Genomic DNA, 115,343 nt, shown 5'->3' with positions numbered 1-115,343 from the left:
ACCTGGTGATTTCTTCTTAGCCATTCATACTCACCTCATTGCTGCTTATTTTTTCTTACGACGTGCTTTCTTTTTCACACTTTTATCTTTATAAAATGGCTTATGTTTACTGTTTCCTGATTTGTCATTTTTACGTTCATTTTTACCTTTACGTTGCTTACCTTTTTTCTTATGACCTTTATCATCAGATTTCGATTTATCTAATGATTTACCACGCGTTTTAGCTTGAATTGTCTTACCTCGCGCTGGGCGCTGTGATCGATCATTTTTCGGTAAAGGCATACCTACAATTTGAAAATCAATTAATCGTTCATCTACATCAACATGCGTCACTTTAACCTTAATTGTGTCACCAATTCTAAATACTTTAGCTTGACGCTCACCAATTAATGCCATTTGACGCTCTTCAAAACGGTAATAATCATCAGTCATATTCGCAATATGAACCATACCTTCTATCGTATTTGGCAATTCAATGAACATACCGAAGTTAGCTACTGAGCTGACAATACCTTCAAATTCATCACCAATATGTTGAATCATATATTCTGCTTTTTTCAATTCATCAGTATCACGTTCTGCCTCAATAGCACGACGTTCACGTTTAGAAGTATGTTCAGCTAACTCAGGCAATTTGTCTTCCCAACGCTTCACTTCTTTGTTATCCATTGATTTCTCAATTAAATACTTACGGATTAAACGATGAACTGTTAAATCAGGATAACGTCTAATTGGTGATGTAAAATGCGTATAATATTCAGCTGATAAGCCAAAATGTCCCAAGTTCACATCATCATAATGCGCTTGTTGCATTGAACGTAACATCATTGTTGAAATGACCATTTGTTCAGGTCGACCTTCTACTTCTTCTTGAACCTTTTGAAGTGTTGTTGGATGAATATCTTCGCCAGTACCCTTAATCATGATGCCAAAGTTTGTAATAAAATCAAAGAATTGTCTTAAGCGATCTGATTTAGGTTGCTCATGCACTCGGTAAATAAAAGGTACATCTAACTTACTAAAATGTTCAGCAACTGTTTCATTTGCAATTAACATAAATGATTCAATTAGACGTTCACCCTCGCCACGTTGTCTTAATTGAACATCTGTAGGTATACCATCTTCGTTAACTAATACTTTTGCTTCACTAATATCAAAATCGATTTCACCACGTCGTTTTCTCATTTGAATCAAACGATTAGATAAATCTTGTGCTAAATCTAGCATAGGCGTAATTTCATTATACTGCTCTCGAATCGCAGGATCCTTTTCAGTAATAATCTGATTTACCGCATCATACGTCATTCGATAATCAGAATGTATAACACTATCAAAAATTTCATGTTTAACAACGCGACCACTAGCATCAATTTCCATGCGACAGCTTAACGTTAAACGATCAACGTGAGGATTTAATGAACAAATACCATTGCTTAATCGATGTGGAATCATCGGGATCACACGGTCAACAAGATATACACTTGTCGCTCTATCATAAGCTTCTTTATCTAAAGCTGAATCTTCAGTTACATAATAACTGACATCAGCAATACTTACAGTTAATTGCGTATTACCGTTCGCTAACTTTTTAACACTAATTGCGTCATCTAAGTCTTTAGCATCAGCACCATCAATTGTGATTGTCAATTCATCACGTAAATCATGACGGCCTTTAATTTCAGTATTCTCAATATGATCAGGTACTGCTTCAGCTTCTTGTAACACTTCATCAGGAAATTCAATTTCTATGCCATGTTGATAGATAATAGATAAAATATCTACGCCAGGATCATTTTTATGTCCTAAAATAGCAGAAATATGTCCTTCTGGATTATCTGAACCATCAGCATATTTAGTAATTTGAACAAGTACCTTATGCCCATCTACTGCACCTAAACTTTGTCCTTTAGGAATGAAAATATCTTGCATAATACGTTTATCATCTGGAATAACAAATCCGAAATGTCTAGCTTCACTATACGTACCAACAACTTGAGTTACTGAATGCTTCTCAATCGACTTAACTTCCCCTTCAATTTTACCTTTATGTTCACCTTTAGATTGATGTATTTCTACAATTACAGTATCTCCATCTAAGGCACGATTAATTTTTGTTGGGGGAATAAATATATCTTCCATATCCTCATCTTCAGGTCTTAAGAATGCAAAGCCTTTTTTATTTTGACTTAACGTTCCCTTTATCAATTTTGAATGACCTTTTGAACTATGCTTTTTTTGATATCTGTCTGTTTTTGTACGTTCAATTAATCCTGATTGTTCTAATTCTACGAGCACCTTAATTAAATCTCTAAATGAGTCGGCACTACTTAAACCTAATGCATCTTGAAAATCTGACACTGACATAGGTTCATATTCAGGTTGATTAATAATCTCTTCTATTGATTGCTTTAAATTCATTATGCCCCTCCTTTCTAATGTTAAAATCTCTTTTTATTCTGACCAATCTAATGACTCTAAAAATTGATAAATATCTTCAAATACTTGTTCTTTTTCTTTATCAATCGTAATAACATGTCCAGATTCACTGTACCACTTGATATTTTTATCGTCAGAGTCTACATGTTCATATATATAATTTGCGGATTGTGGATCAATCATATTGTCGTTTTCTGCTTGAATCACTAAAATTGGGTCAAACACCTCATCAACTTGATCTTTAATCGTATCTAATGCTTCACTTAATTCTTTTAAAGTTTCAGTTGGTTTAAAATGATGCATTTCGTTGTCAATCGTTTCTTGATCTTTACCTTCATACTTTTTAAAATTGCGTGCATATTCTAAAAAGCCTTCATAAATGGCACCTTCAGTTTTGCCACCCATAGGTGCACACATCGTTACAATACCCTTTACATCTCTATTTAAGCTTAATTTTAATGCAAAATCGCCACCTAATGACAAGCCAGCAACAACGATTTCATCATAACCTTGTTCAACAAGGTAGTCATAGCCATCTAAAGCATCTTTAAACCAAACAAAAGGACTTGATTGAAGTATCTCTTCTGGTGGTGCTGCATGACCTTCATATTGCGGTGCATACGAAGTATATCCCTTTTTTTGTAAAAATCGACCTAATTGACGTACATCAGACGAATTGCCTGTAAATCCATGTAATAATAACACGGCACGTTTGCCTTCTTCAAAAAAGAAAGGTTTTGGTAATTTTATCTGCATAAATCTAACGCTCCCTTTGCATACTTAACTAGGCTATATATTTTACATAGCTTATTGTTAAACTATTACATTCTTAATTATAAATAAAAAAGCCCGACATTTACATCGCCGGACCTTACATACCAAGATAACTTATGCAAATCATAAGTACAAAAAATAATATTGATAAAATAATTGTTAATCTATTTAAGAATAAATCGACGCCACGTTGTTTTTGTTTACCGAATAACTGCTCAGCACCACCACTGATGGCACCTGAAAGTCCACTGCTTTTACCTTCTTGGAGTAGTACAACAGTTATTAATGCAATACAATCAATGATTAATAATACGATTAAAAATGTATGCATAAATTGTCCTCCGTTCCTTATATACGACAAGTAGTATATCATATTTTTATTGTTAAAATCAATTTTCTAGCGATTAAATGTACTTTTACGCTTAATTGAAACAACAAGCATATAAATCGCTAATGCAACCGAACCTATAATAACAATTAAAATTGGCAATGTTAAGTACGCACCGTGTGCAGCTTTTATTGCTTGAATTGTGATTGATAAATTAATCAACGTAAACAAACTATTTGATACATAAACTGCAAACATAAACCACCACACATAAGTATGTCGATTCCAAAAAGTGATGAAGCCTGCTAGATAAGCCAAAATATACATAATACCAGTGAATCTAAAGCTGTTTAAAATGTAATCAATCGCTTTATCTGAAGTGTTTTGATTCGTTAAATTAAGTAATGCTTTGGCAGTCGCATTATCCAACGAAACAAAGTAATGAATAATCAATAATATTGAGAATACGATTGATGCAGTTGCAATAAAGCGTCCTGTTTTAATTTCTTTATTCGTTCTATCAGCCATTTGTTTACTCCTCATATATTTAAATACGTTCTATAAAACCTTTATTTAATTTTACCTCTTAATAAAAGTGAATACCCTGTCATACAATATTCATTTCAACATAAATTTATTATACCAGTTTAAGAATACAAGTTAAATATGTGTTATTAGTTACCTCATGATTTATCAAGCCCCTTATAAATCATGATTTGAAGCCATCCAAAATAAAAAACCTACCACAGTCTCAACTCTGTGGCAGGTTATAAATACAAGCGTGAACTTTTTAAGCGTGAACTCAAAAACTTTATTCAATTTATACCGACATAATAATCCTCAACTAAAATTATGGCAGTACTTAATGTTTAAAATGATTATTTATCTAAGTTGTAGAATGATTTGATACCGTCATATTTAGCAGTTTCAAATAATTCATCTTCGATACGTAATAATTGATTGTATTTAGCAATACGGTCAGTACGTGATAATGAACCAGTTTTAATTTGACCAGCGTTTGTAGCAACAGCGATATCAGCAATTGTTGTATCTTCTGTTTCACCTGAACGGTGAGAAACTACTGCTGTGTAACCAGCTTTTTGAGCCATTTCGATTGCATCAAATGTTTCAGTTAATGTACCGATTTGGTTAACTTTAATTAAGATTGAGTTACCAATTCCGTTTTCAATACCTTTTGCTAAAATTTCAGTGTTTGTTACGAATAAATCGTCACCCACTAATTGTACACGGTCACCGATACGTTCTGTAAGTTGTTTCCAACCATCCCAGTCGTTTTCGTCCATACCGTCTTCAATTGTAATGATAGGATATTTGTCTACTAATTGTTCTAAGTAGTCAACTTGTTCTGCAGCTGTACGTTTTGCACCGTGTTCGCCTTCGAACTTACTGTAGTCATATACACCATTTTCATAGAATTCTGATGATGCACAGTCAAATCCTAAGAATACTTCTTCACCTGGTTTGTAACCAGCTGCTTCGATTGCTTGGATAATTGTTTCAACAGCATCTTCAGTACCTTCAAATTTAGGAGCGAAACCACCTTCGTCACCTACTGCAGTTTCTAAACCACGTTTGCTTAAAATTGATTTTAAGTTGTGGAAAATTTCAGTACCCCAACGTAATGATTCTTTGAACGTTGTAGCACCTACAGGTAAAATCATGAATTCTTGGAATGCAATTGGAGCATCTGAGTGAGAACCACCATTAACGATGTTCATCATTGGTACTGGTAACTGCTTACCATTAAATCCACCTAAATATTTGTAAAGTGGTTGACCTAATAAGTCAGCTGCTGCACGTGCTACTGCGATAGATACACCTAAAATAGCATTTGCACCTAATTTACCTTTGTTTGGAGTACCGTCTAATGCGATCATCATTTTATCAATAGATACTTGATCTAATACTGAAAATTCACCTTCAATAATTTCTGGTGCGATGATTTCATTAACGTTTTCAACTGCTTTAGTAACACCTTTACCTAAATAACGTGATTTGTCTCCATCACGTAATTCAACAGCTTCGTGTTCACCAGTTGAAGCACCTGATGGTACTAATGCACGACCAAATGCGCCACTTTCAGTTAATACTTCTACTTCAACAGTTGGGTTACCACGAGAGTCTAAGACTTCGCGAGCGTAAACATCTGTAATAATTGGCATGTTTATAATCTCCTTTAAATAGTTATTCTATAATTATTATAGCTTTATTCTTTCATTTAACAAAATGATATTACTATTATTTTCAAAAAATAAGTGTCATTAAGCGTTTACTTAACATCTTTTACAATATTAGTGTTTAATTAAAGATTCACCTGTCATGTCTTCAGGTTGTTCTACATTTAATAAATCTAATAATGTAGGTGCTAAGTCACCTAAGCGACCAGTTTCTCGAAGTGTAACGCCTTCTTTTGTTACAATCACTGGTACTGGGTTCGTTGTATGCGTAGTCATTGGTTGATCATCATCCGTCAATACTTGATCAGAGTTACCATGGTCAGCAGTAATAATTGCATAACCGTCCATGTCTAAAATCTTATCAACGACTTCACCCAAACATTCATCAACCGCTTCGATTGCTTTGATTGTCGGCTCAAGCATACCACTATGTCCAACCATATCAGGGTTAGCAAAGTTTAAAATAATTAAGTCCAAGTCACCTTTATTTAACTCTTCTAATAATGCATCTTTAACTTCATAAGCACTCATTTCTGGTTTCAAGTCATACGTTGCAACTTTAGGTGAATCAATTAAACGACGGCGTTCACCTTTAAATTCCTCGTTACGTCCACCACTCATAAAGTAAGTAACGTGAGGATATTTTTCAGTTTCTGCAATACGTAATTGTGTTAAATTGTTATTTTGTGCAATTTCACCAATTGTATTATTTAAATCAACTTTTTCGAAAACGATAGCCGCATCGATATTGTCGTTATACTTAGTGAATGTTGCATAGAATAAGTCTTTAACTTGTTCAACTTTAAAGCCTTCGAATGCTCTGTTCGCAAAAATTTCCGATAATTGTGCTGCTCTATCAGGTCGGAAATTATAGAAGATCACTGCATCTCCATCATTAACACCGTCATTTTGATTCTCAACGATGAATGGTACTACGAATTCGTCAGTTAAGCCCTCATTATAGCTTGCTTCTACACCTTCTTTGGCAGTTGCATAAGTTGGGGCATCAAAATTACGAATAGCATTGTAAGCTTTTTCTTCACGTTCCCAACGTTTGTCACGGTCCATTGCATAATAACGACCAGACACAGATGCAAATTGACCAATGCCTAATTCATTGAATTTAGCTTCAGTCTCTTCGATGTATTTCAAAGCGGATTTTTGATCTACGTCACGACCATCTAAAAATGCGTGTACGTAAACTTTTTCAACACCTTGTTTTTTAGCAAGTTCTAACAAAGCAAATAAATGTTTGTAATGACTGTGCACACCACCGTCAGACAATAAACCAAAGATGTGTAACGCTGAATCATGTGAATTTACGTGTGCAATTGCATTATTTAAAACATCATTTTCAAAGAAATCACCGTCTTCAATTGATTTATTGATTCGAGTTAAACTTTGATAAACGATACGTCCTGCACCGATATTCATATGACCAACTTCTGAGTTACCCATTTGTCCTTCAGGTAGTCCAACATCTAAGCCACTCGCTTCGATTTGAGTCGTTGGATATTTGTTGTAATAACGATCAAAATTAGGCTTGTTTGCTAATTTTACCGCATTACCATGTTCGCTTTCGCGGTTCGCAAAACCATCTAAAATAATTAACGCAGTTGGTTTCTTAGCCATGATTATTTTGCACCTTCTAACAATTGTACGAAATCTTCAACTTTAAGTGATGCGCCACCTACTAATGCCCCATCAATATCAGTTTGTGCCATGTATTCTTTAATGTTGTTAGGTTTAACACTACCACCATATTGAATACGAGTTGCTTCTGATACTTCTTTGCTTGATAAGTCAGCAATAGTTTGACGTACAAATGCACACATTTCATTCGCATCTTCAGATGTTGATGATTTACCAGTTCCGATTGCCCAGATTGGTTCATAAGCAATTACAACTGATTTTAGTTGATTTTCAGATAAACCTGCAACAGCTTTCTTAACTTGCTCACCTACAACATCGTTAGCTTTACCACTTTCACGCTCTTCGTCTGTTTCACCAACACATATAATTGGAGTCATTCCATGTTTGAAAATAGCGTGCGCTTTTTTGTTAATTTCTTTATCTGTTTCGTGGAATAATTCACGACGTTCAGAATGACCGATAACAACGTATTTAACGCCTAAATCTGCTAATGCAACTGGAGACGTTTCACCTGTGAACGCACCATTATCTTCGAAATACGTATTTTGAGCACCGATTTCTAAACCTTGTGCTTTTCCTTCTTTAACTGCAGTAGTTAATGCATCTAATTGAATTGCTGGTGCACAAATTACTGATTCTACTTCTTTTGAATCTGGTAATGTTGGCAATGCATTGACGAAGTCTTTTGCTTCTTGTACTGTTTTGTTCATTTTCCAGTTACCAGCTATAATTGGTGTTCTCATTAAAGACACTCCTTGTTTTGTAAATATTTTTGAAAAGTGATGAAACACGATGTCATCTTGTGACTGTTTTCCCGTAACAATGTTAAACAAACATGCCACATCACTTTAAACTATCACTTTATTATTTATTATCGATTGCTTTGATACCAGGCAATTCTTTACCTTCTAGGTACTCTAATGACGCACCGCCACCAGTTGAAATATGAGTGAAGTCATTTTCAAAACCTAAAGAGATTGCTGCTGCAGCTGAATCACCGCCACCGATAATCGTAATTGCATCTTTAAGGTTTGCAATTGCTTTACATACACCAATTGTACCTTGTGCAAAGTTACTGAACTCGAATACACCCATAGGTCCATTCCATACAACAGTGTGCGCACCTTCTAATTCATCTGCAAATAATTTTACAGTGTTTGGTCCAATATCCATACCTTCTTGGTCTGCTGGAATTGAATCAGATGGTACTACAGTAATTTTGGCATCATTAGAAAATTCTTTAGCAACTTTAGTGTCTACTGGTAATACAATTTTATCACCATGTTTTTCTAATAAATCTTTTGCGAAGTCGATTTTATCTTCTTCTAATAATGAAATACCAATTTCTTTACCTTGCGCTTTTAAGAAAGTATAAGCCATACCTCCGCCGATGATAATTTTATCAGCTATGTTAACTAAGTTTTTGATGACATTAATTTTGTCAGATACTTTTGCTCCACCTAAAATAGCAACAACTGGTTTATGTGGATCGTTAACTACGCCACCGATAAACTTAATTTCTTTATCCATTAAGAATCCAGCTGCAGTTTCTAAATGTGTAGAAATACCAACATTAGATGCATGCTCACGATGCGCAGTACCAAAAGCATCATTTACAAACACATCACCTAAAGATGCCCAGTATTTACCTAATTCTGGATCATTTTTAGATTCTTTTTTACCGTCTAAATCTTCATAACGTGTATTTTCAACTAATAATACGTCGCCTTCTTTAAGGTCTTTAATAGCAGCTTCAAGTTTTTCGCCGCGTGTTTCTGGTACGAAAACAACTTCTTTATCTAATTTCTTAGATAAGTCTTCAGCAACTGGGCGTAAAGTTAATTTTGCTTTATCACTTTCTTCTTTTACTTTACCTAAATGTGAAAATAGTACGATTTTACCACCTTGTTCGATGATGTATTGAATTGTAGGTAAAGCTTGAACGATACGGTTGTCATTAGTAATTTCACCGTCTTTTAAAGGTACGTTAAAATCAGCACGTACTAGGACTGTTTTACCTTTAAGATCTAAATCAGAAACAATTTTTTTAGCCATGGTGTTTCCTCCTTGTAATTAGGAAATTTTATATAAAAATAAGCGGAGAAGCGTTTGTGCTCCCCGCTTACTCATAAGCTTTAATTAATGCTAAATAGTTCTGAGCACTAGCGTATTTGAATAAAAACTATACTAAAATTATTTAGAAAGTTCAGCTAAGTATGCTAATGTACGAACTAATTGTGCAGTATATGACATTTCGTTATCATACCAAGCTGCAACTTTAACTAATTGACGGTCGCCAACTGACATTACACGAGTTTGTGTAGCGTCGAATAATGAACCGTAAGTCATACCTACAACGTCTGAAGAAACGATTTCGTCTTCAGTGTAACCGAATGATTCGTTTGAAGCATTTTTCATAGCTTCGTTAACTTGTTCAACTGTTACGTCTTGTTTTTCTAATACTACTGTTAATTCAGTTAATGAACCTGTAGCTACAGGAACACGTTGTGCACCACCATCTAATTTACCATCGATTTCAGGAATAACTTTACCGATAGCTTTAGCAGCACCTGTTGAGTTAGGGATGATGTTTTCTGCCGCTGCACGAGCACGACGTTTGTCACCTTTTCTGTGAGGTGCGTCTTGTGTATTTTGATCACCTGTGTAAGCGTGAATTGTAGTCATTAAACCTTCAACTAAACCAAAGTCATCGTTTAAAACTTTAGCAACTGGTGCTAATGAGTTTGTAGTACATGAAGCACCTGAAACAACTGTTTCAGAACCGTCTAACTCTTGGTGGTTAGTGTTGAATACGATTGTTTTTAAGTCACCAGTAGCTGGTGCTGAGATTAATACTTTTTTAGCGCCTGCTTCAATATGAGCTTGTGCTTTATCTTTATCAGTGTAGAAACCAGTACATTCTAATACTACATCGATATTTAAGTCTTTCCAAGGTAATTTGCTTGCATCTGGTTCACTGAATGATTTAACTTCTTTACCATTTACGCGGAAACCACCATCAACTACCTCTACTTCACCTGTGAAACGACCTTGCATAGTGTCATATTTTAATAAATGCGCTAACATGTCGTCATCTGTTAAGTCGTTTACTGCTACAACTTCAAGACCTTCTACTTCTTGAATTCTTCTGAATGCTAAACGACCAATTCTACCAAAACCATTAATTGCTACTTTTACTGCCATTATAATGGCCTCCTTTAAAATGATATTTAAAAAGTATTAAACTTTTTATCTCTTATTCAAGTATTATCTTTGCTGCGGCTTCATCAGTGATTAACACTGTATTCTTGGGTGCAATCGTCAAGTATGCTTTAATTGCTTCACCTTTCGATTTGCCTCCTGCAACTGCAAAAATAAAGTCTTTTGATTCAAGGTCTTCTAATTGAAGTCCAATTGTTTTAACCTTATGGACAATTTGACCTTGTGTATCAAAATAATAACCAAATGCCTCTCCGACAGCTTGATGATGTTGAAGTTGTTCAATGACCTTTTCAGGTGATTGACGTCGATGCGCCATCTTCAGCGCATCACCAATGCCGTGTAATATAACGTTTGCTTGTTTAATTTTGTCTAAAGTGTTTATGACTGATGGCTCTAACAACAATGTGTTATATGTTGTTTCACTGACATTATCAGGTACATACATCGTCGTATAATAACCGCCAGCTTGTTGTGCCATACTGGCTGCAATTGTGTTTGCCTGAAAGACAACATTTTCGCCTAGTCCACCTCTGGCTGGTACGAAGAATACATTATATGGTAATAAATGAATTGCTTCACTAACACATGCCATCGTGGATCCGCCAGTTACAGCAACTATCGCGTCTTCTTGTAATATGCCTTCAAGTAATTGACCTGCTTGTCTACCTAATTCTGTTTTAACAGATTGACTATTATCAGCATCACCAGGAACAACATGAACTTCCTTAATTTGAAATTTATTCTTAATACCTTCTGACAGACGATTATCATCTGCATAGATATCAAAGTAACCTTTCAATTGCGAAATCAGTTGCTCACCTTCAGCTGTAATTTCCATTCCGGTAGGCTTAACTTTTATCAAATCTTGTTTCTTAAGCATATCTGTTTCAGAACGCAGTACACGTTCAGTCATATCCATATGTTCGCTTAAACTTCGACGTCCGACAGGCTGATTTTTTGAGATAGTAGTAAGAATAGAAAAACGTTTATACATTTTATCTATGAGATCCGGTATAAGCTTTTGCTGTGCTTGCAATAAGTCTTTCACTACTACCTCCTCCTTATATTTATAAATGTAAATAAGGATATGTCACAACCAGTGGTTGCCTTTTTAAGTCCCGCGTGGGACAAAAATTAACCTCTTTACACTTGCAATAGTACTATTCTATTTCAAAAATTGCAAGCATAAAACTTAAATTTTCTAAATAATTTGATAAAGCGCTTGCAATACATTTTCGATTTGTTATTCAACAAAACGTTTTATTTTATTCGCTGTAGTCAAATGTATACCCTTATACTGACTCGCTAATCATTTGCTTATTATTTGAACTAAGACATAAATCAATGCTCTAGAATCCAAAAAGTTACATTAGTAGTAGTTGACCGAACGAAAATGCACTTGTAACAAGCATTTTTCAATTAAAGTCAGGGGCCCCAACATAGAAGCTGGCGGAAAGTCAGCTTACAATAATGTGCAAGTTGGGGTGGGCCCCAACATAGAGAAATTGGATTTCCAATTTCTACAGGCAATGGAAGTTGGGGTGGGACGACGAAATAAATTTTGCGAAAATATCATTTCTGTCCCACCTCACTCAAAATAAATTTCACTATCTTCAAAATAAACAACTAACTATTTAAGTATCATCTCTCCCCTAATTAACAATTATAAAAATAAGAACCAATATTCGAGACAACCTAATTAATTGTGTTGTCTGTCATACTGGTTCATTTTTGTTTGACTAAATACTACTTATCATTAGCATTATTTTGTTTATTTGTTGTTGATTGGCTATTTTGTTGTGGTGCTTGTGGTTTTGCTTGTTGATTTGATTGATTGTTTTGTTGATTATTATTTGGCTTTGGTGTTGGTTGTTGCGGCTGTGGTTTAGGCTGAGCTGGTTGTTTATTATCATCAGTTTTCTTCTGATTATCATCTGATTTATCTTGAGATGCTTTGTCATCCTTATCTTTCGACTCATCCTTTGATGCTTTATCATCATTCTCTTCTTTAGCAGGACGTTGCTTTGTAGGTGCTTGTTGCTGAGGTGGCACATATTGATATTGATTCTGCTGTGGCAATTGCTGATATTGGTTTGCTTGTGAATCTAGCTCATTCTGCTCTTTTTCCTCTTGTTGCTTTTTCTTTCTCTCTTTTTCTGCATTTTCTTTTTGACGCTTTTCTTTTTGTTCCTGCTTTTGTTCGTTCAACATACGTTCTTTAGCTTTATTCGAATGATCTACATATGCAAAAATTGCAAATACTAATCCTCCGAGTAATAGCAATACCGTCGCAATGCTAACTACTTTCGCTGTTGTACTCATTTTCTTCTTACTTCCATCTTCATTTTTATTGTAGTCGTAATTTTGATTCGACATACTCTCCCTCACTTCAAACTAATTTAAATATAGAAATTATCACGCAACCATTAACATTTTCACAACTAATTTGTTTACCTAGTTTCTACAAATATTAATAAACATTTACTCTTTTTGCCTTCTTCAACTTAAAACTGCCTTCACTATTACTCACTCGTAAATCGGATTCATTTTTACAAAGAAATAGTAGTCTTATATATCTTAACATTTAATAACTAAATCAAACATATTTTGAGCCTTTTTTTGAAAATTAACATATTAACCTTTTTGATTTTACAACAAATTATAGCTACGTATTGAAAATTAAAGCATTAGTTTAAGCGTTGGGTTAAAAGTTTTTATGTTTAGATTGTTATATTACTATGTATTCTTAAATTTGTTTAAAAAATTAATGCTTTAAATTGATGTATAATGGGAATAAGAAATAAATAAAAACGACCCGCACGATAAACGTACGGGTCCACTACTAAAGGGAGTCAAATTTTTACCTTCGTTTGTATCATGCAGCGTTTTACACATACTTTTAAGAGATGTTTATTCGTTATCGAAGGTACACCTTTATTATAACTTATATCATTTTTATTAAAATACAATTCAAAAAAAGTTATTGACATATTATTGTCTAAATAATGTATAACCTTTGAACAACAATAATGATTATTAAATAGTAACTAAATACAAAATTACATGGGGTGAATGATAATGAAACAATACTTAATTACTGGTGGGACTGGTATGGTTGGATCTCAATTAGTTAATGAAATTAAAAAATCAGATTCACATATCACGATATTAACGCGACACGACCAAATTTCAAATGATAAGAAAATTTCATATGTCAACTGGGCTAAATCTGGGTGGGAACACAAAGTTCCTCAAAATATCGATGTGGTCATCAACTTAGCAGGTGCTACATTGAATAAACGATGGACACCGGAATATAAACAAACGCTAATGCTAAGTAGAATTCAATCTACGCAAGCTTTATATGAATTGTTTAAATCACGTAATAAAGCACCTAAAGTTTTATTTAATGCTAGTGCCACTGGTTACTATCCTCCTGATTTATTTATGAGTTACACAGAAGTTTATAAAACTTTACCTTTTGATTTCTTATCAGATATTGTGTATCAATGGGAACGTTTCGCACAACAATTTGAACAATTAGGTACACGAGTTGTCATCGGTCGTTTCGGTATAATTTTATCGAATGAAGGCGGTGCGTTACAAACAATGAAACTGCCATACGAATATTACATTGGTGGTAAATTAGGTTCTGGTCAACAATGGTATTCATGGATTCATATCAATGATTTAATTCAAGCTATTTTATTTTTAATAAATAACGAGTCAGCTAGTGGTCCGTTTAATTTAACTGCACCTATACCTGAGCGTCAAAATTTATTTGGCTACACTTTAGCAAGAGCTATGCATAAGCCTCATGAAACTTGGGCACCAAGTCTTGCAATGCGTCTCATACTTGGTCAAATGTCAACAGTAGTATTGGATACTCAAAAAGTATTACCTAATAAAATTCAAGCATTGGGATTCCAATTTAAATATAGTAATTTAAAAATGGCACTTGAAGATTTAATTAGTAAGTGAGTGGGACATTGATCTCTCTCCTACTCCACTTCAAGCAAAAAGTCTAGGAGATAATTCGTTAAATCTCTCTAGACTTTTCTATTTGCTGATATTACATATAGATATAACTTTAAAGTCACTTATGAATATTGGTTGATTAATTTTAAAGTAAATACGAAAAGGCCACTTGAAACAAAATATTCAAATGACCTTTTACTACTTTATAAAATTAAATGTATGATTTGTATTCAGGATACCAAATTTCAGCTTCAATTGCTTTGTCAATATCATCAATAGTTTCAGCGTTTAATCCTTGATCAATGACACTTTGTGCAACCGCTTTGGCTATGGCACGAGAACATTGATGTATTTTCTCGACAGGTGGTAAGACTGCAGCACCTGGTTCATCTGGATTGACCATGCCACCAAGTGCATGACTCGCAGCTGATAGAATCTGTTGATTTACTTTCTTCGCTTTTGACGCAATAAGTCCCAAACCTAAACCAGGATACATCAATGCATTATTTGCTTGACCAATACTGTAATTCACACCATTGTATTCAATGTCATTATATGGGATACCAGTTCCAATTAATGCTTTTCCGTTAGTCCATTTTAATAAATCTTGTGCAGTTGCTTCTGCTAATTTTGTAGGATTAGACAATGGGAAAATCATTGGACGTTCTGTATGTTTTAACATCTCTTTTACTGCATCTTCTGTAAATGCACCTGTCTGAGTTGATGTACCGATTAAAACAGTAGGCTTAATATTTTCAATTACTTCTTTTAAATTTTTCCAGTTTACTGTATTTGAAAATTCATTCCTATTTTTAGCAAATACTTGTTGCGCTTCAGTTAAATCATCCATATCATCAAACAACAATCCCTGTTTATCCATAATGAAGAAATGCTGATTTGCTTTTTCTTCTGAAACACCCTGTTTAATTAGTTCATCTTTTAAAATATTGGTAATACCCATACCAGCTGTACCACCACCATAAACTAAAAACGTCTGATTCGTATAATCTACTTTAGAAATATTTAATGCACCTAGTACGCCAGCTAATGTAACTATACCTGTACCTTGAATATCATCATTAAAAGTTGGTAACGTATCTTCATATTTATCTAAAATATTTTTGGCATGCCCTCTACCAAAATCTTCCCAATGTAATAGTGCATTAGGATATTCTTTACGCACTGCACTCACAAATTTATCTACAAATGCGTAATATGTCTCATCATCGACACGTTTATGACGATTTCCTAAATAAAGGTCATCCTTTAGTAATTGTTCATTATTAGTACCTACATCTAAAGATACAGGTAGTACTTGTGAAGGATTTATTCCAGCTGCTGCTGTATATACTATTAATTTTCCTATCGCAATATCTACACCATCAACACCCCAATCGCCGATACCTAATATACCTTCCGCATCTGTCACTACAATTAATCGAATATCTCTGCCATTTGCAACGTTGCGCAATTCTTGTTCAATTTGGTCTTGTCTATCAACAGATAAAAATACTGCATCTTGGGGTCTGCTGAAGTTCTCATTATATTGTTCAATCGATTGAGCAATAACAGGGTCATAAATAATTGGCATAAATTCAACTAAATGCTTTGAAGTCAATTTGTAAAACAATGTACGATTACGATTAAAAATTGCCATTAAAAATAAACGTTTCTCAAAATCGGTTTGTTTCGCCTTGAATTGTTCATAACATTGTTCTGCTTGTTGTTCTAAAGTTCGAACATTCGCAGGTAATAAACCTTCAAGCCCTAACTGTTTTCTTTCTTCGTTAGTAAAAGCTGTACCTTTGTTTAAAAATGGATTGTTAAGTAATTCAATGCCTTTCATAAAATCATCCTTTATATTTGTTAGATTGTAGAACCGCAGAAACAACGTGTCTAATTAAATTCTCACAAATATTTTTACCCGTTATTTTTTGCTTTTACTCAAAATATTTTAAACAATTTATTGATACCTTGGTTTACTCATACAAAAAGAGCAGACTGCTTAGTCTACTCTTTACTTTGAATTATTTTGTTTCAGGTACCATCACTTCATCAATTAAGCCATATTCTTTAGCTTCTTCTGCAGTTAAGAAGTTATCACGATCTGTGTCTTTTTGTATTTTTTCAATACTTTGACCAGTACGCTCTGATAAAATGCGGTTTAATTTTTCACGTGTTTTTAAAATGTGATTTGCAGCAATTTCGATTTCAGTTGCTTGTCCTTGAGCACCACCTAATGGTTGGTGAATCATTACTTCTGCATTTGGTAACGCGAAACGTTTACCTTTTGCACCAGCTGCTAATAAGAATGATCCCATTGATGCAGCCATACCGATACAAATTGTTTGAACATCAGGTTTAATGTGTTGAATTGTATCATAAATCGCAAAACCAGCTGTTACACTTCCACCTGGTGAATTAATGTATAAATAAATATCTTTCTCTGAGTCTTGCGCTTGTAAGAATAATAACTGTGATACGATTGAATTTGCTACGTTGTCATCAATTTGTGAACCTAACATAATAATACGGTCTTTTAATAAACGTGAGTATATATCATATGCACGTTCACCGCGGTTTGTTGTTTCAATAACTGTAGGAATTAAATTCATCTATATTTCCTCCTTGTAATAACTGTTACTCATTATTTTACATATTAAGTCAAATTTGGTCAAACACTTTGACTTTAAATAGTTACATTGTTTGACGCTTTTCTCTTTCCTTTGTAAACTGATAATATCTATTTTAGATTGTACTTATTTTACTTCTCATAGTACAGAGATATGATTACATATTTGCTCCTTGTGGTGTAATGGATAACACGTAAGATTCCGGTTCTTAAGATAGGGGTTCAATTCCCTTCAAGGAGGCTGTTTTAATAAAATACAATACTTTTCAATACTGAGAATCCCGCAATGTCGGGATTCTTATTTATGCTGATTTTGTTTTTGTCTATGATCAGGGACTCAATTAATTATCACATTCATATTTTCTTATGACCAAATTGATACATATGATGCTATTTAATGAGAAAATTAGGCATCACTTGGTTATTGAATTTCCTTCATTAAACTTTCCAGCTCAATTTAATAGTTAGTCGACTATTATTCATTAAACACTTTTTAATCATAAAAAAGTGTTTTTGATAATTCACTACCAAAAACACCTTCTTACTTATAATTCTATTTGTTCACCATTTCTAATCTTATCGGCTAAATCATTAAGTTTTCTTAATCGGTGATTTACACCTGATTTTGAAATTGGACCAGTTGATACCATTTCTCCAAGCTCTTTCAACGAAATTTCTTGATGTTCTACTCGAATTCTAGCAATCTCTCTCAACCTGTCTGGTAAATTTTCAATACCAATTTCTTTATCAATCAATTTAATGCTCTCAACTTGTTTCATCGCAGCACTAACTGTTTTATTTAGATTTGCCGTTTCACAATTAACGAGTCGGTTAACAGAATTACGCATATCTCTTACAATACGTACGTCTTCAAATTTTAATAACGCTTGATAGCCACCTATCAAACTAAGAAAATCCGAAATCTTTTCCGCTTCTTTTAAATACGTAATACTTCCTTTTTTTCGCTCTAAATGTTTGGCATTCAACTCATAACTATTCATTAGTTTCGTTAAGCCTTCTGCATGACTCTCATTTTGAGAAAAAATTTCCAAATGGTACGAAGATGTTTCAGGGTTATTCACTGAGCCACCTGCCAGAAAAGCTCCTCTCAAGTAACTGCGTCTCATTTCATCATCTTGAATCATTGAATGATCAATTTCATGCGTAAAAATGCCGTCTTTTAAAATTCCTAATTCATCAAGAATTTCTTTCGCTTTCATCTTTGTACGACAAATATAAATATTATTTTTTTTAAGCTTCATTTTTTTACGGACTAATATTTCAACTTCCACATTAAAGACACGTTTAATCAACGAATAAATACGTCTTGCCGTTGTTGCATTTTCCGTTTGAACATTTATAACAAATTGTTGATTTGAAAGACTAAGTGCACCATTCATTCGAATCAGTGCACTGAGCTCTGCTTTTGCATTCATTTCATCGACGTCTATTCTAGTTAATTCATTTTTCATTTCTGATGCAAAGCTCATCGTACAGTCATTCCTTTCTTATTTAAAACATGATTCACCTTAGAACCACTGTCTATTTTCATTTTTTTACACAGCTCTATTATCATATCATAATATGATTACGTTCTATATTATTTACGTTTATCACTTGGTACGAAAGGAATAGTACTAATTAATTCTAAAGCTATATCATAAATCATTGTCGATAACACTTTAGTATTATGTCTTACTAAATGATTTTCAGAAATTTCAACTAAATTTGAAGATGTTTTTACATTTATGCTTTCTTTTTCAAGTTCAGCCTTATTAACTTCAACTGGTTTAGAATGTTTTTCTTCATATTTTTTCAAAACTTGAGCATTGAAAGTTTGTGTACTACAAATGACATAATCAATAAACGGTTGTCCAGCTTGTCTATGAATCGCATCGATATGATCTTTCACGCTATAACCATCTGTTTCCCCAGGTTGCGTCATCACATTAGAAACATATAGCTTAGGCGCATCAGAATGAATTAACGCATCTGAAATACCATTGACACATAAGTTAGAAATAACGCTCGTATATAATGACCCTGGTCCAAGAACGATTAAATCTGCTTCCCTTAAAGCATCGATTGCTTCTTCCATTGGTTGCACATCGTTAGGTTCTAAAAACACACGATCAATTTTTTTATGTTTTTTAGGAATATTTGTTTCTCCAAAAACAATTTCTCCATCTTCCATAACAGCATTTAATTGCACACTTGTATTTGTAGATGGAATGACTCTACCTTTAATATTTAAAATTTTACTTAATGCTTTAATGGCATGTCCGAAATCATTCGTAATATTAGTCATACCTGCGATTAATAAATTACCTAATGAGTGACCGCTAATTTGATTTTCTTCAAAGCGATACTGAAAAAGTTGGCTTAAAACTGACTCAGAATCACTTAAAGCTGCAATCACATTTCTGATGTCTCCTGGTGCTGGTATATCCATTTCATCTCTGATTTTCCCTGTACTCCCACCATTATCAGCAACTGTTACAATCGCCGTAATATCAATTGGGAATTCTCTTAATCCCCTAGCCATAACTGATAAGCCAGTGCCACCACCGATAAGTACAACTTTTATTTGTCTCATTTTTTCTCGCCACTTTCAATATGTGCGTCCCTATGATGCACATAAACATTATATTCAAATACTTCATTTAGATAATTACCTAGTCGTTCTGCTAATGCTACAGATCGATGTTGTCCACCCGTACAACCGATGGCAATTACTAATTGAGATTTCCCTTCTTTTTTATACCCAGGTATCATAAAATCTAACAAATCAGTTAATTTTTCAAAGAAAATCTCCGTCTCTTTCCATTTCATAACATAATTATAAACGTCTTTATCTAATCCTGTTAAAGGTCTTAAATCTACTACATAATATGGATTTGGTAAAAATCGTACATCAAATACTAAATCTGCATCCATCTGAATTCCATGTTTAAAACCGAAACTTGTGACATTAATTGTAAAAGTTTCAAACTCTTCATCTTCATAGTATCGACGAATGCGTTCTTTTAATTCTTTAGGTGATAACTTTGTAGTATCTATAACAAAATTAGCTATACTTCTAATTTGAGACAAATGCTCTCGCTCATCATTAATTGCATTGATTAAGGATCTTTTACCTTGTTCCATCAAAGGATGTGCACGACGCGTTTCCTTATATCTTGAAATTAATTTTTCAGTACTTGCTTCTAAAAACATAACATCAATGATGACGTCACTTTCACTTTTAACTTTATCCACTACTGCAACTAATGAATTAAATAGTTCCTTACCTCTTAAATCAATTGCAATTGCCACTTTTCTTAAGGATGGATTTCCTTGTTCCATCAACTCTACAAATTTAGGCAATAACACTGGTGGTAGATTATCTACACAAAAATATCCCATGTCTTCTAAACATTGAATAACCAAAGATTTACCTGCGCCAGATAAACCTGTTACAACTAATAGTTCACTTTTACTTTTTTCTTTTTCATTATTATCCATTATTTTTTCACCGCCAAAACGAATTTCATGATGTTAATTTAAATGTTCTATGACAAAATTAAGCAACGATGTTTTATATTTATTTTTAACTATGCCTAGATTAAATTTCTAAAAATATACATCATTTAAAAGGAGATTGGGACATAAATCAATGTCCTAGGGTCTATAATATTATATTGCTAGTAGTTGACTGAATGAAAACGCGCTTGCAACAAGCTTTTTTCAACTCTAGTCAGGGGCCCCAACACAGAGAAATTGGATTTCCAATTTCTACAGACAATGCAAGTTGGGGTGTGGGCCCCAACACAGAGAATTTCGAAAAGAAATTCTACAGGCAATGCGAGTTGGGGTGGGACAACGATAAAGAAATACTTTTTCTATAGAAATTAGTATTTCTTATGCATGAGTTTTACTCATGTATTCCTATTTTTAAGTACACATTAGCTGGGCTAATGTGTAAGAACCACTACATAATAAATCATTAGTGGCTCTTTATCATTTCTGTCCTACTCCCATAAAGTTATAAGTTTAATATAACATATAAAAAAACTAGAACTCATTGAAACGCACAAATGATACGTACTAAGTTCTAGTTTTCTATATAATTTGCTTTAATTTAAAAGTAAGACATTATTTTAACAATGTGATGACACTATTAAAATAAATATCTAAATAATTTACAACTCAACATCTTAATTCGACTTCGAATTAAGCTTGATCGTTTAAATGTTCAATATATTCCGCTGCACTTTGCGCTGCAATACTACCATCGCCAGTAGCAGTGACAATTTGGCGTAAACCTTTGTCGCGAACATCTCCTGCTGCAAAAATACCTGGTACTGATGTTGTCATATCATCTTTTGTTACAATATAACCAACATCATTTGTAATACCTAAGTCTTTAAATGGCGCTGTTAATGGTTTCATACCAATATAGATGAATACACCATCAGCCTCGTGTGTTTCTTCTGAACCATCTTTTGTAGACGTTAATGTCACAGAACCCACTTTGCCGTCTTTTTCATTAATTGATTTCAAAGTATGACTCCAAATAAAGTCGATTTTATCATTTTTGAATGCTCTATCTTGTAAAATACGTTGTGCACGTAACTCATCACGACGGTGAACAATTGTTACTTTGTCAGCAAATTTAGTTAAGAATGTTCCCTCTTCTACTGCTGAGTCACCACCACCGATAACGAATAGGCGTTTATTTTTAAAGAATGCACCATCACATACTGCACAATAACTTACACCGCGTCCACCAAGTTCTTGTTCACCCGGAACACCAATTTTCTTGTATTCTGCACCTGTAGCAATAATGACCGCTTTAGCTGTTAATTCTTTGTTACCAAAGTTAATCACTTTATATTCGCCTTTATCTTCTACAGATTTAATATCTCCATATTGATAAACTGCACCAAACTTTTTAGCGTGTTCAAACATTTTTGTAGATAAATCTGGACCTGTAATCATTTCGAAACCAGGGAAGTTCTCTACTTCTTCTGTATTAGCCATTTGACCGCCTGGAATACCTCTTTCAATCATAACTGTTTTTAAATTAGCACGTGATGCGTATACTGCAGCAGTCATACCAGCTGGACCTGCACCGATAATTGCTATATCAAAATCTATTTCAGTCATTTTATTAACGCCTCCTCATTATTAATCATTATGCGCATTATATAATAAATCTAACTTTTCATAAATCTATATGCTCAAGAGAAATTCAATCATTTTGTTCAGTTTATATTGTGTTATGCCTAACCATGTTGTAATTTGGTTCTTTGTAACATTTCGAGGTTGATTTTTAAAATACAAATAAATAAACGCACCGATATATGGCTCAACATCAGTTAAATCTACTTTTTCAGCAATTATGAGTTCACCTTGATTAATCCATGCAACCATTACATCATTTTCACTCACAAATAATTCATTATGGTAAAGCGTTAACAAGCCGCGATGAATGAAGTCTAATTTATTGAGCGTTAAACCTTGAACTAAATACGTTAAATACAATTTCTCATAATTATTTAGATTTTCCAGAACCTGCCAAATACTTTCCGTCATCACAATTTCTTTACCATTTAATTGATCCAATAAAAAAATACCATATAAACGATAATGACTGTCATCACTTTGAAGTAATGGCAAAATATGTTGGTCGAAAACTTCTTTGCTATTTTCAATTACCCAAGGCGCATGTCCAATTTCCACTTTAGAAATTTGCTTCAATTTATCCCAGTAGTAATGACTTTCGTCTTCTTCACCTAAATAATAATAATTATATGCTAAAGCATTGTACATTTGAATTGATAAAAATTTCCCTTTTTTATATAAAGGGTACAACAATTGTTGTGATGCACGATACTGCTTTAAATAACTTAAAACAATACCTAATTTAAAACTTTCATCGTCATTCATAGGTACAACTTTATTTAATATTTTTAAATATTTTTGGTATTGTTCATTTTCCTTAGTGTTATAAAGTAGCAAAGTATAATGGCATAATGCATATATATCTGTACTATCCTCTTGTAATAGTGCTTCGTACAATGCTTTAGCCGTGTCATATTCGCCGAGATATAAATAACACATTGCCAATAAATTACGTACGACACGATGATCTTGAACTTCTTGTGGTTGATGTAAGACATAATTCTTTGCATCTTTTAATCGACCTTGAGAAAAAAGATATTGGAATAGTATTTGAACTACAAACAATTGAGCTTCAAGTTCAATTTGTTCTTCACTTTGATATTTCACATCAAACATTTGATCTAATTCATCTCTATAATCTTGGTCGTCGCTAACAATAACATAATTAATACCAAACAAGAATGCCTTGTTTGGTTCGTTAACTTCAATGTTGAGCTGACTCAATTCATAAAAGCTATCTTCTAGATGCCTATTATAAATAATATTGTCATAAAATAAATGTTCTGCTTTTTTAGCAATACCAAGTTGCACTAGACATTGTGCATAATCAATTTGAATTTCCAGATCATCAGGTGACAATTCTAACACTTTTTCAAAGTATTCAGCAGCTCGTTTATATTCTCTTTGTTTAAACTTCTGATTAGCCATTTTACGATAAAATGCATCATCAAAAGTCATTGGAATTACGTTATTATTCTTTTGCGCCATAAAATTGTCACCTCCTAATCATTTTTATATACATAGGGTTGCCATATGCAAATCCATTATCCGGTATATCTTTTGAAACAACCGTACCAGCTGCAACTTTTACATTGTCACCAATCGTTATACCGGGTAAAATGGTAGCATTTGCACCAATCAAAGTGTTAGATCCTATCGTCACTGGTCCATAACGAAATTCATCAACTAATGCTTCATGCGTCAAAATTGTTACATTGTAACCAATAACACTGTTACTACCAATCGTAATCAGTTCTGGGTAAAAAATATCTAACATTACTTTGTAAGCTATCGACGATTGATTACCGATATTAATATTTAAAAGTTGTTTATATATATGTCTTTTCAGTACCATACTTGGAATAAATTTCGAAAATTCAATGATAATTACATTCTTAAAAACTTTCGAAAATTTAACAAGACGGTATACACGCCATAAAGGGTTTGTATGATGATGTGTTTTTGATAAAAATTTTCTCAAAATATCACTACTTCACTTTTTTTGTTGGCCATGGAAGCGCCCCAACTTTGCTATACAACGGTGGATTATACTTAATCCTTCTATATACAATTAAACTTATACTTATTAAAATTAAAAGAATTGATACTAATTGTGCAACTCTAATATTACTTGTGAGCATTAAGCTATCTGTACGTAATCCTTCTATAAAGAATCGACCAATTGAATACCAAGTTAAATATAAAAAGAATGTTTCTCCTAATTTTAAATGTTTACGAATATTAACTAAGATAATAAATCCAGCGACATCCCAAATGGATTCATATAAGAATGTTGGATGATAATATTGGCCGTTGATATACATATTTTCTATTATAAAATTAGGCAAATGTAATTGTTCTAAAAAAGCGCGTGACACAGGTCCACCATGTGCCTCGTGATTCATAAAGTTACCCCAGCGTCCAATTCCTTGCGCTAAAATTATACTTGGCGCAACGATATCACCAATTTGAAATGGGTTTAAATTTTTCACTTTACATACAATAACACCAGCAATAAAGCCACCTATTAAACCACCATGTATTGCTATACCACCATGCCATATTTTAATAATTTCACCTGGATTTTCCGCGTAATATGGCCATTGGAAAATCACGAAATAGATTCGTGCCGCGATAAATCCAAATAGTGCACTATAAAAAATAATATCTACTAAAGTATCTTTATGTAATCCTGCTTTAACTAGTGCACGTTGTGCAACAAAGTAACCAAGTAGTATTCCGACAGCAATGATAATTCCATACCATCGTACACTCAGTGGTCCTAAGTTAAATGCCACAGGATCTATATAGTTAAATACAATACCCATTCAACCTACTCCTCACTCTTATGACTGTTCTTGATAATTTCTTCATTTAATCTTTCACTAAATTCTTCGGCAGTGTTAATGCCCATGATATTTAATCGATAGTTCATTGCAGCGACCTCAATAATTACCGCAACATTTCTACCAGGTCTTACAGGTATTGTTTTTTTAGTTATTTCAGTATCTAAAATACTTAACGTCTCTTCATTAAGACCTACGCGGTCATATAACTTTTGCTTGTTCCAGTTTTCCAAATTAATATTTAATCTAATTCGTTTTTCAGTTAATATTGAACCCGCGCCAAATAAAGTCATAACATTGATAATACCTAGTCCACGTATTTCTAATAGATGTTCTATTAACTTTGGTGGTTTCCCTATTAGTTCATCTTTATTAATTTGACGTATTTCTACATTATCATCTGCTACTAGTCTATGCCCACGCTTCACTAATTCTAACGCAGTCTCACTTTTACCAATACCAGAATCACCGGTAATTAATACGCCTACACCGTAAACATCCACTAAAACACCATGTAAAGATGTCGTCTTTGCAAGTGCATGCTCTAAAAACGTTGTTAATCGACTCATTAAACTTGTAGTTGCATCTTTAGCAACTATAAGTGGCGTATTTAATTCTTTTGCAGCTTCAACTAATTCTTCTGGTGGCTGCAATCCACGTGTCACAATAATTGCAGGCGTTTCTGGTCTGCATAGTTTACGCATACGACCTGCGCGATCCTTATCTGGTAATAAATTGTAAAACGATAGTTCCGTTGTTCCTAATAGTTGTATTCTATCTGACGCATAATGTGAAAAATAACCTGCCATCTCTAAGCCCGGTCTTGATATATCAGCATTTTTAATTGGCTTCGATAGTCCTTCTTCACCAGCGATTAAATCTAACTTTAATGTTTCAACTAGTTTTTCTGTCGTTAACATGGGTTCACCTCAATTGTATTTATCCCTACTCTTACATCTCTTCTTATCATATCAAAAATATAACACCAATCTACATTGAAAAGCTAAAATAAATATTAATTGTTCATTATTGTTATTATTTTACAAGTCAATATCAATCATTAATTTATTGAATGCTTAATTTACATGGTTCATATCGACATAAAAGTCCAAGCCATAAATCAATGACCTAAACTCTAAAATGATATATTGGAATTAGTTGGCGGGGCCCCAACACAGAGAAATTGGATTCCCAATTTCTACAGACAATGCTAGTTGGGGTGGGACGACGAAATAAATTTTGCGAAAATATCATTTCTGTCCCACTCCCAGTTCGATTTATGTTTAGCAACTCTAGATTGACCCTATCTTAACATAATTCTTTTTACGCTTCTTTTCTTTCTACTATTCATTACTAAATTAATAAAAAGAAGTGAAGGATAAATTTACAACATCCTTCACTTCTTTTAATCTTATTTATCTTCAGTATTTTGTTTATCTCGTTCAAGTACTTCTTTTAAATACTTTCCTGTATAGGATGACTTTGTCTGAGCAATATCTTCGGGTGTGCCAGTCGCAACAATAGTACCACCGCCACTACCACCTTCAGGACCTAAGTCGATAATATAGTCTGCTGTTTTGATAACATCTAGGTTATGTTCAATAATTACAACAGTATCACCATTTTCAACTAATCGGTTTAATACTTTTAATAATCTGCTAATATCGTCAACATGTAACCCTGTTGTTGGTTCGTCTAGGATATAAATAGATTTACCAGTTGAACGTTTATGAAGTTCAGATGCAAGTTTCACACGTTGAGCCTCACCACCTGATAACGTTGTAGCTTGTTGACCTAATGTGACGTATCCAAGACCAACATCAACTAGTGTTTGTAACTTGCGCTTAATCTTAGGAATATTTTCAAAAAATTGTGTTGCTTCTTCAACAGTCATTTCTAAAATGTCAGCAATATTTTTACCTTTGTAAGTAACCTCTAGTGTCTCACGATTATATCGTTTACCATCACACACTTCACAAGGAACATAAACATCAGGTAAAAAATGCATTTCAATTTTAATAATACCGTCACCTTTACAAGCTTCACAGCGTCCACCTTTTACATTAAAACTAAAACGCCCTTTTTGATATCCTCGGATTTTAGCTTCATTTGTTTGCGCAAACACATCACGTATATCATCAAACACACCAGTATATGTTGCTGGATTAGAGCGTGGCGTTCTACCTATCGGTGATTGATCAATATCAATAATTTTATCAAGTTGATCAATACCTTCAATCTTATCGTACAATCCTGGCTTTACTTTAGATTTATTGATTTTTTGAGCTAATGATTTGTATAATACTTCATTTACTAATGAGCTTTTACCAGAACCTGATACACCTGTAACGACCGTCATGATTGATAGTGGTATGTCCACATCAACGCCTTTAAGGTTGTTACTTCTAGCTCCACGTATAGAAATTTTACGATCTGAAGCCGGTCTGCGATATTCAGGTACGTCAATACGTTTCTTACCACTCAAGTATTGTCCTGTTAAAGATTTTTTATCTTTCATTACCTTTTGAGGTGTCCCACTAGACACAATTTGTCCTCCATGTTCACCAGCACCAGGCCCTATATCCACTAAGTAATCAGCCGCACGCATTGTATCATCATCGTGTTCAACTACAATTAAAGTATTTCCTAAATCTCTCATTTCTTTAAGTGTATTAATTAATCGATCATTATCTCTTTGATGCAGTCCAATTGATGGCTCATCTAATACATATAAGACACCAGTCAAACGCGACCCAATTTGCGTTGCCAATCGAATACGTTGTGCTTCACCACCTGAAAGTGTACCTGAAGCTCTGTTTAGCGTTAAATATTCAAGTCCGACATTATTTAAAAAAGTGAGTCGGGAAATAATTTCTTTCAATATTTGATTTGCAATCGCTTGATCTTGTTCTGACAAATCAATGTTTTTATAATAGTTCAGCGCTTGACTGATTGAGTATTCGACTACTTCACCAATATTTAAACCACCTACATAAACAGATAACGCTTCACGACTCAATCGCTTTCCATGACAAGTTTCACAAGGTAGTTCAGTCATATATTTACTCATCATTTCACGTGTATATTCTGAAGGAGATTCATGGAATCGTCTACTTATATTAGGAACTACACCCTCGAAAACCATTGTTCGTTTTCTAGTACCACCTTGACGTTGTGTAAATGTAAATTCAATTTCTTTGTCACCCGAACCATACAATAAAATATCACGTTGACGTTCTGTTAACTTTTTAAAAGGTTTATCCATATTGATTTTATAAACTTCACAAACACGTTTTAACAATGTTGGATAAAAATCAGAACTCGTCGGTATCCAAGGTTCTATTGCACCTTCGTTTAGCGTCTTATCTTTGTCTGGAACAACCAAGTCTACATCGACTGTTAACTTTTGGCCTAAGCCATCACATGTTGGACAAGCACCAAAAGGACTATTAAAGCTAAACATTCTTGGTTCTAATTCTCCGATTGAAAATCCACATATAGGACAAGCATGGCTTTCTGAAAACTTAAGGTCTTCCCCGTCAATGACATCAACTGTTAATTGTCCTTCTGAAAGCTCTAACGCAGTTTCTATAGAGTCAGCTAGTCGTGTTTCAATTCCATCTTTAACAACTAATCGGTCTACAACAACTTCTATTGTATGATTCTTGTTCTTATCTAATGTAGGTACATCATTTACATCAACAATTTCGCCATCGATTCTTAAACGTACATAACCTTTTTTACCAATATCTTCGATTAGCTTTTCATGACTACCTTTACGATGAGCGATGACAGGTGCTAATAATTGAATCTTTGTACGTGCCTCTAACTCCATAATGCGGTCAACCATTTGTTGTACTGTTTGTGATTCAATTTCTATATTGTGATTTGGACAGTAAGGTTTACCAACACGTGCATATAACAAACGTATATAATCATATATTTCTGTTACTGTTGCAACAGTTGATCTTGGATTTTTACTTGTTGTTTTTTGATCTATTGAAATTGCTGGCGATAATCCTTCGATTGTATCAACATCTGGTTTGTCCATTTGGCCTAAAAATTGACGCGCATAGGCACTTAATGATTCAACATAACGTCGTTGTCCTTCAGCATATATAGTATCGAATGCTAATGACGATTTACCTGACCCAGATAATCCTGTCATAACAATTAATTTATTTTTAGGTAGTTCGATATCAATATCTTTCAAGTTATGCGCACGAGCACCTTTTACTACTATGGATGGTTCTTTCATTTACTTGTCACCCTTCTGCTTTTAATTCAAATAACATATCTCTTAATTCTGTAGCTTTCTCGAAATCTAAATCTTTCGCTGCTTGTTTCATTTCTTTTTCTATATTGTCGATTGTCTTTTGACGTTCTTTTTTCGTCATCTTCTTAGGTATCACAGTTTGTGCTTTGTCATTATTTTCGTCATTTTCAACAGTAGCACTAATTAAATCATGTATTTTTTTATTAATTGTTTTAGGTGTAATACCATGTTTTTCATTATGTTTCATCTGTATTTCTCGACGACGTTGTGTCTCATCAATTGCATACTTCATCGAATCAGTCATTTTATCGGCATACATAATGACTTCACCTTTATCGTTACGCGCAGCTCTACCTATTGTTTGAATTAAAGAGCGGTTAGAACGTAAAAATCCTTCTTTATCTGCATCTAATATGACAACTAGAGAAACTTCTGGTATATCAATACCCTCTCTTAATAAATTAATACCTACGATAACATCATATGTACCCATTCGTAAGTCTCTAATTATTTCGATTCGTTCTAATGTCTTGATTTCTGAATGCAGATAATTAACTTTAATACCCGCTTCTTTCATGTATGTGGTTAAATCTTCACTCATCTTTTTAGTGAGCGTTGTAACAAGTACGCGTTCATTACGTTCAACCCTTGTTTGAATTTCACTTAATAAATCGTCAATTTGATTTTCAGTAGGTCTAACCTCAATCTTAGGATCCAGTAAACCAGTAGGACGAATAATTTGTTCAACCATCTTATCCGTATGTTCAATTTCGTATGGTCCAGGCGTTGCAGATACATACACAAGTTGTTTTGTCTTTTCTTCAAATTCTTCAAATTTAAGAGGACGGTTATCTAATGCACTCGGTAATCTAAATCCATGATCCACCAAAACTTGTTTACGCGCTCTGTCTCCGTTATACATGCCTCGAACTTGCGGTAATGTCACATGTGATTCATCAATCATTACTAACCAATCATCGCCAAAGTAATCCAATAAAGTATATGGTGTCGAACCCAGTGGTCGCAAAGTTAAATGTACGGAATAGTTTTCAATTCCTGAACAGAATCCCATCTCTCGCATCATTTCTAAATCATAGTTGGTACGCTGTTCTAACCTTTGCGCTTCTAGTAATTTATTCTCATTTCGTAATTCTTTCAATCGTTCTTCCAATTCTTTTTCAATACGTTCAATCGCAACTTTCAACTTTTCTTCACGTGTTACGAAGTGAGAAGCTGGGAATATCGCAAAATGTTCTCTTTCTTTCAACACTTCACCTGTTAGGTAGTTAACTTCTCGGATACGGTCAATCTCATCGCCGAAAAACTCAACCCTTATACAAAGTTCTTCTTTAGAGGCTGGGAATATTTCAACTACATCACCACGCACTCGAAACGTTCCTCGTTGGAAATCGATGTCATTTCGTGTATATTGCACATCTACAAGTTTTCTAAGTAATTCACTTCTATCCATTTCCATACCAACTCGAACACTTACTACTAAATCTTTATATTCTTCAGGATTACCTAAACCATATATACAACTTACACTAGCAATAATAATTACATCATCGCGTTCAAATAATGCACTTGTAGCAGAATGTCGTAGTTGATCAATTTCATCATTGATTGAGGCATCTTTTTCAATAAAAGTGTCAGTAGACGGTACGTATGCCTCAGGTTGATAATAATCATAGTAACTTACAAAGTATTCCACCCTGTTTTCAGGAAAAAATTCTTTAAACTCACTATATAATTGTCCTGCTAATGTTTTGTTATGCGCGATAATTAACGTTGGTTTCCCAACTTCTTTAATAACATTACTCATCGTAAATGTTTTCCCTGTGCCAGTTGCACCTAATAAAGTTTGATGTCTTTTCCCCGCTTTAATACCTTCCACGATTTCCTTAATTGCTTGCGGTTGGTCACCTTGAGGCTCAAAATCAGAATGTATTTTAAAAGGATAATGTTCAACCATTGTCACATATACCTCCTCTTTCAACGTATTATTTATATTTCCGCTCAACTCTTCGCTTTCTCATTACATATTTTAGCAAAGTAGTCACACAAAAAGCAAACGTTTGTTCGTAAAAATATCGAACAAAGAAAAACAAACATAGTTGTGCTAACTATGCTTGCCTTAAATCAAATCGTTTATCTTGTTATTTTTAGTATGTAAATACACATTATATTAATCATCATTTTGTTTCAACAAATTTGTTTGAAACATTATTTTAAAGTTAATCTTAGCGATCTTCATCTTGATGTTTATGAAATTCGAGTTGATCTATAATTAAATAACCAGCTAATAATGACACTACATCAATAAAAATAATCCACTCGTTATGGAAATACTCTTTATAGATTGAGGCACCAATTAAAATTAATGTCAGAATAGTACCGACCCATTTACTTCTTGTTATTACACTAAATAATACTACCAAGACACATGGAAAGAATGCTGCGCTAAAATACCATATCATTCATTTTCCTCTTTTCTTTTATTTAAAATGTTCATGGTTGTTTCTCTTAATTCTGTTCTAGGTATAAAGTTTTCAGTCAACATTTCTGGAATGATATTATTAATAAAATCTTGTACAGATGCTAAATGGTCGAATTGAATAATTGTTTCTAGACTCATTTCATAAATTTCGAAAAATAATTCTTCAGGATTACGTTTTTGTATTTCTCCAAATGTTTCATAAAGCAAATCAATTTTATCAGCAACTGAAAGTATTTGGCCTTCTAATGAATCATCTTTACCTTCTTGCAGTCGTTGCTTATAAACATCTCTATATTGTAATGGAATTTCTTCTTCAATAAAGGTCTCTACCATTTCTTCTTCAACTTGCGAAAATAATTTTTTTAATTCACTACTCGCATATTTAACAGGTGTTTTTATATCACCAGTAAACACTTCAGCGAAATCATGATTTAATGCTTTTTCATATAAGCTTTTCCAATTAATCTTTCGTCCATGATATTCTTCAACTGTTGCTAGATATTGAGCAATTTTAGTTACTTTAAAGGAGTGTGCTGCAACATTGTGTTCAAAATATTTAAATTTTCCAGGTAATCTTATAAGTCTTTCCATATCTGATAATCTTTTAAAATATTGATGTACACCCATTTCAATTACCTCCTCCATTAATTAATCATAAATTATACTTTCTTTTTACATATCAATCAATTAAATATCATTTAAATATCTTCTTTATATAACTCTGATTAAATGATACCAAAAAATCCTCTCAACCTGTTACTTAAACAGGCTAAGAGGATAGTCTTGTCTTGATATATTACTTAGTGGATGTAATTATATTTTCCTGGATTTAAAATTGTTCTTGAAGATTTAACATTAAATCCAGCATAGTTCATTTCAGAAACAGTAATTGTTCCATTAGGGTTTACAGATTCAACAACACCAACATGTCCATATGGGCCAGCAGCTGTTTGGAAAATAGCGCCAACTTCTGGTGTTTTATCTACTTTAAATCCTGCAACTTTTGCTGCGTAATTCCAGTTATTTGCATTGCCCCATAAACTTCCTATACTTCTACCTAATTGTGCACGACGATCGAAAGCATAATATGTGCAGTTTCCATAAGCATATAAGTTTCCTCTGTTAGCAACTGATTTATTGTAGTTATGTGCAACAGGTACAGTTGGAACTGATTTTTGTACTTGAGCAGGTTTGTATGCTACATTAACTGTCTTAGCTACTGCTTGCTTAGGTGCTTGCTTAACTACTACTTTTTTAGACGCTTGTTGTACAGGTTGTTGTACTACCTTTTTAGCTTGGCTTGCTTTTCTTACTGGTGATTTAACCGCTTTAGTTTGTTTCACTTTATTTTGAGGCACAAGTGAAATCACGTCACCAGGAAAAATTAAAGGTGTTACACCAGGATTGTATGAATATAATTGATTCAACGTTAAGTGATGCTCTAATGCAATCTTATATAATGAATCGCCAGCAACTACTGTATAAGTTGTCGGTGATTGCGTTTGTGCTTGAACATTTGATACATAATTATGTTGAACAGGTGTTTTTACTTGTGTGCCATGTTGTTGTGCATGTGCTGCATTATTTAAAGCTAAAAAAGCTAACACTGACGAAACCGTCACTGTAAGAGATTTTTTCATCTTGCTGTCATTCCTTTGCTGTTAGAATTTTAAGTATGCAAATACTATAGCACAATACATTTTGTCAAAAGCTATTGTTATAACGATGTAATCAAATGGTTAACAATATAAAAAGAATACAACCTTTTATCATAGTGTAAAATGTATTCATACCATGTAATTGAGAACGTTTTCAACGATTAATTCAATACCTCGAAAATCGCCATAGGTAATATTACTAAATGCACACTGCATATGTTGTTTTAACAAACACAACTTTTAAAAAATATATTCTAACCCTATCTACCCAATTGTACTTAAATATTCATAAACAAATCATATTCCAAAATCTAATTTACAATTTATTTAGCTACCTATAAAAAACCAAAAACCGACGCCCTTTTAGAGCCTCGGTTTTAAAATATATATTAATCGTGTGACATTGTCTGTCTTAAATATGATTCGATAAATGGTCCAATATCTCCATCCATCACTGCATCAACCTTACCTGTTTCTTCGTTCGTACGATGATCTTTCACCATTGAGTATGGATGGAAAACATATGATCTAATTTGGCTTCCCCATCCGATTTCTTTTTGTTCGCCACGAATTTCAGCCATTTCACGTGCCTGCTCTTCCAATTTTAATTGATATAATTTAGACTTTAACATTTTCATAGCTGCTTCACGGTTTTTAATTTGAGAACGTTCATTTTGGTTATTAACAACTATACCTGAGGGGTGGTGGGTAATTCGTATTGCCGATTCAGTTTTGTTAATATGCTGACCACCTGCACCAGAAGCTCTGAATGTATCAACTGTAATATCATCCGGATTGATTTCAATCTCTATTTCATCATTATTAAAATCTGGAATCACGTCACATGATGCAAATGATGTATGACGACGTCCTGATGAATCAAATGGAGAAATTCGTACTAGTCGGTGTACACCTTTTTCAGCTTTTAAATAACCATAAGCATTATGCCCTTTGATGAGCAATGTTACACTTTTAATCCCTGCTTCATCTCCAGGTAAATAATCAACAGTTTCAACTTTAAAACCTTTCTTCTCACAATAACGTTGATACATTCTAAATAGCATATTAGCCCAATCTTGAGACTCCGTGCCACCTGCACCAGGATGTAACTCTAGAATTGCATTATTGGCATCGTGAGGCCCATCTAATAATAATTGCAATTCGTATTCATCCACTTTAGCCTTAAAATAAATGACCTCTTGCTCTAAGTCTTCTTTCATTTCTTCATCAAATTCTTCTTGTAATAAATCCCAAGTAGCATCCATGTCATCTACTTCTGCTTGTAGTGTTTTATAACCATTAACTATTGCTTTTAACGCATTATTTTTATCTATAATATCTTGCGCTTTCGTTTGGTTATCCCAAAAATTAGGTTCTGCCATCATTTCTTCATATTCTTGAATATTAGTTTCTTTGTTCTCTAAGTCAAAGAGACCCCCTAATTTGTGTTAAATCTTGATTATACTTATCTATATTTCGTTTGATTTCTGATAATTCCATAGCCTTCGCTCCTATTTATAATTCAATTCAAGTCATTGATTTGTATCATTTATAATGCTAAATTTTAACATAATTTTGTTAAATAACAATGTTAAGAAATATAAGCACACTGACAATCAGTTTATGCTTTTATTGTTAAAAATCAGTACATTTATCATCGATATATGCCTAAACCTATTTTTTAAAACTAAGTACATAACAACGTTTAACAACTTCTTCACATTTTTTAAAGTATTTAACGCTTGTAAAATAAAAAGACTCCTCCCATAACACAAACTATAGGTGTTTAATTGGAAGGAGTTATTTTATATCATTTATTTTCCATGGCAATTTTTGAATTTTTTACCACTACCACATGGACAATCATCGTTACGACCAACTTGATCGCCTTTAACGATTGGTTTCGGTTTCACTTTTTCTTTACCATCTTCAGCTGAAACGTGCTTCGCTTCACCAAACTCTGTTGTTTTTTCACGTTCAATATTGTCTTCAACTTGTACTACAGATTTTAAAATGAATTTACAAGTATCTTCTTCGATATTTTGCATCATGATATCAAATAATTCATGACCTTCATTTTGATAGTCACGTAATGGATTTTGCTGTGCATAAGAACGTAAGTGAATACCTTGACGTAATTGATCCATTGTGTCGATATGATCAGTCCAATGGCTATCAATAGAACGAAGTAAAATCATACGCTCAAACTCATTCATTTGTTCTTCTAAGATATCTTTTTGACTTTGATATGCTGCTTCAATCTTAGCCCAAACGACTTCGAAAATATCTTCAGCATCTTTACCTTTGATATCATCCTCTGTAATGTCACCTTCTTGTAAGAAAATGTCATTGATGTAGTCGATGAATGGTTGATATTCAGGCTCGTCATCTGCTGTATTAATATAGTAATTGATACTACGTTGTAACGTTGAACGTAGCATTGCATCTACAACTTGAGAGCTGTCTTCTTCATCAATAATACTATTTCTTTCGTTATAGATAATTTCACGTTGTTTACGTAATACTTCATCGTATTCTAAGATACGTTTACGCGCGTCGAAGTTATTACCTTCTACACGTTTTTGTGCTGATTCTACAGCTCTTGATACCATTTTTGATTCAATTGGTGTAGAGTCATCTAAACCTAGTCGGCTCATCATTTTCTGTAAACGTTCAGAACCAAAACGAATCATTAATTCATCTTGTAATGATAAATAGAAGCGACTATCCCCTTTATCACCTTGACGTCCAGAACGACCACGTAACTGGTCATCAATACGACGAGATTCATGTCGTTCTGTACCTATTACTGCTAAACCGCCTAATTCCTCTACGCCTTCACCTAATTTGATATCTGTACCACGACCAGCCATGTTAGTGGCAATAGTAACGGCACCTTTTTGTCCAGCGCCTGCAACAATTTCAGCTTCACGTTCATGATTTTTCGCATTTAACACATCATGACGGATACCACGTTTTTTTAGTAAATTTGAAATATATTCAGAAGTCTCAACTGCAACAGTACCTAATAGCACTGGTTGCCCTGCCTTGTGTTTTTCAACAACATCTTCTACTACTGCATCAAATTTACCTTTTTGGCTAATGTAAATTAAATCAGACTTATCGTTACGTTGCACAGGTTTATTTGTCGGAATTTGAGTTACTGTCATGTTATAAATATTTCTAAATTCTTCTTCTTCAGTTTTAGCTGTACCTGTCATACCCGCAAGTTTATTGTACATTCTGAAATAGTTTTGGAATGTAATAGACGCCATAGTTTTAGATTCATTTTGAATTTGAACGCCTTCCTTCGCTTCAATAGCTTGGTGTAAACCTTCCGAGAAACGACGGCCTGGCATTGTACGTCCTGTAAATTGGTCGACAATTAATACTTCGCCATCAACAACCATATAGTCTACGTCACGTTGCAATGTAACGTGCGCACGTAAAGCTGTGTTGATATGACTAATAACATCAACATTTTGTACATCATATAAGTTTTCAACTTTGAACATACGTTCAGCTTTATCCGCACCTTGTTCTGTTAAATGTACTGCTTTTGTTTTTTCATCATATTTATAATCTTCGTCCTGCTTTAACATTTTCGCAAAAACATTTGCTTGTGTATAAAGTGACGTTGACTTTTCAGCTTCACCAGAAATAATTAATGGCGTACGTGCCTCATCAATTAAAATTGAGTCAACCTCATCAATGATTGCGAAATGTAATGGACGCATTACTCTATCTTCAGAATAATTCACCATGTTATCTCTTAAATAGTCAAAACCTAACTCATTGTTAGTACTGTAAGTAATGTCTTGCGCATATGCTTCACGTTTTTCTTCAGTCGTCTTACTGTTTAAGTTTAATCCGACAGTCAAACCTAAGAAGTTATATAACTCAGCCATTTCTTCACTTTGAACACTTGATAAATATTCATTGACTGTAATAACGTGAACACCTCTACCAGCTAATGCATTTAAGTATGTTGGCATTGTCGCTGTTAACGTTTTACCTTCACCTGTTCTCATCTCAGCGATATCACCTTTATGAATTGCAATACCACCCATAATTTGAACTTTATATGGTGTCATATTGAATACACGTTTAGAGCCTTCTCTAACAAGTGCATATGCTTCTGGTAAAATTTTATCTAAATAATCATTTTGCTTTTTGACATTATCAATGTCAGCTAATTCTGTTTGGAATTGTTTCGTTTTATTACGAATTTCTTCATCAGTTAAAATTGCCGTTTTTTCTTCTAAAGCGATTACTTTATCAGCAAGTTTACCTAACTGTTTAATTTCTTTATTATTGCCATCAAGAATTTTTGATAAAAATCCCATTTCGTTCGCTCCTTTAGCTAAAAAACTGTTTGGCCTACAACAATATATCTTATCATTTATAGTTAGAAAATTATACTTATTTACTCATTTGTAGAATCAATATAAATATATTTATGACATACTTCATTCACATTCTGTTGACAACAAGTTTATCACTAATAAATATATTCTCAATACGCAATTATACTTTTTAATAAATTATATTATAAATATTTTACGATTTTTGACTTAGACTATACAATAGACTGACATACTATTATTAACTTAACATTCAAATATATACATCCATTAACATTAGCATAGTCACTATGTTTCATTCAACAAATTGCACAAACGAACTGTGAAATAGTTAGAAATTGCTTTTGAAGTCTAAAAAAAGCACTTGTGCAAAAACACAAGTGCTTTAAACTTAATTTATTGTTCACTAGTTTGAATCAAGCCATATTTACCGTCTTTACGGCGGTAAACGATACTTGTTCCATCAGTTTCTCTGTCTGTGAATACAAAGAAATCATGACCTAATAGATTCATTTGTAATACCGCTTCTTCTGAATCCATTGGTTTTAAGCTGAATTCTTTTGAACGAATAATTTCTATCTCGTTATCATCGTAAGCGTCATTATCAACTTGTGTTTCTTGCATTTCTTGTAATTCGGCAACAAACACTTCTTGATCTCCTCGATCACGGCTCTTACGATTAATACGTGTTTTATATTTTCGAACTTGTCTTTCAAGTTTATTATTAATTAAATCAATACCTGCGTATAAATCATCGTTTCGCTCTTCAGCTCTTAACGTAACATTTTTCAATGGAATTGTTACTTCAATTTTAGTAGCTGAATTTGAATAAGTTTTAACTTTAACATGCGCCACTGCATTTGGTACGTCATTAAAATAACGTTCCAACTTACCAATTTTTTCCTCAATATAGTTGCGAATAGCATCTGTGATAGTGAGGTTATCTCCATGAATTTCAAATCTAATCATAGTAATCTCTCCTTAAACCTCTTTATTGGTAACTCTTTATTATATTTTAACATTTTTACGCTATCGTGCAAACGCAAACACTTTGAATTTTCTGATATTTTTAGCATATAATTTACACCCTGCACGATGAATTGTTAATCCAGTTGTATAAATATCGTCAACGAGTAATATTTCCTTGCCGTTCAAATCTAATTCCGTATCAATAATAAATGGATTTTCATCTGCCAGACGCTCTTTCTTAGTTAAATGAGACTGTTTTGGTCTATTTGACATCTTTAAAATCTTATCAAAGCGAATCCCTTTAGCTTTTAGTACTGCTTCTACCGGGTTAAATGTTCTAGATAAATCATGTGCCGGCGAAGAAGGAATTGGCACAATATAGTCATAAGATGTTTGTGGTATTTCAATCAAATGTGCCAATAATTCACATAAATAATAGTCTTTCAAAAATTTATACTGATGTATCATCTCTTTCATTAAACCATCATATTGAAATTGACAATATAATTGTTCCATTAAATTAAAGTGTGCCGATAGAAACTTGCAGTCTAAACAATACGCTTCATTTTGATTTAAGTATTTTAAGCATCTTGAACATCGCCTTGCTTTAATATCAAGTTTAATATTGTCCCAATTCTCTTTGCATCTGTCACATAATCTATTAGGTTTCTTGAACAAATTATAAATGGTTATATTTTCATATAACTTAGCACCACAACTCAAACAATTATTCATCAATCCAACCTCTTTTTAATGCTAATTTGTTCATCTTTTGAATCTCTTTTTTAGCTTGAATCATATTCATACTTACTCCTTCATGAAAAAACAATACTTTTCCAGTAGGACATTCTAATTTTCGTCCAACACGTCCAGCAATTTGTATTAAAGCCTCTTGAGTATATTGATGCGCATCGATAACAACCACATCCAAATTTGCCATTGTAAATCCACGTTCTAATATTGTCGTAGTAAAAATGACATCAAATTGTCCATTCCTTAATTGTTCAACTTTTTCAAAGCGAAAAACATCCTCGCTATGGACATATGTTAATTTAGTAATTTTCTGCTTATAAACCGAAAATGTTTTAATCATTGTTTCTATATTGTTAAAAAACACCAGTGTATAACGTTGTTTATTAATTTGATCTTGTAAAATTCGATATAACATTTTCTGAATCTTATTATTATTGAGTTTGAAATAGCGATATTTAGGAACTGGAAGTGATTTTTTATGAAAGCGAGCTGGCAATTTAATTACATTTTCGTGGGGAATCTCTGACAGAAGTTGTTTCGGTGGTGTTGCTGTCATATAAATTGTTGCATGTTCAACTTTAGAAGATGACTTCAATGCTTGTTGTAAACTTTTATCCATTGATAAAGGAAAGGCATCGACTTCATCAATAAAAATAGTATCAAAGTGCTGTTTGAATCGGTAAAGTTGATGCACTGTGCATACAACAAAATGCCCTTCAAATTGTTGACTTGATTGCTGGTGTAGTATGTCTATATCTTCATTAAGAAATGCGTCTTTAATACGTTTACTAATTTCTACAACAACATCTACACGTGGTGACACAATAGCTATATTATCTCCCTGTCGTCTTGCATATTGAATGCCTTGAAACATCATTTCTGTCTTACCTGCACCTGTTACTGCATATAACAAAATCGTTTGTCTCATTCTAATGGCTCGAACAATATGTTCTGAGGCATAAGACTGCTGTTCCGACAATTCAAATGAGAGATGATAATAGGCTTGTGATGAACTTTGCGAACTCTCTGTTATTTTATATCTTGTTACATTATCCATTCGACCCAGTGATATACAATTTCTGCAATATACAATTTTTTTGGAATGTACTGAGGAATCATACTGATAAAAATGCTTTGGATTTGTACTTTCACATTGAACACAATAATAGTTTGAATTTTGTTTGATGACACCTGTTACTTCTTTTTTAATTTTTTCATTAGTAAGTGAAGTATGAGGATGAATTAATTTCCCGTAATGTTTAATGCTTAAAACCTCATTTCAACGTAAAAAAGAGTCTAATATTATAATGATTTTCTTATATCTTTAGCATTTTGACATTCAAATGATGAACATTTAAAGCCATGTATGCAAGAGATAATTTCCAATTACAATATAGACTCTTTTATTAAAATTTTATAATTATGTTAATCTTATTTTTCTGCCAACATAGCCTAAACCTAATCCACCAGAACCTAAATGTGCTGCAACAACTGGACCAAACTCAGAGTATGCTACTTGATAACCTGAAGGACAATCTTCTTGTAACTTTTTGTATAACGCTTGACCATCTTCAAAATGATCTCCATTTATGACAAATAAAGTTACTTCTTCAAAGTCTTTTACAATGTCTAACACTTTCTTTTCTAATGTTTGAATGGCACGCTTTTTAGTACGAACTTTTTCTTCTGGTATAATCTTGCCATCTTCAAACTTAAGAACTGGCTTCATTTTTAATAATGTTCCAACCCATGCTTGAGCACCAGTAATTCGACCACTTTTTTGTAAATTCTTTAAGTCATCAACAATTAAATATGCACCAGTGTGTTCACGCATATTAGTTAAATCATCAATAATTTGCTGTGGTTCGTATCCTTCTTCAACCATTTCAATAGCACGTAATACATAACAACCTTCAATCATTGCTGCAAGCTTACTATCAAATGCATGTACATTAACACCTTCAACCATTTCCCCTGCTTGATAACTAGATTGATAACTTCCACTAATTCCACTTGATAAGCAAATGACAATGATATCTGTGTAACCTTGATCTCTTAGCATTTCATATTTAGTAATCCATTCGCCAATTGCTGGTTGGCTTGTTGTTGGAATCGTTTGAGACGATGCCATTTTATTATAAAATTCTTCAATTGCTATTTCATTACTTTCTGTAAAGTTCTTCCCATCATCAAAAGTCACACTTAATGGCGCTATTTGAATATTATATTTATCGATTAAGTCCTGCGACAGATAACTTGTAGAATCGGTCATCACAGCAATTTTCATAGTCGTCCTCCTAAAATATACTCATAGCAATGATACAATATTTCAGTTAAAAAGAAAATGGCAATCAAACGATTTATAGTCATGTCATTTTCAGTGTATAATGAAGATTAAATAATCTTAAGCTTATGAATTAAGGAGTTATTATGACACAAAATATCATTACTGTTAAAAAAGAACACATTATTGAAAATGTGATTAGTAAATCAAAATTCATTGCTCATATCAAACCTGTTCAAAATGAAGATGAAGCTAAAGCATTTATTGCTGCAATAAAAAAAGAACATAAAGATGCCACTCATAATTGTTCTGCATATACTATTGGACCTGAAATGAATATTCAAAAAGCGAATGATGATGGTGAACCGACAGGAACTGCCGGTGTCCCAATGTTAGACATATTAAAAAAGCTCGATGTTCATAATGCGTGTGTCGTAGTAACAAGATATTTTGGTGGTATTAAATTAGGTGGCGGCGGTTTAATTCGCGCCTATAGCGGTGCTGTTAGAGACGTCATTTATGATGTCGGACGTGTCGAACTACGAGAAGCAGTACCATGTATAGTAACACTGAATTATGATCAAACTGGTAAATTTGAATATGAATTAGCTTCAACTCATTTTATGTTAAGAAACCAAACATACACTGATAAGGTAAGCTACTATATCGATGTCGTTAAAAGTGACTATGAAGCGTTTATTAACTTTTTAAATCAAATGACTGCTGGAAATTTCGATTTGACTGAAGAAACTCCAAAGCAGTTACCTTTCGATATACCAACTGAATAAAAATAAAAACACTAGCTTAGGATGGCTAACTCTAATTGCGTATTGTTACTTTGCAATTTTGAAAGCACGTTCCATGCTAGTGTTTTTTGTGAGTATGCCTTCCTTTATAACAACATAAAAGTACAGACATCATTTTTTATTTTATTACTTACCGTTTTAAAATCTAATCTTCTTTGTGTGACGATTTCCGACTAATTAAATTTAATATTGGTCGGTAGTTGTTATCTATTAATCCTGTAAATTCAACAATTAATTCAATGCTAAATATGATTAATATAAACATTAATACAACACCTAATGGTGGCGATACATACAAGATAATGCTCGAAAGACTAAATAAAATAGAGATTGAATAGATTAATAATACTGTTTGTCTATGTGTGTAGCCTAATGCTAATAGTTTATGATGCAAATGCGATTTATCAGCTTGCATTATATGCTGCCCTTTTTTCACACGTCGAATCATTGCGAACAAAGTATCAATGAATGGCACTGCTAGGATAACAATTGGGAAGAACAATGCAATAATTGTAATATTTTTGAATCCGAGCAAAGAAAGGAATCCGATGATAAATCCAATCATTAAAGCCCCACTATCACCTAAAAATATTTTGGCAGGATGGAAATTGTAAAATAAAAACCCAATTAAAGAGCCTAATAAAACACAACAAATCATCGTTATGAAAATATTAGCTTGTAAAATTGCAATGAATCCTATTGTAATGAGTCCTATTGCAGAAACACCCGACGCCAAACCATCGAGTCCATCAATTAAGTTAATTGCATTTGTAATAGCAACAATCCAAATCACAGTAATTGGAATACTAAGAAATCCAAAATGAATCGTTGTACCCATTGGCAACGAAATAAAATCAATAGTCACACCATAAAAAGCAACTACTAAGGCAGCGGCAATTTGACCAGCCAATTTTATATACGGTTTCAAATCGTAGATATCATCTACAAGCCCAAGTACGTACATAATAATCGCACCAATAATAAGTGGTTTGATTTCTGTTTCAATAGGATGACCAATCCAAATACCTATTAAAAATGAAAAGAGAATCACTGTACCACCCATAACTGAAATAGGTTTAGTGTGTACTTTTCTAAAATTTGGTTTATCAACTAAATTTAATCTTTTCGATATTGCAATAACAATTGGTGTTATCGTCAAACTGACAATCATTGTTACTGCAACTAGTAATAATGTAACCATTTATTCACCTTCATCGATATTAATTGTTTTTAACGTTATATTTATTTAATATTGTCTTTATAGAATGATATATCTATTTTCTTCGTATATCTTATAGCTTTATTATAAATTAATTCGCTCAATTAATGATATCATATTTACAACTATACGATTCATTTCTTATATATCGCCTATTATTCATTTTTTCATCATATCATTTAAGGCAACATTTTAACATCAAAGTCTATATCATACATTAATTTTATATGTAAACTAATGACAAATTGTAAGTTTTCACTTACAATAGCTAGTGGTCAATTAAAGGAGTCGATTCAGACATGTTCGAAGCATTTATATACAATATATCTGTTATAGTCGCTGGAATCTATTTATTCCATCGCTTACAGTATTCAGAAAACAAACGTATGGTTTTTTCTAAGGCTTATGTCACTGTTTTAATGACAATCGTATCATTATTATTATCTGTCTACCCTATCCCTTATCGTGAAGATTATTTAATTCACTTAACATTCGTTCCTTTATTGTTTTTAGGTAGATTTACAAATATGGTCTATACATTATCTGCCACAGTAATTGTAGCAATTGTTGAAATTGTAGTATTTAACAACTCGATTATGTACGGTGTTACGTTGATTGTAATTGCCGCAGTAACAAGTGCTATTGGACCATTTTTAAAACAAAATGATGTGCTATCATTATTAATACTTAATGTTGTTACAATAATCATTTTATTTGGTGTCGCATTAGTGAGTCCTATTTACACACTATCGGAAGTTATCATTTTAATACCAATTTCATTAATTATCACTTTAGCTTCTGCGATAACATTTGTCGATATTTGGCATTTCTTCTCACTCGTAAATCGTTATGAAAACGAAGATAAATATGATTACTTAACAGGCTTAGGCAATGTAAAAGAATTTGATAGACATTTAAATGAAATTTCACGAAAAGCTGAAAAAGAACATCAAAGTATCGCATTATTATTAATCGATATCGATGGATTTAAAGATGTCAATGATACCTACTCACACAAATCAGGTGATGCTGTATTAAAACAAATGTCTCAATTACTTAAAAACTATGTGCCGAATCAATTTAAAATTTTTAGAAATGGTGGCGAAGAGTTCTCAGTTGTCATTCACAATTATTCACTTGATCAAAGTGTTAAATTAGCTGAAAATATTCGTTCGGGTGTTGAAAAATCATCATTCCATTTACCAAACAAAGAAGTTATTAAATTGTCAGTATCTATCGGTGTTGGTTATTTAACAGATGACGATCCAAAATCACAGCGTAAAGTGTTTAAAGATGCAGACGATATGGTGCATGTAGCCAAAAATCAAGGGCGAAACAAAGTAATGTTTAACCCTATTATCAATTTATAACAACGACAAAACTGTTAATCCTTTGCTATTATTAAATCATAGTATAATAGCAAAGATTAACAGTTTTTCTTATTTAAATTTGAACCATACAAGTTCATCATACTAACATAAAGTCTCACTATTGAAAGTTGCAACAACAAGTTGTAAACTTCAATTGTTCAAATAAATAACACATATCATTGGAGGTGAATTGATATGCCAGATTCAATCACAATTATAGATGAAAACAAAGTGATTGATGTTGTATTAATTGCAGGTAGAATTTTACTTGAATCAGGTGCTGAAACATATCGAGTTGAAGATACAATGAACCGTATCGCACATAGTTATGGTCTTCATAATACATATAGTTTTGTCAGTTCAACTGCAATTATTTTTTCATTAAACGATCGAACAAGTACAAGATTAATTCGTGTACAAGAGCGTACAACAGATTTAGAGAAAATCGCTTTAACGAATAGTCTTTCACGTAAAATATCAAATAAAGAACTCACAATTGATGAAGCTAAATCTGAATTTATTCATTTACAGCATGCATCATTACAATATTCTTTTTTAACGAATTTCTTTGCAGCTGCCATTGCATGTGGCTTCTTCCTATTTATGTTTGGAGGTGTCGCATCAGATTGTTGGATTGCAGTCATTGCTGGTGGATCCGCATTTTTAACATTCAGCTTTGTGCAACGCTATATACAAATTAAATTTTTCTCAGAGTTTGTTGCAGCCGCTGTGGTCATATCAATTGCAGCTACATTTACTAAATTAGGTATTGCAACCAATCAAGATATCATTACTATAGCCAGTGTCATGCCACTTGTCCCTGGTATATTAATTACCAATGCCATTCGAGATTTATTAGCGGGTGAATTACTTGCAGGTATGTCTCGCGGTGTTGAAGCTGCATTAACAGCATTCGCAATCGGTGCTGGTGTCGCTATCGTTTTATTAATCATTTAAGGAAGGACTGTTAAAGCATGCTATTTTATTTATTTCATTTTACAATCAGCTTTATATCAACAGTACTTTTCTCTATCATTTTCAATGCACCCAAACGTCTCTTAGTAGCATGTGGATTTGTAGGTGCCATTGCATGGACGATTTACCAATTAACGGTAGATTTAGAGTTTGGAAAAGTTGGCGCTTCATTTTTGGGAAGCTTAATTTTAGGCTTAATGAGTCATACTATGAGTCGCAGATATAAACGACCGGTAATTATATTCATAGTGCCAGGCATTATACCATTAGTACCTGGTGGTGCAGCTTATCAAGCGACTCGTTTTTTAGTATCGAATGATTATACAAGTGCTGTAAATACATTTTTAGAAGTTACACTGATTTCAGGTGCGATTGCTTTCGGTATATTAGTTTCTGAAATTCTATATTACCTATACACACGTATCAAACAACTGTATGGTAAAATCAAAGGTAAGACATATAAAAAATCTTACAACATGAATAATAGAGTTTAAGGGGTCGAATATAATGAAGAACCAATTGATAGATAGATTAACAAGATATACGACAATTGATACGCAATCTGATCCAAAATCTACAACAACACCTTCAACTGAAAAGCAATGGGATTTGTTACATTTATTAGAAAAAGAATTACAACAATTAGGATTGCCAACTGATTTAGATGAAAATGGCTACTTATTTGCTACATTAGAAAGTAACATCGATGTCGACGTCCCAACAGTTGGATTTTTGGCGCATGTTGATACATCACCTGATTTCAATGCTTCAAATGTTAAACTGCAAATTATTGAAAACTATGATGGTAAGCCATACAAACTAGGCAATACTAAACGTGTCTTAGATCCTAAAGTATTTCCAGAACTTAACAGTTTAGTTGGTCATACATTAATGGTAACTGATGGTACATCGTTACTAGGTGCAGACGATAAAGCGGGTATTGTGGAAATTATGGAAGCTATTTGTTATTTACAAGAACATCCAGAAATTAAACATGGTACCATTCGCATTGGATTTACACCAGACGAAGAAATCGGTCGTGGTCCACATAAATTTGATGTTGACCGCTTCAATGCCGATTTTGCTTATACTATGGATGGTAGTCAATATGGAGAATTACAATATGAAAGCTTTAACGCTGCTGAAGCGATTATTACATGCCACGGTGTGAATGTACATCCTGGTTCAGCTAAAAATGCAATGGTAAACGCAATACGTTTAGGTGAACAATTCGATAGTTTGCTACCTGATAGTGAAGTTCCGGAGCGAACAGAAGGATACGAAGGCTTTTATCACTTAATGAACTTTGAAGGAACTGTTGAAAAAGCAACTTTGCAATACATTATTCGTGATCATGATAAAAAACAATTCGAATTGCGTAAGAAACGTATTTTAGAAATACGTGACGATATCAATGCCCATTTTGAAAATTATCCAGTTAAAGTTGATATATCGGATCAATATTTCAATATGGCAGAAAAAATATTACCATTGCCTCATATTATTGATATACCTAAACGTGTCTTTGCCAAATTAGATATTCCAGCAAACACTGAACCTATTCGCGGTGGTACAGATGGTTCACAATTGTCATTTATGGGGTTACCAACTCCAAACATCTTTACAGGTTGCGGTAACTTCCACGGCCCATATGAATATGCATCCATTGATGTCATGGAAAAAGCAGTACAAGTAATCATTGGAATTGTAGAAGATATCGCTGAAAATCACTAAAAACAAACGATTATATACTAGTTCAACTCAAGCTTAATTAATATAAAAAATCACGCTAACATTCAGTGCAATGATAGCGTGATTTTTCATATTTTTTACGTATACTTTCGATCTTCTAATTCGTTTTGCTAACCATCATAAATGTTATTAACCATCATGACAGCATCACCAATTTAGTCCTTCTTTACTAAACCTCAACATTAAAATGTGTTTTCAACAGTTTTAAAGACTGAACAGTATAATGCCTAATTTGTAATCCCATTTTAAAGTCAGTATAACTTTCCGGCATATCGATAAAGGTATTAAACATTGCTGTAATCCCTTGTGATTCAAATAAATCAAACTTTTCAGCAGTTGCACAAATTGCAATGGCAACCTTTTGATGTTTATGACAAAGTTCTGCAATACGCAATGTTGTCGTTTCTAGCAACTGATCATTTTCGTTTAATCCTTCTCCAAAAATAATTAAATCCGCTTGTTCAACTAAATTTTCTAAATGTGTTAGTTGGTCTACTAATGCATGACTGGTTAATATTTCAACTTGATACAGTCCATTCAAGACTGCTGCAATTCCACCACCAGCACCACCACGTTCAACTGGACCAATTGCAATTTTCAATTCACTTTTAAATAACTCACTAAAATACCAAATTAAATTATCGATTTCTGCTGCTTGATTATGATTCAACTGATGCGCATCATAAGTTTGCATGATTTCACTTTGCTTACCATATAATCGACTTGAAAAATCCGACATTACTTGAATTCTTGCTGTTTCCATTTTAGGGTGTAAGTTTGACATATCCATACGACGAATATATTTAATTACACCAGCACCTTGTCTCATATCTACGACACGCCCTTCGTCATCATAGAATTGAGCACCTAATGCTTGTAACATACCTGCACCAGCATCAAAACTATCAATCCCACCTAGTGAAATTACAACATGTTTTGCGTCGTTATCTAATGCATGTTTAATCATTTCTCCTAAACCATAACTTGTTCGTTCAACAATTGGTTTTTTACCTTTTAAAAATAAATTCCCCTCGATAACGGTCATCCCTGTATCAGTTTGTCCGTAAACACCTTCAACTTCATTCATATCTGCATCATGTACTGGTATACGATACTTTTGCCCAGATTGCCATAAAAATACAGAATCTAATAATTCATGTCTTCCATTAAACAATGGTACTTGAACTACATCTGCAGTTTCAATTTGGCTTGCAACTGCCTCTTCAACATATCTATTAGCTTGATAACTCGAAATAATTCCATGAAACTCATCCATGGCTACTAATACTTTCATAACCTTGACCACCTTACTTTATTATTTGTTGTGATACGTTTTTTATTCTTAAAAGATTAATCTTAAATTTTAGATTTTATCTCGTGATTATATGCGAACATTTTACATGACATGATTATTAATTATTCCAGTAAATAACAGTATGTTTCTTCTGGCTTAGCATGTATTTCCTATTAAACTAACTTACAAATCATGTTTAAATTTTCTTATTGGATTCGTCGTTTTCCAAAATATTTTCAATAAAAATACTCGAATACATTATACATATGTTTGTAAAAAAGTACTAACTTAACTACTTCTATAGGTTACAAAAAATAAAAGGTCAGAACATCATTATAGCCGAACTACCCTGATTCACACGAATTTAAGTTGTGCTATTCACGTCTAGTAGTGTAAGGCAAAATGTTCCAACCCTATATTTTCATTATTCTTCTGCTTGTGCTAATGACGACACATTAATATCACCGTGGTCTCGATTCCAAACCATTTCACCATTTACAAAATAAAATGCTTGAGGTGATTCATGTTTAACATTCGTTTTTTTAGCAATATAATCTGACAAATCGCGTTCTTGTTGGACAATCAAATAATAACCGTCCATATCGCGTTCATATAAAAATTTATTAAATTGATCGTACGCATTTGCCGATATTGGACAAGTTTCACTATGTTTTAATACAAAAACATATTTATTTTCCTCAATAACCTGTTCAAATTGGTCAATTGAACTTAGCTTTATAGCCACTCTATTCACCTCTAAAAATATTTATCACATTTAAATAGCATCTGCGTGACATTTTTATACATATAGTTAATATCAATGTTTACCATTATACACATAGTAAGTTGACATGTTAACCATAAATTCAAAATTTTTAACTTTGAAAAATGATTATAGTTATTTTTCTTCTAATTTTTCAAGCTTTTTTTCAAAGGCTTTATCGCCGTGAGTTATATCTATACCCTTTTTCGGCAACTTATCTACATCGACTTTTGATAACTTCTCACTAACCTTTATTGTTTCAATACGTGTATTATAATAGTTCTGCAGACTGTAATACATTTCTATTGCGTTTTTCCTTGCATTATTAACATGCTTATCACTAATATTAGTTTGGTTAATATCGGTAATTTGTTTTTCAATCATTGGCATAATGTGATTTTTAATCGCGCCTTTTACTTCATTTTCTTTACTATCATCTAGGTTCTTCTTCGCAGTATCTCTTAACGCTTTATTATTATGTTCTAATTTTGTCGTAAGATTAGTTGCTTCACTTTTATTATCAGCTAATTTAATTTCTGATTCAACTTTGTATCTATTTTTTTCAAATTGTTTCGTATAATCTAAAATGTCTTCGTTATACTTGATAGATTGATTACATAAACCTATGAATTTTTTTAATTGATATATCGCATCCTTCTTCTCATTTGCAAGCGTCATATATTCTTTTTTTAATTTCTTAACTTTCATTGTATCATCAGGCAAATTTTTTGCTGACTTATAATATGCTTCAAATTTAGGTATGAGATGGTTTTTAACATCTTCTTGTAGTGCCTTAAATTCTTTACTATTTTTATCAGTTGTATCAGTTTTACTTAGATGATCAATTTCTTTCAAATGTATATTATCCATGACATGTTGTAATTCTTTTTGTTTTTGCTCAACATCTTTAAATTGCTTAGTAAATTGATGTTGTGCCTCTTTTTCTTTATTACCACAAGCACTTATTACTACAAATAAAATCGCTAAAACAGCGATAATAACAATTTTTTTCATGATTGCACTCCTTAACAGATTCATTATACAAAAACATGTTTATTATGAAAATGAATTATGTTATAGTATTCCAGACTTTATCGTGATTAAATTAATTTTCAATATCAAAGGAGTTTATCATGTATTCAAATGTTCAACCATTCATTAATAGTGATTTAACTAATTGTTTTCAATCACAATACACCGAAATTGAATCATTATTATTCAACCTCTTAGACAGCCCAGTAAAATATACAAAACATATTGGTGGTACGCATCATTTTAAATATTCAACAGAGCCAATTTTAGATATTTTAGTAGGTGTAGAAAATTTGCATGATATTACATCCTTAGATGAAAAACGTTTAAATTATGTTGGGTTTTATCGCTTGCATCATAAATATAATAAGAAAGTTATGATGGCGAAGTTTAATAATTTTCATGAACTAAAACAACAGGTGCGTCTACATATCATTCAAATGAATACCCAAACATTTGAATCTTATCTTGCACTTGATTATCTCTTATCGACTAATGATGAGATTGCTTTACAATTCAATACTAAAAAGCATCAAATATTGCAACATAGCTTTACAATTAGACAATATGAGATGCAAAAGCAAAAATACTTTGAAAAACTATGTAAAAAATACTTATAACGACAATAGTGCCGTATTTTATAATTATACTAATTCTAATACTTTCTTTTCAATTTTCGCAAATGAATTTTAAAATTGGTATAATACTATATGATATTAAAGACACGAGAAAGGATGTACTGAGAAGTGATAAATAAAGACATCTATCAAGCTTTACAACAACTTATCCCAAATGAAAAAATTAAAGTTGACGAACCTTTAAAACGATACACTTATACTAAGACAGGTGGTAATGCCGACTTTTATATTACCCCTACTAAAAATGAAGAAGTACAAGCAGTTGTTAAATATGCCTATCAAAATGAGATTCCTGTTACATATTTAGGCAATGGCTCAAATATTATTATCCGTGAAGGTGGTATTCGTGGCATTGTAATTAGTTTATTATCACTAGATCATATCGAAGTATCTGATGATGCGATAATAGCCGGTAGCGGCGCTGCAATTATTGATGTCTCACGTGTTGCTCGTGATTACGCACTTACTGGCCTTGAATTTGCATGTGGTATTCCAGGTTCAATTGGTGGTGCTGTGTATATGAATGCTGGCGCTTATGGTGGCGAAGTTAAAGATTGTATAGACTATGCGCTTTGCGTAAACGAACAAGGCTCATTAATTAAACTTACAACAAAAGAATTAGAGTTAGATTATCGTAATAGCATTATTCAAAAAGAACACTTAGTTGTATTAGAAGCTGCATTTACTTTAGCTCCTGGTAAAATGACTGAAATACAAGCTAAAATGGATGATTTAACAGAACGTAGAGAATCTAAACAACCTTTAGAGTATCCTTCATGTGGTAGTGTATTCCAAAGACCGCCTGGTCATTTTGCAGGTAAATTGATACAAGATTCTAATTTGCAAGGTCACCGTATTGGAGGCGTTGAAGTTTCAACTAAACACGCTGGTTTTATGGTAAATGTAGACAATGGAACTGCTACAGATTACGAAAACCTTATTCATTATGTACAAAAGACCGTCAAAGAAAAATTTGGCATTGAATTAAATCGTGAAGTTCGCATTATTGGTGAACATCCAAAGGAATCGTAAGTTAAGGAGCTTTGTCTATGCCTATAGTTTATGGTTCATTAATCGATACTGAAACACGCTGTCGCCATTATTTTACCGAAGAAGATATTATTGCTATTAAATTTAAATGTTGTAATAAATACTATCCATGCTATAAGTGCCATAATGAGTTTGAAAAGCACGCCATTAAGCGTTGGTCTGAGCCTTCATTTAACGAAAAAGCAATCTTATGCGGTGTATGCAAACACGAATTAACAATCAATGAATATATGATGGTTGAACGTTGTCCAAATTGTCAATCTCGATTTAACAATCGCTGCAAATATCATTATCATATTTATTTCGAAATTTAAACAACATAGCCAAAACATTATAGGGAGTGGGACAGACATGATAAAGCACCACTTCTATAGAATTCCTTTTTGATATTCTCTATGTTTGGGCCCCGCCAACTTGCATTGTCAGTAGAAATTGGAAATCAAATTTCTCTATGTTGGGAGCCCACTGGTATTGAAATGAACTTGTTACAAGTACATGTTCATTCAACCAACGACAAACAACAGAACATTTTAGAGTCTAGGACATTGATTAACGTCCCAGATTCCTTTTTTAAAAGAAAAGTGGGGAACAATGATTAAGACCTTTAACCATTGTTCCCCACTTTTAAAATTATTTTACAACTTTTTCAAGTTCCTCAATTTGTTTAATTGTAGTTGTAGTTGATCCAGCTGCAAAGTACCATAATTTAGGATCTAAATTATAAACTTTGTCTTCTTTAATTGCTTTAACATTTTTTAATACAGGATTATTTAATGCTTGTTTCGCAGTTGATTTACCACTTACAGCCTGTCCTCTATCCATTGCTAAAATAACATCTGGATTTTCTTTATTAATGTATTCGTTAGAGACATTTTGTCCGTGGTTACTATTGCTTACTTTTTTATCAACCGCGTTGAAACCTAATGTATCGTAAACTAATCCACCGAAACGACCTTTAGGTCCATAAGTAGATAATTCACCTTCATTAACTAATAAATACATAACTGATTTGTTGAACTTCTTAGTTTTATCTTTCATTGAAGCAATTTTGTTATCTAAATCTTTATTTAATTCTTTAGCTTTATCTTCTTTGTCGTAAATTTTACCGATATTTTCAGTGTTTTGTTTCATTGAACCAATTAAGTTCTTTTCATCTGCACCAACATAAACAATTTTTGCTTTTGGTGCAGCTTTTTTGAATTCATCTAAATTCTTTTGATTAGCTGTACGGCCTGAGATAAAGATTACTTCTGGTTTTGTTGCTGCAATTTTATCGAAATTAACTTCTTTCAAGTTACCAACATTTGTATACTTGTCATCTTTAAATGACTCTAAGAAGTTCGGTAATGACTTGCCGCCTTCCCCTTTAGGTAATGCTTTTACTTTGTCTGATAAGCCCATTTCTTTCATTACATCTAATGCACCATAATCTAATACAACTGCATTTTTAGGATTTTTTGGTACTTCAACAGTTTCTTTAACTTTTTTAGCATCGCTACCATCTTTTTTCTCGCCACGCATTTTATAGTTGTTTTCAATTTTCACTGTATCTTTAGAACCTTTAGTTTCTGATTTTGATTGTTCTTTATCAGAATTGTTACCACATGCTGCTAATAAAAACATTACTGCTACTACTAAATATAAGACTGTTTTCTTCATAATATAATTTTCTCCTCTTTTGGCTTAATCTGTGTGCTTGATGTGAAAAATAAATAAATGATTTATAGTTAAACTTTCTTTAATTGGTGCATCACCCCTTTAAAGTGTTTCCGAATTATCAATCCTTAAAATATAAACAAATCCTTTGATTTTTTATATGTTCAATTTGAATATCCATGTCATATAAATCACTTAAAACACTACTTTGAATGACATTATCTTTCAAATCTGATTTAACTAGTTGTCCGTTTTTCAGTGCTACAATTTGATCTGAATAACAGGACGCAAAGTTAATATCATGTAACACAATGACAATCGCTTTATTCATTTTATGTGCTAACATTTTTAACGTTTGCATAATTTGAACAGCATGCTTCATATCTAAATTATTTAACGGTTCATCTAAAAGAATATATTCAGTATCTTGTGCAATGGTCATCGCTATATAGGCACGTTGACGTTGTCCACCAGACAATGATTTTATATTACGCTTTCTAATATCTTGTAATTGCAACAAATCTAAAGCATCATTAACAATTTCATGATCTTCTTTCGTTAAACGTCCTTTAGAATAAGGGAATCGTCCGAAATTAACTAATTGTTCTACAGTAATGTTCATTTCTGTATGGTTCGTTTGCTTTAAAATCGATATCTTTTTCGACAAATCATTGTTTTTATAATCAGACATAAGCTGTCCATCTATTTTTACTTCCCCTTCATCAAACCGAATTAAGCGACATATCGCTGAAAGTAACGTACTCTTCCCTGCTCCATTAGGTCCAATTAAAGAAGTCAACTTACCTTTTTCAATTTCTATGCTAATATCGTCCAATATCATTTGATTATTTATAGTTTTAGTTAAATTTCCAACTTGAATCATTGCGCATTTCTCCTTCTAACTAATAGATAAATGAAATAACTTCCACCAATTAAATCAATAAGTATACTCATTTCTGTCGTAGCCTCAAACACATTTTCAACTACCCATTGCGCACTAAATAAACTAATCCAACTCAAGCAAATTGTCGCGATTAATATATATTTATGTTCATACGTCTTCATTAGTTCATGCGCTAGATTTACAGTCAATAAGCCTAAAAATGTAATTGGTCCTACTAATGCAGTTGACACAGAAACTAAGACAGAAACTATTACAAGTAGAATCCGCGTTAATTTTTCATACGATATACCAAGATTAATTGCTTCAGCACGACCTAAAAGCAATACATCTAAATACGGCAATAGAAAAATTGTAATGACTAATAAGATTACTAATAATACTGCTGAAAAAGAAACTAAATTCGAATTAGAGGCATTAAAATTAGCAAACATACTACTTTGTATTGCTAAAAATGATTCAGGATCCATAATCAATTGAATAAAACCTGTAATGCTTCTAAAAAATGTTCCTAAAAGGACACCAATAAGTAAGATAAAATAAATTGAAAAATGTCCAATTTTAAAGATACCTTGGAATAGGATTAGTGCGAATAACACCATCGTTATAAGTGTTAATATAAAATTCAAATATACATTAGTAACCCACACCGATTGAATTCCAAATAAAAAGACTGGCAATACTTTGATAAATAAATAAACTGCATCTAATCCCATTATTGATGGTGTCAATAAACGATTATTTGTAATCGCTTGGAAAATAACAACGGATGTTGCAATGGCAGCACCTACTAAAATAATTAATATGAACTTTCTTAAACGACTTGAAAATTGATATTCAAATATTTCAAAATCAATACCAACAAATAAGTACAGCATACTAATTAAGAACGTGACTACAATTAAAAGCATTATTTTTTTATTATTGTTGCGCATAATTTTTCCTACCTTTCATAAGTAAGATAAGGAAAATGATTGTTCCAAATACACCTATTGTTAAACCAATATTAATTTCATAAGGATAAACTACAATTCTGCCAACTATATCAGAAAACAATACAAAGATGGCACCTAACATCATCGTATGAGGGATAGCATTTTTTAAATGATCGCCTCTATAAATCGAAATAATATTTGGTATTACTAGTCCTAAGAACGGTAATGTTCCAACAGTCACCACTACCAATGCTGTAATAGTTGCAGTAATAAACAATGCGATGTTAATTAATTTTTCGTAACTCAAACCTAAATTATTGGTAAAGTCTTTACCCATTCCTACAATTGTGAAATGATTCGCAAAAAGATATGTCAATGCTAAAAGAGGAATACTTAAATACAAGATTTCATAACGTCCACTTGTGATAATGGCAAAGTTCCCGTTAAGCCAGTTACCAATGCTTTGAACTGCGTTCGTACGTAATGAGATAAACGTTGTAAAACTAGCAACAATGCCACCCATCATAATCCCTAATAGTGGTACAAAGATGACATCTTTCACTTTGATAAAATCAATAATTTTAACAAATAAAAATGTTCCGCCGATGCTGCAAATAACAGCAAATACTAATTTTAATAAAATATGACCAGTTGGAAAGAATAATAAGGCAATTAAGATACCTAATTTTGCCCACTCCATCGTCCCAGCTGTAGTTGGACTAACAAACTTATTTTGCATCATTTGTTGCATGATTAGGCCAGCTAAAGCTAATGAACTACCAGCAATTAAAATACTCATCGTTCTCGGTATTCGGCTTGAGAACAATATATTTTGCTGTGAGTCTGATAAATGAAAGATATCTTTAATAGACAGTTCACTGACACCTATAAACAACGAAATGATTGTTAGCAATATAAGTAATAGAAGCAAAATTTTTCCCTTTAATAAATACTTCATTACAAAATTTTCTCCCTTTAATTTAATGATAATTATTATCATTGATAACATTTCTCATTAATGGTATCGTTTTTTGTCACTCATTTCAATAGCCTTTCAAATAATTTATTGTCGATTTTATTGATATTTGCAATTAAAATAGAAATCAATTTTTGTAAATGTGTATTTTAGATGTATATAGTAAAATAGCACACCCTTTTGTAATGCAATATCTTGTATACTTTCTAGCCTCATTGACATCATTAAATGCAATTTTTACTTTTTCAAAATGTGCATACGTTTTTAAGCATAGAGAAAAGACCTTCAACATGTCGGAAGCGAATGTCATCGCTTTGCCCTTTCATGTGAAGGTCTTTTTAATTTTAATTATTATTTGTTGTCAAATACAAAGTCATCATCTTGTAATGCTTCTACATTTAATGCTAATACATAACCATCACCTTTTACAGAGAAGAAGTCATGGTTTTTAGTTGTTGTATCTAAGGCATTCTCAATGATTGGGTTAAATTCACGTTCCTCAAAATAAGGTTCAAAACCTAAATTTGAAAGTGCTTTATTTCCATTATATTTAACATAGTTTAACACATCTTCAGTGATTCCAAGATCATCGTATAACATTTTTGTGTATGACTCTTCATTTAAATACAAGTCATTTAGCAATTTATACATTTCTTGATCAGCTTTTTGCTTCTCACTTTCAGATAGTTCATTTCGTAAATGCTGTGCATCTAAACCAGTAAACACACCATGAATAGATTCATCTAAAAGAATTTTACGAATGATTTCTCCTGATGTCGTCATTTTCCCTTGACCAGCTAAATATAGCGGATAATAGAAACCAGAGAAGAATAAGAATGTTTCTAAAAATACACTCGTAACTCTGGCCATATATTGGTCATATATGGAAGCTTCTTTACCCCAAAGTTTGTGGTAATTAGCAACAATTTTATCTGATTTATATTTTAAATGTGGTTCTTCTAAAACCCATTCATCTAATAAATAGTTTGTTTCACTAGATGGTAATAACGTTGTGAAAATATGCGAATAACTTTTCGCGTGTATTTGCTCCATCATCGCCATAAATGAATAAACTGCTTTTTTTCTTAAGTCAGTCGTATGTAGCATGACTAAAGGCATACCATCATCTGCTTGATGTGTATCTAAGCCTGTTAAACCAGCTAATGCTTTTTTAAATGTGTCTTGTTCAGCTTCTGACAAAGTCTTCCAACTTGCAATGTCTTTTGATACTTTAAATTCTGTTTCAACCCACATTTGAGATATATTTTGTCTCCAAAACATATTCGTCATATCTTCTTGTGTGTTCCAATTAACAGCTATCATGAATATAATTTCCTCCTGTAATGTTACTCTCAATAATTGACAAATATAGACATGGCAGACTAATCATCTGTTATTTTAAACGAGATGATTAGCTGTTTGTCATTTTCAACATTTAATTGTTAGATAGAACAACTTGTACATTCTTCTACACTTAATAATTTATTTCTAGTATAGTAAAGTGATTTTAATCCTTTATAGTGCGCATATACATATAATCTTGCTAACTCACGTGTAGAAATTTCAGAATTAACATAAAGTATCGTTGAGATACCTTGGTCAATATGCGTTTGAATTGTCGCAATTAAATCGATTAATTTCATCTGATCAGTATTGAATGCTGATTTGTAGTACCACATTGTTTGTGGTGATAAGAATGGCATAGGGTAAAATGTTTCCGCATTACCATAAGTACGACGTTCAATTTGATCAACGATTGGCATTACAGAACTTGTAGCATTTTGAACATAAGAAATACTTTGTGTTGGAGCAATAGCTAATCTATATGCATGATATAAACCATATTGTTCAACATCTTGTTGTAGTTTCTTCCAATCCTCAGAAGTAGGAATAACCATACCGTCGAATAATTCACGTACTTTTTCGAATTGAGGTTCAAATTCTTGAGTTGTATAGAACTCGAAATATTTGCCATTAGCATAATCAGACTTTTCAAAGTCTTGATATTTGATACCACGCTCTTTAGCGATTTCCATTGAACGTTCGATTGAGTAGAAATTCATCATCATAAAGAAGATATTTGCAAAATCTTTTGCTTCTTCTGACTCATAACCAATTTTATTTTTTGCTAGGTAACCGTGTAAATTCATGACACCAAGACCAACTGAATGTAATTCACTATTAGCTTTTCTAACTCCTGGAGCATTTTGAATATTTGCTACATCACTTACAACAGTTAATGCGTCCATACCAGAGTGAACTGAATCTCTGAATTTTCCGCTTTCCATTACATTTACAATGTTTAATGAACCTAAGTTACAAGAAATATCACGTTTAATTTCGTCTTCAATACCATAATCGTTAATAATTGAAGTTTCTTGTAATTGGAAAATTTCAGTACATAAGTTACTCATTTTAATTTGTCCAATATTTGAATTCGGATGCACTCTATTAGCATTATCTTTAAACATTAAATATGGATAGCCTGATTGTAATTGTGTTTGCGCAATTAAATTCAACATTTCACGTGCATTCTTTTTCTTTTTCTCAACATTTGGATTTGCAACCATATCATCATAATATTTTTCTAAATCAATATCGTCTAATGTAACACCGTATTCTTCTTTAACTGTATGAGGTGCAAACATATAAAAGTCTTTACCTTCTTTAGCTAAATCGAAGAATTTAGATGGAACAATTAAACCAGTTGATATTGTAGATAAACGTAAATCTTCATCCGCATTTACTTTTTTAGTATCTAAAAATTCTTCTACATCATAATGGAAGATATTTAAGTACACAGCACCAGCACCAGGGCGTTGACCTAGTTGATCTGCATAGCTAAAGCCACCTTCAAGTGACTTAGCAATAGGTAAAACACCTTTCGCTACGCCTTTAATTCCTTTAATCGCTTCACCACGTGCACGCAATTTAGATAAGTTAATTGCTACGCCGCCACCAATTTTGCTTAATTGTTTTGCAGTTGAATCAATAAAGTTAATTGAATTTAAGCTGTCATCCACTTCTAATAAGAAACATGACACTAGCTCACCACGACGCACACGGCCTGCGTTTAAAAATGTTGGTGTCGCTGGTTGATATCTTTGTTCAACCATAGCAGAAATAAATTGCTTAGCTTGTGCTTTATTACCATTTGCTAGGTATAAAGCAACAATTGCAACGTGTTGATTATAGTCTTCTAAATATTGACTTTTATCATTTGTTTTCAAAGCGTAATCTTTGAAAAATTTACTAGCTGACATATAACTTGCAAAATTAAACGGGATTGATTTTGCATAATCAGTGATTTCAATTAGATCCGCTTCACTATAAATATCAAACACATTGAAATAAAAATCGTTGTCTACTAAATAACGTAAACGTTCGATTTCAGTGTCGAAGAAGATTGTTTTATCTTTTACTTCTTCTAAATAAGCTACTAAAGCTTCTTGGTCTTTTTCTAAACTAAAGAATCCATCTTCTCTTCGTTTAGTGACCTCATTATTTAATTCAATATGATTGTACTTTTTCTCTTCCATGGTTTTCATTAAAATTACCCACCTTGTTCTTAAATTCAATAACGTCTTTGTTTTTTCCATGTAACTCAAACTTCATTAATAAAGGGACATTATACTCTTCTGATATCGTGCGACCCGCTTTTGCGAAATTTAGTCCCCAATTTCGATTACCGCTAGCTGCCACACCTCTGATGTATTGATGATTAACTTCTAAAAAAGATTGAACGGGTTCTGGTACTTCTCCAAATCCAATAGTGCCAGTAACGATAATAAACGGTTCATGAACTGGTTCCATACAATTTTCTGCTGTAATCTCAAGCGTATTTTCAAGTTCTGTTCTCTTAATGAAACGACGGACATTTCCAGTAAATGAAAAATATATTATTTTCATTGGATCACCTTCTTTCTTCAACCCTTTTAAATAAAGTAGTCATTACAATTAAAAAATGCTTTAACAACATGGTTACTATGGTTATCTCAGCATTGTATTAACTATAATGAAGCTACTTATTTTCTCAAATGTAAACCAATTGCATAGATTTATATTTGAGAAAATAGTAGCTTATATGGGTTGAATGTATAAAAATCACTATATGTAGTGTTTACATCATTGGATATCTTCCATTTGCTCAGTACATTTTCTAAAAATATGACTATTAATTGATAATGACTATTAAATTTCTGTGTTAAATTACTTTTAAATGTAATTTCTTCATAAATAAAGCATTTGCATACAAAACACAAGATATTGTGTCTTTTTTGTTTCACCAACACTATATTATGTGTTTCATTATACATAAGACACACTATGATTTAAAGTGCCATTTTCTAATCGAATGTTCGTAAAACGTTCCAACTAGGCACCAATACTTAATTAGAAAAACTTGAACAAATTAAAAAAATTTTTTCAGTAGATATCACTTGATTTTTTAAAATCTGCGTCAATCTCAATTGTATCAACAGAAATTAAGAAAAAGCTTATTAGCTTGATACTGAATTGATATTTGTTTTATGTAATAACACAAACATTCATAAAAGTGTAATGCCCTATTATTCCGACAAATAAACACAGAACGTTTGTTCGGTACAGTCTATTATAGGCTTTTTATAGTAAATTTCAACTATTTATGCACAACATGTTGTTTTATGCTAATATAAATACGTTAATTTTATATAAAAGAGGCGATAAAATTGAATCCTAAAGTAAAAGGTATCATTGCCATTTTAATTTCGGCTATTGGTTTCAGTTTTATGTCAGTGTTTTTCAGACTTGCAGGTGATCTTCCTGTTTTTCAAAAATCATTAGCACGAAACTTAGTAGCAATGTTTATTCCATTATTTTTTATATATAAATATCATCAACCAATGTTTGGTAAACTCTCAAGCCAACCATTATTATTAACACGTTCGACACTTGGACTTATAGGTGTATTATTAAATATTTACGCCATTGACCATATGGTACTTAGTGATGCCGATTCATTAATGAAACTCAATCCTTTCTGGACGATTTTATTAAGTATTGTTTTCTTACATGAAAAGGTAAGGAAGTATCAAATAACAGCAATGATAATTGCTATTTTAGGTATGCTTTTAATAGTGAAACCTGAATTTTCATCATCTATGATTCCATCACTAGCTGGACTATTTTCAGGTATTTTTGCAGCATCGGCATATACATGTGTTCGCGCACTTAGTACTAGAGAAGCACCATACACCATTGTATTTTACTTCTCATTATTTTCAGTCATCGTATTAATACCATTTACTGCATATACATATGAACCAATGAGTCAGATGCAAATACTTTATCTATTAGGGGCTGGCTTAGCTGCCGCTGTGGGTCAAATTGGTGTTACATTGGCATATAGTTTTGCTGCTGCTAAAGATATTTCTATTTTCACGTATGCATCTATAATTTTTACAGCAATACTTGGATTTATTCTATTTGGAGAATCTCCAGATTTCTATGCAACATTAGGTTACGTCGTTATTATCGGTGCAAGTTATTACATGTTTGAAAAAGCACGCCGAGACGCCAAAATAATAAAAAAATAAATTTAAAGGAGCGCTTTATATGGCACATGGCCGTCAACAAGATGAATTACAAGATATAACTTTATTAGGAAATCAAGACAATACTTACAATTTTGACTATCGTCCTGATGTTTTAGAATCATTCGATAATAAACATCAAGGTCGCGACTATTTCGTAAAATTCAACTGTCCAGAATTCACATCATTATGTCCGATTACTGGGCAACCAGATTTTGCAACTATCTACATTTCTTATATTCCAAATGTTAAAATGGTTGAATCAAAATCGTTGAAACTTTACTTATTTAGTTTCAGAAATCACGGTGATTTCCACGAAGATTGTATGAATATTATTATGAATGACTTGATAGAGCTTATGGATCCACATTATATTGAAGTTTGGGGCAAGTTCACACCACGTGGTGGAATTTCTATTGACCCTTATACAAACTATGGACGTCCAAATTCTAAATATGAAAAAATGGCTGAGCATCGTCTAATGAATCATGATTTATATCCAGAAAAAATAGATAACCGTTAATTTGTTTCCCTTTTCAAAGCACATCAGTATGTTGGTTACTACCAACTTGTTGATGTGCTTTTTTAATATATATTGTAAATTAACTTCAATCATTAAATCCCAAAGTACACCAAAAGAATATTAATACACTAATTAAACAACATTTTTATAGAAACCTATTGCACTTTAACGTCAATAAGTATATTTTTATATTATCTCTAATTAATTGTGCGCGCTTAATAACAGAATATTCTCAATATTTTTATTTTTTTGTGATTTATTGGAATATTTAGTTGATAAGGTACAATCAAATTTACTTAAACTATTGTATTAGGGGAAGAAAGGATGGGATGTATAAATGACACAACAAAACTCCCATGGAAATCAAATTCAAGACATACCTCAAACAGGATTTTTCGGGCATCCTCGAGGACTAGGTGTACTCTTCTTTGTAGAGTTCTGGGAAAGGTTTAGTTATTATGGCATGCGTGCCCTACTCATTTTCTACATGTACTTTGCCGTAACAGATAATGGCCTTGGAATTGATAAAACAACAGCTATGTCAATTATGTCAGTTTATGGTTCATTAATCTATATGACATCAATACCAGGCGGATGGATTGCTGACAGAATTACAGGTACTAGAGGCGCTACTTTATTAGGTGCAGTCTTTATTATTATCGGACATATTTGTTTAAGCTTACCATTTGCATTAATCGGCTTATTCACATCAATGTTCTTCATCATTATTGGTTCAGGTTTAATGAAGCCAAATATTTCAAATATCGTTGGCCGTTTATATCCTGAAAATGATAGACGTATGGATGCAGGTTTTGTTATTTTCTATATGTCAGTTAATATGGGTGCATTATTATCACCTATTATTTTGCAACACTTTGTTAATGTTAAAAACTTCCACGGCGGATTCTTGATTGCAGCAGTTGGTATGGCATTAGGTTTAGTATGGTATGTACTTTTCAACCGCAAAAACTTAGGTAGCGTTGGTATGAAACCTACTAACCCATTGACACCAGCTGAAAAGAAAAAGTATGGTCTTATTATCGGAAGTGTTGTCTTAGCAATTGTATTAATTATCGTTATTGGTGCATTAACTAACTCATTATCATTTAACTTAGTTAGTAATACTGTTTTAGTATTAGGTATTGCATTACCAATCATTTACTTCACTTTAATTATTAGAAGTAAAGATGTCACTGATACTGAACGTTCTCGTGTTAAAGCATTTATTCCATTATTTATTCTTGGAATGGTGTTCTGGGCTATTCAAGAACAAGGGTCTAATGTATTAAACATTTATGGAATTGAACATTCAGATATGAAATTAAACTTATTTGGTTGGAAAACAAACTTTGGTGAAGCGATCTTCCAATCAATTAACCCATTATTTATTTTATTATTAGCTCCAATTATTTCACTTTTATGGCAAAAGCTTGGAACTAAACAACCTAGCCTGCCAGTAAAATTTGCAATTGGTACGTTCTTAGCAGGTGCGTCATACATACTAATTGGTATTGTAGGTTATGCATCAGGTTCATCAAACTTCTCAGTTAACTGGGTTATTTTATCGTACATTATTTGTGTTATCGGTGAGCTATGCTTATCACCAACGGGTAATAGTGCTGCTGTTAAGTTAGCACCTAAAGCATTTAATGCCCAAATGATGAGTATTTGGTACTTAACTAACGCTTCTGCACAAGCAATCAATGGTACATTAGTTAAGTTAATAGAACCACTAGGTCAAACAAATTACTTTATTTTCTTAGGTGTTGTTGCAATTATTGTTACAACAATTGTATTAGCATTCTCACCTTTAATTATTAAAGCAATGAAAGGTATTCGTTAATATTGTTGACCTAAATTAAAAAACAGTAAGTCATTTAAATGGCTTACTGTTTTTTTATAGGTTTCCATTAATTAAATTCAAGTTATCAGTATAAATAAAAACTTAATATGCTCATTATAGACAGCTATAACTATATTTTCTCGTCCCACTCTATAGAGATTAATTTCATTTATTACCATTTTCTCTATTTAAAAACATATTTTTGGTATTAGCAATTAAAAGTGGGTATATATATTTAATGAACCAATTTTTAGAAAGTAGGCTAAACTATGGAAAACAAATATACACATGGTGTCCTCTTTTACCATGAACACAGTGGATTAAAAAATATTAATCAAGGTATTGGGGAAGTTACAACAGCATTAAGTTCAATTTGTAAGCATCTTTCTATTCAATTGAGTGAAAGCGAAGGTGACATTATTAAATATTGCCAAGAAATCAAAACTAAAAACTATGCAAAAGATGTAGATATATTATTTATTCTTGGCGGTGATGGCACGGTTAACGAACTTATAAATGGTGTTATGGCACATAATCTTCAACTCCCTATCGGCATTTTACCAGGCGGTACTTTTAATGATTTTACAAAAACGCTAAATATTGCACCTAATCATAAACAAGCTAGTGAACAAATGATTTCTGCACAAGTTGGTACATACGATGTAATAAAAGTAAATAATCAATATGCACTCAACTTTGTTGGCTTAGGTCTAATTGTTCAAAACGCTGAAAACGTACAAGATGGGTCAAAAGATATATTTGGTAAATTAAGTTATATTGGATCAACTGTTAAAACACTGCTAAATCCAACACAATTTAATTATCAATTATCAATTGATGATAAGACATATTCTGGCGAAACGACCATGATACTTACAGCAAATGGTCCATTCATTGGTGGTAGTCGTATACCATTGACTGATTTGTCTCCTCAAGATGGTGAACTGAACACTTTCATTTTTAATGAACAAAGTTTCAGTATTTTAAATGATATTTTTAAAAAGCGTGATAGCATGAATTGGAATGAAATTACTCAAGGTATTGAGCATATACCTGGTAAAAAGATTTCACTTACAACAGATCCAGCAATGAAAGTTGATATTGATGGCGAAATTTCATTAGAAACACCTATTGATATTGAGGTTATACCAAATGCCATTCAGTTACTTACTGTCAATGATTTGTAAGCATCCGGAATGATCTTAACGGGATATTATATTAGGTTTAGAGTGTAATCATAAGATTCAACGCACCTTATATTCGTTTTTATTAGCTTTAAGCTATTACCCTGTTTCAAAAACAGACATATAATTTTGGCGCATGCCACTAAAATGATTGATGTTGTATTTTAAATCATAGTGGTTTATGCGCCTTTTTCAAATCCTATAAAAAATCGGATGACGTGTAATCTGCCATAGATTTACACATTCATCCGATTTATAATAATGAGATAGACTAACATTTATTGAGAGCGGGACGGAAATGATATTTTCGCAAAATTTATTTCGTCGTCCAGTCCCAACTTCATAATAGTATATCCATCATCTTTGCTACATAAAATGCTTCAAGTGATATATTTTTATTTCTCAATATTATCTAAAAAATACTGTTCTACATCTTTCCAACCATTTACGCGTTCAAATCGATCATCATTAATATTATGCACTGCTGTAAACATAATCGGTGTACCAGTAAAAATTTCAAGCTGTCTAGGATTGTCATCTATTAAATAATCAGCTTTAACAATGTTTTTTCTACCACAAAAAACAAAATGCTGTGGATCTAAGAATGGAAAGAACTCTAGTAACCATTCATATTTATCACTAAATGATGTTGGTACATCCATTGCTGCTGTAGCAATATATACATCATAATGTTCAGTTAATTTTTTTACAACTTCTTGTGCATGCGGCATCACTTTAAGATGTCTGAAGAAGCCTGGTTCTCTCAATACTTCTGTAATTAATCCATCATGTTCAGGAATAACATGTTTAAGTTTTTGACCATTCAAAGCTTCCATTTTAATACCTAAATCCGCTCTAAAATTGACAGCATCAATGATTTCTCCTAATGTATCTGCCAATACTTCATCCATATCAATCGCGATTGATTTACGGGTCATTTTAATCTTCTCCTCAAAATATCAGTATTAATTCAGTATAGCAAAAAAGCAATTGATACAAAACAATATCATCTATTGTTGCTTTTTACAATAAATGCTCTCACCTCATAATTCACACTGCATTTTGGCACATATTCATACCATGTGGTGCCCTTTTCTATTAGTATTTAAAGTTTGATAAAACTTCTAGCATTTTATCATTTTGTTCTTTAAAACCAATTGTAATTCTAACACCAGTTGGAAATGGTCGCGTAATACACCCTACATTTAAAAGCGCTTCATAAAGTTCATTTACCCGCTTTGTTTTTACAAATATAAAATTCGTTTGACTTGGTAAGAAATGCTCACTTTGAGGTAATTGATAAAATCTTTCGCGTTCAACACTATTTTTATGTGTTACCTCTTTTAAATATTGTTGATCTTCAAGTGCTGCAACTGCTGCGTATTCAGATATACGTGTCACATTAAATGGTGGTCTAATGATGTTCCATTTTTCAATCGCATGTTCACTTGCTACCACATATCCTACACGTAAACCCGCTAATCCATACGCCTTTGAAAATGTACGTAATAAGAAAGCATTGTCATATTTTTGTTGCAAAGCAAGTGTATCCGGGTAGTCCTCTGCTGTCACAAATTCAAAATAAGCTTCATCTATAATTACTGGTACATGTGGAGGTACTTGAGATAAAAACGAATCTAAGCTCTCATGATTAAAATATGTACCTGTAGGATTATTTGGATTACATAACCATACCAATGACGTATCTTCATTAACTTCTTTTAAAATACCTTCTAAATCGAAGCCACCATCTTTTAAAGGTACTTGTATCACATTAGCTGATTCAACAATCGCATTGTGATAATATTGACCGAATGTCGCTTCACTTGTAACAATAGTATCCCCTGGCGTTAATACAGCTCTAGAAATCATTAATATAACTTCATCTAATCCCGCACCAAATAAAATGCGTGATTGATCTACATTTAAATGTTTACTAATCGCCGCTTTTAATGTCGGTGATCCTGTTTCAGGATAATAATATAACTCATCTAAGTGTGCTGATATCGCTTCTTTAACTTTTGGCGATGGTCCATACAAATTTTCATTTGATGCAAGTTTATATAAATCTCCTTCAATGCCATACTTTTCTTTCAATGCCCTTGGAGATAAACCAGGCTGATATGCTGATAGTTGATTAAGTTGTTCTTTCATAATAAAAACAACCTCCTTAGAATTAACTGAAATTTTAAAAAACTTATATTCATTATATCGCTCTATGTTTCTAAAATGCAATGCTACTATTTTCATACATTACTAATGTAAATAGTAATTAGCATAACAAATTCAATTATTAATATTGTATGTTTAAATTGTACATAAACATAGATGTAAATATAGCAACGCCACATAAGATATAATGGCGTGCCCCTCATCTTATGTGGCGTTGGTCGTTATTTGATTAACCCTTTTGCTTTTAAATAATCTTTCGCAACTGTATATGGGTCTTCATTTTTAACTGTTACTTTATAGTTCATCACTTGCATATCTTCATCAGATATTTTGTTTTCTAATTTGTTTAACGGTTTCTTAATTTCTGGATGTTTCTTTAAAAAGCTTTCTTTAAATAATGGTGCTCCTTGATATGGTGGAAATACGTGCTTATCATCTTTTAACACAACCATATCATATTGTTTTAATTCAGCGTCAGTTGAATATGCATCTATTAAATTAATATTACCTTTATTGATCGCTTGATATCTCAACTTAGGTTCCATTGTACGTATGTTATCTAAATTTAAATTATAAGCCTTTTGAACAGCTTTGTAACCATCTGGACGATCATTAAATTCCAATGTAAATCCTGGTTTAAGTTGATCTTTAACCTTATTTAAATCACCAATTGTACGTATATTATATTGTTTAGCAAAATCACGTTTTACAGCTAAAGCATACGTATTGTTATACTTCATTGGTTTTAACATAGTCATTTGATATTTCTTTTCAAGACTTTGCTTAGCTTGTTCATAAACTTTTTTCTCTTCTTTTGACTTCAATGGTTCTTTTGTTAATTCACCTAAAACTGTTCCAGTAAACTCTAAATACCCATCTATATCATCAGATTTTAAAGCATTAAATAAAAATGCTGTTTTCCCCATACCATCTTTCACTTCTACAGTATTTTTGGTCTCTTCTTCTATTAAAATTTTATACATATTTGTAATAATCGAAGGCTCGGAGCCAAGCTTTCCAGCTAACGTAATTTTATCACCTTTTTGTGCAAACATAGGAATAGCGATAGCCAGTATAATAATCATCACTATAACACCTAACGTCATCAATAACTTTTTATAAGATAATTTAGCCATAAATCTTAAAATTAAATCAAATATAATTGCCAATAAGGCTGCTGGAATTGCACCTAATAATATCAATGATGCATTGTTACGGTCTATACCTAATAAAATTAAATCTCCTAGTCCGCCTGCACCAATTAATGCTGCTAGTGTTGCTGTACCTATAATTAATACCATAGCCGTTCTTACACCAGCCATTATAACAGGCATTGCTATCGGAAGTTCGACTTTAGTTAAACGTCTAAATGGTTTCATACCTATACCTTTAGCCGCTTCAATGAGTGATGGATCAACTTCTTTAATTCCAGTATACGTATTCCTTAAAATTGGTAACAACGCATACACTACAAGTGCGATAATTGCTGGCACACGACCGATACCAAATAAAGGAATCATTAAACCTAATAATGCCAACGATGGTATGGTTTGAAGAATTGCCGCAATATTCATTACGATTTCAGATATCGTTTTAGTCTTCGTTAATAAAATACCTAATGGTACCGCAATAGCAGTTGCAATCAATAATGCGATAAATGATATTTGAATATGTTCTATCATTGTCGAAAAGAGTTGTCCCTTACGTTCACTCAATATGTCGAAAAAGTTAGTCATGTTGAGCTACCTCCTTTTTCTGGGACAAATATTTGAAGATATCTTTCCTATCAATAACATATTGACCTACGCTATCTTCTTGCATGACAATGACACGCTCGCTCTCTGATAAAAGTTGATACAATACTTCAATTGGTTGATTGTCATAAACAATTGGATAAGCGCTCATAGATGTAACCTCATCGATTGGTTTCATAATATCCAAGTCACGGATAATTGCGTTCTCTTCAACACATGGCGCATCATCTTCTAAATGACTACCCATAAATTGTTTAACAAATTCACTTTGAGGATTATTTTTAAATCCTTCTGGTGTGTCAATTTGTTCAATATGCCCTTCATTCAAAAGACAAATCTTATCACCAAGTTTCATCGCCTCTTGAATATCATGTGTAACAAATATGATTGTCTTCTTAATTTTAGTTTGTAATTCAATTAAATCATCTTGAAGTTTTTCTCGGCTGATTGGGTCTAATGCACTAAACGGTTCATCCATTAAAATAACTGGTGGATCAGCTGCTAACGCACGTATAACTCCTACACGTTGTCGTTGCCCCCCTGACAATTCATCAGGTTTTCTGTTTTTATATTTTTCAGGTTCTAATCCAACCATTTCAAGTAATTCATCTACTCTTTTATCTATATCTTTTTCTTTCCACTTTTTCATTTGTGGCACTTGTGCAATATTTTCTTTGATTGTCATATGTGGGAATAATGCAATCTGCTGCAATACGTATCCAATATCCCAACGCATTTCGTATACTGGATAATCACTTATTGGTTTATCTTTAAAGTAAATATAACCTTCACTTAAGTGAATGAGTCGATTAATCATTTTTAATGTCGTAGTTTTTCCACAACCTGAAGGTCCAATGAGCACAAAAAATTCACCCTCATTAATATTGAAACTAATGTTATCGACAGCAACATGTTTGCCATAACGCTTAGTTACATTTTTAAACTTAATCACTTTGCCACCTCTTTTTTTCTCATAGCATAAAACCGAGATTATATGTATGTATTCCCTATTTAACCACGTTTATTACAATTTTCAAATTTAAATGATTTATCCTTGAACTTTTTTAACAAAATAATGAATAATAGGTAATCTCCAGTTAAGAAATAGTGTTATTTTACTTTGAATTCAAAAAACACCCAGTAAAACAAGGAATGTTTACTAGGTGCCTTCACTATACTTTGGCTTTATAATTTTGAATCGTTTCTAAAAATGCTGGACAATAATGTTTTAATTTGTAACTACCTACGCCATCAATATTAATCATATCTTGTTTCGAAGCAGGCTTACGTTTAGCAAATTCCTCTAGCGTGTAATCAGAAAATATACTTACAGGTGCTATCGTTAATTTGTCACTTAACTTTTTACGAACTTCTACCAACTGACTGAATAATGCTCGGTCAACCCCTTCAACCGTATTTATAAATACTTTTTCAGTCGCTTTTTGCTTAAATGGTGTTGTGAATACTTCTACTTCATTACTGAGTAATTTTTTAATTGAAGTATCACACATTAATATTTCATCATTTTCATTTAAGAACCCTTTGAATCTTAATTCATCTATTAAGTGACTTAATTCTGATGTTGTGTAACCTTTCATTAAACCATGGGTTGAAATTTGGTCATAACCTTTATACTTAATATAATCTGTTGACTCTCCTCTTAATACTTGGATGATAACACTATAACTCTCTTGTTGTTTCATACGAGCGATGCAACTAATAATCATCTTAGCTTCTTGTGTCATATTATATGATTTATCTTGTTGAACACAATTACTACATTGTTCACATTCTTCTAATTTTTCATTCGGTTCAAAATAATGGACAATTGTTGCTTCTAAACATTTTTTTGTTTTTGTATATTGAATCATTTTAGTTAACTTTTCACCCATTTTATCTTTATAGTCATCATCAGCTTGAGAGACTGTTATAAAATACTCGTGTAAATTGATATCGCGTTCGCTAAATAACAAAATACATTCACTTTTCAACCCGTCACGACCTGCACGACCCGCTTCTTGATAATAAGATTCTAAATCTCCAGGCATATTATAATGAATAACAAAGCGTACATTGGATTTATCAATACCCATACCAAAAGCATTTGTAGCAACGACTACTTTAACACGATCAAATAAGAAATCATTCTGCGCTTCTTCTCTTTCTTTATTGCTCAAACCTGCATGATATATAACACTTTCAATGTTCTGGCTTTCTAAGGCTTCTTGAAGCTCTTCAACTTGCTTACGTGTAGAACAATAAATAATACCTGCATCTTCATCGTGTGTTTTAATATAATCCAATATAAATTTTTGACGTTGATAAGTAGGATTTACTTTAAAAATTAAGTTTCTACGCTTAGTACTCGTTTTAATTTGATCAGTTTGAGCGATATTTAACTTTTCTCTAATATCTTGCTGTACTTCAACTGTTGCAGTTGCTGTCAATGCAATAATTGTAAAATCTTGTGGTAACATAAACACTTTTGAAATAACATTTTGGTAACTCGGCCTGAAATCATGTCCCCATTTAGATATACAATGCGCTTCATCAAACGCCACTAAATGAATCTTGATACGTTGAAGCAAATTTAAAAAATATCGATTTTCAAATCGTTCTGGTGCAACATATAAAAATTGAATATTCCCACTTGTTAATTCTTTTTCAATATGTTGTTGTTCTTTTTGAGTCAAACTACTGTTTAAAAAAGCAGCTTGAATCCCCATTGCCTTTAATTGATCCACTTGATCTTTCATTAATGAAATTAGTGGACTTATAACAATCGTTGTACCACCTAACAATAAACCTGGTACTTGATAGCATATAGACTTACCCCCACCAGTTGGTAAGACACCAAGCACATTACGATGGTCTAATACTTTGCTAATAATTTCTTCTTGTCCTGGTCGAAACGTTTCATACCCAAAGTAATGCGATAATGTTTGTTGCATCATAAATTGACCCCTTATTGTTGTTCTTTAATTTCTTCTAACTCACTCCATCTTGTGATGTCTAAATCATATTGAATTTCAAGTTGTTCTTTTTCTTCGTTTAATTCTTTAATTTTCCCATAATCTGCACTTGCCTCAATCATGAGCACATCAATTTCTTCCATTCTTACTTCCGATTGTTCTATACGTTTCATCAATTGTTCATATTCTAATTTTTCTTTATATGATAACCCATTTTTCTTACGTACAGTTGTAGAAGATTTAGATTGTTGCTTCAATGTGGATTTATTTTTATCTAATGATTTTTTATAACTTTCATAATCTTCAAAAGTTCCGATAATCTTTTCCATCTGACCATCATGAATAAACCAATATGACTGTGCAACTTTATTTAAGAAGTAACGATCATGGCTTACGGTAATCACTGTACCACCGAAAGTATGAATATAATCTTCAAGTATTGTTAAAGTCTCAGTATCTAAATCATTTGTCGGTTCATCTAACAACAGAACATTTGGCTGGTGTACGAGTAGACGTAATAAATACAAACGCTTTTGCTCTCCACCAGATAATTTATAAACTTTTTTACCATGAGTTGCACTTGGAAATAAAAATCGTTCAAGAAGTTGTGTAATAGATACCGAGGTTCCATCTTTTTCTTTTGCAATCTCACTTTCTTCTCTTAAATAATCTATCATACGAATATCTCTATCCAAGGTCTCATCTGTTTGCTTAAAATAAGCTATTTTAACCGTCTGCCCAGTCTTCAATTTACCTTCGAATTGTTGGTCTTCTCCACTCAAAATATTTAAGAGTGTTGTTTTACCAGCTCCATTTGGACCAACAACACCAATACGCTCACCTTTTTGAATAATTTCCGTTAGATGTTCAAATAATACTTTATCATTAATAGCCTTTGATAAGTCTTCTAATTCGAACACTTGCTTACCTAATCTTGAATAAGCAAGATTCAATTCACCTTTATCGTCTTTATATTGCTGGTTAACTTCATTTTCTAGGTCATTAAATCGATTAATTCTAGCTTGTTGCTTTGTAGTACGAGCCTTAGCTCCAGCCCTCATCCAAGCAAGTTCTTCCTTATATAAAGCTCGTTGCTTTTGTTGTTGCTTTTGAAGTGTTACTTCTCTTTCAGCGCGCATTTCAATATAAGATTCATAGTTACCAGGATATGACGCTAACTTACCTCTGTTTAGTTCAATAATTCTAGTGGAAACTTCATTTAAAAAATATCGATCATGGGTTACGAATAAAACTGTATGAGGATATTGCTTCACATAATTGATCAACCAGCTGATTGATTCGAAGTCTAAATGGTTCGTAGGTTCATCTAATAACAATAAATCTGGTTGTTCTATTAATGTTTTAGCAAGTACAACACGTTTTTGTTGTCCGCCGGATAATTCTTTAATGTATTTAGTAGTATCATGTATACCTAGTTTTGAGAGGATTGTTTTAATTTCAGCGTTATAGTCCCAAGCATCATGTTGATCCATAGCATCTTGCGCATCCATCATTCGCTTGAACAATTTATCACTTTGGTCATCCGCATAAGCTTGTACTGCCTGCTCATATTGCTTGATGATGCGTAAAGTTGTTGTATCAGAACTTAATACTGCATCAAAAACAGTCATATCTTCATTAAGATCCTGTTTCTGAGACGAATAACGAATTCGATATTGATTTGGATGCATAACATTGGCTGTAAAATCATCATCAATACCACCAATTACTTTTAACAATGTACTTTTCCCTGTACCATTTATGCCTACTAAACCTATTTTTTCACCTTCTGAAATTGATAAATCTAGATTATCGAATATAATCTTATCGGCATAAGATTTATTTAAATGTTCAATTTTATATGCTTCCATACCCATCTTCCTTCTTCTGTTGAAATCTCTACGTACTTAAATCAGTTCTATACATTATACACCTTTTTGAAATCAAAAGAAATCGATACTGTTAAGTGTCATAATTTAATAAATTGTTGCTTCAACTATAAATAAAATTTGATAAGGCTTTGATGACTATGCTAATGATCTTTATAATATACCTTTTTATCAACACATATAATGTAAAACATAATATAAAAGAACATAATAAAAACCCGGATTGATATTTTATCAATCCGAGTTCGTGTTTAAATATTATTTTTTAGAGTTTGCTTTAGGTCCTGTTTCATATTTATACTTCGAAGGATTTACCTTTTTGAAGTCTGGATTTTTGTAGAATCTAAACAAATCACCATTAAGCACGTTGTCACTCATTTCGAGATCCTTTTCAACTTGCTTTTTATTCTTTTCGAAATCAGCTGGTTGAGTAGTTATGAGTTCATTATTTTTATTAGAATAAATCTTACCATTAACATATTTATAATCTTTTGTTATAAAGTCACCATTTCTGAATGGAACTACTTGATTATGACCTTTAGAGAATAAATCAGTACCGAACATTAAATAATTCTTCGTATCTATACCAGCCAAATGTAAAATTGTTGGCATTACATCGACTTGACCAGCATATTCATTATTGATACCACCAGATTTACCAGGGATTTTAATCCAGAAACCAGTTCTGTTTAAATCTGTAAATTTAGCTGGTGTGATTTTTTCACCTAATAGTTTTTCCATGGCATTGTTATGGTTTTCAGAGATACCATAGTGGTCACCATAAATCATAATCACTGAATTGTCATATAATCCTTTTTTCTTCAAGTCATTAATATATTCTTCTAATGCTTCGTCTAAATAACGTGCTGTTTGAATATAACCATCAACTGTTGCATCACCTGTGTTTGACTTCTCAATAGTTGCATCCTTTTCATCTAATGTGAATGGATAGTGGTTAGTCAATGTAATTAAATGAGAATAGAATGGTGATTTCATCTTAGCTTGATAATTAGCAGAATCTTTAAAGAAGATTTTGTCTTTCAAGCCTAAGTTTACAACGTTTTTATCAGACATGTCATAGTATGTTGCATCATAGAATTTATCGATACCAAAGTGTTTATATACTTGGTCTCTGTTCCAGAATGTTTTATAGTCACCGTGCATAACATCAGATTTGTAACCTTGCTTTTGATCTAAAATTGCTGGTAATGACTGATACGTATTATCTCCTTTTAATGAAAAGGCAGAACCTTGCGGTAAGCCGTATAAACTGTTATCCATTGTAAATTCAGAGTCAGATGTTTTACCTTGACCTGTTTGATGGAAAAAGTTAGGGAAATATGTGAATTGCTCTTTCCCACTTGATAATTTGTTTAAAAACGGTGTTACTTCTTTACCATTAACCTTTTTATTAATTAAGAAGGTTTGGAAACTTTCTAAATGAATCTTAATAATATTTTTCTTCTTTGCCACCCCATAATATTCTGGGTTAGGCTCTGTTTGACGTTGCTTCGTATAATTTAATACTTTTGTTAAGTCATCTTCAGATGCTAACGCCTTTTGTTGATTATTTTCGATAGTTTTAACACCATCGTAAACTGTAAAGTTATAAGGCCCTAAATATTTCACTAAATATTTATGGTCAAATGTACGTGTTAATAATTCTGGTCTGTCAGTTTCAGCAAAAGCTAAGTTTAAGAAGAATAATGCTACTGAAGCCGCCATTACGACAGGAACAAATTTCTTACTAAATGCTTTTGTGTCTAACCATTTTGTTTTAAATATTAAAATGAATAAGTAAACTAACGTATCAATGAAATAAACAAAGTCATACCATTTGAATGATGCACTAACCGCACCACCCATAGATTCTACGTTACCTACTTGGTTTAAAGTACTAAACGTTAAAAAATCAGAGAAGAATCTAAAGTACACAACATTGGCATATAATAGGAACGTCAATAAGAAGCCGCCTATGAACATGAACCAAAATGCTTTTTTGCCTTTAAAGAATAGGAACACACTTAAAACCAGTGCTACTAAACTATAAGGATTCATCAATAATATTAAGTTTTGTACTAAACCTTTAACACCTAAAGAAAAATCAACATAATAAGAAAAATACGTCTTCAAGGTAATCGTTATTACGGTTAATAAGAAGAACGCAAAAAGACTAATTTTCTTTTTTTGTGAACTCATGATTCTTTCCCCCGTTATTTAGATAATAAATCTTGCGAAAGTACTTGAATAAATTAGATATTAACATTATGTAGTTAATTAATAAGTGCGTTTAAAAGTTAACATTGTCATAATTATAGTAATTACTTTCAGATTCAAGTTTATAAATTTCATTATTTGTAGCTTTCAACTTTGATTTAACAAGTATTTTGGGCTACAACTCATATTTGCTTGTGTAAGTTTCTTTATTTAATATTATCATTCAATTAACAAATTTAAAATTTGTAATCAAATTGTAATAATAAGCATAGCTCAATTAATAAATATAGAGTAATTTTAGTCAAAATTCAAGTAAAAACACACTTTATCTTTTCATTTTACTGTGAAACGAATTTGAATATGATACATTTCGCAGATAAAACACAGTATTATTTCATTATACATTAGGAGGAAATTATTTGCATCGGACTCGAGTATGAGCTACGTACCAAATATTATTTCATCATTTCTAATTGCATTCTATATTCTATTCCATGGAATAATTGATTTAACCAGTTACTATACTTAACAAGGTTCTTTTCAGCCGTTAAAATATCTATAAATTGAAATTTCAAACGTGATCCTTGCGGTTTTTGTGCTAATTTCGTTAAATGATAACTTGCGATTGTACCGATTTGCGGATAGCTACCTAGCGTATAATGATCATTTAATAAGATAATAGGTGTGCCATCACGCTTAATTTGTATCGTTCCTTTTTTGACAGTCTGATACGGTGGCATATCTTCATAAAAGGCTTTGATTTTTTCACCTTCAAGCATCATCCCCATGCGATTTGCTTTGCTCGTTACTTTATAATCATGTTTCACAAATCTTTGAATGGCATCTTCTTTAAAATCTTCCGTACCTTTATTTTTAATGACATGAAATACATCAGACATATAATTAAATGACAAGGCGTATCCATCAATACCCCAATCTGTTTGTTTCGTGTGAGCAAGGTTTTCAAATAACTTATGATGACGAGCTGTATAATCTCTCTTAAGCTTTATTTCATCGCCATCTTGTAATGTTCTTCCTTTAAAACCACCAATTTTTACATTAAAGTCGGTTGAATTAGATCCTAACCATGCATCTAATTCAAATCCGCCTCCCACAGCTAAATACACTCGCGATGTATAACTTGTTTCTCTAAACTTTAAAACATCGCCTTTATCTAACAAATACAATTTATATGGAGATATAGTCATATGCTCAGTGTATGCTTTGACATTACCCCCTGCTAATGCAATCAGCGTAGGTTCTGTAAAACGAATCTTTGCCATTTTATTAGTCATTTCCAAAGTTGCTTCATTCTTGTCATTAGCAACTAATCGATTAGCAATTTCATGTGCTAAAGTATCAAGTGCACCACATGGAATTACACCATCATGTTCATATCCCCTTCTACCAAAGTCCTGAAAGCTACTGAATAAGCCACTTTTTTCAATTATGATTGACATCTTTAAACGCTCCTACTTCTAATTCATTTTCATTGATAGGTCTAAATTTAATATTATCGCCTAACTTTAAGCGTGCGAAATCTGATTCTTTCGGATTAAAAAGTGATAATGGTGTATAACCAATAACTAACCAATCATTAATTGTATCCGTTGTTACAATACCGCATTTTTTCCCTTCAAGTACTACAGAACCAGCTGGAATGAATTTTTTCTGTTTACTCGTGTGATTAATATACAATTTCTTATTTAATCCAGTTAAATAAGGAAACCCAGGTGAATATCCCATCATCGAAACAAAATATTGCGCCTTAGAATGTAATTCAATAAAAGTTTCTAGCTTGATTTTGTAATGTTTTAAAAGTGATTCTAAATCCGGACCATATTTCGAACCATACACAATTGGTATTTCAATCAAATCTTGCTGGTTAAAATCATGTTTTATGTTTAAATGAATCGATTCTATTAGTGCTTTCATGTATAAAAAAGGTGATTGTATATTATGGTGTTTAATCATATCCCTTGCGTCATAGACAATCATCATGTCTGATTCTGATGGCACAATTTCTATAATAAATGGATAATTTTGTTCAATTAAATATGAGCGAAGTGTTAATAAATCTTCGGTTAAACTTTTAGATACTTCTTTTTCAATTGCGACTACAATGGCTTGGTCACCTTGACTATATATTTTCATTTGTACACCTCTTCAATATTTGGTTACTTTACTTTCATTTTTAATTAATAGAATCGATTGAATAGTTCATTTTATCTACTCAACTAAATTTACTGATGATACATTAAATCCATTGCTCGCACAACAAAAGGCATGAGTTCGTGAATTAATGCATATACAAGGATAAAGCTTATAACAGTAGTAATTGTTGCTATCAAACGAACAACATATATTCTATTTTCAGATAGCAATCGATTCACTAATCGATAATTTACGTATACAAGAATTAACAACAGCACAATATAAACAATAATCATATTTGGCCCCATTTAATTTTTAAATTTGTTTTCACTTCGTTTTCTACATTATTATCATACTAATTTTAAAGGCAAAGGTGGACATCGGCAACCTCTCGTAAACTATTTATCAAAAATAAACGTATCTCATTGTTATGATATTTATAAATCAATTCGTTTTTATTAAAGTCTTTTTCAACAAGTTTGTCACTATCTATTAAATAATCACGCATGCATCCTTTTAAGAAATCATCTTTATAACTTGGTGTGTACCATTTTCCATCCTCTTCAATGACAATGTTGCCAATATCAAATTCAAGGACCTTGCCGTCCTCTGAAGTTAGCAATATTAAATCTGTTTCATGATTGTGTGCTAAATGCTTTCGTTCTGTCGTTTTATTATTTATAAAAGTTGGATTAACTGCTTTGGGCAACACTTGAAATTTTGCTGTAAAACTACTTTTCTCAGGTAAAGGTGACACTATCGTTTCAAATTCGCTTTCAGCATTTAATACGATTTTAAGTCTATATTGGCCACTGTGATACTTTGTTGTTACATCGTTTAATTCATTTCGCCATGCATGTTCATCAAATTTAAAGTTTAATCGCTCAGAAGAACATTTTATGCGATTAGTATGATAAGTAAGTCTAGGGATATGTCCATTATCAATTTTCATTGTTTCAAATAATTGCATTATAACATCTCCAAAATCTTGGTTTTTGCGTAAAATTCATTTACTTCATCTTTTGGCTTAGAATCAATTGTAATACCTGCTCCGACTCCATAAATCGCTTGTCCATATTTATACTCAATAGTACGAATTGGAATATTAAAAATCATTTTATCATCTTCAGTTGGAAGTAATAGTCCAATTGCTCCGCAGTATATACCACGAGGTGAACTTTCTAATTGTTTAATATATTTCATTGTATTCAGTTTCGGTGCACCTGTTATCGAACCACAAGGAAATAACGATGTTAAAATTTGAGTTAAGTCTGTATTATTTTTTAAAGTTCCACTTACCATCGAAGTCATTTGAAATACAGTTTTATATGCCTCAATAAAAAATAGTTTATACACCTTAATTGAGCCACTCTGTGATATTCTCCCTATATCGTTTCTTAGTAAATCAACAATCATGACATTTTCTGCACGATCTTTCGAAGAAGTTTGCAATGTTTTATAATACTGTTGATCTTCAGCTTCCGTTTTTCCTCTAGGCATTGTCCCTTTCATCGGTTTGCTTATGATAACGTTATCGACATTGTTAAATTGTCCTTTTTGAAAAAATAATTCTGGTGAGATAGACGCTACTTGGATTTCATCTGTTTGTAATAACGCAGTATAATTACCATTACTAAATTGAGTTAATCGTTCATATAAAGTACTAATAGGATAATAAATGTTATCTGTTAAGCGCGCCGTATAGTTCACTTGATACGTTTCGCCTTCGACAATTGCTTGTTGGACACGTTTAATATTAGTCATCATAACCTCAGAAGATTCAACAAATGAAAAATGATGCTTTGATACATAAGAAGTTTGATGTTCATATGTTGAATTTATGCTTTCCGCTTTTTCAAAACTATAAGCTACTGCATAAATATCATCTTTAGCTAATGAATGTGTACACATAACATGATTAAAATACTTTGCCGCTTCGTAACTTAAATATAACGAGACATATCTACCTTGTCGTTGCTGCGCTTGTGCAAAGTGTATCACTTCTCCCACATCAGCCAACTTAGTAGCAACATACTTCTTTATAAATCCCTTTAATTGAATATGGTATTGCTTATATTCATTTTCAGTTAAATAGTAGCGATAATTATATTCTATTCTCACAGTAATCACCTACCTTCGATAAAAATAATTCAACTTGTCGATAACCGTATTCACTCAAAATAGATTCAGGATGATATTGCACACCAAAAACCGGAAATCTAATATGCTCAAATGCCATAATAATCGCTGCATCGTTTTTTGCTGTAATCTTTAAGCAATTTGGAAAAGTCGCTCCGTCAGCAATTAATGAATGATAACGCATTACATTGAAATTTTGAGGCAGTCCTTGAAAAATACCTTCATTGGTATGGCGTAACTGTGTAGTATGTCCGTGTACAGGATGATAGCCGTGAATGATATTTCCACCAAAATAAGACACGATACATTGAAATCCTAAACATACACCTAGTATAGGTACACGCTGATAAAATTGTTCTAACACTTCATTCAAGATAGGATAATCATCCGGATTACCCGGCCCAGGTGAAATAACAATTGCTTTTGGCTTCATATTAATGACGTCTTCTATCAGCAGATTATCAATACCAACAACTTGAACTGTTAGTTTCGTTTGAGTCTTAATATAGTCTATTAAATTATATGTAAATGAATCATTATTATCTATGACTAGAATCATTGTATACTCCGTTCTAAATGTGTTTTATTTTTATAATATGTATTGGATGTAGCTAAAACTTTAAAAGCATTGTCATTATCCTGACCTTGATTTTAACTAATATATGGTATATTCTATTCATCGTACATAAATGAATATCAGAGGTTCCTAGCTGAAACCCTCTATAAAAAACTAGACATTGAAATTTCAAACATTCGTTGGTAAACCTTTAATATATATTATAGGAGCAACCCATTTCTTTCGTCTATCTTTTATGGAGATAGGCTTTTTTTATTTTATAAATTAAAAACGGGCTTATCAATGCCATTAACCTCTTTATTAATATTATTAATGATAGGAGCAATTACAAAATGGAAAGTGTATTAAATAATGAAAAAGCCATCGTTGTCTTTAGTGGTGGTCAAGACAGTACAACATGTCTCTTTTATGCAAAAAAACATTTCAAAGAAGTTGAACTCGTAACGTTTAATTATGGCCAAAGACATGATACTGAAATTGAAGTCGCAAAACAAATTGCACAAGATCAAGGAATGAAACATCACGTTTTAGATATGTCATTATTATCACAACTTACTCCAAACGCATTAACACAACATGATATGGAAATTACTAATAATGAAGATGGTATACCTAATACATTTGTTCCAGCTAGAAATTTACTTTTCTTGTCGTTTGCAGGCGCTCTAGCTTATCAAATTGGGGCTAAGCATATTATTACAGGCGTATGTGAAACAGACTTTTCAGGCTACCCAGACTGTCGCGATAGTTTTATAAAATCAATGAACGTAACATTAAGCCTAGCTATGGACAAAGATTTTGTCATTCATACTCCTTTAATGTGGTTAAACAAAGCAGAAACGTGGAAATTAAGTGATGAACTCGAAGTTTTAGATTATATTCGTACAAAAACATTAACATGCTATAACGGTATCATTGGGGATGGCTGTGGTGAATGTCCAGCTTGTCATTTACGTCAACGTGGACTAAATCAATATCTTGAAAGTAAAGGAGCGCTTTAAAATGTTACAACAAATCTATCCTAGTACAACGCATCCATATCAATTCGAATTAAATAAAGATTTTAATTTTTCAGCTGCACATCACATTCCATGTGAAGAAGCAGGTATTTGTCAAAATGTCCATGGTCATACTTACTTTGTTAATTTAACAATTGTCGGTGATAAACTAGATGACACTGGCTTCTTAGTGAACTTTAGCCATTTGAAAAAGATGATACACGGTAAATTTGACCATCAACTGTTAAATAACTTACCTGCTTTTAAAAACAAAATCCCTTCAACTGAAATCGTAGCGGAAACAATTTATCAAATTGTTAAAGAAAATTTGGCATCGCTCGAACACCAACCAAAATGTATTCAAGTATTTGTAAGAGAAACACCAACAAGTTATGTCGTATTTAGACCAAAGGAACAGGTGTAACTAATGGCTAAAATTCCTGTACTCGAAATATTCGGCCCAACCATTCAGGGTGAAGGTCGAGTAATCGGTAGAAAAACGATGTTTGTGAGAACAGCTGGATGTGATTATCGCTGTAGCTGGTGTGATTCTGCATTTACTTGGGATGGTAGTGCTAAAGGCGATATAAAACTCATGACCGCTGAAGAAATTTATGATGAATTAAAACGTATTGGTGGCGATTTATTTAACCACGTTACAATTTCTGGTGGTAACCCAGCATTAATTAAAGGTATCCAAGAGTTAGTTAACTTATTTCAAGATAAAGGTATTTTCAGCGCACTGGAGACACAAGGCAGTAAATTCCAACCTTGGATGACACAAATTGATGATTTAACGATTAGTCCAAAACCACCAAGTTCAACTATGACACCAGATTTAAAAAAGTTAGATGAAGTGATTACACAATGTGTACCTTCCTCATTAAACTTAAAAGTAGTTGTATTCGATGATAAAGATTATGATTTTGCCAAAATGATACACCACCGTTATCCAAATATTCCCTTCTATTTACAAGTTGGTAACCCATATTTATCAGACAGCGTAGATAATCATACCGAAAAGTTGTTAGAACGCTACGAGCAGTTGGTGGATTTAGTTATGCAAAGTAATGATATGAATCACGTTTATGTGTTACCACAACTTCATACATTACTTTGGAGTAATAAAAAAGGTGTATAAAGGATAACTTATTTTACTTTTTACAAGTCATATCTAATGAATAACAATATATTAATTGATATAATAGTTGATTGAAGTATAACGAACAGGAGTCCATCATGATTGTATATATATTAATTAATATTGCTATCGTCATACTTATAACTGGATTCAATTTATATAGGCATCAAATGCAACATTTATCATTAAGTGCAATGTTGTTATCTATTACGATAAACGCCTTTATAAATACATTCATAATTGATAAATATAACTTTATTACTCTGTGTACTATAACAATGTTTATCATTTGGACGATACTACAGTTTTACATTGATAAAAAATTAAAACCTGTATACATTACAGACCAAAAATTTATTGCTATCATATTAACGATTGTTGTCAGTTTAACACAACGTGTTACCGACTTTTCAAGTACACAATCAATATATATGTCTATTCCATTTTTAGCCCCTGCCATTTTCATCATTGGTGGTATTATGTTGTTTATTTCAACATTTAATAACTTAGATGAAACTGCTGAAAATAATAACAAAATAAAGAAACTAATGATTAAAGGACTTATCATTATTAACATTTCATTTATCGTTATGATGGTTTTAACACCATATTGGTACTTGTATTTAATCGTCTATCTTATTTTCTTGTTGTTTTTATTGTGGCAAAAGGTTTATAAATTTTAATACCAAAACTATAAAACACTTCTGATATTCTTAGTTCGATATATCAGAAGTGTTTTATAGTGATAACTAGTTTAGATAAATATTTTCTTACTTAAAAAACCGCCCTCTTCTTATTTTGCCTCCTATTTATTTAAATCAGACAATTATTTTCATTTTCAAATTATTCTTTCTTCAATATTAGTTAAGCGATATTTAAACGAAGTTAAGAATTAGTTAATGGCATATTATTTGCCTTCATTTTAAACTTAACTTATCAAATTGAAGAAATGAGGAGTTAGCATGAATACAAAATATTTTTTAGCAGTTGGTGCTGTTGCCGCTGTATTAACTTTAGGCGCTTGTGGTAATTCTAATTCACAAGATCAAGGTAACAAAACTGAACAAAAAACAAAGTCAGAAGACAGCAATGTTAAAACTGATAAAACAAAACACCTAACAGGTACATTCAGTTCTAAAAACGGTGAAACTGTTGAAGGTAAAGCTGAGATTAAAAATGGTAAATTAATGCTTACTAACTACAAATCATCAAAAGGTCCAGATTTATACGTCTACCTAACAAAAAATGGCGACATTAAAAACGGTAAAGAAATCGCAATGGTTGACTACGATAAAGAAAAACAAACATTTGATCTTAAAAATGTAGATTTAAGCAAATATGATGAAGTAACAATCTATTGTAAAAAAGCTCACGTCATCTTCGGCGGCGCTAAATTAAAATAATCAATTTCTGAGTTAAACTTTTATTTACAACATACTATTACTATACATTACAAATTTTAAAAATATACATTACACTCATTACTCAATGGAAAGCGTATGATTTCACAGCCCCCCCTAGCTTGTAGAAATCATACTTTCCTTTTTTCAATATATATACAACTATTAAATCCCATAAGATTGTAGAGCACATAAGTAAATATTTTTAGAGCTTGAGGTTTGTTTAGCTTAAGCAGCCCATGAGCTCAAACACTTCCTGTTCACATAACACTACAAATCGCATTATGTTGCTTAATCTTATGTTTATATAAATTACACACAATAAATAGAAAGAATGTGAACATCATGAATAAATTATTGCTACTCGTTACATTTATCATTCGTGTGGGTTCAGGTATTGTTATGTTAATGCAAGGCTACGAAAAATTAACGGGCGGATTTACGCTGAAAGGTTTAGTCCCAGTCATAGCTAACAATACTGATTCACCAGAGTGGTATAAGTGGTTTTTCGCAAATATAGTTGCACATACGACGTCATTATTTGATATTATTGTTCCACTTGGAGAGATTGCAATTGGATTAGGTTTAATTTTTGGAGTTTTTGCATATGCTGCTAGTTTCTTTGGAGCCTTTGTTATGATAAATTATATCTTAGCAGATATGATATTTACGTATCCTCTTCAATTAACTTTCTTTATCCTTTTACTAATGAGTCACTCATTGTTAAAACAGATTTCACTTAAAGAAATCATTAATTACTTTAGAGGTCGTAAGAACAGAGGTGAAAAAATAGATGACCCACTTACTGATCGTGGATGATGAACAAGACATTGTAGACATTTGTCAAACCTATTTTGAATATGAAGGTTACAAAGTAACAACGACAACTAGCGGTAAAGAAGCAATTTCTTTACTATCAAATGATATTGATATCATGGTACTTGATATCATGATGCCAGAAGTTAATGGTTACGACATTGTCAAAGAAATGAAAAGGCAAAAATTAGATATCCCCTTTATCTATTTAACTGCCAAAACACAAGAACATGATACCATTTACGCCTTAACTTTAGGTGCAGATGACTATGTCAAAAAACCATTTAGTCCAAGGGAACTCGTTTTACGTATTAATAATTTACTTACAAGAATGAAGAAATACCATCATCAACCAGTTGAACAACTGTCGTTTGATGAATTAACACTTATTAACTTAAGTAAAGTTGTGACTGTAAATGGTCACGAAGTCCCTATGCGTATTAAGGAATTTGAGTTATTGTGGTATTTAGCTTCTAGAGAAAATGAAGTTATTTCTAAATCAGAATTACTTGAAAAAGTTTGGGGATATGACTATTACGAAGATGCTAATACCGTGAATGTCCATATACACCGTATTAGAGAAAAATTAGAAAAAGAGAGCTTTACAACATATACCATCACAACTGTATGGGGATTAGGATATAAATTTGAAAGGAGCCGATAATGGTGTTATCAATTAGAAGTCAAATCATTATTGGCGTCGTATCGAGTATACTATTAACTTCAACTATTTTAGCAATTGCATATATTTTAATGTGGTTTAACGGCCATATGACACTAACTTTGACCTTAACGACAATAATTACAAGCTGTTTAACCTTATTAATATGTAGTATTTTTATTAATCCACTTATACAAAAAATTAAGCAGTTTAATATAAAAACTAAGCAATTTGCTAACGGAAATTACGCAAGCAATGATAAAACGTTTAATTCACCAAAAGAAATTTATGAATTAAATCAATCTTTTAATAAAATGGCTTCTGAAATTACGCAACAAATGAATCAAATTAAATCCGAACAACAAGAAAAAACAGAACTGATTCAAAACTTAGCCCATGATTTAAAAACACCTTTAGCAAGCATTATTTCATATTCTGAAGGACTACGTGATGGTATAATCACAAAGGATCATGAGATTAAAGAGTCATACGACATATTAATTAAACAAGCAAACAGATTATCAACATTATTTGATGATATGACTCATATTATCACTTTAAATACAGGTAAAACATATCCCCCAGAATTAATACAACTAGACCAATTACTTGTATCAATATTGCAACCATATGAGCAACGTATCAAACATGAAAACCGCACATTAGAAGTGAATTTCTGTAGCGAAATTGATGCATTTTATCAATATCGAACGCCACTTGAGCGTATTTTAACAAACTTACTTGATAATGCGCTAAAATTTTCAAATGTTGGTAGTCGCATTGATATTAATATTAGTGAAAACAAAGATCAAGATACTATCGACATTGCTATTAGCGATGAAGGTATTGGCATTATACCAGAACTACAAGAACGTATATTCGAACGTACATTCAGAGTAGAAAACTCTCGTAATACAAAAACGGGTGGTTCTGGATTAGGCTTATATATAGCTAATGAACTCGCGCAACAAAATAACGCAAAAATCAGTGTAAGCAGTGATATAGATGTAGGAACTACGATGACTGTGACATTACACAAATTAGACATTACGTCATAATCCGATTTATTTATAAAATAAAATGCAAAGACTAAAAAGAAGCTCCCATTAATGAGGGCTTCTTTTTTTGTTTATTTAGAATAAACTTTATGGGTATCCTTCTCAGCATTTTCAATACTTGAAAGATTTGTAGCTTGAATAATATATTTAGGACGTGCCTTAACTTCATAATATATCCTGCCAATATATTCACCTACAACACCAATTGAAATTAACTGTATGCCGCCTAATAATAAAATAGCTGCAATCGTTGAAAAATATCCCGGAATATTAACACCAGATATCATAATATTGATGAATAAATAGATAATATATAGAACGCTTATTGAAAAGATAAATAAACCAAGATAAATCATCATTCTCAAAGGTTTACTATTAAAGGAAATCAATCCATCAATACCATAATTAAATAACTTTTTAAATGACCATTTAGATTCACCTTTTTGTCTCTCAACATTTTGATACGTAAACACTTTAGTATTATAGCCTATCCATTCAAATAACCCTTTTGAAAATCGATTATATTCTTCAAGTGATGCAATGGATTTAACAGCTCTTTGGCTTAAAAGTCTAAAATCACCAACACCATCATCAAATTGTACTTCTTCTACAAAGCAATTAACTAACTTATAATACAAATGGCTTAATGTTTTGCGACTAAAATTTTCACCACTTCTATCACGCTTTGCAATCACTTGATCATAGCCTTCCATAAAACCTTCAACCATTTTCGGAATATATTCAGGTGGATGTTGCAAATCACAATCTATCATGATGACTGCATCAAATTCAGTACTATGCTGGTAACCTGCAATCATAGCTGCTTCTTTTCCAAAATTTCTACTAAAAGAAATATAGCTGACATGTCTATCTATTGTGGCAAGATGTTGCATTTCATCTATAGTGGTATCCGTACTACCATCATCTATGAAAAGCATATTATAATCATAGCCTTTCACACTACTATCTTGTGAAAGTATTTCAGTTAATTGTTGATGTGTTTGTGTAATGACTTCCCCTTCATTAAAACAAGGAATGACGACTCTAATTTTCATCTATGTCCATCCTTTTTATTTAAAAGATTTTGAATGTACCTGAGTATTGTTTTATCAAATAGTAAAAACCAACTCATTTATTTTAATGTACACATTAAAAGGCATTCATAAACGTAAAATTTAACATCCAGTTATTTTAAATCCCCAATTTTCACATCATCTGGATCTTTACCTTGTCTTGCATTTCTATTTAAAGCATCAATTTCAGCTACTTCTGTTAATTCTAAATTAAAATCTAAAATATCTATATTTTCTTGAATGCGTTTAGGTGTCTGAGATTTTGGAATAATAATTCTATTGTGTGCTAAATGCCAACGCAATACAACTTGTGCTGGTGTTTTATGATATTTTTCAGCAATTTTAACAATGACAGGGTCGTCTAGTAGTCCTCTATTTCTCATCAAAGGCATCCATGCAGTCACTTTAATATCGTGACGATCACAAAATTCTTGTAATTCTTGTTGGTTAAAATATGGATGTACCTCAATTTGATTCACCATTGGTTTGATACTTGATTGAGCCATTAATTTTTCTAGATGATGAACATTAAAATTACATACACCTATTGCTTTTACCTTACCTTGCTCGTAAAGTTCTTCCATAGCTTTATATGTTTCTAAAAATAGACCATCTGCTTCACAAGGCCAATGTATTAGAAATAAATCAAGATAATTAGTTTGTAAATTTTCAATCGATTTGTTGAAATATTCGAATGTTTTCTCATAACCTTGATAGTCATTCCATAACTTCGTTGTTATAAACAAATCTTCTCTATCGACGCCATTATCCTTTAATGCTCGACCTAGTGAAGCCTCATTATCATAAAAGTATGCAGTATCAAACGCTCTATAGCCTGCGTCAATTGCAGCATTTACAACTTTAGTCATATCTTCGTCAGAGATTTTATAAACACCTAATCCAACTGAAGGCATCGGGTATCCATTATTTAATATTTGTATCTCATTCAACATCTTTATATCTCTCCAATCTATGTATCTTTTATATCTTTACATTACCCTAATTTTTTCAACAAACTCAATTAATACGAATTATCGCTTTCAATAAAAAATATTCATTAAATCATTAAAGATATTAAGTTCCAATACTATTTTCACTTTTCATTAATTTTAGTCAAAAAAATAACCAACCAAAAATGAATTAAATCATTCTTAGTTGGTTTATATATTATTATCTATTCTGATTTTTCATCTTCATCAGACTGTCCGATAGTAGGTCTCGCTTCATTAAACTCATAGTTTAACATCACCCAAATAATTTGGTGGTTATCGATTTCTGAAACAACCCAGCGATCATAAGTTGTATCCACGTAATCATCTTTTTGTAAGTTGGTATTACGAGATTGTAACCATCCACCTATCGTATCAATATCCTCAGAGTCATCAAATTCTATACCGAACTCTTCAGTTAAATCATCCAATAGTACTCTACCATTTACTTGGAATGTCTTATTATCAATTTTAACGATATCATTCACTTCATCATCATCAAATTCATCACGAATTTCCCCAACGATTTCTTCTAAAATATCTTCCATCGTTAAAATACCTGCCGTTCCACCATATTCATCTATAATAAGACTCATATGTACATGTTCACGTTGCATTCTAATTAATGCATCACTGATACGTGTTGTCTCTGAAATCATTGGCAACTCATGTATATAGTTTGCTATTTTAATAGTTTTTCCAGAAGCATATTCAGTTAAAAATTCTTTGACGTTAATAAATCCTTTAATGTGGTCTTTATCACCATCATCAGTAATTGGATAACGCGTAAATTGATGTTCTTTTATTGTTTCTAGTAATTCGTCTACATTAAAAGGTTCATTTAGTGTAATCATTTGAGTTCTAGGTACCATTATATCTTTTGCATGTCTTTCATCGAATGAAAAGATATTTTGCATATACGCCAATTCAGTTTGGTTGATTTCTCCACCATTATAACTATTGTTAATAATAATTTTGATTTCTTCTTCTGACATTGCATCGGTTTGGGCATCAGGATTTACACCAAACATTCTAATAATAACACGTGCAGAACCATTCATCAGCCAAATCAATGGTTTCATAATGTTACCGAAATAGAACAATGGTCTTGCATATACTAAAGCAAGCTTTTCAGTATGTTGAATCGCTATAGATTTAGGCGCTAATTCACCAAGTACTACATGCAAATACGTAACGATTATAAATGATACTGCAAACGAAATCGTCGTCGTTAATGCAGTTGGTAAATTGATTGCTTCAAATATCGGGTGTAATAGCTTTTCAAACGTTGGTTCACCAAGCCAACCTAACCCTAAAGATGTTACTGTTATACCTAACTGACAAGCAGAAAGATAATAATCTAGATTAGCAATCATCTTTTTTACTATTTTAGCAGGTTTATTTCCTTCATCTGCTAGCTGTTCAATTCTTGTTGCTCTAATTTTTACTAATGCAAATTCTGAACCAACAAATACAGTGGTTAATGCAATTAATAGAATAAATATAATCAAACTAATTATGGTCGAAGTTTCCAATTAATTCCCTATTTCTAGGGATTCACCTCCATGTTATATGTGTCACTCATGGGTAACACGCATTCAAATTTATCACTATGACTTAAATTACAACTACATGTTATCGCCTTCCCATTTAGACACCCCCAGAAAAAAATGTTATTGCTTCTATTTTATCATAATATAAAGTGCTTATGTTAACAGATTAAATCTATTGCATACATTTAATTATGATTATCTATTAGCTAAATGTGTGAACCTTACCTTGTTTTATTGTAGATTTTACATTCATGTCATCATCTAGAATAACAAGGTCTGCATCCTTATTTACTTTAATACTACCTTTTCTATCATCGATACCTAATGCAATGGCTTGATTTAAACTTGTTACACGCCATAAATGATCTAATGTATCACCTGTAAATGATATTAAGTTACGTAACCCATGATTCATTTTTAAAATACTACCAGCAAGCGCACCATTTGCAAGACGTGCTTGTTGTGATTGAACAGTTACTTTTTGTCCACCCAAATCATATTCTCCTTCAGGCATACCTTTTGCACGCATTGCATCTGTAATTAAATAAAAACGTTCATTACCTTTCATACGGTAAGCAATTGCAACCGATGCCGGATGAGAATGTGTGCCATCAACAATCATTTCGGTATGTAGAGCATCATTCAACCATGCTACTCCAAAAACACCTGGTTCTCTATGTTGGAATGGCGTCGCTGCATTATATAAATGCGTGACATGTTTAGCTCCTCGCTCAACAGCTTCAACTGCTTCTTCGTATGTTGCCACTGTATGACCAATTGAAAAAATAATGTCATCTTTATACGTTTCAAGCGCTTCTTTTGCACCTTCAACTTCAGGTGCAAACGTCATAATCTTTATTAATCCGTTAGCAGTCTCTTGAAAATGTTTAATTTTATCGATAAATGGACGTACAACGTATTGCGGATGTTGAGCACCAACTTTATTTTCAGATATAAATGGCCCTTCCAAATGTATACCTACAATTTCCGCTGCATTGTGAACATCTTGCTCCGCTTCATATTTAGCAATATTTATAAGTGCATTATCTATTTTATCAGTAGATTGCGTCATTGTAGTGGCCAAGTATGATGTCGTCCCTTCAGACAACAAATTTTCGGATAGATATTTTAAGCCATCGTATGACCCATCCATTGCATCTTGACCATAACCACCATGAATATGTATATCAATAAAACCTGGTAATACATGATGACCTTTAGCATCAATCACTTGAATTTTATTTGTCGTATCATTATCAATTGCTGCTTTATCATTTACTTCTCCAATTGCAACAATCTGTCCATCTTTCACATGAATGTAACCATTATCGATTTTGCCATCTTCAGTATAAACTTTGCCGTTATATATAATTAATTCTGACACGTATAAACCCTTCTTTATTTATAAATTTTCACTTTAAGACACTCATATTTTACTATATCTGCTTCGTTTGGCATAACTTTTTGCAAAATATTAAAAAAGTCTATACATTTGTGGTGTCTATTTCTTCATTCATTTATCTAAAAATAAAAACACCTTCATATCAATTCATAAAAACTGAATTAATAGAAAGTGTTTTTACAGCTTTATATAAACTACCGTTAACACGATAAATAAAACTAACATATATTCATTGAACATACAACTTAATATGAAGCTCTTTGCTAACAATCATTTTAAATCATTAAAACTATTCGTCCATTGATTTTGAAGCTTCGATTTCTGTTTCAGTTAACTTTGGTTTAATAAGTCCATAAATTAGCGCTGAAACTAATGTACCTACTACAAGTGCAATAAGTGTTTGCAGTAAATGTGCACCATCCGTACCGACAATTACGATAATACCACCGTGTGGCGCAGTAATTCGAGAACCTAAACCTAAAGCGATTGCGCCACCTATACCTGACCCAATCATCATTGAAGGGATAACACGTAATGGATCGGCAGCCGCGAATGGGATCGCACCTTCTGTAATAAAGGACATACCCATCACATAGTTAGGGATAATTGAACCACGTTGTTCTTTTGTAAATTTACGTCTGAAAATTAACATCGCTGTCGCAATTGCTAACGGTGGAATCATACCACCAATCATTGCAGCTGTAATTGGTGCTGCATTACCTTCAATCAACGCACCTGTTGCAAAAACATATGCCGCTTTGTTGAATGGACCACCCATATCAATCGCCATCATAGCGCCAATAACTAAACCTAATAATACAATATTAGAACCTGATAAATTGTTTAATCCATCTAATAACAAATGATTTAACCAAGATGCTGGTGGATTAAAGACATAAATCATCAATAATCCTGTAGCTGTCACTGTTAATAGTGGGTAAATTAATGTCGGCTTTAATCCCTCTAATGCTTGTGGTAACTTACGTGTCATGGCTTTAACACCTTGTGTTAAGTAACCTGCTAAGAAACCTGCAATAATACCACCAATAAATCCTGAACCACCTGAAATTGCTAACATACCACCTACAAGACCTGACGCGAATCCAGGTTTATCTGCAATACTACGTGCAATGAAACCAGATAAAATTGGGATAATTAATGCGAATGCACTTTTACTACCGATATTCCAAAGTTGTTCTGCAAACGCGTTATAATCTGAACTTTTCGGATCAAATGAGTTTGCACCAAATAAAAACACGATTGCCATTAAAATACCACCAGATATTACAAGTGGTAGCATGTTAGAAACACCGTTCATTAAGTGTTTATAGAATGCTTTACCTGGGCTTAATTTTTCTTGGTTGTCATTTGAATGACCTTTTCTGTTACCATCACGAGCAACAAAAGGTTTACGACTTGTATCTAATGCTTTATTAATTAATTCTTCTGGTCGTTTAATACCGTCTGCGACTGGTACTTCTACGACATTTTTACCATCAAATCGATCCGTCTCAACATGAACATCTGCAGCAACAATGATACCTGTTGCATTTTCAATATCTTGTTCAGTTAAATGGTTTTTAATACCGCTTGAACCATTCGTTTCTACTTTAATTTTAATACCCATCTTATCCGCTTGCTTTTTCAATGCATCACGTGCCATATATGTGTGTGCAATACCTGTTGGACAAGCAGTTACAGCTAATACATATGGCTCATTAGATTGTTTAGATGATTGTTCTGCAGCTGCAACTTGTTGTGCTTCAGCTTCTGCCTCTTCTTCTTTTGTCGCTTCATCATCAGCATGATCAATAATTGCTAACACTTCTTCTGGAGACGATGCATGTAATAATTTCTCACGAACATTTTCATCCATTAAAATACCAGATAGTTTAGCTAAAGCATCTAAATGTGTTTGGGCACCACCTTCTGACGCTGCAATCATAAAGAATAAGTGTGCTGGTTGCATATCCAAACTTTGATAATCTACGCCTGCTTTAGATTTACCAAATGCAATAGCTGGTGACTTAACTGCTGCCACTTTGGCATGTGGAATAGCAATACCTTCACCGATACCAGTTGTACTTTGTGATTCTCGATTGTGAATCGCTTCCTTAAATGACGCGACATCACTTAATTTACCTGCTTTGTCTAATTGATTTACTAACTCATCAATAACACCATTTTTGTCATTTGCCATTAAATCCATTGCTATCGTATCTTTTGTTAATAACTCTGTTACTCTCATTATTTTCACTCCCCATCAAGTACGCTAATCGTAACTTGTGATTTTATTTTTTCTATAGCGTCCCGTGTTGCTAAGTCCTCATCAAATGCCGTGGCAGTACCGCATGCAACTGCTTGTTGGAATGCTTTTTCAATCGTTAAACCTGAAGCAATTCCAGCCACCATGCCTGCAACTGTACTATCACCAGAGCCAACTGTATTAACCACTTTCCCTTGTGGATTAACTGCTTTAATACTGATTTCTTTATCAATATAAATAGCACCATCACCGCCAAGTGAGACAATAACAGATTGCGCACCTTTATCAACTAACAAACGACCATATTTAATAACATCTGCGTCTGAGTTCACTGTTGTATTAAACATCACTTCTAATTCATCTTTATTAGGTTTAATAAATAGTGGATGATATGGTAAAACGCTTTCAGCCAATTCTTTTTCAGCGTCGACTACTAATTTAGCACCTGTCTGTGCTGTAATTTGTGCAATTTGCGCATACGCATCGCTTGGAATACTACTTGGTACACTTCCAGCAACAATAACTATATCTTCGCTTGTTGTATTTTTAATTTGTTGTAACAGTTGTTCAAATTGTGTTGACGTTATATGAGGACCAGGTGCATTGATTTCTGTTTCTTGTCCTGTTTTTAATTTCACATTAATACGTGTATCTTCATCAACTTCAATAAAATTCGATTGAATTGCACTGTTATTTAATGTATCTATAATGAATTTCCCAGGAAATCCACCTGCAAATCCCAAGGCAGTTGACTCAACATCCAATGTCTTTAAAACACGTGAGACATTAATACCTTTTCCCCCAGCGAATTTATATGTTGCTGTTGCTCTATTCAAACCATCAATTTTAAAATCATTCGTAAAAATGACATAGTCAATTGAAGGATTGAAAGTCACTGTATAAATCATAAAGTCCCTCCTATAAAGTGATACTTTTGTTGGTATTCTTTTAACGATTCTTGATTTAATGCTTTTTCAGATGTGATGACGGTCGTACTTTCTAGCAAAGGTACACGAGCAAAATATACTTTATTAAACTTAGAATGATCTATAAGTACAAATGATTGATTGGCTAATGACATTGCTGTTTGTTTAACTAATGCCTCTTGCTCATCGGGAGTAGTTAATCCAAGTTCAATATCTAATCCATTCATCCCGATAAAAGCTTTATCGAAACAATATCGTCTTAATATCTCCATGGCACTTGAACCAATCGTAGCAAGTGTATTTTCTTTAACTTGACCACCTAGCATAATTGTTTTAATACCTTTTTTAAGTAAAGCTTCTACATGTGTTAAACCATTGGTTACCACAATGATATCTTTCGCTTGAATATATTTAATTAGCTCCAATGTAGATGAACCAGCATCGATAAATAAGCATTCATTATCGTTGATTTGATTAGCTGCTATTTTAGCAATCATTTTCTTTTCATCGAGATTAGTTGCTAATTTTTCAGTTAAATTCGCCTCAACCATACGATTTTCTTTTAACATTGCACCACCATGCACACGTTGCAATTTCCCTAATTGTTGTAGTTTAGATAAATCTCTTCGTATTGTTGAAGCACTGCAGCCAGTTCGATCTATTAATTCTTGTAAAGTCAAAAAATCTTTGTGCGAAAGTTCTTCTAATATTAACTCGTGTCTTTTTTCTGTAATTATCATCATCACCCCATCTCACTCTGTATTATAATGAGTACGCTTTCACTTTTCAATCATAAATTACCAAAAACAATCAAAAACAACCAAATTGTGACGATAAAATTAGATTTTTATATTCAAATACTCATTTGTAATGACTGTTTATGATCGTAATATGCTAATTCAATCAAAAAGGAGTGTGGCAGAAATGAATTTTATAAAAATTTCATCTCTGTCACACTCCTAATCTTGCCCCATACTTTTTGTTGTTATTAATCATTCATGGATAACTTCTCCAATTTTGCCTTTAGTTATTGCAATCAAATCCTCAACAGCTATTGTGATTTGCATTGTTCGAAGCCCACCACTCACACTGATATGACTATAATTTTCACAGGATTTGTCAACGACTGTTGGAAACAATGTTTTCATACCAACAGGCGAACACCCACCACGAATGTATCCCGTTACATTTTTCAAATTATCTAAAGGCATAAGCTGCAATTTCTTCTCTCCAACCAAAGCAGCTGCCTTTTTCATATCTAAAGTTTCACTTACTGGGATAACAAATACAAAATGTTCATGTTTTGTATTTTCTAGAACAAGCGTTTTAAATACTGTTTTAACATTTGCTTGTATGAGTTCTGCGACTTCTACACCCGATAAATGTTCTTCTGGTACCTCAAAGCTATGAACATCGTATTTAATTTTTGCACGATCAAGCATACGCATCGCGTTCGTTTTCTTATTTTTAGCCATTTCAACACCTCATTTATACTTCTTCAGAACTATATTAACATTTTAAAATACATTACGGATTGGTTGATTTTGACATAACATTTACATCATTTAATAAGTTGAGTTCACCTTTTCAAATTAAATTATTGCAAAATAAAAACAGTATATCCAATTAGAATACACTGTTCCATCTATTATTTCGTTATTATGCCTTGATTTGAAATACTTACATGTTGCTTACTAGTTGAATTATCATTGGAATACACATAATTATATCCATGATTTGTCTTAGAAATTCTTTCTAAACCATAATTATCATTGATATGCTTATCTGCATAACGATCAGCAATAACTTGGCACTCTTGTTCGTTAAAAGAATTTGATTTATTTGCATTCACACGATGCTTAAAATGATTTTGCTTTTTCACATTTTCATTCACTTCAGATGCTTTAGCAGTATGAATATTGAGAATATCCATTTTCTTTTTATAAGTATCTTCAGTTGATACATTTATCGCGTTAAGTGTATTAATCGTTTTATGTACCTTAGCAAGCGCATCTTCATTTGTTGCTAATATTAATAAACCAATTAAACAAACGGTTAATATTACAGCAACAAAGCCTAAAAATAAATTTTTTACTGTCATCCCCTTACCCACATTTCCTTACTCATTTTTTATCATCTTAACACATTAATGTTAATGAATTAGGTATGTGGATTGCAATTTAAAAAGAATGTAATATTTGTAACATGTTTATTACTCAAAATCATTTTTTGTTACATATAACATTTAAATATAAAGACTAAAACATTTAAAAGTTTTTAATCTTTATAAATGTAAAGCATCGACTTTTCTTCACTATAATTGTAAGAAAATCGATGCTTATTTTGAAATGCTTTAGTTGTCGAAATACATTAATCGAATGACAACCATGTGCGATATTACAAATCTTGTTGTTTTAACTTAGCTCTATGTTGCTTTTCAATTAAAACAATAACAACACCTGCTAATGACACACCTATAGCCATATAAATTGGTGCTTCAATGTGTACATCAAATAACGCACCTGCGATTAAAGGACCTATGAAATTACCCATACTAGTGAATGTCGAGTTTAACCCACCTGCAAATCCCTGTCTATCACCAGCAATATTTGAGAAATAATTTGTAATAGCAGGTCTTATCATATCGAACCCGATAAAGACAACAAAGCTAATTACCATAATTGTCCAGTAACCATCGGCAATAACTAATAGCACTAATACAATAACTGAATATATTAATGACCATGCAATAAATGTTAACTCAGAGAAGTATTTCATAAATTTATCAAAGAAATAAATTTGGAAAAGTGCACCAAAGATACCGCCACCTGTAATTGCAATCGAAATATCTTTAGGTGAATAATTTACTTTATACGATGTATATAAAGAATACAGTGTTTCAAATGCCGATAAACCGAACGCTAAGACGAGCGTTAAAATTGCTGGCGTAATAAAGACTTTCCAATCAATTTTCGTTAACAATTGGGGCTCAAGTTTTTGGAAACCACTTGTCGTAGACTTTTTCGGATCATGAATCAATACAACTGACATTATGAAAGCTAAAATGCCTAATGCACCTGCAAAATAAAATGGCATACGATGTGAAACTTCTGCCATAAATCCACCAATCCCTGGTCCTAAAATGAATCCAGAATTGATAATCGCTGACATGTAGCCAAAGTTTTTTGCTTTTTGATGGCTTGGTGAAACATCTGCAATCAAACCTGTCACACCAGGCATTACCATACCAGCACTCATACCACCAATCACTCTCGATAACATCAATACCGAAAAATTGTGGCCAACTGCAAACATAAATTCTGACACTGAGAATAAAATTAACCCTATACATATAATTAATTTCTTCCCTAATTTGTCAGCTAGCGTACCACCAAACGGCGATATAATCATTTGAGATAACGCAAAAGCAGCAACTAGTAATCCTAAATCACTACCAGTTAATCCCAAATCTTTTAAATAAACAGGCAAGACTGGTATTACTAAACCGATACCTAAAAAAATCAAGAAAATATTAAAATATAAGACAAAAATCTGTTTATTCATATGCTCACCTCTTTTTTCTCCATGTCATGCTTAAAGCTGTTATTCTTCTTTTCCACGACAGATTGCAATTCATGCTAAATATTCGTAAAAAGTTTCTATATTGTATTACAATATTGCTACATTTGACAATATTTTTTCTTTGTAATTATCACTATTTTCCATTTAATTGTATAATTAATGACATATTAAAATAAAGGGGATTGATCATATGAAATTGCAAAAAAGTAATCATACTATACTACTAGTGTTAGAAAAAGGCGAAGATATCGTTGAATGTATAACAAACTTTGCAGATGACCAAGACTTAACATTTACATCTGTCAGCGGCATTGGTGCGTGTGATGACGTCGTTTTAAAATTTTTCAATTTAACAACGAAACAATACGAAGAAAAACATATTACTGAGCCACTGGAATTGACGAGCTTATTAGGTAATATTTCTCGTCTAGAAAATGGTCATTTTGCACATTTGCATGCTACTTTCGGTACTCAATCATATGAAACTTTTAGCGGACATCTCGCTAAAGCAATTGTTTCTGCAACTGCTGAAATCATTCTTACTGTAACTGATTTGGACATTCAACGTTCATTCAAAGATGCAGTCGGTTTAAATTTACTTGATCCTCAATAGCACTTTACTTTTTAGTTGAATCAAATTTTATTACAAGTTATCATAAGTGCTTAATCATAAATGCATTCTCGTTTATTAATATACTTCAACGAGTTAAATTAAATTTTTAATTAGGAATTGAATGCGTTTATAACTATCACATTTGAATGAATAACTTTTTCATTAGAAAGTAGTGTTTATTATTGATGCAATCTCGATACATCGCTAGAATTTACTTTTTAATTTTATTTATCGTCTCCCTTTTTGAGACTAAAATTTTTCAATTTATGACTTTAAATTTGTTTTTAGCATATATACCTTTTGAGCTTAGTCTATTATTACGATTATTCAAACCGAATAAAAAGTATGAATGGCCACTATTTATCATATATAGTTTTATATTTGTGTTACTTTTACCAAATACATTTTATATGGTAACTGATTTAATCCATTTGAACCAATTTCAATTCAACTTTTACGCAGGACTAAATTTAAGTGAGTGGAAATACTTTACCTATTTACTGCTTGGTGTCTTCTTAGCGGTTTATGTGATGATTTTAATCTATTTTGAAATACTAACATTGACTTCTCACCGTTGGCTTAATAGATTAATTGTTGTCGTGCTAATGTTTTTAAATGGATTCGGAATTTATATTGGTCGTTTCTTACGCTTACATTCCGTTTATTTCTTTAATGAGCCCTTACATGTTCTAAATCACATTCTAGAAAGTCTAACGCTTAAAACTGCTATGTTTGTATGTTTTATGGTTGTCATGCAAGCAGCAATTCTATTATTTGGAAAAGGAGTGCGTTTGAACAAGTGACAATAAATATAATCGTTTTAATAGTATCTATCATTGTCTTTCAATTGATTATTGGACACATATGGCATGATATTGGTTTAAGTTATTTAAGAAGTATCTTACTCATGATGCTGCCATTTGGACTAGGTGTATTTATACAACAAGTGTCGTATTACGAACGACAATATCCTAAATGGCAAGTGCCTCAAAACATAAAAGTTAGATTGAAATATATTTATCTCGCTACGTTTTTAGAGTATGTCGTACTATACCTCACTTTATTTACAGACATACTAAGATAACATCAAATTAATAAGAAAACTAAATACAACTTATATATTTGAGGAAAGCCAATTTCTATCACATCAATAATAGAAATTGGCTTATTTATATTGCTTAAGAACTTTATATTCTGCTCCAGATTTTACTCATGCCAGATCTATCAATTGAGCCGAATTAGTCTAGCGCTTTAAATGTAGCTAAAACTTGTGTACGTTTTTCTTGATGATCTACCATTTGTCTTGGATAATGACTACCTAATTCAATCCCCTGTTCAAAAAGGTTGGACTCATTGCGTTGTGTATCATGCAAATATTTTGCATCAATTTGATTAAAAATCGGAAGATATGTTTTGATATACAAAGCTTTAGCATCAAAGCGTTCACTCTGTCTTATTGGATTAAACATTCTAAAATACGGCACTGCATCCGTACCTGTAGAAGCAGACCATTGTCATCCATGAATATTTGATGCTGCATCATAGTCAATAAGGTGCTTTCTAAAGAATTTTTCTCCCCATGTCCAATCTATAAATAAATCTTTGGTTAAAAATTGCGACACAACCATTCTCATTCGATTATGCATAAAACCAGTTTGTGTCAATTCCATTATTGCTGCATCAATGATTGGAAATCCTGTTTGCCCTTCGCACCATGCATTAAAATTCGCTTCATTTTGCGACCATTTTATCTGTCGATATTTAGGTTTGAAAGCTTGGTATGAGGTTTCAGGATACTGTGTCATTAACACATAATAAAATTCTCTAAAAATGAGTTCACGTATAAATGCTTCATAGTTTGCCTCATCTTCATCATAACGCGCCAATAAATCATTAAAAATTTCAATAATATCTAATAATCCATATGCTAAAGCAACACTTAGCTGACTTGTTAACACTTCAGGTAAATAGTCTCTTCCGCTTTCGTAATTCTGTATATCTTGATCTAAAAAATGTTGCCATTTATTCTGTTCAATTATTTGTGAGGATCCAAATGTTATGTCATCAAACACTAAATCATCAGGTGATGCAATGACGAAGTCTTCGAATGATTTTAAATCATAGTGATATACGTCTCTATGCCTCAAGTAAGGTCGCCATTTTTTATAGAAACTAGTAAAAACTTTGTATGGCTCCCCTTGTTGATTCATTGTTTTACTCGCTTTAAAGTAATGATTCCCACGTATTAAAGTAACGGCAATACGTGCTTCATTGAATAAAGAACGTTGATGTAAAATATCATATTCTTCAAGATGATAACTCATAATATCACCCGCAATCACTACTTCAGATATATTGTTTTCTTTACAAAATGAAATGATATCGTCATAAGACATGACATAAGGTGTGAGCTTTTCTGCGTGCAACGATTGGTAAAAGCGCTGCAAAGTACCGCGATAAAACTGTGCTTTCAAATCAGAAGCTGAAGACATGTCCTCTTCCGGAATGATAAAATAACATGCATCAATGTCTTCTTTTTGTTGATAAATATATTCAAATAATGGATTGTGTTCCATTCGAAACATTCGATTTAATAACACAGCAATTGCCATAAACAAAACACCCTTCAATTATCTTTTTATTTTATTAAGCTTTTTGTCACTTTAAAATAACCTAGATTCTTAATTATATTTTTAATTAAAGCAAACCTAACCATTTCCAATAAGTCATACTAAAAACTATCACTAGAATATACCCTACAATTGTCAATGGTATACCTGCCTTCAAGAAATCTTTAACCGTAAAAGTACCAGTGCCATAAGCCAACATATTTTGAGGTGCACTAACCGGTAATAAGAACCCAAAGCTAATAACAAATTGTTGAATTAAAACAAATCCTATAGACTGGTCTCCTAAGTGTAACGTAGAGGTTAGCGAAATAAAAACAGGTATTAAGGCTGATGATAAACTTGTTGCACTCGCAAAGCCCAAATGAATCAATATATTAAAAAGCGTGATAAGTGCAATTGTCGCGATAATAGGTAAATGTTTTAAACCTAAAACACCAAAAGTTTGATCACTTAACCATTGAGCTGCACCTGTTTTCAAAAGAACGTTACCTAATGAAATACCTACACCAAACACGATAATTGTTCCCCATGGTATTTTATTTTCAACATGTTTCCATGTCATGACACCAATTTTCGGCATTAACATAACACCTAAAGCAATAATAGTAATGGATGCAGAGTCAATCGGATGTAATACTTTTTCAGTTGACCAAAACAGTAATAATAACATGGATATAACAATTAAACGCCATTCACGTGCGCTAACGGGGCCAAGTTTATGCAATTCTTCTTTTATTAAATCTTTGCCACCTTCTATTGTATTGATTTCTGGAGGCATCACTTTAATCATGATGAAATATAAAGCTATGGACATAACTATGGACCAAGGCGCTGCATATAAGAACCACTCGCCCCATGAAACATCAAATCCTAATTGATGGTTTATAAAATTAATCGCTACGATATTTTGTGCTGCCGCCGTTTTGATACCAATATTCCAAATTGACACAGCTTGTACTGAGGTAATTATTAATAAAGACGCTAACTTGCTATCTTTGGAAACTTTAAATGCCGCAATCATACCCAGCAAGATTGGTACAACTGCCCCTGCTCTAGCTGTTGCAGAAGGAACGAAAAATGCAAGTACAATTGAAACAATAATTGCTCCAATAACTATATTTCTAGTTTTATTACCAACAATTGATAACACTAAAAGAGCTAGTCTTTTATGCAAATTCGTTTCTTGCATAGCAGCAGCCAAAAATAATGCGGCTGCAACGAGAGCTACAGCTGAAGTTGCAAATCCACTAAACGCTAATGTTAATGCATGATTAGTTCCTAGAAGGTCACTTCCAGCTAAAACAGCACTGCCACTTTTCGGATTACCTAGCTTCTCCCCTAAATTTTGAACCGGGCTAAATCCTAAAAGTAATATCATTAAGCCAATAATTAAAGTTGCTGACACCGGATATGATACAGCTTCCGTTACCCACATAATAACTGCAAAAGCTAAAATAGCTAGTACTGCCTTAGCCATTATTGGCAGACTTGAAGGTGCCGGGAGTAATAGTACAACTATAAGTATTATAAAACTCATGACAATCCAAAATGGCTTGTATTGCTTTTTTGTCTTTTCTTTCTTTTGTTGTTCATGTTCCACTACATGTTTTTCTTCTGACATAACAGTCACCCCTTTGTTTAATCTTAATTTAATTATAACAATTTTTTAAAACATACATTTTTAATTTATGCAAAATACACAATTTTATCGAAATATTTTGTAAATAATATTGCTAGGTGATGAGTTATCTCGGTTAATTACAAAACGATATCTAAGTTTAAATATTAGATCATAAAAAAACTATCTACTGAATATCCTCATAGCATCATTTTTCTAAGCAAAAGTTAAACTTAGTTAGATAAAATGCAAATGAGATTATTGTAGATAGTCTCTTTTTAATATTTAAAAATGATTAATGCCATAAACATAAATAATTCCAAAGAATGCCGCGCCACTAAGCACTGTTAATATAAGACTTAGTAACAATGTGCGTTTATAATGTTTAATAAATGCTATGAACAAAATGACTACATTATACGCAAAGAAAAGTCCGAATAATGTCATTGTTATTTTCAAATCAGAATAGAAAATATTTAATAGTAATACAATGACTGCATAAATTAAATACGGAATAACTATAAATTTGCGTTCAAATCTTAATTGTTCGAAACGTTTATCTTCGTTTGTCATGATATGCTCCTTTATGATTTAAAAGTAAATAAGTTTACGGAATATCTTGTCCGATAATAGCGGTGTAAATGTCAAACCACGACTGATCATCTAAATTAAGTTGTAGCCCTTCGATTGCTTGATCAATACGCTTTAACTGACTTGTTCCAAGTATCGGCATGATACGATGCGGTATTTTTACTAACCATGCTATCATCACAGCTGTGTCACTCACACCATATTTGTCAGCTATTGATTGAACAACTTTCATAATACGTTGCGCTTTAATATCTTCCTTGTCGAAAATTTTACCGCCTGCAAAAGGACTCCAAGCCATAATTTGAACATGGTTTTGATACATTGAATCCATTGTTCCATCTTGTAAACTATCAACGTGATATGGCGATAATTCTAATTGATTGATGCTAATATGTAGTCTTTCTTTCATAATATATTGATTTAACAATTGGTATTGTGAATGATTAAAATTCGACACCCCGAATGACTTCAACTTACCTTGTTTAACAAGTTTAGTTAATGCATCAGCAACTTGTTCTGGATCCATCAATGGTGAAGGACGATGAATGAGTAGACTATCTAAATAATCTACATTCAAATTGATTAATGACTGTTCAACAGATTTCACGATGTGCTTACTACTCAAATCATAACGATGTCCATTTGTAAAATCAAATTGCTTAGAAGGCAAAATGATACCACATTTCGTAACAATTTGAATTTTATTTCTTAATTCGGGTGATAAATCCAAAGCATTACCAAACAGTGATTCACATTGATAATCCCCATAAATATCAGCATGATCCATCGTGGTAATCCCACGTTCAACTAATTCATTTATAAAATAATTTAACTCTTTCGCAGTCATCTTCCATTCATTTGCACGCCAAAAACCTTGTACAAGCCTAGAAAAATGAACATAGTGATTAATCATTATTTGTTCCATATCTCATCCACTCCATCCCTCAATGTCACAAAATATTCACAATAAAAGTATTAAGAAATTAATGTGCTATTTCCGTTAAATTGAAACAACACATTTTCTGATTTACGTAAATTGTAGCATATCCAATTGATTACGTATGTGATTTGTATCTAAAGTTTCACCAATAATAACAATCGTTAATGGTAAGTGCATGCCAATTATTCCATAGTCTGGTAAACCATATGCATATTGAAATTCATAAATTGCATTTGGTTGATCTCTAAATGATACATAACCTTTCAAACGTAGAACAGATTCCGGTAATTTCATTATAAATTGATAAAACAATTGACGATCAATCGGACCTGTAAATGTGTAAGTCATACTTTTAATCCCATGATGATGGTGATGATGAGACGATATCTCTCTGTCTTTACCAGGTAAGTCCAATTCTTCCAACGAAACTTGTCCATAGGTTGTTTTATAAGTTGGAATACTTGCACAAATTATACTTAATTGCTTATCAATTTTTTCAAGACTGTCATCAGTTACAAGATCAATTTTATTAATAATAATCATGTCACTTAGTTTCAACTGATCTTCCATCAGCGAAACTGTATTTTCGGTATATTGATGACGTTCCAAAAATCGAGTCGCATCTAATACACCATAAATAATTGGTTTTTCAAAGAAATTAACGATTTGCGGATCTTGACATGCAACTAGTAATTCCAAAGAATGCGCAATGCCTGTCGCTTCTATGATGACATGATTAACGTCCCCTTTTAAAGCAATGGCTTTTAGTTCATAGACAAGTTCTTGTTTAAGATCGCAACAAACACAACCATTAATCAATGAATGGACTTCAATTTCATTTGAAATACTATTGCTATCAATATCAAAAGTACCGAATTCATTCATGATGATTTTAATTTTCTCATCATTTTTTAATAATTCACTAATATAATGTGTCAGTAACGTGGTTTTACCACTACCCAAAAATCCGTTAATTATGGATATTCTTATTTTTTCATCTTTATTATTTTTCATTTTATATTCTCTTTTCTATTACAGTTATTTTTAAAAATGATAACATATATATTAAATTATCTTTTTGCTTGATTTAATCAAAAATATCTTCTAAACTTTAAACATACTTTAATTTTAGCATGGCATTGAATCAAAGAAAGTTGTGAATTAATAAACAATCAACTTTTTAATGATTACCAATCCGAAAAGAGAAAAAAACGGATAGTATGTCTGGAGGAGAACTTTAATGTCTGATCAACATAATTTAAAAGAACAGCTATGCTTTAGTTTGTACAATGCTCAAAGACAAGTTAATCGCTACTACTCTAACAAAGTTTTTAAGAAGTACAATCTAACATACCCACAATTTCTTGTCTTAACAATTTTATGGGATGAATCTCCTGTAAACGTCAAGAAAGTCGTAACTGAATTAGCACTCGATACTGGTACAGTATCACCATTATTAAAACGAATGGAACAAGTAGACTTAATTAAGCGTGAACGTTCCGAAGTCGATCAACGTGAAGTATTTATTCACTTGACTGACAAAAGTGAAACTATTAGACCAGAATTAAGTAATGCATCTGACAAAGTCGCTTCAGCTTCTTCTTTATCTCAAGATGAAGTTAAAGAACTTAATCGCTTATTAGGTAAAGTCATTCATGCATTTGATGAAACAAAGGAAAAATAATTAACTTTTGTCATGACAATTAAAGTAATGTTTAGAATTTATTAAGAATAGAAAAACAATTAGCACGCGTAAGCTTGTTAGTTAAAAAACTGCTTGAAAGGTTTCTTAGCCTATCAAGCAGTTTTTTTATGCATTATATTGAATCATATTCCATAAAGCACCTTGATTAGCGAGTAATTGTTGATAGTTTCCCTTTTCAACTATTTTACCATTTATCATCACAATGATGGTCTCGAAACGTGACAATAAAGTTAAATCGTGTGTAGCAACAATTAATGTTTCTGCATGTGCTTCAATTAAATCCATAACTTTTAAACTATTTTGTTTATCTAATGCAGTTGTTGGTTCATCTAAAATCCATGTTGATACAGTATCTTTTAATAACATCCTCGCAATCGCTAAACGCTGAATTTCTCCGCCAGATAATGTATGACCATCTAAGTCAATTTGACGTTCTAGTGCCAAATGTTCTAAATCTAATTGCTTAAATATTGCTTGCACCGCTTCATCTTTTTCATCGGTAAATAAATTTTGACGTATTGTACCATCAAATAATTGTTGAGATTGTAGCAAGACATTTAACGATTCAAACTTATCTTTGTCATCTATTTCAAACATATCCATATTTTCGAAACGAATAGAGCCACTATCTAATTGATATAACCCAGCCATAATTTGTAGTAATGTACTTTTTCCTGAACCAGAAGGACCCACAATCGCAATCTTTTCGCCTCTATTAACATTAAAATTAATATCCGACAACACATACGTTTGCTGGTTCCAATACTTAAAACTAGCGTCCTTAACTTCATAAATGTTCGTTGCATCATACTTATCATTAAGACGGTTTTTTCCATTAGTAGAAGGTACAGATATCACTTCATTAATATCATGCAATGCTTGGTCAGTATCCGCTTTATAATACGCGACATTTGTCATTGGTACAGCTTGTTCAAATAAAGTTAAGACCATTAAAACTATACTCGTCATATAAATAATATTTAGTTGGCCTGCATTAATTTGAATTAATCCTAGAACTAAACTACCAAAAATCGAAAGCATAGCAATAATATTTAATATAAAATCATAAATCGTTAAAAAGCGTTGCTCTTTAAGTTGTAATTTATCAAAATGATTTAATTTAGCCATCAAATTATCTCGATAATGATTAATTTGATTAAATCGACGTAGTTCATCCATACCAGCTTTATAATCATAAAAATGATTTAAAAAACGGGCCTGTTCATTAGCTGCATGTTTCTTTAAAGTACGTGCTTTTTTTGAGCTTAACCAAGGAACAACGAGTAAAGTAAACAACATGCTAACCATAATCAATAGCGCATGGCTGATTGAAATGAACGCCAAAACTATTACTGTAACTAGCGCTGTCAAACCGATAACGACTGGTGGATAATAAACACGTAAATATATATTTTGTAATGCCTCAACACGACTAATCATACGTGAAATTAAATCACTAGAACTCAGTTTACGGTAAACATTAGGAATGACATTTACTAATTTACCGAAAAACTGTACCCGAATATCACGTAGCATTGTAAATGTAGCTTTATGAGAAATAAGACGCTCTACGTATCGAGTAATAGCTCTTAAAAACCCAAACAATTTTACTGTTACGACTAAAATCATCAGAGCGTATAGTGGCGCACCAAGTGCACTTTGTGTCACCATATAACCACTTAAGAAAAACATGGCGAGCGCAACTAAACTTCCACAAACACCAACAACTATAGCTAACAATAAATCCTTATCTACTTGAAATTTTAGTCGTGTTTTCATAAGTCATCACCATTTTCTGTTATATTTACTGAAATATTGCGATCATCAGCAATCAGTCTTCCATTTTCTATATACAAACGTCGTTGTAAATGGCGAATTGTATTATCTCTATGTGCAATGACAATCATCGTTGTATCTTTAAAATGTTGAAACAGAACGTTCTGAATCATGTGTTCTGTTTGAATATCTAAACCAGTTGCAGGCTCATCAAATATAACGAGATCTGGCTTCATAACTAAAAGACGGCAAAGTTCTATGCGTCTCATCTGTCCACCAGATAACATTTCGCCTCCTTCACCTATTATTGTGTTAATGCCTTGTGTGAAAGATTGCACTTTGTCTAATAAACCTACTTCGTCTAGCACTTCTTCAATAGTATTATTTTCTATATCTTTAAACATCGTAATATTCTCTTTTATAGAAGCACTGAAAATATATGGCTGTTGACTAAGTATTCCTATATTTAAATCACGCTTGTTTGTACTTATAGTACCTATTGTTGGCTGATAAACACCTGCAATAAGATGTGTCAAAGTGGATTTACCTGCCCCGCTTGGACCTACAAGTGCAATTTGATCACCTTTAAATATTTCCAAATTTAAATCATTTAATACCAATCTATCAGAATCATCATATCGAAATGATATGTCTGTTAACTGAATAAATGGCTTTTGATTTTCCTCATACTTTAATAGAAATTCATTATTATTGTTCGGTTGTTCTAAAAACTCAAACACAACGTCACTGGCACCTTCACTTTGTTTTCCAGTATGGAACGCTTGCCCTAAGTCCTTAATTGCATTATAAAATTCAGGCGCTAAAATAATCGCAATTGCCGCAGTTTTAAAATCAATATTATGAAATACTACTAAGCTTAGCGTTGCTTCCAATGCAACCAATCCAATACCTAACATACTTATAAATTCGAGCATTAATCCCGATAAAAAAGCACTGCGTAAAATGCGCATTGTTAAAGTTCTAAACTGAGTACTATCGTCGTAAATATGCTTCTCTGTTTGCTCTGTACGATTAAATAGCTTTAACGTCACTAAACCTTTAGCAATATTTAAAAACCGTTGACTAAATTGATTCAAATAAGTCATTTGATCTTTTGACTCATCTCGCGTTTTCAAACCGAAAATAATATAAAACAAAGGAATAAATGGTGCAGTTATTAACATAATTAATGCGGTATTGAAATGGATGAAAAACATTGCAATGATTATGATGAGCGGAACCATCATTGATTTGAACACTTGAGGCAAATAACTCTTATAAAAAGGTGCTAGACCATCAATGTTTTCTGTGAGTATAGTCATTTGTTCACCGATTGGATGACCATTATTTTTATAAATAACCCGCTGTCTAAGCATATGCTTAACTTTAAATGCTAATGTATCACCTAACCATTGATTTAGAAATTGCACAGTTGCTCTTAAAAGTAAAACACCTAATAAAATAAATAATACAATCCATAAACCTTGAAATTGATGTCTTATAATTTTAGCTAAAAAATCTGCTATTAAAATATTTTGCGTTATAACGAGTATGCCGAGACCAGTACTGACCATGAACATGAGTACCGGAAAAATTTTATATTGAAACAGTATTGTTGTTAATTTTTTCACAATTATATCACCTAAACCTATTATAAAAGGTTTTCCTTAAAATCAAATTAAATAGCTCAATAAAATATTGTAGTTTTACATGTAAAAGAAAATGAATATATACATCTTTAGTCTAGTATTATAACTATAACTAGCATGTCTTTAAATGAATATGCTATCATGATATGGTAATTTTGATATTTAAATAAATTAAATTGAGTAATGAAAGTGGGTACATTATGTTTATCATTGAATTAATAAAAGGTATTATCTTAGGGGTCGTCGAAGGATTAACAGAATTTGCACCTGTTTCCTCTACTGGACATATGATTCTAGTTGATGATATGTGGTTAAAATCATCTGAATTTTTAGGTTCTCAATCAGCATTTACATTTAAAATCGTCATCCAATTAGGATCCGTCTTTGCAGCAGCATGGGTATTCCGCGAACGCTTCTTAGAGATTTTACATATTGGTAAACACAAACATGTTGAAGGAGAAAACGATCAACAAAGACGTTCAAAGCCAAGACGTTTAAATTTATTACATGTATTAGTGGGTATGGTGCCAGCAGGTATTTTAGGCTTACTATTTGATGATTTCATCGAAGAACATTTATTTAGTGTGCCAACTGTTATGATTGGCTTATTCGTAGGTGCTATCTATATGATTATTGCTGATAAATACTCAGCTAAAGTTAAAAACCCACAAACAGTAGATCAAATCAATTATTTCCAAGCGTTTGTAATTGGTATCTCTCAAGCAGTAGCTATGTGGCCTGGTTTCAGCCGTTCAGGCTCAACAATTTCAACTGGGGTATTAATGAAATTAAATCATAAAGCTGCATCAGACTTCACATTTATTATGGCTGTTCCAATTATGTTAGCAGCTAGTGGTTTATCTTTATTAAAACATTATCAAGATATTCAGATTGCTGATATACCTTTTTATATTTTAGGCTTTTTAGCTGCATTTACTGTTGGACTAATTGCAATCAAAACATTCTTGCATCTAATTAACAAAATCAAACTAATTCCATTTGCCATTTACAGAATTGTATTAGTAATCTTTATTGCTATACTTTACTTCGGATTTGGCATTGGTAAAGGTATTTAATTTCCTTTTAAAATATAGACTGTCAATTAAGGAACCACTTGATTGGCAGTTTTTATTGTCTTCTTTTAAAAAACATCTGAAATACTTAATAGTGATTCACTACTATCATCGTTTATATTGATGTATCATAGGGTATGTAAAATTAATAAAGTAATTATGGAGGCAAGATCTATGGATAAGAAAAAAGTCATCAAATTTATGATTAATGTATTACCAATTGTATTGGTACCGTTAATTGTTGAACGTAAACGTATCAAACAACATCCGGACGTACAAAAAGTTACAGATGCTACAAGTAAAGTTGCTTCAAAAACATCTGCAGCAATCAGTAACACAGCGAGTGATGTTAAAGAATATGTCGGCGATAAAAAACAAGATTTTGAAAATAAGCGTGAACTTAAAAAGTTTGCTAGAGAACATGATCCTGCCTATATTGAGAAAAAAGGCGAAAAATTAGCTAAACAAAATCGTAAAGACGCTGATAAAATGAATAAAATACTTCAAAAAAATATCGAAAAGCGTCATAAAGAAGAGCAAAAAGCCCGCGAAAAGAATGAAATACAACGTGTTAAAGATATGAAAAAATCACAAAAATACGAAGAAAAAGCAGGCTTAACACCTAATAAATTAGATGAGAAAACTGAGAAAAAAGGCGATAAACTAGCTGAAAAAAATCGCAAAGAAATCGCTAAAATGAATAAAAAGTTACAAAAAAATATTGAAAAACGACACAAAGAAGAACAAAAACGCCAACAAGAAGCTGATAAAGCACGCATCAAGTCATTTAAAAAATATAAAGATTATGTTGCCAAAAGCGCCTCTCAACAAAATAAAGAAAACAATACTGAGGCATAATTGTGACACATATTATTATTGATGGAGATGCTTGTCCTGTTGTTGATTCTATTATAGATTTAACAACTGAGACAGGCATTTTTGTGACAATTATTCGGAGCTTCAGCCATTTTTCGAACCAATTATATCCCCCGCATGTATCAACATTATATGTTGATGATGGACCAGATGCAGTTGATTACAAAATTGTTCAATTATCAACGAAAGATGATATCGTAGTCACTCAAGATTATGGACTCGCAAGTTTATTAGTCGACAAAGTCTTAATTGTCATGCATCATAATGGGAAGATATACAATTCCAAAAATATTCAACAACTATTAGATAAACGATATATGAATGCACAAATTAGAAAACAAGGTGGTCGCCACAAAGGTCCCCCACCTTTTACAAAGCAAGATCAAAAAGTGTTTGAACAATCACTATTAAAAGTCATTCATCGAATTAAGGAGCTGGATTAACATGAAACGAATCGCAGTTTATTGTGGTGCAAGCAAAGGTCATGACCCTTCATATGTACAAAAAGCATACGATTTAGGTAAATATTTTGCTGAACAAGGTTATGAATTAGTATTTGGTGCAGGGTCAATTGGTATTATGGGTGCCATTCAAGATGGTGTATTAGATCATGGCGGCAAAGCTATTGGCGTCATGCCTAAAATGTTAGATGAACATGAAATCACAAGCCAACGTTTAACTGAATTAATTCTAGTTGATTCTATGCATGAACGTAAAAATAAAATGGCAGAACTTGCAGATGCATTTGTCATGGCTCCCGGCGGCGCAGGTTCACTAGAAGAATTTTTCGAAATGTATAGTTGGGCTCAAATTGGTATCCATGAAAAGCCTATTGCCATTTATAATATTAATGGCTTTTTCAATCCACTACAAACAATGATTGACCATATGATTGAGGAAGGTTTTATTGATCCTAAGTATCGTGCACTTGCACCGTTATGTGACACTAAGGAATCATTAATAGAATCTATATTGAATTTCAAACCTCTAGGTACTCGTTCATACGATTAATCATTCTAAGGTTAAAAAATAAACAAACACCCCTAATATTGTTATCATCAGCTAAACAATATTAGGGGTGTTTGTTACGCTTATGTATAAATTTTTCACTTTCGAAGATTAATGTAATAGCGCACTTGCCTTTTTAATAAATGATACTTACTTAGATTGGGTAATTCGAAATGATCATACACTGTCATGCCAATTTTTTCCATTACACGTTGTGAAGCTTTATTTGCTTCTGCTGTAAAACTATAGACATCGTATATTTGATGTTGTTCTGCTAACTTCAACGCTACCTTTGCGCCTTCAGTTGCTAATCCTTTTCCCCAAAATTCTGGCAACAAGCGCCAACCTATTTCATAAAGCGGTAATTCTTTAAATGGATAATCGCTTGTTTCTGGAATATAATTCAAACCTATAAAGCCTATCCATTGATGGGACTCTTTATCTTCTACAGCAAATAATCCAATGCCATAATCTTTAATAACCGCATCCATAGTTCTCATATCTAATTCTGAACGACGATAACTCAATAAACTTGGAAAATATTTACGTACGTCATAATTCGCATTCATTTTTTGAAAAGGTAACAGATCATCTTCAT

The 115,343-nt window shown here is 32.3% G+C and carries 106 protein-coding genes and 2 pseudogenes (2 of these 108 cut by a window edge); 29 read left to right on the top strand and 79 right to left on the bottom strand.

From position 1 onward, the window contains the following. The 12 genes from smpB to IDG65_RS01070 all read right to left on the bottom strand — a co-directional run. Positions 1-24, bottom strand: partial view of an SsrA-binding protein SmpB gene (gene smpB / locus IDG65_RS01125; RefSeq protein WP_001085185.1) — the 5' end (the start) only. 441 nt of this gene lie to the left of the window's left edge; 24 of the gene's 465 nt are visible here — the first part of the coding sequence; it begins with the start codon at positions 22-24; the stop codon falls past the left edge of the window. A 21-nt stretch (positions 25-45) separates the two neighbouring features. After that, positions 46-2,418: a ribonuclease R gene (rnr, locus tag IDG65_RS01120; protein ID WP_001050044.1), complete on the bottom strand. Its 2,373-nt coding sequence runs from the start codon at positions 2,416-2,418 to the stop codon at positions 46-48. 33 nt (positions 2,419-2,451) lie between these two features. Then, positions 2,452-3,192, bottom strand: coding sequence for an alpha/beta hydrolase (locus IDG65_RS01115; RefSeq protein ID WP_001165969.1), 741 nt, complete (start codon positions 3,190-3,192; stop codon positions 2,452-2,454). Between the two features lie 115 nt (positions 3,193-3,307). Beyond that, positions 3,308-3,541 (bottom strand): preprotein translocase subunit SecG, encoded by a 234-nt coding sequence (secG, locus tag IDG65_RS01110; RefSeq protein ID WP_000556760.1) that lies wholly within the window; start codon positions 3,539-3,541, stop codon positions 3,308-3,310. A 66-nt stretch (positions 3,542-3,607) separates the two neighbouring features. Continuing rightward, complete coding sequence (locus IDG65_RS01105) at positions 3,608-4,066, bottom strand: hypothetical protein (RefSeq protein ID WP_000785252.1); 459 nt, start codon at positions 4,064-4,066, stop codon at positions 3,608-3,610. A 350-nt stretch (positions 4,067-4,416) separates the two neighbouring features. Next, entirely contained in the window at positions 4,417-5,721 is a 1,305-nt protein-coding gene (gene eno / locus IDG65_RS01100; protein ID WP_001121760.1) for a surface-displayed alpha-enolase, read from the bottom strand. A 129-nt stretch (positions 5,722-5,850) separates the two neighbouring features. Next, positions 5,851-7,368 (bottom strand): 2,3-bisphosphoglycerate-independent phosphoglycerate mutase, encoded by a 1,518-nt coding sequence (gpmI, locus tag IDG65_RS01095; protein WP_001085505.1) that lies wholly within the window; start codon positions 7,366-7,368, stop codon positions 5,851-5,853. 2 nt (positions 7,369-7,370) lie between these two features. Next, entirely contained in the window at positions 7,371-8,132 is a 762-nt protein-coding gene (tpiA, locus tag IDG65_RS01090) for a triose-phosphate isomerase (protein WP_001260099.1), read from the bottom strand. Positions 8,133-8,253: 121 nt separating this feature from the next. Continuing rightward, the gene (locus IDG65_RS01085; RefSeq protein ID WP_001074748.1) at positions 8,254-9,444 is read right to left on the bottom strand and encodes a phosphoglycerate kinase; all 1,191 of its coding nucleotides are present in this window, start codon (positions 9,442-9,444) and stop codon (positions 8,254-8,256) included. 138 nt (positions 9,445-9,582) lie between these two features. Then, positions 9,583-10,593, bottom strand: coding sequence for a type I glyceraldehyde-3-phosphate dehydrogenase (gene gap, locus IDG65_RS01080; protein ID WP_000279414.1), 1,011 nt, complete (start codon positions 10,591-10,593; stop codon positions 9,583-9,585). A 52-nt stretch (positions 10,594-10,645) separates the two neighbouring features. After that, a complete protein-coding gene (locus IDG65_RS01075) occupies positions 10,646-11,659 on the bottom strand; it encodes a sugar-binding transcriptional regulator (RefSeq protein WP_000654030.1) in 1,014 nt (337 codons plus the stop codon). 698 nt (positions 11,660-12,357) lie between these two features. Next, on the bottom strand, positions 12,358-12,987 hold the full coding sequence (locus tag IDG65_RS01070) for a DUF4887 domain-containing protein (RefSeq protein WP_000070826.1): 630 nt from the start codon (positions 12,985-12,987) through the stop codon (positions 12,358-12,360). Between the two features lie 702 nt (positions 12,988-13,689). Between IDG65_RS01070 and IDG65_RS01065 the strand changes: the two genes are divergently transcribed. Then, positions 13,690-14,592 carry a TIGR01777 family oxidoreductase gene (locus IDG65_RS01065; RefSeq protein ID WP_000816301.1) on the top strand — a complete coding sequence of 301 codons (903 nt, stop codon included), beginning with the start codon at positions 13,690-13,692 and terminating at the stop codon, positions 14,590-14,592. Between the two features lie 208 nt (positions 14,593-14,800). On the opposite strand, the gene IDG65_RS01060 is transcribed toward IDG65_RS01065, so the two are convergent. From IDG65_RS01060 to fakB1, 23 genes are all read right to left on the bottom strand, one after another. Further along, positions 14,801-16,435, bottom strand: coding sequence for a malolactic enzyme (locus tag IDG65_RS01060; RefSeq protein WP_000675920.1), 1,635 nt, complete (start codon positions 16,433-16,435; stop codon positions 14,801-14,803). Positions 16,436-16,616: 181 nt separating this feature from the next. Continuing rightward, positions 16,617-17,204 carry an ATP-dependent Clp endopeptidase proteolytic subunit ClpP gene (clpP, locus tag IDG65_RS01055; protein ID WP_001049165.1) on the bottom strand — a complete coding sequence of 196 codons (588 nt, stop codon included), beginning with the start codon at positions 17,202-17,204 and terminating at the stop codon, positions 16,617-16,619. 562 nt (positions 17,205-17,766) lie between these two features. Continuing rightward, complete coding sequence (gene whiA / locus IDG65_RS01050; protein ID WP_000006551.1) at positions 17,767-18,711, bottom strand: DNA-binding protein WhiA; 945 nt, start codon at positions 18,709-18,711, stop codon at positions 17,767-17,769. Between the two features lie 110 nt (positions 18,712-18,821). Further along, positions 18,822-19,817 carry a YvcK family protein gene (locus tag IDG65_RS01045; RefSeq protein WP_001248939.1) on the bottom strand — a complete coding sequence of 332 codons (996 nt, stop codon included), beginning with the start codon at positions 19,815-19,817 and terminating at the stop codon, positions 18,822-18,824. Beyond that, complete coding sequence (gene rapZ / locus IDG65_RS01040) at positions 19,814-20,725, bottom strand: RNase adapter RapZ (protein WP_000369722.1); 912 nt, start codon at positions 20,723-20,725, stop codon at positions 19,814-19,816. Before rapZ ends, IDG65_RS01045 begins: the two co-directional genes overlap by 4 nt. Before the next feature lie 708 nt (positions 20,726-21,433). Then, entirely contained in the window at positions 21,434-22,369 is a 936-nt protein-coding gene (gene trxB, locus IDG65_RS01035; protein WP_000134963.1) for a thioredoxin-disulfide reductase, read from the bottom strand. A gap of 66 nt (positions 22,370-22,435) precedes the next feature. Beyond that, entirely contained in the window at positions 22,436-23,875 is a 1,440-nt protein-coding gene (locus tag IDG65_RS01030) for a tetratricopeptide repeat protein (RefSeq protein WP_000057564.1), read from the bottom strand. A gap of 7 nt (positions 23,876-23,882) precedes the next feature. Beyond that, positions 23,883-24,368 (bottom strand): acyltransferase, encoded by a 486-nt coding sequence (locus IDG65_RS01025; protein WP_001224793.1) that lies wholly within the window; start codon positions 24,366-24,368, stop codon positions 23,883-23,885. Positions 24,369-24,375: 7 nt separating this feature from the next. Further along, positions 24,376-25,215 carry a prolipoprotein diacylglyceryl transferase gene (gene lgt / locus IDG65_RS01020; protein WP_000513301.1) on the bottom strand — a complete coding sequence of 280 codons (840 nt, stop codon included), beginning with the start codon at positions 25,213-25,215 and terminating at the stop codon, positions 24,376-24,378. Positions 25,216-25,220: 5 nt separating this feature from the next. Continuing rightward, on the bottom strand, positions 25,221-26,153 hold the full coding sequence (hprK, locus tag IDG65_RS01015; protein WP_000958224.1) for an HPr(Ser) kinase/phosphatase: 933 nt from the start codon (positions 26,151-26,153) through the stop codon (positions 25,221-25,223). A gap of 491 nt (positions 26,154-26,644) precedes the next feature. Next, a complete protein-coding gene (gene uvrA / locus IDG65_RS01010) occupies positions 26,645-29,491 on the bottom strand; it encodes an excinuclease ABC subunit UvrA (RefSeq protein WP_000662679.1) in 2,847 nt (948 codons plus the stop codon). Between the two features lie 7 nt (positions 29,492-29,498). Beyond that, positions 29,499-31,484, bottom strand: coding sequence for an excinuclease ABC subunit UvrB (gene uvrB, locus IDG65_RS01005; RefSeq protein WP_000229255.1), 1,986 nt, complete (start codon positions 31,482-31,484; stop codon positions 29,499-29,501). Positions 31,485-31,752: 268 nt separating this feature from the next. Then, entirely contained in the window at positions 31,753-31,989 is a 237-nt protein-coding gene (locus tag IDG65_RS01000) for a CsbA family protein (protein WP_000638419.1), read from the bottom strand. Further along, positions 31,986-32,636, bottom strand: coding sequence for a YfbR-like 5'-deoxynucleotidase (locus IDG65_RS00995; protein ID WP_000538141.1), 651 nt, complete (start codon positions 32,634-32,636; stop codon positions 31,986-31,988). Before IDG65_RS00995 ends, IDG65_RS01000 begins: the two co-directional genes overlap by 4 nt. Before the next feature lie 173 nt (positions 32,637-32,809). Beyond that, positions 32,810-33,649: a COG3942 and LysM peptidoglycan-binding domain-containing protein gene (locus IDG65_RS00990; RefSeq protein WP_000749381.1), complete on the bottom strand. Its 840-nt coding sequence runs from the start codon at positions 33,647-33,649 to the stop codon at positions 32,810-32,812. Between the two features lie 147 nt (positions 33,650-33,796). Beyond that, complete coding sequence (locus IDG65_RS00985; protein ID WP_075583673.1) at positions 33,797-33,904, bottom strand: hypothetical protein; 108 nt, start codon at positions 33,902-33,904, stop codon at positions 33,797-33,799. A 152-nt stretch (positions 33,905-34,056) separates the two neighbouring features. Next, a protein-coding gene (gene prfB / locus IDG65_RS00980) for a peptide chain release factor 2 (RefSeq protein WP_014667688.1) occupies positions 34,057-35,167 on the bottom strand; the annotation gives its coding sequence in 2 pieces (ribosomal slippage) (positions 34,057-35,094 and positions 35,096-35,167; 1,110 coding nt in all). 174 nt (positions 35,168-35,341) lie between these two features. Further along, positions 35,342-35,440, bottom strand: coding sequence for a hypothetical protein (locus IDG65_RS00975; RefSeq protein WP_031789464.1), 99 nt, complete (start codon positions 35,438-35,440; stop codon positions 35,342-35,344). Between the two features lie 41 nt (positions 35,441-35,481). Continuing rightward, positions 35,482-38,013 carry a preprotein translocase subunit SecA gene (secA, locus tag IDG65_RS00970; RefSeq protein ID WP_000506531.1) on the bottom strand — a complete coding sequence of 844 codons (2,532 nt, stop codon included), beginning with the start codon at positions 38,011-38,013 and terminating at the stop codon, positions 35,482-35,484. A gap of 414 nt (positions 38,014-38,427) precedes the next feature. After that, a complete protein-coding gene (gene hpf / locus IDG65_RS00965) occupies positions 38,428-39,000 on the bottom strand; it encodes a ribosome hibernation-promoting factor, HPF/YfiA family (RefSeq protein WP_000617735.1) in 573 nt (190 codons plus the stop codon). Positions 39,001-39,060: 60 nt separating this feature from the next. Continuing rightward, positions 39,061-39,735, bottom strand: a complete 675-nt coding sequence (locus IDG65_RS00960) for a ComF family protein (protein ID WP_001057974.1) — start codon at positions 39,733-39,735, stop codon at positions 39,061-39,063. Then, positions 39,728-40,810, bottom strand: coding sequence for an ATP-dependent helicase ComFA (locus IDG65_RS00955; protein WP_001670292.1), 1,083 nt, complete (start codon positions 40,808-40,810; stop codon positions 39,728-39,730). Before IDG65_RS00955 ends, IDG65_RS00960 begins: the two co-directional genes overlap by 8 nt. A 363-nt stretch (positions 40,811-41,173) precedes the next feature. Next, entirely contained in the window at positions 41,174-42,040 is an 867-nt protein-coding gene (gene fakB1, locus IDG65_RS00950; protein ID WP_000686344.1) for a fatty acid kinase binding subunit FakB1, read from the bottom strand. A gap of 143 nt (positions 42,041-42,183) precedes the next feature. Between fakB1 and IDG65_RS00945 the strand changes: the two genes are divergently transcribed. Further along, a complete protein-coding gene (locus IDG65_RS00945) occupies positions 42,184-42,825 on the top strand; it encodes a YigZ family protein (protein ID WP_000192942.1) in 642 nt (213 codons plus the stop codon). Between the two features lie 163 nt (positions 42,826-42,988). Here IDG65_RS00945 and IDG65_RS00940 read toward each other — a convergent pair whose 3' ends face one another. Next, positions 42,989-44,044 (bottom strand): glycosyltransferase family 4 protein, encoded by a 1,056-nt coding sequence (locus IDG65_RS00940; RefSeq protein WP_000258149.1) that lies wholly within the window; start codon positions 44,042-44,044, stop codon positions 42,989-42,991. A 317-nt stretch (positions 44,045-44,361) separates the two neighbouring features. Between IDG65_RS00940 and gdpS the strand changes: the two genes are divergently transcribed. From gdpS to pepT, 4 genes are all read left to right on the top strand, one after another. After that, positions 44,362-45,432: a GGDEF domain-containing protein GdpS gene (gdpS, locus tag IDG65_RS00935; protein WP_000460983.1), complete on the top strand. Its 1,071-nt coding sequence runs from the start codon at positions 44,362-44,364 to the stop codon at positions 45,430-45,432. Positions 45,433-45,627: 195 nt separating this feature from the next. Further along, positions 45,628-46,389, top strand: a complete 762-nt coding sequence (locus IDG65_RS00930) for a threonine/serine exporter family protein (RefSeq protein WP_001113406.1) — start codon at positions 45,628-45,630, stop codon at positions 46,387-46,389. Between the two features lie 17 nt (positions 46,390-46,406). Beyond that, a complete protein-coding gene (locus tag IDG65_RS00925; protein ID WP_000899890.1) occupies positions 46,407-46,901 on the top strand; it encodes a threonine/serine exporter family protein in 495 nt (164 codons plus the stop codon). 13 nt (positions 46,902-46,914) lie between these two features. After that, positions 46,915-48,141, top strand: a complete 1,227-nt coding sequence (gene pepT / locus IDG65_RS00920; protein ID WP_000795819.1) for a peptidase T — start codon at positions 46,915-46,917, stop codon at positions 48,139-48,141. A gap of 187 nt (positions 48,142-48,328) precedes the next feature. Here the strand turns inward: pepT and IDG65_RS00915 are convergent, their stop codons facing one another. From IDG65_RS00915 to IDG65_RS00905, 3 genes are all read right to left on the bottom strand, one after another. Then, positions 48,329-49,453: a glycerate kinase gene (locus IDG65_RS00915; protein ID WP_052997560.1), complete on the bottom strand. Its 1,125-nt coding sequence runs from the start codon at positions 49,451-49,453 to the stop codon at positions 48,329-48,331. Positions 49,454-49,877: 424 nt separating this feature from the next. Further along, positions 49,878-50,198, bottom strand: coding sequence for a bacillithiol system redox-active protein YtxJ (gene ytxJ / locus IDG65_RS00910; protein ID WP_000985617.1), 321 nt, complete (start codon positions 50,196-50,198; stop codon positions 49,878-49,880). Between the two features lie 153 nt (positions 50,199-50,351). Further along, positions 50,352-51,230, bottom strand: coding sequence for an EMYY motif lipoprotein (locus IDG65_RS00905; protein ID WP_000724887.1), 879 nt, complete (start codon positions 51,228-51,230; stop codon positions 50,352-50,354). A 119-nt stretch (positions 51,231-51,349) separates the two neighbouring features. Between IDG65_RS00905 and IDG65_RS00900 the strand changes: the two genes are divergently transcribed. The 3 genes from IDG65_RS00900 (at position 51,350) to IDG65_RS00890 (ending at position 53,250) form a co-directional block, all read left to right on the top strand. Beyond that, on the top strand, positions 51,350-51,868 hold the full coding sequence (locus IDG65_RS00900) for a GrpB family protein (RefSeq protein WP_000287204.1): 519 nt from the start codon (positions 51,350-51,352) through the stop codon (positions 51,866-51,868). A 126-nt stretch (positions 51,869-51,994) separates the two neighbouring features. After that, positions 51,995-52,918 (top strand): UDP-N-acetylmuramate dehydrogenase, encoded by a 924-nt coding sequence (murB, locus tag IDG65_RS00895; RefSeq protein WP_000608440.1) that lies wholly within the window; start codon positions 51,995-51,997, stop codon positions 52,916-52,918. A 17-nt stretch (positions 52,919-52,935) separates the two neighbouring features. After that, the gene (locus tag IDG65_RS00890; protein ID WP_001123293.1) at positions 52,936-53,250 is read left to right on the top strand and encodes a CHY zinc finger protein; all 315 of its coding nucleotides are present in this window, start codon (positions 52,936-52,938) and stop codon (positions 53,248-53,250) included. 316 nt (positions 53,251-53,566) lie between these two features. Here the strand turns inward: IDG65_RS00890 and IDG65_RS00885 are convergent, their stop codons facing one another. The 8 genes and pseudogenes from IDG65_RS00885 to nrdI all read right to left on the bottom strand — a co-directional run bounded on the left by IDG65_RS00885 (position 53,567) and on the right by nrdI (position 61,313). Next, entirely contained in the window at positions 53,567-54,595 is a 1,029-nt protein-coding gene (locus tag IDG65_RS00885; RefSeq protein WP_000754457.1) for a ferrated catecholamine ABC transporter substrate-binding lipoprotein SstD, read from the bottom strand. A 118-nt stretch (positions 54,596-54,713) separates the two neighbouring features. Continuing rightward, on the bottom strand, positions 54,714-55,475 hold the full coding sequence (locus IDG65_RS00880; RefSeq protein ID WP_000616864.1) for an iron ABC transporter ATP-binding protein: 762 nt from the start codon (positions 55,473-55,475) through the stop codon (positions 54,714-54,716). Next, entirely contained in the window at positions 55,472-56,428 is a 957-nt protein-coding gene (locus IDG65_RS00875) for an iron chelate uptake ABC transporter family permease subunit (RefSeq protein WP_001245585.1), read from the bottom strand. The genes IDG65_RS00880 and IDG65_RS00875 overlap by 4 nt, the downstream gene beginning before the upstream one ends. Continuing rightward, a complete protein-coding gene (locus IDG65_RS00870) occupies positions 56,415-57,386 on the bottom strand; it encodes an ABC transporter permease (protein ID WP_000876310.1) in 972 nt (323 codons plus the stop codon). The genes IDG65_RS00875 and IDG65_RS00870 overlap by 14 nt, the downstream gene beginning before the upstream one ends. A gap of 83 nt (positions 57,387-57,469) precedes the next feature. Next, positions 57,470-57,553: pseudogene (locus IDG65_RS15115) on the bottom strand (hypothetical protein); the annotation flags it as partial. 202 nt (positions 57,554-57,755) lie between these two features. After that, a complete protein-coding gene (nrdF, locus tag IDG65_RS00865) occupies positions 57,756-58,727 on the bottom strand; it encodes a class 1b ribonucleoside-diphosphate reductase subunit beta (protein ID WP_000562498.1) in 972 nt (323 codons plus the stop codon). A gap of 119 nt (positions 58,728-58,846) precedes the next feature. Continuing rightward, entirely contained in the window at positions 58,847-60,952 is a 2,106-nt protein-coding gene (gene nrdE / locus IDG65_RS00860) for a class 1b ribonucleoside-diphosphate reductase subunit alpha (protein ID WP_000855510.1), read from the bottom strand. Beyond that, positions 60,915-61,313 carry a class Ib ribonucleoside-diphosphate reductase assembly flavoprotein NrdI gene (nrdI, locus tag IDG65_RS00855; protein ID WP_000692521.1) on the bottom strand — a complete coding sequence of 133 codons (399 nt, stop codon included), beginning with the start codon at positions 61,311-61,313 and terminating at the stop codon, positions 60,915-60,917. Before nrdI ends, nrdE begins: the two co-directional genes overlap by 38 nt. An 800-nt stretch (positions 61,314-62,113) precedes the next feature. Between nrdI and IDG65_RS00850 the strand changes: the two genes are divergently transcribed. The 3 genes from IDG65_RS00850 to IDG65_RS00840 all read left to right on the top strand — a co-directional run bounded on the left by IDG65_RS00850 (position 62,114) and on the right by IDG65_RS00840 (position 65,343). Next, entirely contained in the window at positions 62,114-62,980 is an 867-nt protein-coding gene (locus IDG65_RS00850; RefSeq protein WP_001068489.1) for a DMT family transporter, read from the top strand. A 19-nt stretch (positions 62,981-62,999) separates the two neighbouring features. Further along, positions 63,000-63,500: a preQ(1) synthase gene (queF, locus tag IDG65_RS00845; protein WP_000930014.1), complete on the top strand. Its 501-nt coding sequence runs from the start codon at positions 63,000-63,002 to the stop codon at positions 63,498-63,500. 337 nt (positions 63,501-63,837) lie between these two features. Continuing rightward, on the top strand, positions 63,838-65,343 hold the full coding sequence (locus tag IDG65_RS00840; protein ID WP_000193751.1) for a peptide MFS transporter: 1,506 nt from the start codon (positions 63,838-63,840) through the stop codon (positions 65,341-65,343). Between the two features lie 77 nt (positions 65,344-65,420). Here IDG65_RS00840 and IDG65_RS00835 read toward each other — a convergent pair whose 3' ends face one another. Continuing rightward, positions 65,421-65,522: a hypothetical protein gene (locus tag IDG65_RS00835; RefSeq protein WP_031789463.1), complete on the bottom strand. Its 102-nt coding sequence runs from the start codon at positions 65,520-65,522 to the stop codon at positions 65,421-65,423. Positions 65,523-65,612: 90 nt separating this feature from the next. Between IDG65_RS00835 and IDG65_RS00830 the strand changes: the two genes are divergently transcribed. Beyond that, a complete protein-coding gene (locus tag IDG65_RS00830) occupies positions 65,613-66,530 on the top strand; it encodes a diacylglycerol/lipid kinase family protein (RefSeq protein WP_000429021.1) in 918 nt (305 codons plus the stop codon). Positions 66,531-66,922: 392 nt separating this feature from the next. Here IDG65_RS00830 and IDG65_RS00825 read toward each other — a convergent pair whose 3' ends face one another. The 13 genes from IDG65_RS00825 to IDG65_RS00765 form a co-directional block, all read right to left on the bottom strand. Next, positions 66,923-67,465 carry a 5' nucleotidase, NT5C type gene (locus IDG65_RS00825; protein WP_000197261.1) on the bottom strand — a complete coding sequence of 181 codons (543 nt, stop codon included), beginning with the start codon at positions 67,463-67,465 and terminating at the stop codon, positions 66,923-66,925. A gap of 160 nt (positions 67,466-67,625) precedes the next feature. Continuing rightward, a complete protein-coding gene (hisC, locus tag IDG65_RS00820; RefSeq protein ID WP_000663028.1) occupies positions 67,626-68,681 on the bottom strand; it encodes a histidinol-phosphate transaminase in 1,056 nt (351 codons plus the stop codon). A 239-nt stretch (positions 68,682-68,920) separates the two neighbouring features. Beyond that, complete coding sequence (locus IDG65_RS00815; RefSeq protein WP_061385072.1) at positions 68,921-70,435, bottom strand: ABC transporter permease/substrate-binding protein; 1,515 nt, start codon at positions 70,433-70,435, stop codon at positions 68,921-68,923. Continuing rightward, positions 70,428-71,405 (bottom strand): ABC transporter ATP-binding protein, encoded by a 978-nt coding sequence (locus IDG65_RS00810; protein ID WP_000589260.1) that lies wholly within the window; start codon positions 71,403-71,405, stop codon positions 70,428-70,430. Before IDG65_RS00810 ends, IDG65_RS00815 begins: the two co-directional genes overlap by 8 nt. Before the next feature lie 220 nt (positions 71,406-71,625). Next, the gene (gene recQ / locus IDG65_RS00805; protein ID WP_000983669.1) at positions 71,626-73,407 is read right to left on the bottom strand and encodes a DNA helicase RecQ; all 1,782 of its coding nucleotides are present in this window, start codon (positions 73,405-73,407) and stop codon (positions 71,626-71,628) included. Between the two features lie 11 nt (positions 73,408-73,418). Continuing rightward, complete coding sequence (locus tag IDG65_RS00800; RefSeq protein WP_075583675.1) at positions 73,419-75,302, bottom strand: ABC-F family ATP-binding cassette domain-containing protein; 1,884 nt, start codon at positions 75,300-75,302, stop codon at positions 73,419-73,421. Between the two features lie 270 nt (positions 75,303-75,572). Continuing rightward, positions 75,573-77,513, bottom strand: a complete 1,941-nt coding sequence (gene ltaS / locus IDG65_RS00795; RefSeq protein ID WP_000098285.1) for a polyglycerol-phosphate lipoteichoic acid synthase LtaS — start codon at positions 77,511-77,513, stop codon at positions 75,573-75,575. A 473-nt stretch (positions 77,514-77,986) separates the two neighbouring features. Next, positions 77,987-78,991, bottom strand: coding sequence for a 5-oxoprolinase subunit C family protein (locus IDG65_RS00790; protein WP_000022320.1), 1,005 nt, complete (start codon positions 78,989-78,991; stop codon positions 77,987-77,989). Then, positions 78,975-79,685, bottom strand: coding sequence for a 5-oxoprolinase subunit B family protein (locus IDG65_RS00785; protein WP_000708692.1), 711 nt, complete (start codon positions 79,683-79,685; stop codon positions 78,975-78,977). The genes IDG65_RS00790 and IDG65_RS00785 overlap by 17 nt, the downstream gene beginning before the upstream one ends. Positions 79,686-79,774: 89 nt before the next feature. Further along, the gene (locus tag IDG65_RS00780; protein WP_001790169.1) at positions 79,775-79,981 is read right to left on the bottom strand and encodes a hypothetical protein; all 207 of its coding nucleotides are present in this window, start codon (positions 79,979-79,981) and stop codon (positions 79,775-79,777) included. 65 nt (positions 79,982-80,046) lie between these two features. Next, on the bottom strand, positions 80,047-80,655 hold the full coding sequence (locus tag IDG65_RS00775; RefSeq protein WP_001175772.1) for an aminotransferase class IV: 609 nt from the start codon (positions 80,653-80,655) through the stop codon (positions 80,047-80,049). Next, complete coding sequence (gene pabB, locus IDG65_RS00770; protein ID WP_001217795.1) at positions 80,655-81,806, bottom strand: aminodeoxychorismate synthase component I; 1,152 nt, start codon at positions 81,804-81,806, stop codon at positions 80,655-80,657. The genes IDG65_RS00775 and pabB overlap by 1 nt, the downstream gene beginning before the upstream one ends. Further along, the gene (locus tag IDG65_RS00765) at positions 81,790-82,383 is read right to left on the bottom strand and encodes an anthranilate synthase component II (RefSeq protein ID WP_000604513.1); all 594 of its coding nucleotides are present in this window, start codon (positions 82,381-82,383) and stop codon (positions 81,790-81,792) included. The genes pabB and IDG65_RS00765 overlap by 17 nt, the downstream gene beginning before the upstream one ends. A 350-nt stretch (positions 82,384-82,733) precedes the next feature. Between IDG65_RS00765 and queC the strand changes: the two genes are divergently transcribed. The 8 genes from queC (at position 82,734) to saeS (ending at position 88,475) form a co-directional block, all read left to right on the top strand. Further along, a complete protein-coding gene (gene queC / locus IDG65_RS00760; protein WP_000446724.1) occupies positions 82,734-83,402 on the top strand; it encodes a 7-cyano-7-deazaguanine synthase QueC in 669 nt (222 codons plus the stop codon). 1 nt (position 83,403) lies between these two features. After that, positions 83,404-83,823 (top strand): 6-carboxytetrahydropterin synthase QueD, encoded by a 420-nt coding sequence (queD, locus tag IDG65_RS00755; RefSeq protein ID WP_000941336.1) that lies wholly within the window; start codon positions 83,404-83,406, stop codon positions 83,821-83,823. A 3-nt stretch (positions 83,824-83,826) separates the two neighbouring features. Further along, positions 83,827-84,540: a 7-carboxy-7-deazaguanine synthase QueE gene (gene queE / locus IDG65_RS00750; RefSeq protein WP_001062973.1), complete on the top strand. Its 714-nt coding sequence runs from the start codon at positions 83,827-83,829 to the stop codon at positions 84,538-84,540. Positions 84,541-84,638: 98 nt separating this feature from the next. Beyond that, a complete protein-coding gene (locus IDG65_RS00745; protein ID WP_000637680.1) occupies positions 84,639-85,223 on the top strand; it encodes a hypothetical protein in 585 nt (194 codons plus the stop codon). Between the two features lie 279 nt (positions 85,224-85,502). After that, positions 85,503-85,943 (top strand): DM13 domain-containing protein, encoded by a 441-nt coding sequence (locus tag IDG65_RS00740; protein ID WP_001093556.1) that lies wholly within the window; start codon positions 85,503-85,505, stop codon positions 85,941-85,943. A gap of 342 nt (positions 85,944-86,285) precedes the next feature. Then, on the top strand, positions 86,286-86,759 hold the full coding sequence (locus tag IDG65_RS00735; protein ID WP_001037805.1) for a DoxX family membrane protein: 474 nt from the start codon (positions 86,286-86,288) through the stop codon (positions 86,757-86,759). Beyond that, on the top strand, positions 86,734-87,420 hold the full coding sequence (saeR, locus tag IDG65_RS00730; RefSeq protein ID WP_000149344.1) for a response regulator transcription factor SaeR: 687 nt from the start codon (positions 86,734-86,736) through the stop codon (positions 87,418-87,420). Before IDG65_RS00735 ends, saeR begins: the two co-directional genes overlap by 26 nt. Continuing rightward, complete coding sequence (gene saeS / locus IDG65_RS00725; RefSeq protein ID WP_000244415.1) at positions 87,420-88,475, top strand: two-component system sensor histidine kinase SaeS; 1,056 nt, start codon at positions 87,420-87,422, stop codon at positions 88,473-88,475. Before saeR ends, saeS begins: the two co-directional genes overlap by 1 nt. Positions 88,476-88,546: 71 nt before the next feature. Here the strand turns inward: saeS and csbB are convergent, their stop codons facing one another. From csbB to norA, 10 genes are all read right to left on the bottom strand, one after another. Beyond that, complete coding sequence (csbB, locus tag IDG65_RS00720) at positions 88,547-89,530, bottom strand: lipoteichoic acid-specific glycosylation protein CsbB (protein ID WP_000702790.1); 984 nt, start codon at positions 89,528-89,530, stop codon at positions 88,547-88,549. A gap of 131 nt (positions 89,531-89,661) precedes the next feature. Continuing rightward, a complete protein-coding gene (locus IDG65_RS00715; RefSeq protein WP_000931242.1) occupies positions 89,662-90,501 on the bottom strand; it encodes an aldo/keto reductase in 840 nt (279 codons plus the stop codon). Positions 90,502-90,722: 221 nt separating this feature from the next. Then, positions 90,723-92,072 (bottom strand): hemolysin family protein, encoded by a 1,350-nt coding sequence (locus IDG65_RS00710; RefSeq protein ID WP_000450258.1) that lies wholly within the window; start codon positions 92,070-92,072, stop codon positions 90,723-90,725. A gap of 220 nt (positions 92,073-92,292) precedes the next feature. Then, positions 92,293-93,474 (bottom strand): N-acetylglucosamine-6-phosphate deacetylase, encoded by a 1,182-nt coding sequence (gene nagA, locus IDG65_RS00705; protein WP_001292252.1) that lies wholly within the window; start codon positions 93,472-93,474, stop codon positions 92,293-92,295. Positions 93,475-93,781: 307 nt separating this feature from the next. Further along, positions 93,782-95,740 carry a PTS fructose transporter subunit IIABC gene (locus IDG65_RS00700; protein WP_001266549.1) on the bottom strand — a complete coding sequence of 653 codons (1,959 nt, stop codon included), beginning with the start codon at positions 95,738-95,740 and terminating at the stop codon, positions 93,782-93,784. Between the two features lie 5 nt (positions 95,741-95,745). Further along, positions 95,746-96,666 (bottom strand): 1-phosphofructokinase, encoded by a 921-nt coding sequence (pfkB, locus tag IDG65_RS00695; protein ID WP_000640740.1) that lies wholly within the window; start codon positions 96,664-96,666, stop codon positions 95,746-95,748. Then, on the bottom strand, positions 96,663-97,427 hold the full coding sequence (locus IDG65_RS00690) for a DeoR/GlpR family DNA-binding transcription regulator (protein WP_001670289.1): 765 nt from the start codon (positions 97,425-97,427) through the stop codon (positions 96,663-96,665). The genes pfkB and IDG65_RS00690 overlap by 4 nt, the downstream gene beginning before the upstream one ends. Positions 97,428-97,676: 249 nt before the next feature. Continuing rightward, positions 97,677-98,159: a Cys-tRNA(Pro) deacylase gene (gene ybaK / locus IDG65_RS00685; protein ID WP_001107233.1), complete on the bottom strand. Its 483-nt coding sequence runs from the start codon at positions 98,157-98,159 to the stop codon at positions 97,677-97,679. Between the two features lie 173 nt (positions 98,160-98,332). Next, entirely contained in the window at positions 98,333-98,785 is a 453-nt protein-coding gene (locus IDG65_RS00680; protein ID WP_000216727.1) for a hypothetical protein, read from the bottom strand. Positions 98,786-99,081: 296 nt separating this feature from the next. Continuing rightward, entirely contained in the window at positions 99,082-100,248 is a 1,167-nt protein-coding gene (norA, locus tag IDG65_RS00675) for a multidrug efflux MFS transporter NorA (RefSeq protein ID WP_001041282.1), read from the bottom strand. A gap of 208 nt (positions 100,249-100,456) precedes the next feature. On the opposite strand from norA, the gene IDG65_RS00670 reads away from it, so the two are divergent. The 3 genes from IDG65_RS00670 to IDG65_RS00660 all read left to right on the top strand — a co-directional run bounded on the left by IDG65_RS00670 (position 100,457) and on the right by IDG65_RS00660 (position 101,963). Further along, on the top strand, positions 100,457-100,879 hold the full coding sequence (locus IDG65_RS00670; protein WP_000776012.1) for a PPC domain-containing DNA-binding protein: 423 nt from the start codon (positions 100,457-100,459) through the stop codon (positions 100,877-100,879). Between the two features lie 185 nt (positions 100,880-101,064). Then, a complete protein-coding gene (locus tag IDG65_RS00665) occupies positions 101,065-101,682 on the top strand; it encodes a DUF1361 domain-containing protein (protein WP_001191874.1) in 618 nt (205 codons plus the stop codon). Continuing rightward, the gene (locus IDG65_RS00660; RefSeq protein WP_000154465.1) at positions 101,679-101,963 is read left to right on the top strand and encodes a hypothetical protein; all 285 of its coding nucleotides are present in this window, start codon (positions 101,679-101,681) and stop codon (positions 101,961-101,963) included. The genes IDG65_RS00665 and IDG65_RS00660 overlap by 4 nt, the downstream gene beginning before the upstream one ends. A gap of 154 nt (positions 101,964-102,117) precedes the next feature. Here the strand turns inward: IDG65_RS00660 and IDG65_RS00655 are convergent. The 5 genes and pseudogenes from IDG65_RS00655 to IDG65_RS00635 form a co-directional block, all read right to left on the bottom strand. Continuing rightward, positions 102,118-103,491: pseudogene (locus IDG65_RS00655) on the bottom strand (cryptochrome/photolyase family protein). An 85-nt stretch (positions 103,492-103,576) separates the two neighbouring features. Beyond that, positions 103,577-105,130 carry an SLC13 family permease gene (locus IDG65_RS00650; protein WP_001288058.1) on the bottom strand — a complete coding sequence of 518 codons (1,554 nt, stop codon included), beginning with the start codon at positions 105,128-105,130 and terminating at the stop codon, positions 103,577-103,579. Between the two features lie 282 nt (positions 105,131-105,412). Then, on the bottom strand, positions 105,413-105,700 hold the full coding sequence (locus tag IDG65_RS00645; RefSeq protein WP_000180416.1) for a hypothetical protein: 288 nt from the start codon (positions 105,698-105,700) through the stop codon (positions 105,413-105,415). Between the two features lie 34 nt (positions 105,701-105,734). Then, positions 105,735-106,643 carry an aldo/keto reductase gene (locus IDG65_RS00640; RefSeq protein WP_000435107.1) on the bottom strand — a complete coding sequence of 303 codons (909 nt, stop codon included), beginning with the start codon at positions 106,641-106,643 and terminating at the stop codon, positions 105,735-105,737. Positions 106,644-106,745: 102 nt separating this feature from the next. Continuing rightward, complete coding sequence (locus tag IDG65_RS00635) at positions 106,746-107,672, bottom strand: CobW family GTP-binding protein (RefSeq protein ID WP_000794422.1); 927 nt, start codon at positions 107,670-107,672, stop codon at positions 106,746-106,748. Between the two features lie 226 nt (positions 107,673-107,898). Between IDG65_RS00635 and mgrA the strand changes: the two genes are divergently transcribed. After that, positions 107,899-108,342 (top strand): global transcriptional regulator MgrA, encoded by a 444-nt coding sequence (gene mgrA / locus IDG65_RS00630; RefSeq protein WP_001283444.1) that lies wholly within the window; start codon positions 107,899-107,901, stop codon positions 108,340-108,342. A 126-nt stretch (positions 108,343-108,468) separates the two neighbouring features. Here the strand turns inward: mgrA and IDG65_RS00625 are convergent, their stop codons facing one another. Together IDG65_RS00625 and IDG65_RS00620 are read right to left on the bottom strand one after the other, a co-directional pair. Then, on the bottom strand, positions 108,469-110,142 hold the full coding sequence (locus tag IDG65_RS00625) for an amino acid ABC transporter ATP-binding/permease protein (RefSeq protein ID WP_000857621.1): 1,674 nt from the start codon (positions 110,140-110,142) through the stop codon (positions 108,469-108,471). After that, complete coding sequence (locus IDG65_RS00620; RefSeq protein WP_000737172.1) at positions 110,139-111,770, bottom strand: ABC transporter ATP-binding protein/permease; 1,632 nt, start codon at positions 111,768-111,770, stop codon at positions 110,139-110,141. The genes IDG65_RS00625 and IDG65_RS00620 overlap by 4 nt, the downstream gene beginning before the upstream one ends. A gap of 218 nt (positions 111,771-111,988) precedes the next feature. Between IDG65_RS00620 and IDG65_RS00615 the strand changes: the two genes are divergently transcribed. The 4 genes from IDG65_RS00615 to IDG65_RS00600 all read left to right on the top strand — a co-directional run bounded on the left by IDG65_RS00615 (position 111,989) and on the right by IDG65_RS00600 (position 114,748). After that, the gene (locus IDG65_RS00615) at positions 111,989-112,864 is read left to right on the top strand and encodes an undecaprenyl-diphosphate phosphatase (RefSeq protein WP_000469893.1); all 876 of its coding nucleotides are present in this window, start codon (positions 111,989-111,991) and stop codon (positions 112,862-112,864) included. 171 nt (positions 112,865-113,035) lie between these two features. Continuing rightward, positions 113,036-113,719, top strand: coding sequence for a hypothetical protein (locus tag IDG65_RS00610; protein WP_000358504.1), 684 nt, complete (start codon positions 113,036-113,038; stop codon positions 113,717-113,719). 2 nt (positions 113,720-113,721) lie between these two features. After that, a complete protein-coding gene (locus IDG65_RS00605; RefSeq protein ID WP_000148828.1) occupies positions 113,722-114,180 on the top strand; it encodes a YaiI/YqxD family protein in 459 nt (152 codons plus the stop codon). Between the two features lies 1 nt (position 114,181). Then, positions 114,182-114,748, top strand: a complete 567-nt coding sequence (locus IDG65_RS00600; RefSeq protein ID WP_000820892.1) for an LOG family protein — start codon at positions 114,182-114,184, stop codon at positions 114,746-114,748. Positions 114,749-114,843: 95 nt separating this feature from the next. Here IDG65_RS00600 and IDG65_RS00595 read toward each other — a convergent pair whose 3' ends face one another. Then, on the bottom strand, positions 114,844-115,343 hold the 3' portion of the coding sequence (locus IDG65_RS00595) for a GNAT family N-acetyltransferase (RefSeq protein WP_000638615.1). It continues 43 nt past the right edge of the window; only the last 500 of its 543 coding nucleotides appear in the window; the start codon falls outside the window, past its right edge; it ends in the stop codon at positions 114,844-114,846.

This window comes from Staphylococcus sp. EG-SA-17, from assembly GCF_017151845.1.
Taxonomy (GTDB): Bacteria; Bacillota; Bacilli; order Staphylococcales; family Staphylococcaceae; genus Staphylococcus; species Staphylococcus aureus.
This window is presented reverse-complemented; position numbering and strand designations above follow the sequence as displayed.

Bases quoted from the DNA above. Each gene is read 5' to 3' on its own strand.
- queE (WP_001062973.1), top strand. From the start codon at position 83,827: ATGGCTAAAATTCCTGTACTCGAAATATTCGGCCCAACCATTCAGGGT.
- IDG65_RS00785 (WP_000708692.1), bottom strand. From the start codon at position 79,685: ATGAAAATATATAGTCAAGGTGACCAAGCCATTGTAGTCGCAATTGAA.
- mgrA (WP_001283444.1), top strand. From the start codon at position 107,899: ATGTCTGATCAACATAATTTAAAAGAACAGCTATGCTTTAGTTTGTAC.
- IDG65_RS00840 (WP_000193751.1), top strand. From the start codon at position 63,838: ATGACACAACAAAACTCCCATGGAAATCAAATTCAAGACATACCTCAA.
- hisC (WP_000663028.1), bottom strand. From the start codon at position 68,681: ATGAAAGAACAACTTAATCAACTATCAGCATATCAGCCTGGTTTATCT.
- IDG65_RS00905 (WP_000724887.1), bottom strand. From the start codon at position 51,230: ATGAAAAAAATTGTTATTATCGCTGTTTTAGCGATTTTATTTGTAGTA.
- eno (WP_001121760.1), bottom strand. From the start codon at position 5,721: ATGCCAATTATTACAGATGTTTACGCTCGCGAAGTCTTAGACTCTCGT.
- IDG65_RS01115 (WP_001165969.1), bottom strand. From the start codon at position 3,192: ATGCAGATAAAATTACCAAAACCTTTCTTTTTTGAAGAAGGCAAACGT.
- ltaS (WP_000098285.1), bottom strand. From the start codon at position 77,513: ATGAGTTCACAAAAAAAGAAAATTAGTCTTTTTGCGTTCTTCTTATTA.
- IDG65_RS00610 (WP_000358504.1), top strand. From the start codon at position 113,036: ATGGATAAGAAAAAAGTCATCAAATTTATGATTAATGTATTACCAATT.
- nrdI (WP_000692521.1), bottom strand. From the start codon at position 61,313: ATGAAAATAATATATTTTTCATTTACTGGAAATGTCCGTCGTTTCATT.
- saeR (WP_000149344.1), top strand. From the start codon at position 86,734: ATGACCCACTTACTGATCGTGGATGATGAACAAGACATTGTAGACATT.
- rnr (WP_001050044.1), bottom strand. From the start codon at position 2,418: ATGAATTTAAAGCAATCAATAGAAGAGATTATTAATCAACCTGAATAT.
- IDG65_RS00670 (WP_000776012.1), top strand. From the start codon at position 100,457: ATGAAATTGCAAAAAAGTAATCATACTATACTACTAGTGTTAGAAAAA.
- IDG65_RS00680 (WP_000216727.1), bottom strand. From the start codon at position 98,785: ATGACAGTAAAAAATTTATTTTTAGGCTTTGTTGCTGTAATATTAACC.
- IDG65_RS00880 (WP_000616864.1), bottom strand. From the start codon at position 55,475: ATGATTCAAGTTGGAAATTTAACTAAAACTATAAATAATCAAATGATA.
- IDG65_RS00900 (WP_000287204.1), top strand. From the start codon at position 51,350: ATGTATTCAAATGTTCAACCATTCATTAATAGTGATTTAACTAATTGT.
- uvrA (WP_000662679.1), bottom strand. From the start codon at position 29,491: ATGAAAGAACCATCCATAGTAGTAAAAGGTGCTCGTGCGCATAACTTG.
- IDG65_RS00600 (WP_000820892.1), top strand. From the start codon at position 114,182: ATGAAACGAATCGCAGTTTATTGTGGTGCAAGCAAAGGTCATGACCCT.
- whiA (WP_000006551.1), bottom strand. From the start codon at position 18,711: ATGAGCTTTGCATCAGAAATGAAAAATGAATTAACTAGAATAGACGTC.
- queF (WP_000930014.1), top strand. From the start codon at position 63,000: ATGGCACATGGCCGTCAACAAGATGAATTACAAGATATAACTTTATTA.
- IDG65_RS00990 (WP_000749381.1), bottom strand. From the start codon at position 33,649: ATGAAAAAATCTCTTACAGTGACGGTTTCGTCAGTGTTAGCTTTTTTA.
- IDG65_RS00830 (WP_000429021.1), top strand. From the start codon at position 65,613: ATGGAAAACAAATATACACATGGTGTCCTCTTTTACCATGAACACAGT.
- IDG65_RS00815 (WP_061385072.1), bottom strand. From the start codon at position 70,435: ATGACTAACTTTTTCGACATATTGAGTGAACGTAAGGGACAACTCTTT.
- IDG65_RS01105 (WP_000785252.1), bottom strand. From the start codon at position 4,066: ATGGCTGATAGAACGAATAAAGAAATTAAAACAGGACGCTTTATTGCA.
- norA (WP_001041282.1), bottom strand. From the start codon at position 100,248: ATGAATAAACAGATTTTTGTCTTATATTTTAATATTTTCTTGATTTTT.
- IDG65_RS00780 (WP_001790169.1), bottom strand. From the start codon at position 79,981: ATGATTATTGTTTATATTGTGCTGTTGTTAATTCTTGTATACGTAAAT.
- IDG65_RS00925 (WP_000899890.1), top strand. From the start codon at position 46,407: ATGCTATTTTATTTATTTCATTTTACAATCAGCTTTATATCAACAGTA.
- secG (WP_000556760.1), bottom strand. From the start codon at position 3,541: ATGCATACATTTTTAATCGTATTATTAATCATTGATTGTATTGCATTA.
- IDG65_RS00940 (WP_000258149.1), bottom strand. From the start codon at position 44,044: ATGGTTACATTATTACTAGTTGCAGTAACAATGATTGTCAGTTTGACG.
- IDG65_RS01030 (WP_000057564.1), bottom strand. From the start codon at position 23,875: ATGGCGCAAAAGAATAATAACGTAATTCCAATGACTTTTGATGATGCA.
- uvrB (WP_000229255.1), bottom strand. From the start codon at position 31,484: ATGGTTGAACATTATCCTTTTAAAATACATTCTGATTTTGAGCCTCAA.
- IDG65_RS00955 (WP_001670292.1), bottom strand. From the start codon at position 40,810: ATGGATAATGTAACAAGATATAAAATAACAGAGAGTTCGCAAAGTTCA.
- nrdE (WP_000855510.1), bottom strand. From the start codon at position 60,952: ATGAAAACCATGGAAGAGAAAAAGTACAATCATATTGAATTAAATAAT.
- gpmI (WP_001085505.1), bottom strand. From the start codon at position 7,368: ATGGCTAAGAAACCAACTGCGTTAATTATTTTAGATGGTTTTGCGAAC.
- IDG65_RS00930 (WP_001113406.1), top strand. From the start codon at position 45,628: ATGCCAGATTCAATCACAATTATAGATGAAAACAAAGTGATTGATGTT.
- IDG65_RS00995 (WP_000538141.1), bottom strand. From the start codon at position 32,636: ATGGGTGTACATCAATATTTTAAAAGATTATCAGATATGGAAAGACTT.
- tpiA (WP_001260099.1), bottom strand. From the start codon at position 8,132: ATGAGAACACCAATTATAGCTGGTAACTGGAAAATGAACAAAACAGTA.
- csbB (WP_000702790.1), bottom strand. From the start codon at position 89,530: ATGAAAATTAGAGTCGTCATTCCTTGTTTTAATGAAGGGGAAGTCATT.
- nrdF (WP_000562498.1), bottom strand. From the start codon at position 58,727: ATGATAGCTGTTAATTGGAACACACAAGAAGATATGACGAATATGTTT.
- saeS (WP_000244415.1), top strand. From the start codon at position 87,420: ATGGTGTTATCAATTAGAAGTCAAATCATTATTGGCGTCGTATCGAGT.
- IDG65_RS01065 (WP_000816301.1), top strand. From the start codon at position 13,690: ATGAAACAATACTTAATTACTGGTGGGACTGGTATGGTTGGATCTCAA.
- IDG65_RS00835 (WP_031789463.1), bottom strand. From the start codon at position 65,522: ATGGTAATAAATGAAATTAATCTCTATAGAGTGGGACGAGAAAATATA.
- IDG65_RS01045 (WP_001248939.1), bottom strand. From the start codon at position 19,817: ATGAGACAAATAAAAGTTGTACTTATCGGTGGTGGCACTGGCTTATCA.
- IDG65_RS00800 (WP_075583675.1), bottom strand. From the start codon at position 75,302: ATGGGTATGGAAGCATATAAAATTGAACATTTAAATAAATCTTATGCC.
- IDG65_RS00775 (WP_001175772.1), bottom strand. From the start codon at position 80,655: ATGCAATTATTTGAAACAATGAAAATTGATAATGGACATATCCCTAGA.
- IDG65_RS01085 (WP_001074748.1), bottom strand. From the start codon at position 9,444: ATGGCTAAAAAAATTGTTTCTGATTTAGATCTTAAAGGTAAAACAGTC.
- IDG65_RS01070 (WP_000070826.1), bottom strand. From the start codon at position 12,987: ATGTCGAATCAAAATTACGACTACAATAAAAATGAAGATGGAAGTAAG.
- clpP (WP_001049165.1), bottom strand. From the start codon at position 17,204: ATGAATTTAATTCCTACAGTTATTGAAACAACAAACCGCGGTGAACGT.
- IDG65_RS00745 (WP_000637680.1), top strand. From the start codon at position 84,639: ATGATTGTATATATATTAATTAATATTGCTATCGTCATACTTATAACT.
- gdpS (WP_000460983.1), top strand. From the start codon at position 44,362: ATGTTCGAAGCATTTATATACAATATATCTGTTATAGTCGCTGGAATC.
- IDG65_RS00765 (WP_000604513.1), bottom strand. From the start codon at position 82,383: ATGATTCTAGTCATAGATAATAATGATTCATTTACATATAATTTAATA.
- recQ (WP_000983669.1), bottom strand. From the start codon at position 73,407: ATGATGCAACAAACATTATCGCATTACTTTGGGTATGAAACGTTTCGA.
- ybaK (WP_001107233.1), bottom strand. From the start codon at position 98,159: ATGGCTAAAAATAAGAAAACGAACGCGATGCGTATGCTTGATCGTGCA.
- IDG65_RS00700 (WP_001266549.1), bottom strand. From the start codon at position 95,740: ATGAGAGTAACAGAGTTATTAACAAAAGATACGATAGCAATGGATTTA.
- lgt (WP_000513301.1), bottom strand. From the start codon at position 25,215: ATGGGTATTGTATTTAACTATATAGATCCTGTGGCATTTAACTTAGGA.
- IDG65_RS00915 (WP_052997560.1), bottom strand. From the start codon at position 49,453: ATGAAAGTATTAGTAGCCATGGATGAGTTTCATGGAATTATTTCGAGT.
- IDG65_RS00875 (WP_001245585.1), bottom strand. From the start codon at position 56,428: ATGCGCAACAATAATAAAAAAATAATGCTTTTAATTGTAGTCACGTTC.
- fakB1 (WP_000686344.1), bottom strand. From the start codon at position 42,040: ATGAAAATTGCTGTGATGACCGATTCTACAAGTTATCTGTCGCAGGAC.
- secA (WP_000506531.1), bottom strand. From the start codon at position 38,013: ATGGGATTTTTATCAAAAATTCTTGATGGCAATAATAAAGAAATTAAA.
- gap (WP_000279414.1), bottom strand. From the start codon at position 10,593: ATGGCAGTAAAAGTAGCAATTAATGGTTTTGGTAGAATTGGTCGTTTA.
- IDG65_RS00665 (WP_001191874.1), top strand. From the start codon at position 101,065: ATGCAATCTCGATACATCGCTAGAATTTACTTTTTAATTTTATTTATC.
- IDG65_RS00715 (WP_000931242.1), bottom strand. From the start codon at position 90,501: ATGTTGAATGAGATACAAATATTAAATAATGGATACCCGATGCCTTCA.
- IDG65_RS00740 (WP_001093556.1), top strand. From the start codon at position 85,503: ATGAATACAAAATATTTTTTAGCAGTTGGTGCTGTTGCCGCTGTATTA.
- IDG65_RS00885 (WP_000754457.1), bottom strand. From the start codon at position 54,595: ATGAAGAAAACAGTCTTATATTTAGTAGTAGCAGTAATGTTTTTATTA.
- IDG65_RS01000 (WP_000638419.1), bottom strand. From the start codon at position 31,989: ATGATATGGTATTTTAGCGCAGCATTCTTTCCATGTGTCTTGGTAGTA.
- IDG65_RS00650 (WP_001288058.1), bottom strand. From the start codon at position 105,130: ATGTCAGAAGAAAAACATGTAGTGGAACATGAACAACAAAAGAAAGAA.
- trxB (WP_000134963.1), bottom strand. From the start codon at position 22,369: ATGACTGAAATAGATTTTGATATAGCAATTATCGGTGCAGGTCCAGCT.
- pfkB (WP_000640740.1), bottom strand. From the start codon at position 96,666: ATGATTTATACAGTGACTTTCAATCCTTCAATTGACTATGTCATTTTT.
- pepT (WP_000795819.1), top strand. From the start codon at position 46,915: ATGAAGAACCAATTGATAGATAGATTAACAAGATATACGACAATTGAT.
- hpf (WP_000617735.1), bottom strand. From the start codon at position 39,000: ATGATTAGATTTGAAATTCATGGAGATAACCTCACTATCACAGATGCT.
- queC (WP_000446724.1), top strand. From the start codon at position 82,734: ATGGAAAGTGTATTAAATAATGAAAAAGCCATCGTTGTCTTTAGTGGT.
- rapZ (WP_000369722.1), bottom strand. From the start codon at position 20,725: ATGGATAATAATGAAAAAGAAAAAAGTAAAAGTGAACTATTAGTTGTA.
- IDG65_RS00960 (WP_001057974.1), bottom strand. From the start codon at position 39,735: ATGAATAATTGTTTGAGTTGTGGTGCTAAGTTATATGAAAATATAACC.
- IDG65_RS01060 (WP_000675920.1), bottom strand. From the start codon at position 16,435: ATGAAAGGCATTGAATTACTTAACAATCCATTTTTAAACAAAGGTACA.
- IDG65_RS00625 (WP_000857621.1), bottom strand. From the start codon at position 110,142: ATGAAAACACGACTAAAATTTCAAGTAGATAAGGATTTATTGTTAGCT.
- IDG65_RS00790 (WP_000022320.1), bottom strand. From the start codon at position 78,991: ATGTCAATCATAATTGAAAAAAGTGGCTTATTCAGTAGCTTTCAGGAC.
- IDG65_RS00635 (WP_000794422.1), bottom strand. From the start codon at position 107,672: ATGAAAAATAATAAAGATGAAAAAATAAGAATATCCATAATTAACGGA.
- IDG65_RS00645 (WP_000180416.1), bottom strand. From the start codon at position 105,700: ATGACAAACGAAGATAAACGTTTCGAACAATTAAGATTTGAACGCAAA.
- IDG65_RS00825 (WP_000197261.1), bottom strand. From the start codon at position 67,465: ATGACCCGTAAATCAATCGCGATTGATATGGATGAAGTATTGGCAGAT.
- IDG65_RS00615 (WP_000469893.1), top strand. From the start codon at position 111,989: ATGTTTATCATTGAATTAATAAAAGGTATTATCTTAGGGGTCGTCGAA.
- IDG65_RS00870 (WP_000876310.1), bottom strand. From the start codon at position 57,386: ATGAAGTATTTATTAAAGGGAAAAATTTTGCTTCTATTACTTATATTG.
- hprK (WP_000958224.1), bottom strand. From the start codon at position 26,153: ATGTTAACGACAGAAAAACTAGTTGAAACATTAAAGTTAGATTTAATC.
- IDG65_RS00735 (WP_001037805.1), top strand. From the start codon at position 86,286: ATGAATAAATTATTGCTACTCGTTACATTTATCATTCGTGTGGGTTCA.
- queD (WP_000941336.1), top strand. From the start codon at position 83,404: ATGTTACAACAAATCTATCCTAGTACAACGCATCCATATCAATTCGAA.
- IDG65_RS00640 (WP_000435107.1), bottom strand. From the start codon at position 106,643: ATGGAACAAATAATGATTAATCACTATGTTCATTTTTCTAGGCTTGTA.
- IDG65_RS00945 (WP_000192942.1), top strand. From the start codon at position 42,184: ATGACACAAAATATCATTACTGTTAAAAAAGAACACATTATTGAAAAT.
- IDG65_RS00890 (WP_001123293.1), top strand. From the start codon at position 52,936: ATGCCTATAGTTTATGGTTCATTAATCGATACTGAAACACGCTGTCGC.
- IDG65_RS00690 (WP_001670289.1), bottom strand. From the start codon at position 97,427: ATGATGATAATTACAGAAAAAAGACACGAGTTAATATTAGAAGAACTT.